At 66.6% G+C, this 111193-nt stretch carries 110 protein-coding genes, 3 tRNA genes, 1 pseudogene and 1 riboswitch; of the genes and pseudogenes, 52 read left to right on the top strand and 62 right to left on the bottom strand.

All coding sequences use genetic code 11. From position 1 onward, the window contains the following. Positions 1 to 18: 18 nt before the first annotated feature. The 3 genes from ABQJ54_RS14440 to ABQJ54_RS14430 all read right to left on the bottom strand — a co-directional run bounded on the left by ABQJ54_RS14440 (position 19) and on the right by ABQJ54_RS14430 (position 1917). The gene (locus ABQJ54_RS14440; protein WP_367855015.1) at positions 19 to 381 is read right to left on the bottom strand and encodes a hypothetical protein; all 363 of its coding nucleotides are present in this window, start codon (positions 379 to 381) and stop codon (positions 19 to 21) included. Further along, complete coding sequence (locus tag ABQJ54_RS14435) at positions 378 to 902, bottom strand: bactofilin family protein (protein WP_437343363.1); 525 nt, start codon at positions 900 to 902, stop codon at positions 378 to 380. The genes ABQJ54_RS14440 and ABQJ54_RS14435 overlap by 4 nt, the downstream gene beginning before the upstream one ends. A gap of 172 nt (positions 903 to 1074) precedes the next feature. Beyond that, positions 1075 to 1917: a class I SAM-dependent methyltransferase gene (locus ABQJ54_RS14430; RefSeq protein ID WP_367855013.1), complete on the bottom strand. Its 843-nt coding sequence runs from the start codon at positions 1915 to 1917 to the stop codon at positions 1075 to 1077. Positions 1918 to 2249: 332 nt separating this feature from the next. On the opposite strand from ABQJ54_RS14430, the gene ABQJ54_RS14425 reads away from it, so the two are divergent. From ABQJ54_RS14425 to ABQJ54_RS14415, 3 genes are all read left to right on the top strand, one after another. After that, the gene (locus ABQJ54_RS14425; RefSeq protein WP_367855012.1) at positions 2250 to 2624 is read left to right on the top strand and encodes a hypothetical protein; all 375 of its coding nucleotides are present in this window, start codon (positions 2250 to 2252) and stop codon (positions 2622 to 2624) included. A 79-nt stretch (positions 2625 to 2703) separates the two neighbouring features. After that, on the top strand, positions 2704 to 3246 hold the full coding sequence (locus ABQJ54_RS14420) for an Ivy family c-type lysozyme inhibitor (RefSeq protein WP_367855011.1): 543 nt from the start codon (positions 2704 to 2706) through the stop codon (positions 3244 to 3246). Between the two features lie 94 nt (positions 3247 to 3340). Further along, positions 3341 to 3898, top strand: coding sequence for an NADPH-dependent FMN reductase (locus ABQJ54_RS14415; RefSeq protein WP_367855010.1), 558 nt, complete (start codon positions 3341 to 3343; stop codon positions 3896 to 3898). A gap of 127 nt (positions 3899 to 4025) precedes the next feature. Here ABQJ54_RS14415 and ppk1 read toward each other — a convergent pair whose 3' ends face one another. Together ppk1 and ABQJ54_RS14405 are read right to left on the bottom strand one after the other, a co-directional pair. Further along, positions 4026 to 6170 (bottom strand): polyphosphate kinase 1, encoded by a 2145-nt coding sequence (gene ppk1 / locus ABQJ54_RS14410; RefSeq protein ID WP_367855009.1) that lies wholly within the window; start codon positions 6168 to 6170, stop codon positions 4026 to 4028. A 134-nt stretch (positions 6171 to 6304) separates the two neighbouring features. Then, positions 6305 to 7099 (bottom strand): AraC family transcriptional regulator, encoded by a 795-nt coding sequence (locus ABQJ54_RS14405; RefSeq protein ID WP_367855008.1) that lies wholly within the window; start codon positions 7097 to 7099, stop codon positions 6305 to 6307. A 301-nt stretch (positions 7100 to 7400) separates the two neighbouring features. Here ABQJ54_RS14405 and ABQJ54_RS14400 point away from each other — a divergent pair, with 301 nt between their 5' ends. After that, positions 7401 to 8642 carry an MFS transporter gene (locus tag ABQJ54_RS14400; protein WP_367855007.1) on the top strand — a complete coding sequence of 414 codons (1242 nt, stop codon included), beginning with the start codon at positions 7401 to 7403 and terminating at the stop codon, positions 8640 to 8642. Between the two features lie 99 nt (positions 8643 to 8741). On the opposite strand, the gene poxB is transcribed toward ABQJ54_RS14400, so the two are convergent. The 9 genes from poxB to ABQJ54_RS14355 form a co-directional block, all read right to left on the bottom strand. Next, the gene (poxB, locus tag ABQJ54_RS14395; protein WP_367855006.1) at positions 8742 to 10472 is read right to left on the bottom strand and encodes a ubiquinone-dependent pyruvate dehydrogenase; all 1731 of its coding nucleotides are present in this window, start codon (positions 10470 to 10472) and stop codon (positions 8742 to 8744) included. A gap of 356 nt (positions 10473 to 10828) precedes the next feature. Next, the gene (gene murB / locus ABQJ54_RS14390) at positions 10829 to 11857 is read right to left on the bottom strand and encodes a UDP-N-acetylmuramate dehydrogenase (protein WP_367855353.1); all 1029 of its coding nucleotides are present in this window, start codon (positions 11855 to 11857) and stop codon (positions 10829 to 10831) included. 10 nt (positions 11858 to 11867) lie between these two features. Then, entirely contained in the window at positions 11868 to 12905 is a 1038-nt protein-coding gene (locus ABQJ54_RS14385) for a quinone-dependent dihydroorotate dehydrogenase (RefSeq protein WP_367855005.1), read from the bottom strand. Positions 12906 to 13129: 224 nt separating this feature from the next. Next, positions 13130 to 13903, bottom strand: coding sequence for a class I SAM-dependent methyltransferase (locus ABQJ54_RS14380; RefSeq protein WP_367855004.1), 774 nt, complete (start codon positions 13901 to 13903; stop codon positions 13130 to 13132). 4 nt (positions 13904 to 13907) lie between these two features. Next, positions 13908 to 14693, bottom strand: a complete 786-nt coding sequence (locus ABQJ54_RS14375; RefSeq protein ID WP_367855003.1) for an SDR family NAD(P)-dependent oxidoreductase — start codon at positions 14691 to 14693, stop codon at positions 13908 to 13910. Further along, on the bottom strand, positions 14693 to 14989 hold the full coding sequence (locus ABQJ54_RS14370; RefSeq protein ID WP_367855002.1) for a DUF4190 domain-containing protein: 297 nt from the start codon (positions 14987 to 14989) through the stop codon (positions 14693 to 14695). Before ABQJ54_RS14370 ends, ABQJ54_RS14375 begins: the two co-directional genes overlap by 1 nt. Before the next feature lie 244 nt (positions 14990 to 15233). Beyond that, on the bottom strand, positions 15234 to 16769 hold the full coding sequence (gene amaB, locus ABQJ54_RS14365) for an L-piperidine-6-carboxylate dehydrogenase (protein ID WP_367855001.1): 1536 nt from the start codon (positions 16767 to 16769) through the stop codon (positions 15234 to 15236). A gap of 162 nt (positions 16770 to 16931) precedes the next feature. Continuing rightward, positions 16932 to 17117: a type II toxin-antitoxin system antitoxin gene (locus ABQJ54_RS14360; protein ID WP_367855000.1), complete on the bottom strand. Its 186-nt coding sequence runs from the start codon at positions 17115 to 17117 to the stop codon at positions 16932 to 16934. 7 nt (positions 17118 to 17124) lie between these two features. Further along, positions 17125 to 17976: an SPFH domain-containing protein gene (locus ABQJ54_RS14355; protein WP_367854999.1), complete on the bottom strand. Its 852-nt coding sequence runs from the start codon at positions 17974 to 17976 to the stop codon at positions 17125 to 17127. 161 nt (positions 17977 to 18137) lie between these two features. Between ABQJ54_RS14355 and ABQJ54_RS14350 the strand changes: the two genes are divergently transcribed. Beyond that, a tRNA-Arg gene (locus tag ABQJ54_RS14350) sits at positions 18138 to 18214 on the top strand. A 60-nt stretch (positions 18215 to 18274) separates the two neighbouring features. On the opposite strand, the gene ABQJ54_RS14345 is transcribed toward ABQJ54_RS14350, so the two are convergent. From ABQJ54_RS14345 to ABQJ54_RS14335, 3 genes are all read right to left on the bottom strand, one after another. After that, positions 18275 to 20584, bottom strand: coding sequence for a transferrin receptor-like dimerization domain-containing protein (locus tag ABQJ54_RS14345; RefSeq protein ID WP_367854998.1), 2310 nt, complete (start codon positions 20582 to 20584; stop codon positions 18275 to 18277). A gap of 108 nt (positions 20585 to 20692) precedes the next feature. Next, positions 20693 to 22063 carry a hypothetical protein gene (locus ABQJ54_RS14340; RefSeq protein WP_367854997.1) on the bottom strand — a complete coding sequence of 457 codons (1371 nt, stop codon included), beginning with the start codon at positions 22061 to 22063 and terminating at the stop codon, positions 20693 to 20695. A gap of 105 nt (positions 22064 to 22168) precedes the next feature. After that, positions 22169 to 23287 carry a glycoside hydrolase family 18 protein gene (locus ABQJ54_RS14335; RefSeq protein ID WP_367854996.1) on the bottom strand — a complete coding sequence of 373 codons (1119 nt, stop codon included), beginning with the start codon at positions 23285 to 23287 and terminating at the stop codon, positions 22169 to 22171. A gap of 107 nt (positions 23288 to 23394) precedes the next feature. Between ABQJ54_RS14335 and ABQJ54_RS14330 the strand changes: the two genes are divergently transcribed. Both ABQJ54_RS14330 and ABQJ54_RS14325 read left to right on the top strand, forming a co-directional pair. Further along, positions 23395 to 23583, top strand: a complete 189-nt coding sequence (locus ABQJ54_RS14330; protein WP_367854995.1) for an oxidoreductase-like domain-containing protein — start codon at positions 23395 to 23397, stop codon at positions 23581 to 23583. 71 nt (positions 23584 to 23654) lie between these two features. Then, the gene (locus tag ABQJ54_RS14325; RefSeq protein WP_367854994.1) at positions 23655 to 24635 is read left to right on the top strand and encodes an LLM class flavin-dependent oxidoreductase; all 981 of its coding nucleotides are present in this window, start codon (positions 23655 to 23657) and stop codon (positions 24633 to 24635) included. An 838-nt stretch (positions 24636 to 25473) separates the two neighbouring features. On the opposite strand, the gene ABQJ54_RS14320 is transcribed toward ABQJ54_RS14325, so the two are convergent. Next, positions 25474 to 25932 carry an FKBP-type peptidyl-prolyl cis-trans isomerase gene (locus tag ABQJ54_RS14320; RefSeq protein WP_367854993.1) on the bottom strand — a complete coding sequence of 153 codons (459 nt, stop codon included), beginning with the start codon at positions 25930 to 25932 and terminating at the stop codon, positions 25474 to 25476. A 61-nt stretch (positions 25933 to 25993) separates the two neighbouring features. After that, on the bottom strand, positions 25994 to 26737 hold the full coding sequence (locus ABQJ54_RS14315) for a glutathione S-transferase family protein (RefSeq protein WP_367854992.1): 744 nt from the start codon (positions 26735 to 26737) through the stop codon (positions 25994 to 25996). A gap of 346 nt (positions 26738 to 27083) precedes the next feature. On the opposite strand from ABQJ54_RS14315, the gene ABQJ54_RS14310 reads away from it, so the two are divergent. The 7 genes from ABQJ54_RS14310 (at position 27084) to ABQJ54_RS14280 (ending at position 36267) form a co-directional block, all read left to right on the top strand. Then, a complete protein-coding gene (locus ABQJ54_RS14310; RefSeq protein ID WP_367855352.1) occupies positions 27084 to 29096 on the top strand; it encodes an OPT family oligopeptide transporter in 2013 nt (670 codons plus the stop codon). A gap of 127 nt (positions 29097 to 29223) precedes the next feature. Next, positions 29224 to 31917 (top strand): bifunctional lysylphosphatidylglycerol flippase/synthetase MprF, encoded by a 2694-nt coding sequence (gene mprF / locus ABQJ54_RS14305; protein WP_367854991.1) that lies wholly within the window; start codon positions 29224 to 29226, stop codon positions 31915 to 31917. Positions 31918 to 31943: 26 nt separating this feature from the next. Continuing rightward, positions 31944 to 32726 (top strand): AcvB/VirJ family lysyl-phosphatidylglycerol hydrolase, encoded by a 783-nt coding sequence (locus ABQJ54_RS14300; protein WP_367854990.1) that lies wholly within the window; start codon positions 31944 to 31946, stop codon positions 32724 to 32726. Positions 32727 to 32782: 56 nt separating this feature from the next. Then, positions 32783 to 33124, top strand: coding sequence for a carboxymuconolactone decarboxylase family protein (locus ABQJ54_RS14295; RefSeq protein ID WP_367854989.1), 342 nt, complete (start codon positions 32783 to 32785; stop codon positions 33122 to 33124). 48 nt (positions 33125 to 33172) lie between these two features. After that, on the top strand, positions 33173 to 34243 hold the full coding sequence (locus ABQJ54_RS14290) for a class I SAM-dependent methyltransferase (protein ID WP_367854988.1): 1071 nt from the start codon (positions 33173 to 33175) through the stop codon (positions 34241 to 34243). Beyond that, on the top strand, positions 34240 to 34959 hold the full coding sequence (locus ABQJ54_RS14285; RefSeq protein WP_367854987.1) for a pseudouridine synthase: 720 nt from the start codon (positions 34240 to 34242) through the stop codon (positions 34957 to 34959). The genes ABQJ54_RS14290 and ABQJ54_RS14285 overlap by 4 nt, the downstream gene beginning before the upstream one ends. A gap of 201 nt (positions 34960 to 35160) precedes the next feature. After that, a complete protein-coding gene (locus ABQJ54_RS14280; protein ID WP_367854986.1) occupies positions 35161 to 36267 on the top strand; it encodes a site-specific integrase in 1107 nt (368 codons plus the stop codon). 62 nt (positions 36268 to 36329) lie between these two features. On the opposite strand, the gene ABQJ54_RS14275 is transcribed toward ABQJ54_RS14280, so the two are convergent. Next, the gene (locus ABQJ54_RS14275; RefSeq protein WP_367854985.1) at positions 36330 to 36575 is read right to left on the bottom strand and encodes a hypothetical protein; all 246 of its coding nucleotides are present in this window, start codon (positions 36573 to 36575) and stop codon (positions 36330 to 36332) included. 545 nt (positions 36576 to 37120) lie between these two features. Between ABQJ54_RS14275 and ABQJ54_RS14270 the strand changes: the two genes are divergently transcribed. Beyond that, positions 37121 to 37531: a DoxX family protein gene (locus ABQJ54_RS14270; protein ID WP_367854984.1), complete on the top strand. Its 411-nt coding sequence runs from the start codon at positions 37121 to 37123 to the stop codon at positions 37529 to 37531. Between the two features lie 311 nt (positions 37532 to 37842). Here the strand turns inward: ABQJ54_RS14270 and ABQJ54_RS14265 are convergent, their stop codons facing one another. The 7 genes from ABQJ54_RS14265 to ABQJ54_RS14235 are packed head-to-tail and all read right to left on the bottom strand — an operon-like array spanning position 37843 to position 41401. Then, positions 37843 to 38547 (bottom strand): metallophosphoesterase family protein, encoded by a 705-nt coding sequence (locus ABQJ54_RS14265; RefSeq protein WP_367854983.1) that lies wholly within the window; start codon positions 38545 to 38547, stop codon positions 37843 to 37845. Then, the gene (locus tag ABQJ54_RS14260) at positions 38544 to 39023 is read right to left on the bottom strand and encodes a hypothetical protein (RefSeq protein ID WP_367854982.1); all 480 of its coding nucleotides are present in this window, start codon (positions 39021 to 39023) and stop codon (positions 38544 to 38546) included. The genes ABQJ54_RS14265 and ABQJ54_RS14260 overlap by 4 nt, the downstream gene beginning before the upstream one ends. After that, complete coding sequence (locus tag ABQJ54_RS14255; RefSeq protein ID WP_367854981.1) at positions 39020 to 39727, bottom strand: HAD domain-containing protein; 708 nt, start codon at positions 39725 to 39727, stop codon at positions 39020 to 39022. The genes ABQJ54_RS14260 and ABQJ54_RS14255 overlap by 4 nt, the downstream gene beginning before the upstream one ends. Positions 39728 to 39730: 3 nt before the next feature. Continuing rightward, positions 39731 to 40096 (bottom strand): hypothetical protein, encoded by a 366-nt coding sequence (locus tag ABQJ54_RS14250; protein ID WP_367854980.1) that lies wholly within the window; start codon positions 40094 to 40096, stop codon positions 39731 to 39733. Next, entirely contained in the window at positions 40093 to 40584 is a 492-nt protein-coding gene (locus ABQJ54_RS14245; RefSeq protein ID WP_367854979.1) for an HAD domain-containing protein, read from the bottom strand. The genes ABQJ54_RS14250 and ABQJ54_RS14245 overlap by 4 nt, the downstream gene beginning before the upstream one ends. Beyond that, positions 40581 to 41063, bottom strand: a complete 483-nt coding sequence (locus ABQJ54_RS14240; RefSeq protein ID WP_367854978.1) for a hypothetical protein — start codon at positions 41061 to 41063, stop codon at positions 40581 to 40583. Before ABQJ54_RS14240 ends, ABQJ54_RS14245 begins: the two co-directional genes overlap by 4 nt. Further along, the gene (locus tag ABQJ54_RS14235; RefSeq protein ID WP_367854977.1) at positions 41060 to 41401 is read right to left on the bottom strand and encodes a hypothetical protein; all 342 of its coding nucleotides are present in this window, start codon (positions 41399 to 41401) and stop codon (positions 41060 to 41062) included. Before ABQJ54_RS14235 ends, ABQJ54_RS14240 begins: the two co-directional genes overlap by 4 nt. A gap of 78 nt (positions 41402 to 41479) precedes the next feature. On the opposite strand from ABQJ54_RS14235, the gene ABQJ54_RS14230 reads away from it, so the two are divergent. Beyond that, positions 41480 to 41731 carry a helix-turn-helix domain-containing protein gene (locus tag ABQJ54_RS14230; protein ID WP_367854976.1) on the top strand — a complete coding sequence of 84 codons (252 nt, stop codon included), beginning with the start codon at positions 41480 to 41482 and terminating at the stop codon, positions 41729 to 41731. A 268-nt stretch (positions 41732 to 41999) separates the two neighbouring features. On the opposite strand, the gene ABQJ54_RS14225 is transcribed toward ABQJ54_RS14230, so the two are convergent. Continuing rightward, positions 42000 to 42716: a Crp/Fnr family transcriptional regulator gene (locus tag ABQJ54_RS14225; protein ID WP_367854975.1), complete on the bottom strand. Its 717-nt coding sequence runs from the start codon at positions 42714 to 42716 to the stop codon at positions 42000 to 42002. A 250-nt stretch (positions 42717 to 42966) separates the two neighbouring features. On the opposite strand from ABQJ54_RS14225, the gene ABQJ54_RS14220 reads away from it, so the two are divergent. Continuing rightward, positions 42967 to 43143: a CsbD family protein gene (locus ABQJ54_RS14220; RefSeq protein WP_077485357.1), complete on the top strand. Its 177-nt coding sequence runs from the start codon at positions 42967 to 42969 to the stop codon at positions 43141 to 43143. An 89-nt stretch (positions 43144 to 43232) separates the two neighbouring features. On the opposite strand, the gene ABQJ54_RS14215 is transcribed toward ABQJ54_RS14220, so the two are convergent. Next, a complete protein-coding gene (locus ABQJ54_RS14215) occupies positions 43233 to 44546 on the bottom strand; it encodes a cation:proton antiporter (protein ID WP_367854974.1) in 1314 nt (437 codons plus the stop codon). After that, complete coding sequence (locus ABQJ54_RS14210) at positions 44539 to 45822, bottom strand: DesA family fatty acid desaturase (RefSeq protein WP_367854973.1); 1284 nt, start codon at positions 45820 to 45822, stop codon at positions 44539 to 44541. Before ABQJ54_RS14210 ends, ABQJ54_RS14215 begins: the two co-directional genes overlap by 8 nt. Before the next feature lie 376 nt (positions 45823 to 46198). On the opposite strand from ABQJ54_RS14210, the gene ABQJ54_RS14205 reads away from it, so the two are divergent. Beyond that, positions 46199 to 46357, top strand: a complete 159-nt coding sequence (locus tag ABQJ54_RS14205; RefSeq protein WP_367854972.1) for a DUF3309 family protein — start codon at positions 46199 to 46201, stop codon at positions 46355 to 46357. Between the two features lie 22 nt (positions 46358 to 46379). Here the strand turns inward: ABQJ54_RS14205 and ABQJ54_RS14200 are convergent, their stop codons facing one another. The 6 genes from ABQJ54_RS14200 to ABQJ54_RS14175 all read right to left on the bottom strand — a co-directional run bounded on the left by ABQJ54_RS14200 (position 46380) and on the right by ABQJ54_RS14175 (position 51561). Beyond that, complete coding sequence (locus tag ABQJ54_RS14200; protein WP_367854971.1) at positions 46380 to 46775, bottom strand: hypothetical protein; 396 nt, start codon at positions 46773 to 46775, stop codon at positions 46380 to 46382. Between the two features lie 36 nt (positions 46776 to 46811). Then, entirely contained in the window at positions 46812 to 47267 is a 456-nt protein-coding gene (locus ABQJ54_RS14195) for a hypothetical protein (protein ID WP_367854970.1), read from the bottom strand. A gap of 350 nt (positions 47268 to 47617) precedes the next feature. Then, positions 47618 to 49201 (bottom strand): phospholipase D family protein, encoded by a 1584-nt coding sequence (locus ABQJ54_RS14190; protein WP_367854969.1) that lies wholly within the window; start codon positions 49199 to 49201, stop codon positions 47618 to 47620. 162 nt (positions 49202 to 49363) lie between these two features. Beyond that, positions 49364 to 50650: an NRAMP family divalent metal transporter gene (locus ABQJ54_RS14185; protein ID WP_367854968.1), complete on the bottom strand. Its 1287-nt coding sequence runs from the start codon at positions 50648 to 50650 to the stop codon at positions 49364 to 49366. A 142-nt stretch (positions 50651 to 50792) separates the two neighbouring features. Continuing rightward, entirely contained in the window at positions 50793 to 51014 is a 222-nt protein-coding gene (locus tag ABQJ54_RS14180) for a hypothetical protein (protein ID WP_367854967.1), read from the bottom strand. Positions 51015 to 51234: 220 nt separating this feature from the next. Further along, positions 51235 to 51561, bottom strand: a complete 327-nt coding sequence (locus tag ABQJ54_RS14175) for an RcnB family protein (protein ID WP_367854966.1) — start codon at positions 51559 to 51561, stop codon at positions 51235 to 51237. Between the two features lie 526 nt (positions 51562 to 52087). Here ABQJ54_RS14175 and tkt point away from each other — a divergent pair. From tkt to ABQJ54_RS14150, 5 genes are all read left to right on the top strand, one after another. Further along, positions 52088 to 54148, top strand: a complete 2061-nt coding sequence (gene tkt / locus ABQJ54_RS14170; protein ID WP_367854965.1) for a transketolase — start codon at positions 52088 to 52090, stop codon at positions 54146 to 54148. Between the two features lie 324 nt (positions 54149 to 54472). Continuing rightward, positions 54473 to 55279, top strand: a complete 807-nt coding sequence (locus tag ABQJ54_RS14165) for a PRC-barrel domain-containing protein (protein WP_367854964.1) — start codon at positions 54473 to 54475, stop codon at positions 55277 to 55279. 430 nt (positions 55280 to 55709) lie between these two features. Continuing rightward, positions 55710 to 56129 carry a hypothetical protein gene (locus ABQJ54_RS14160; protein ID WP_367854963.1) on the top strand — a complete coding sequence of 140 codons (420 nt, stop codon included), beginning with the start codon at positions 55710 to 55712 and terminating at the stop codon, positions 56127 to 56129. Position 56130: 1 nt separating this feature from the next. Next, a complete protein-coding gene (locus ABQJ54_RS14155; protein ID WP_367854962.1) occupies positions 56131 to 57618 on the top strand; it encodes an ATPase domain-containing protein in 1488 nt (495 codons plus the stop codon). Between the two features lie 19 nt (positions 57619 to 57637). Continuing rightward, complete coding sequence (locus ABQJ54_RS14150) at positions 57638 to 59182, top strand: diguanylate cyclase domain-containing protein (protein ID WP_367854961.1); 1545 nt, start codon at positions 57638 to 57640, stop codon at positions 59180 to 59182. A 163-nt stretch (positions 59183 to 59345) separates the two neighbouring features. On the opposite strand, the pseudogene ABQJ54_RS14145 reads toward ABQJ54_RS14150, so the two are convergent. Next, positions 59346 to 59635, bottom strand: a pseudogene (locus ABQJ54_RS14145) (transposase); the annotation flags it as partial. Positions 59636 to 59683: 48 nt separating this feature from the next. Here ABQJ54_RS14145 and ABQJ54_RS14140 point away from each other — a divergent pair. Then, positions 59684 to 60118, top strand: a complete 435-nt coding sequence (locus tag ABQJ54_RS14140) for a sigma-70 family RNA polymerase sigma factor family protein (protein ID WP_367855366.1) — start codon at positions 59684 to 59686, stop codon at positions 60116 to 60118. Between the two features lie 262 nt (positions 60119 to 60380). On the opposite strand, the gene ABQJ54_RS14135 is transcribed toward ABQJ54_RS14140, so the two are convergent. Together ABQJ54_RS14135 and ABQJ54_RS14130 are read right to left on the bottom strand one after the other, a co-directional pair. After that, entirely contained in the window at positions 60381 to 60836 is a 456-nt protein-coding gene (locus ABQJ54_RS14135) for a fasciclin domain-containing protein (protein ID WP_367854960.1), read from the bottom strand. 169 nt (positions 60837 to 61005) lie between these two features. After that, positions 61006 to 61275, bottom strand: coding sequence for a hypothetical protein (locus tag ABQJ54_RS14130; RefSeq protein WP_367854959.1), 270 nt, complete (start codon positions 61273 to 61275; stop codon positions 61006 to 61008). 358 nt (positions 61276 to 61633) lie between these two features. Here ABQJ54_RS14130 and ABQJ54_RS14125 point away from each other — a divergent pair, with 358 nt between their 5' ends. The 3 genes from ABQJ54_RS14125 (at position 61634) to ABQJ54_RS14115 (ending at position 63273) form a co-directional block, all read left to right on the top strand. Next, a complete protein-coding gene (locus ABQJ54_RS14125) occupies positions 61634 to 61915 on the top strand; it encodes a hypothetical protein (RefSeq protein WP_367854958.1) in 282 nt (93 codons plus the stop codon). Between the two features lie 162 nt (positions 61916 to 62077). Next, complete coding sequence (locus ABQJ54_RS14120; RefSeq protein ID WP_367854957.1) at positions 62078 to 62335, top strand: TonB-dependent receptor; 258 nt, start codon at positions 62078 to 62080, stop codon at positions 62333 to 62335. A gap of 719 nt (positions 62336 to 63054) precedes the next feature. Further along, positions 63055 to 63273 (top strand): hypothetical protein, encoded by a 219-nt coding sequence (locus ABQJ54_RS14115; RefSeq protein WP_367854956.1) that lies wholly within the window; start codon positions 63055 to 63057, stop codon positions 63271 to 63273. Between the two features lie 349 nt (positions 63274 to 63622). Here the strand turns inward: ABQJ54_RS14115 and ABQJ54_RS14110 are convergent, their stop codons facing one another. Then, positions 63623 to 63856, bottom strand: a complete 234-nt coding sequence (locus ABQJ54_RS14110; protein WP_367854955.1) for a helix-turn-helix domain-containing protein — start codon at positions 63854 to 63856, stop codon at positions 63623 to 63625. A 231-nt stretch (positions 63857 to 64087) separates the two neighbouring features. On the opposite strand from ABQJ54_RS14110, the gene ABQJ54_RS14105 reads away from it, so the two are divergent. Both ABQJ54_RS14105 and ABQJ54_RS14100 read left to right on the top strand, forming a co-directional pair. Beyond that, positions 64088 to 64756 (top strand): hypothetical protein, encoded by a 669-nt coding sequence (locus ABQJ54_RS14105; protein WP_367854954.1) that lies wholly within the window; start codon positions 64088 to 64090, stop codon positions 64754 to 64756. 135 nt (positions 64757 to 64891) lie between these two features. Further along, positions 64892 to 65767 carry a hypothetical protein gene (locus ABQJ54_RS14100; protein WP_367854953.1) on the top strand — a complete coding sequence of 292 codons (876 nt, stop codon included), beginning with the start codon at positions 64892 to 64894 and terminating at the stop codon, positions 65765 to 65767. Positions 65768 to 67022: 1255 nt separating this feature from the next. Here ABQJ54_RS14100 and ABQJ54_RS14095 read toward each other — a convergent pair. From ABQJ54_RS14095 to ABQJ54_RS14085, 3 genes are all read right to left on the bottom strand, one after another. Beyond that, on the bottom strand, positions 67023 to 67385 hold the full coding sequence (locus ABQJ54_RS14095) for a hypothetical protein (RefSeq protein WP_367854952.1): 363 nt from the start codon (positions 67383 to 67385) through the stop codon (positions 67023 to 67025). A gap of 469 nt (positions 67386 to 67854) precedes the next feature. Next, a tRNA-Ala gene (locus ABQJ54_RS14090) sits at positions 67855 to 67930 on the bottom strand. A 69-nt stretch (positions 67931 to 67999) separates the two neighbouring features. Next, positions 68000 to 69112, bottom strand: a complete 1113-nt coding sequence (locus ABQJ54_RS14085) for a ribonuclease D (RefSeq protein WP_367854951.1) — start codon at positions 69110 to 69112, stop codon at positions 68000 to 68002. 99 nt (positions 69113 to 69211) lie between these two features. Here ABQJ54_RS14085 and ABQJ54_RS14080 point away from each other — a divergent pair, with 99 nt between their 5' ends. The 19 genes from ABQJ54_RS14080 (at position 69212) to ABQJ54_RS13990 (ending at position 89475) form a co-directional block, all read left to right on the top strand. After that, positions 69212 to 71149: an SUMF1/EgtB/PvdO family nonheme iron enzyme gene (locus ABQJ54_RS14080; protein ID WP_367854950.1), complete on the top strand. Its 1938-nt coding sequence runs from the start codon at positions 69212 to 69214 to the stop codon at positions 71147 to 71149. Positions 71150 to 71293: 144 nt separating this feature from the next. Next, the gene (locus tag ABQJ54_RS14075) at positions 71294 to 71683 is read left to right on the top strand and encodes an HU family DNA-binding protein (RefSeq protein ID WP_437343362.1); all 390 of its coding nucleotides are present in this window, start codon (positions 71294 to 71296) and stop codon (positions 71681 to 71683) included. Positions 71684 to 71914: 231 nt separating this feature from the next. Further along, positions 71915 to 72838 carry a Dyp-type peroxidase gene (locus ABQJ54_RS14070; RefSeq protein ID WP_367854948.1) on the top strand — a complete coding sequence of 308 codons (924 nt, stop codon included), beginning with the start codon at positions 71915 to 71917 and terminating at the stop codon, positions 72836 to 72838. 129 nt (positions 72839 to 72967) lie between these two features. After that, positions 72968 to 73105, top strand: a riboswitch (molybdenum cofactor riboswitch). Next, entirely contained in the window at positions 73098 to 74081 is a 984-nt protein-coding gene (moaA, locus tag ABQJ54_RS14065; RefSeq protein ID WP_367854947.1) for a GTP 3',8-cyclase MoaA, read from the top strand. (Overlaps the previous riboswitch by 8 nt.) A 3-nt stretch (positions 74082 to 74084) precedes the next feature. After that, the gene (moaCB, locus tag ABQJ54_RS14060) at positions 74085 to 75083 is read left to right on the top strand and encodes a bifunctional molybdenum cofactor biosynthesis protein MoaC/MoaB (protein ID WP_367854946.1); all 999 of its coding nucleotides are present in this window, start codon (positions 74085 to 74087) and stop codon (positions 75081 to 75083) included. Continuing rightward, positions 75080 to 76333 (top strand): molybdopterin molybdotransferase MoeA, encoded by a 1254-nt coding sequence (locus ABQJ54_RS14055; protein ID WP_367854945.1) that lies wholly within the window; start codon positions 75080 to 75082, stop codon positions 76331 to 76333. The genes moaCB and ABQJ54_RS14055 overlap by 4 nt, the downstream gene beginning before the upstream one ends. After that, positions 76330 to 76590, top strand: coding sequence for a MoaD/ThiS family protein (locus ABQJ54_RS14050; protein ID WP_367854944.1), 261 nt, complete (start codon positions 76330 to 76332; stop codon positions 76588 to 76590). Before ABQJ54_RS14055 ends, ABQJ54_RS14050 begins: the two co-directional genes overlap by 4 nt. 1 nt (position 76591) lies before the next feature. After that, complete coding sequence (locus ABQJ54_RS14045; protein WP_367854943.1) at positions 76592 to 77101, top strand: molybdenum cofactor biosynthesis protein MoaE; 510 nt, start codon at positions 76592 to 76594, stop codon at positions 77099 to 77101. Next, complete coding sequence (gene mobA / locus ABQJ54_RS14040) at positions 77085 to 77657, top strand: molybdenum cofactor guanylyltransferase (protein WP_367854942.1); 573 nt, start codon at positions 77085 to 77087, stop codon at positions 77655 to 77657. The genes ABQJ54_RS14045 and mobA overlap by 17 nt, the downstream gene beginning before the upstream one ends. Continuing rightward, positions 77654 to 78004 carry a hypothetical protein gene (locus tag ABQJ54_RS14035; protein ID WP_367854941.1) on the top strand — a complete coding sequence of 117 codons (351 nt, stop codon included), beginning with the start codon at positions 77654 to 77656 and terminating at the stop codon, positions 78002 to 78004. Before mobA ends, ABQJ54_RS14035 begins: the two co-directional genes overlap by 4 nt. After that, positions 78001 to 78912: an extracellular solute-binding protein gene (locus ABQJ54_RS14030; RefSeq protein ID WP_367854940.1), complete on the top strand. Its 912-nt coding sequence runs from the start codon at positions 78001 to 78003 to the stop codon at positions 78910 to 78912. Before ABQJ54_RS14035 ends, ABQJ54_RS14030 begins: the two co-directional genes overlap by 4 nt. Next, the gene (locus ABQJ54_RS14025; protein WP_367854939.1) at positions 78909 to 79676 is read left to right on the top strand and encodes an ABC transporter permease subunit; all 768 of its coding nucleotides are present in this window, start codon (positions 78909 to 78911) and stop codon (positions 79674 to 79676) included. Before ABQJ54_RS14030 ends, ABQJ54_RS14025 begins: the two co-directional genes overlap by 4 nt. Then, positions 79676 to 80656 (top strand): ABC transporter ATP-binding protein, encoded by a 981-nt coding sequence (locus ABQJ54_RS14020; RefSeq protein WP_367854938.1) that lies wholly within the window; start codon positions 79676 to 79678, stop codon positions 80654 to 80656. Before ABQJ54_RS14025 ends, ABQJ54_RS14020 begins: the two co-directional genes overlap by 1 nt. Before the next feature lie 180 nt (positions 80657 to 80836). Beyond that, positions 80837 to 82087: an MFS transporter gene (locus ABQJ54_RS14015; RefSeq protein ID WP_367854937.1), complete on the top strand. Its 1251-nt coding sequence runs from the start codon at positions 80837 to 80839 to the stop codon at positions 82085 to 82087. Between the two features lie 10 nt (positions 82088 to 82097). Further along, positions 82098 to 85856 (top strand): nitrate reductase subunit alpha, encoded by a 3759-nt coding sequence (locus ABQJ54_RS14010; protein WP_367854936.1) that lies wholly within the window; start codon positions 82098 to 82100, stop codon positions 85854 to 85856. 11 nt (positions 85857 to 85867) lie between these two features. After that, positions 85868 to 87409 (top strand): nitrate reductase subunit beta, encoded by a 1542-nt coding sequence (narH, locus tag ABQJ54_RS14005; RefSeq protein WP_367854935.1) that lies wholly within the window; start codon positions 85868 to 85870, stop codon positions 87407 to 87409. Continuing rightward, on the top strand, positions 87409 to 88026 hold the full coding sequence (gene narJ, locus ABQJ54_RS14000; RefSeq protein WP_367854934.1) for a nitrate reductase molybdenum cofactor assembly chaperone: 618 nt from the start codon (positions 87409 to 87411) through the stop codon (positions 88024 to 88026). The genes narH and narJ overlap by 1 nt, the downstream gene beginning before the upstream one ends. Before the next feature lie 28 nt (positions 88027 to 88054). After that, positions 88055 to 88762, top strand: a complete 708-nt coding sequence (gene narI, locus ABQJ54_RS13995) for a respiratory nitrate reductase subunit gamma (protein WP_367854933.1) — start codon at positions 88055 to 88057, stop codon at positions 88760 to 88762. After that, entirely contained in the window at positions 88759 to 89475 is a 717-nt protein-coding gene (locus ABQJ54_RS13990) for a peptidylprolyl isomerase (RefSeq protein WP_367854932.1), read from the top strand. Before narI ends, ABQJ54_RS13990 begins: the two co-directional genes overlap by 4 nt. 13 nt (positions 89476 to 89488) lie before the next feature. On the opposite strand, the gene ABQJ54_RS13985 is transcribed toward ABQJ54_RS13990, so the two are convergent. Next, a complete protein-coding gene (locus ABQJ54_RS13985; RefSeq protein ID WP_367854931.1) occupies positions 89489 to 91786 on the bottom strand; it encodes an FdhF/YdeP family oxidoreductase in 2298 nt (765 codons plus the stop codon). A 193-nt stretch (positions 91787 to 91979) separates the two neighbouring features. Here ABQJ54_RS13985 and fdhD point away from each other — a divergent pair, with 193 nt between their 5' ends. Next, positions 91980 to 92786 (top strand): formate dehydrogenase accessory sulfurtransferase FdhD, encoded by an 807-nt coding sequence (gene fdhD / locus ABQJ54_RS13980; RefSeq protein WP_367855351.1) that lies wholly within the window; start codon positions 91980 to 91982, stop codon positions 92784 to 92786. 129 nt (positions 92787 to 92915) lie between these two features. Here fdhD and ABQJ54_RS13975 read toward each other — a convergent pair. Together ABQJ54_RS13975 and ABQJ54_RS13970 are read right to left on the bottom strand one after the other, a co-directional pair. Then, positions 92916 to 93001: transfer RNA gene (locus ABQJ54_RS13975), tRNA-Leu, on the bottom strand. Between the two features lie 25 nt (positions 93002 to 93026). Beyond that, the gene (locus tag ABQJ54_RS13970) at positions 93027 to 93608 is read right to left on the bottom strand and encodes a cysteine dioxygenase family protein (RefSeq protein WP_367854930.1); all 582 of its coding nucleotides are present in this window, start codon (positions 93606 to 93608) and stop codon (positions 93027 to 93029) included. 238 nt (positions 93609 to 93846) lie between these two features. Between ABQJ54_RS13970 and ABQJ54_RS13965 the strand changes: the two genes are divergently transcribed. Next, a complete protein-coding gene (locus ABQJ54_RS13965) occupies positions 93847 to 95337 on the top strand; it encodes an alkaline phosphatase family protein (protein WP_367854929.1) in 1491 nt (496 codons plus the stop codon). A gap of 161 nt (positions 95338 to 95498) precedes the next feature. Then, positions 95499 to 95906, top strand: a complete 408-nt coding sequence (locus ABQJ54_RS13960; protein ID WP_367854928.1) for a hypothetical protein — start codon at positions 95499 to 95501, stop codon at positions 95904 to 95906. A gap of 138 nt (positions 95907 to 96044) precedes the next feature. Here ABQJ54_RS13960 and metX read toward each other — a convergent pair whose 3' ends face one another. From metX to ABQJ54_RS13895, 13 genes are all read right to left on the bottom strand, one after another. Further along, complete coding sequence (gene metX / locus ABQJ54_RS13955; RefSeq protein ID WP_367854927.1) at positions 96045 to 97163, bottom strand: homoserine O-acetyltransferase MetX; 1119 nt, start codon at positions 97161 to 97163, stop codon at positions 96045 to 96047. A 2-nt stretch (positions 97164 to 97165) separates the two neighbouring features. Then, positions 97166 to 98206, bottom strand: coding sequence for a tetratricopeptide repeat protein (locus ABQJ54_RS13950; protein WP_367854926.1), 1041 nt, complete (start codon positions 98204 to 98206; stop codon positions 97166 to 97168). Next, positions 98203 to 98661, bottom strand: coding sequence for a cytochrome c-type biogenesis protein (locus tag ABQJ54_RS13945; RefSeq protein WP_367855350.1), 459 nt, complete (start codon positions 98659 to 98661; stop codon positions 98203 to 98205). Before ABQJ54_RS13945 ends, ABQJ54_RS13950 begins: the two co-directional genes overlap by 4 nt. Positions 98662 to 98747: 86 nt before the next feature. Further along, positions 98748 to 99290 (bottom strand): DsbE family thiol:disulfide interchange protein, encoded by a 543-nt coding sequence (locus ABQJ54_RS13940; RefSeq protein ID WP_367854925.1) that lies wholly within the window; start codon positions 99288 to 99290, stop codon positions 98748 to 98750. Next, on the bottom strand, positions 99287 to 101266 hold the full coding sequence (locus tag ABQJ54_RS13935; RefSeq protein WP_367854924.1) for a heme lyase CcmF/NrfE family subunit: 1980 nt from the start codon (positions 101264 to 101266) through the stop codon (positions 99287 to 99289). Before ABQJ54_RS13935 ends, ABQJ54_RS13940 begins: the two co-directional genes overlap by 4 nt. Continuing rightward, on the bottom strand, positions 101263 to 101730 hold the full coding sequence (gene ccmE, locus ABQJ54_RS13930) for a cytochrome c maturation protein CcmE (protein WP_367855349.1): 468 nt from the start codon (positions 101728 to 101730) through the stop codon (positions 101263 to 101265). Before ccmE ends, ABQJ54_RS13935 begins: the two co-directional genes overlap by 4 nt. A gap of 23 nt (positions 101731 to 101753) precedes the next feature. Further along, positions 101754 to 101993, bottom strand: coding sequence for a heme exporter protein CcmD (gene ccmD / locus ABQJ54_RS13925; protein WP_367854923.1), 240 nt, complete (start codon positions 101991 to 101993; stop codon positions 101754 to 101756). After that, on the bottom strand, positions 101990 to 102748 hold the full coding sequence (locus tag ABQJ54_RS13920; RefSeq protein ID WP_367854922.1) for a heme ABC transporter permease: 759 nt from the start codon (positions 102746 to 102748) through the stop codon (positions 101990 to 101992). Before ABQJ54_RS13920 ends, ccmD begins: the two co-directional genes overlap by 4 nt. 3 nt (positions 102749 to 102751) lie before the next feature. Continuing rightward, entirely contained in the window at positions 102752 to 103438 is a 687-nt protein-coding gene (gene ccmB, locus ABQJ54_RS13915; RefSeq protein ID WP_367854921.1) for a heme exporter protein CcmB, read from the bottom strand. Between the two features lie 27 nt (positions 103439 to 103465). Beyond that, the gene (ccmA, locus tag ABQJ54_RS13910; RefSeq protein ID WP_367854920.1) at positions 103466 to 104098 is read right to left on the bottom strand and encodes a cytochrome c biogenesis heme-transporting ATPase CcmA; all 633 of its coding nucleotides are present in this window, start codon (positions 104096 to 104098) and stop codon (positions 103466 to 103468) included. Positions 104099 to 104159: 61 nt separating this feature from the next. After that, a complete protein-coding gene (locus tag ABQJ54_RS13905; RefSeq protein ID WP_367854919.1) occupies positions 104160 to 104567 on the bottom strand; it encodes a DUF3293 domain-containing protein in 408 nt (135 codons plus the stop codon). Continuing rightward, a complete protein-coding gene (locus ABQJ54_RS13900; protein ID WP_367854918.1) occupies positions 104560 to 105966 on the bottom strand; it encodes an FAD-dependent oxidoreductase in 1407 nt (468 codons plus the stop codon). Before ABQJ54_RS13900 ends, ABQJ54_RS13905 begins: the two co-directional genes overlap by 8 nt. An 86-nt stretch (positions 105967 to 106052) precedes the next feature. After that, entirely contained in the window at positions 106053 to 106640 is a 588-nt protein-coding gene (locus tag ABQJ54_RS13895) for a PadR family transcriptional regulator (RefSeq protein ID WP_367855348.1), read from the bottom strand. Positions 106641 to 106796: 156 nt separating this feature from the next. Here ABQJ54_RS13895 and ABQJ54_RS13890 point away from each other — a divergent pair, with 156 nt between their 5' ends. Beyond that, the gene (locus tag ABQJ54_RS13890; RefSeq protein ID WP_367854917.1) at positions 106797 to 108014 is read left to right on the top strand and encodes an FAD-dependent oxidoreductase; all 1218 of its coding nucleotides are present in this window, start codon (positions 106797 to 106799) and stop codon (positions 108012 to 108014) included. A gap of 51 nt (positions 108015 to 108065) precedes the next feature. Here ABQJ54_RS13890 and phbB read toward each other — a convergent pair whose 3' ends face one another. From phbB to ABQJ54_RS13875, 3 genes are all read right to left on the bottom strand, one after another. Further along, on the bottom strand, positions 108066 to 108836 hold the full coding sequence (gene phbB, locus ABQJ54_RS13885) for an acetoacetyl-CoA reductase (RefSeq protein ID WP_367854916.1): 771 nt from the start codon (positions 108834 to 108836) through the stop codon (positions 108066 to 108068). Between the two features lie 145 nt (positions 108837 to 108981). Then, the gene (gene phaR / locus ABQJ54_RS13880; RefSeq protein ID WP_077484303.1) at positions 108982 to 109476 is read right to left on the bottom strand and encodes a polyhydroxyalkanoate synthesis repressor PhaR; all 495 of its coding nucleotides are present in this window, start codon (positions 109474 to 109476) and stop codon (positions 108982 to 108984) included. Between the two features lie 132 nt (positions 109477 to 109608). After that, the gene (locus ABQJ54_RS13875) at positions 109609 to 111162 is read right to left on the bottom strand and encodes a DHA2 family efflux MFS transporter permease subunit (protein ID WP_367854915.1); all 1554 of its coding nucleotides are present in this window, start codon (positions 111160 to 111162) and stop codon (positions 109609 to 109611) included. Positions 111163 to 111193: the final 31 nt, after the last annotated feature.

Raw genomic sequence — 111193 nt, 5'->3', positions numbered from 1 at the left:
GGCGTCGAGCGCGGTGGGTCAGTAGGGTCGCGTGCGCTTGTTGCCCGCGATGGCGGCCTGCATCTCGACGCTCAGGGTGAAGGTGCGCTGTTCATCCGGCTGCATGGCGCCGACGCCCACCAGCTTGCGCGCGATCTCCTCGCCGCGTTCGTTGCGGATGGTCAGCACCATCGAGTATTCCCACGCGCCGCTGTCGGGATTGCGGAAGCTGCCTTCCACGCGCAGCGGCACGGATGCCGGTGCCGCGGCCGCGGCGCCCGGCTCGCTGAAACGCAGCTTGTGGCGGCAGGCCGGGCACACGCTCGCGCTTTCCAGGATGGTTTCCCTGCAGTGCGGGCAGCTGCGCGTCGCCCCGGCCGTGCCCGAAGGTGCGGTGGTCACGAAATCGTGCCGCCGTGCCCGTTGCTGGTACGCGCACCGTTGTCGTCCCAGCCGAACTCGACCTGGCCACGCATGCGCGAGCCGGCTGCCACGCTGAGCGACCCGGCTTTCAGGTCGCCGGTCAGCGCGCCGCTCTGCAGCAATTCCACGTGCACCGCCGATTCGATGTTGCCGGTGAGTTCGCCTGCGATGGTGACCTTCTCTGCGCGCACGCTGCCGGTCACCTTGGCGCCGGGTTCGATGGTGAGGTCTCCGCGCACGCTGATGTCGCCCTTGAAGCTGCCGGCGATGCGCACGTGGCCCGCGCCTTCGATCTTGCCCTCGATGGTGATGTCGGGCGCGATCAGCGATTCGGCCTTGGGCTTGGCTGGTACGGCCGCGGGGGCGGGGCGTGGTGCCAGTTGCACCGGCGCTGGCGCTGCCGCTTCAGGCTTGTTCTCCGGGATGTCGAGACGTGCCTGGTCCGCGGCTTCGGGCGCCGCGCTGGAGGGGGACTTCACGGGTTCTTTCCACAAGGCCATGGCAGGGCTCCAGTTCGCTCGGGGGGAAGTCGAGCGTACCCCTCGAATGAACGGGATGGAAACCGGCGCAGACAGCTGCGGTTCATCGCGCAAATGTCGGTGAATGGCTCGTCCGCGCAATGGAGCGTCGTGGTTCGCCAGTCCGCTGCGTCAGTGCCGGCGCGGAACACTCTCAGCGCCGCGTCGCCAGTACCCCGTCCAGCGCCAGTTGCGCCTTGAAGCCGGCTTCCTCCAGCCGTTTTGCCACCTCGCGCGGCACGTCGCGGCCGCTGGTGAGCTTGTTCGGGCTGCCGGTGTAGTGGAACAGGCGGCCGCCACGACGCAGCACGCGGGCAAGCTGCCGGTAGAACGCCAGCGAATACAGCTCGCCGGCGATGCCGAAGCGCGGCGGATCGTGCAGCAGCGCATCCACCGAGGCATCGGCGAGTTGCGTGATGGCCTGCGACACATCCGCGTGGACGAGCTGCAGACGCCCGCCGTGTTCCGGCGCGTCCGGGTCGGGCGACCACGGGTTCAGCGTGCGCAGCCACAGCACGTCGGGGTTCCTCTCGAAAGAGTGGATGCGCGCCGCGCCTGCATCCAGGCAGCAGGCGGCGAAGTAGCCCAGGCCGCCGCAGGTATCCAGCACCACCTTGCCGCGCGGTTCGACCAGCGCCACCTTGCGGCGTGCGTCGTCCAGCGGCGATGCCTGCGCGGTGGGCAGCATCTTGATGCCGTCGATCTCGAACGTGGGCACGTCCCATTCGGTGGGCACCAGCTTGATCAGCGAGCCGGAGAAGTGCGCCGCCGGCGCGAACGCCTCGCCATCCCAGTAGTGGATGCTGCGATCCTTCGGTACGGACGGCCAGGGATAGCTTGCGTCGCGCCATTGCCAGGCGTCCGCCTGCAACTGCGCGGCGCCGGTGGAGCGGCCCAGGTCCAGCGAGCCCGTCCACCCGGCGGCGCCGGCATCGCGCGCGGCGAGCAGCGCAGCGACGGTGGGGCGGGTGAGCAGCGGGCCGGTGTAGTGCGACACGGTGAACGATCCATTCGGACGGCCGGACATCGTAACCCACGGGCACCGGCGGCACGGCGTGAGCCGGCGCCCGTTGCCTTCGACGCCGCGTTGCGGCGTGCCGATCGCGGGCGACCTCGATCGCCACGCGCTGGCAGCGCCCATGATCCAGTCCGGACGTCGGGCCGCAGGCAAGGGGGGGGCAACGCGCCCTTGCCCATTGCTGCCGCATGCCCTGGCGTGTCTTTGCCCTTTCCTCACGAACGTCGCGCCATAGTTGGCGGACCGTGGCCCATGCCGCGTCATCCGGGAGTCGTGTCATGACGAAGCGTTTTGCGTGTGGATTGCCGGCTTTGCTGCTGGCGCTCTCCCTGCCGGTTGCCGTGCAGGCGGCGGATACGAATGGTGCGGTGTCGAAGCAGGTCGCGACGGCTGGCGCGCATGCCGGCATGGCGCTGGGGGCGGCCGACCTGGCGATGGCTCATACCCATCTGCACCATGTGGTGAACTGTCTGGTCGGGACGTCGGGCAAGGGCTTCGATGCCAAGGCGGGGGATCCCTGCAAGGGCATGGGGCAGGGCGCCATCGTCGATGCGAAAGGCGATGCCACCACCGAGGCCCGTTTGCATACCGCTCTCGGGCAGGCCGAGCAGGGCCTGATGGCGACCACGCTGGATGCCACGCATGCCGATGCCAAGAAGGCCATGGATACCTTGCAGGCGAAATGATGCGCGCGCCTGCGCGTCAGCGGGTATTGCGTGCCTTGACCAGGTTGAGGTCCCGCGCCCCTGCGACAGGAGGCTCGCCATGAGGTTTTCCATGCTCGGATGCGCATTGACGGCGACGCTGGTTTGCGCGGCCTGTTCGCAAGGCTCGCAGCAGCCGGCGGCGCCGGCGCCTTCCGCATCCTCTCCTGGCATGCCGGCCACGCCGGCGCCGCCGGCTGCCGCAGCGACGATGGCTGCCAGGCCGGCCGTGGCGCCGGTCTACCTGTTCGACCTGCTGCGGCGCCCGGACTTCGTGAAGACGCTGGATGCATTGCACGGGGTGCAGGTGCTACCGGCCTGGGTGCGTACGGGGGGCACGGCGACGCCGGTGCAGACCATGCAGGTGGGTGGCAAGAGCATGCTGCTGGTGACCGCATGCAAGCCGCACGACTGCCCGACCGAGCGTGTGGCTTTGCTGTACGACGCGGGGGACCACGCGATGTGGGGACTGTTTGCGCAACGTTCGGGGAATCTGCCGCCGGCAGTCGATCCTGGTGACAGTTCGCAAGACAGGCTGACCTGGCTGGGCGAGCCGGACCCGAGCCGGCGCGAGTTGTTGCGCGATGCGCTGTACGCGCGCTGATGCCACCCGTCACGTGTGCTTGACCGTGCCGCATGTCCAATGAGCGGAATGCGCCGGGCACGCGCATCTGTCTCTTCTCCGTGGAGCACCCTGCATGAGCACGATCAAGGTAGCGGTACTGGTGGGCAGCCTGCGCAAGGCGTCGATCAACAAGCGGCTGGCGCGTGCGGTGGAACGGCTGGCGCCGAAGGAGTTCGTCTTCGAGCACGTCCGCATCGACAATCTGCCGCTGTATGACCAGGACTTCGACGCCGACTATCCGGCCGAGGCCAAACGCCTGAAGCGCGAGATCGAGGCTGCCGACGCGCTGCTGTTCGTCACGCCGGAATACAACCGTGGCGTGCCGGGAGTGCTGAAGAACGCGCTCGACGTCGCCTCGCGCCCCTGGGGCACCAACTCCTTCGCCGGCAAGCCGGGCGCGGTGATCGGGGCCTCGATCGGTGCCACCGGCAGCGCGCTGGCGCAGCAGCACTTGCGCAACTCGCTGGTCTTCGTCGACGTGGCGATGCTGGCGCAGCCCGAGGTGTTCGTGCAATTCAAGGACGACGGCCTGATCGACGCCGAAGGCCACGTCGCCAACGAGGGCACGCAGAAATTCCTGCAGGGCTTCGTCGACCGCTACGTGGAGTGGGTGCGGCGTCACCTCAAATAGCCCGCCCGGCGCCAGCGCAGGAACGGCGCATGGGAGCGGTGTAGGAGCGGCTTCAGCCGCGACGCTTCTCGGCTTTTTGAACATCCCGCCAGGGCATCGCGGCTGAAGCCGCTCCTACGCGTCGCCGCTACGCCTCTGTGCCGCAGAACTTCTCCAGCAATTGCTGCTGCGCGTCGAGCACCGCCTCGTCGGGGGCGCGCGTCACCGGCCGGTAGCTGCCGTCAGCCTGCAGTTCCGCGGAGCCGACGTTGTCGGCGAGGTAGAGCTCCAGCGCGCCGAAGATGCGCTGCTGCAGCTTCTTGCCCTCGATCGGGAACGCGCATTCCACGCGGCGGTCCAGGTTGCGTTCCATCAGGTCGGCGCTGGAGAGGTACAGACGCGGCTCGCCGTCGTTGGCGAACCAGTAGGCGCGACTGTGTTCCAGGAAGCGGCCGATCACCGAGCGCACGCGGATGTGCTCCGACACGCCGGGCACGCCCGGGCGCAGGCAGCACATGCCGCGCACGATCAGGTCGATGCGCACGCCGGCGATGCTGGCCTTGTACAGCGCGCGGATCATCTTGGGATCGGTGAGCGCATTGATCTTGATGAGGATGCGTGCGTCTCTGCCGGCCGCGGCGTTTGCCGCCTCTTGCGCGATCAGGTCGAGCAGGCCCTGCTTCAGCGTGAACGGCGCCTGCAGCAGCTTGCGCAGGCGTAGCATCTTGCCCATGCCGGTGAGCTGGCTGAACAGCTTGTGCACGTCCTCGCACAGCACTTCGTCGGAGGTGAGCAGGCTGTAATCGGTGTACAGCCGCGCGTTGCCGGTGTGGTAGTTGCCGGTGCCCAGGTGCGCGTAGCGCACCAGTTCGCTGCCTTCGCGGCGCTGGATCAGCATCAGCTTGGCGTGGGTCTTGATGCCCACCACGCCGTAGATCACCATCGCGCCGGCCTGCTGCAGGCGCGAAGCCAGGGTGAGGTTGGATTCCTCGTCGAAACGCGCGCGCAGTTCCACCACCGCGGTCACTTCCTTGCCCGCGCGCGCGGCGTCGACCAGGGCGTCGACGATTTCCGAGTCCGCGCCGGTGCGGTACAGCGTCTGCTTGATCGCCAGCACCTGCGGGTCCTTCGCGGCTTGGCGCAGCAGGTCCACCACCGGCGCGAAGGATTCGTAGGGATGCAGCAGCAGCACGTCCTGCTTCGCGATCACCGCGAACAGGTCCTCGGCATGCTTCAGCACCTTCGGCAGCGCGGGCACGAACGGCTTGTACTGCAGCGTGGGGTAGTTCACCTTGCTGGCGATGCGGAACAGCCGCGCCAGGTTCACCGGGCCGTTCACTTCGTACATCTCCGACTCGGCGAGGCCGAACTGCTTCAGCAGGTGCGCGGTGAGCGTCTTCGGGCAGTTGTCGGCCACCTCCAGCCGCACCGCGCTGCCGAAGCGGCGCGAATACAGCTCGCCGCGCAGCGCCAGCGCCAGGTCTTCCACGTCCTCGGGATCGAGCGCGAGGTCGGCGTTGCGGGTCAGCCGGAACTGGTAGCAGCCGAGCACGTTCATGCCTGGGAACAGTTCCTCGGCATGGGCGTGGATGATCGAGGACAGCAGCACGTAGCAGTCGCCGCCCTCGGTGATGTCGTCGGGCATGCGGATCAGCCGGGGCAGCACGCGCGGGGCCGGCACCACGGCGAGGCCGGAGTCGCGGCCGAACGCGTCCGTGCCGTCCAGTTGCACGATGAAGTTGAGGCTCTTGTTGACCAGCAGCGGGAACGGATGGGTGGGATCCAGCCCGATCGGCGTCACCAGCGGCGCCACCTCCTCGCGGAAGTAGCGGCGCACCCATTGTTTCTGCCGGTGCGCCCACTGGTCGCGCCGCGCGATGCGGATGCCGTGCGCGGCGAGCTCCGGCAGGATGCGTTCGTTGAGGATCGCGTACTGCCGCTCGATCTGCCTGTGCGCGATCGCGCCGATCTCGGCCAGCGTCTGGCGCGGAGCCATGCCGTCGGCGCCGAGCAGTTCGTGGTCCAGCGCGATCTGGCCCTTGAGTCCCGCCACGCGGATCTCGAAGAACTCGTCCATGTTGCGCGAGAAGATCAGCAGGAACTTCAACCGTTCCAGCAACGGCGTGCGCTCGTCCAGCGCCTGGTCCAGCACGCGGATGTTGAACTGCAGCTGCGACAGCTCGCGGTTGAGGTAAAGCCGGCGCTCGCCGAGGTCGGGCGCGGCGGCCGCGTCATTGGCCGCCGCTGCGCCCGTGGCGGCGGGCGAGGGCTTGCGGGGGGCGTGTGAACTCATCGATGCATATCCGTGGTGCGCGTGTCGCGCCGATCCATGCCGGCATGGTACCCCGGTGGTTCACGCGCTCCGTGCAGGGGCGTGGATGACACCGTGCCGTCGTTTCATGACGGAGCGATGACACCGGCCGCGGTTCAGGTTGCGGCGCTGCTGGCCTGCATCGCCAGGTAGCGGCTGGGCGGAGCGCCCAGCGTGCGGCGGAATGCGGCGCTGAACGCGCTGGCGCTGGCGTAGCCCAGTTCCATCGCTACGGTGGTGACCGCTTCGCCGCGGGCCAGCCGGGTCAGCGCGGCCAGCAGGCAGGCCTGCTGGCGCCAGGCGGCGAAGCTCATGCCGGTCTGCTGGCGGAACAGCCGGGTGAAATGGCGGCGGCTCATGCCGGCCTTGTGCGCCATCGCGTCCACGTCGATTTCCAGTGCGGGTGCGGCGAGCAGGGCGCGGCACAGCCTGCGCAGGCGCGGTTCGTCGGGCAGCGGCGTGTTCAGCGGCAGCGCGGGCATCGCGCGGATCTCGTCCAGCAGCAATGCCATCACGCGGCCGTCGCGGCCGTCCAGCGCGTACTCCAGCGGCAGATCCACCGCTTCCATCAGCAGGGCGTGCAGCAGCCGCGATACCGCGATCACCTGGCAATGCGCGGGCAGGCCCGCGGCGTCGGCGGCGTCGCGCCGCACGTACACGCTGCGGGTGGAAACCTCGCCGCTCATGTGCACCTCGTGCGGCACGCCCGGCGGGATCCACAGCGCGCGCTGCGGCGGCACCACCCAGCTGCCGCGGTCGGTCACCGCGCTGACCACGCCGGTGGAGGCGTACAGCAGCTGGCCGCGCTTGTGCGCGTGCGCGGGCAGCACGTAGCCGGCGGCGTAGTCGTTGCCGGTGGCGACGACGTCGCGGGGTGCGTTTTCGTAGGCATCGACGCGGGTGTGGCGCATGGGAGCCTGCTCAATGGTTTCCTGGTGAATCAGAGACTCCGTTCGCGCTGAGCGTAGCTTGCGCAAGCAAGCGCACGCGAGGAGCGCATCCTTGGCCGCCCCCCGCGTCGGCCCCTTGGGCCTACGCTCAGGGCGAACGGTGGAGGGCGACATGGAATCGATACTTTGCTTGTGGCCCGATTTCGACAGAATTTGACCCGGCGGCGCATGCGGGCCGTCGACCAGCGGATTATCGTGTGTGCAGCGATGGATGCAACGCAGGCCATCGCACTCCTTCCCCGCGATTTCCGATGGTTTCCCCATGCAGACCAGCGTCGATGCCGTTCCGTTGAGCCCCGTCGTTCCACCGCCGATGCCGGTAGCCGCCGCGGAGCGCACCCAGTTCACCGTGCTGGGTGCGATCAGCTTCTCGCACCTGCTCAACGACATGATCCAGTCGCTGATCCTGGCGATCTATCCGCTGCTGAAGAGCGGCTTCCATCTCAGCTTCGCCCAGGTCGGCCTGATCACGCTGACCTACCAGGTCACCGCCTCGCTGCTGCAGCCGCTGGTGGGGATGGCGACCGACCGTCGCCCGATGCCGTATTCGCTGGCCGCGGGCATGGGCTTCACCCTGGGCGGCCTGCTGCTGCTCGCCACTGCGCCGAACTTCCCGGTGCTGCTGCTGGCGGCGGCGCTGGTGGGCACCGGCTCGTCGATCTTCCACCCCGAGTCCTCGCGGGTGGCGCGCATGGCCTCGGGTGGCCGCCCGGGGCTGGCGCAGTCGCTGTTCGTGGTGGGCGGCAATTTCGGCGCCTCGCTGGGGCCGTTGCTGGCAGCGTGGATCATCGTGCCGCACGGGCGCGGGAGCGTGGCGTGGTTCGCGCTGGCGCCGCTGCTGGCGATCGCGGTGCTGGTGCAGGTGGGCCACTGGTATGCGCGGCACCACGCCAGCCGCGGCAAGTCGCGCGGCCGCCGCGCGCCGTTGCGCGAGCTGTCGCCGGGCATGGTGAAGTTCTCGCTGCTGCTGCTCGGCGTGCTGATCTTCTCCAAGTACTTCTACATCGCCAGCATCAGCAGTTATTACACCTTCTACCTGATGCACAGCTTCGGCGTGTCGGTGCAGAACGCGCAGGTGCACCTGTTCGTGTTCCTGGCCGCGGTGGCGGCGGGCGTGCTGATCGGCGGCCCGCTGGGCGACAAGGTGGGGCGCAAGTGGGTGATCCTGGGCTCGATCCTCGGCGTGGCGCCGTTCACCCTGCTGCTGCCGCACGCGAACCTGCTCTGGACCGGCGTGCTCAGCGTGGTGATCGGCCTGGTGCTGGCCTCGGCCTTCACCACCATCATCGTCTACGCGCAGGAACTGGTGCCAGGCCGCATCGGCATGATCTCCGGCGTGTTCTACGGCCTGGCCTTCGGTATGGGCGGCATCGGCGCCGCGGTGCTGGGCAAGCTGGCCGACCTCGACGGCATCGGCTACGTCTACCAGTTGTGCGCATACCTGCCGCTGATCGGCGTGTGCGCGCTGCTGCTGCCGGATATCGAGAAGCCGCACAAGGCGTGAGGCTTTATCTGTAGCCGAACCTTCGCCTCTCGTCATCCCGGCCTTCGCCGGGATGACGAGCAAGATCGGAACCCTTGGTAGGCTCAAGGGACATTGCTTTCAGCGCCGCAGGTTGCTGCGCGCCAGTTCGACCAGTTCGTCGCCGCGGCCGTTCATCACGGTGCGCAGGGCCCACAGGCTGAAGCCCTTGATCTGTTCGAGCTGGATCTTCGGCGGCATCGACAGTTCCTGCCGGTTGGTGACCACGTCGACCAGGGCGGGGCCGTCGTGCGCGAAGGCTTCGCGCACCGCAGTCTCCAGATCACCGGGATCCTCCACCCGCGCGCCGTGGATGCCGACGGCGCGCGCCATGGCGGCGAAGTCGGGGTTGTCCAGCGACACGCCGACGGGCAGGAAGCCGGCGGCCTTCATCTCCAGCTCCACGAAGCCCAGCGTGCCGTTGTTGAACACCACGATCTTCACCGGCAGCTGGTGCTGGATCAGGGTGAGCAGGTCGCCCATCAGCATCGCGAAGCCGCCATCGCCGGAAAGGCTGACGATCTGCCGTTTGGGATACGCGGTTTGCGCGCCGATCGCCTGCGGCATCGCGTTGGCCATCGAGCCGTGCACGAAGGAGCCGAGCAGGCGGCGCCTGCCGTTCATGCGCAGGTAGCGCGCGGCCCAGATCGTCGGCGTGCCCACGTCGCAGGCGAACACCGCGTCTTCGCTGGCGACCTGGTCCACCACCTTCGCCACGTATTGCGGGTGGATGGGTTTCTGGCCCGGCTTGCCGGTGGCGAGTTCGTCCAGACCCTCGCGCGCCTTGCGGTAGTTGGCGAGGCTGGCCTTGAGGTGGCCGTCGTCGCGCGCGGCCTGCAGGCGCGGCAGCAGGGCCTCGACGGTGGCGCCCACGTCGCCGACCAGGCCCAGGTCGAGCTTGCAGCGGCGGCCCAGGTTCTCCCCGCGCAGGTCGATCTGGCAGATCTTCGCGTCGTCCGGGAAGAACTGCCGGTACGGGAAATCGGTGCCGAGCAGCAGCAGGGTGTCGCAGTCCATCATCGCCTGGTAGCCGGAGCTGTAGCCAATCAGGCCGGTCATGCCAACGTCGTTGGGATTGTCCCACTCGATGTGTTCCTTGCCGCCCAGCGCATGCACCACCGGCGCCTTCAGCGTGGCGGCGAGGCGCATCACCGTGTCGTGCGCGCCGGCGCAGCCGCGGCCGCAGAACAGGGTGACCTTGCGGCCGCCGGCCAGCAGTCCGGCCAACCTGTCCAGTTGCTCTGACGACGGCACCACCACCGGTGCGGCAGGCAGCAGGCTGGCGGCATCGGCGACCGGGCCGCTGGCCTCGGCCAGCGCAACATCGCCGGGGATCACCAGCACCGACACGCCGCGTTGCGCGATCGCGGTACGCACCGCGATCTCCGCGGCGCGATGGATCTGGCTGGGGCTGCTCACCAGTTCGCAGTAGTGGCTGCATTCCTGGAACAGGTTCTGCGGATGGGTCTCCTGGAAATAGCCGCTGCCGATTTCCACCGACGGAATGTGCGCGGCGATCGCCAGCACCGGCGTGCGTGAACGCTGCGCGTCGTACAACCCGTTGATCAGGTGCAGGTTGCCGGGGCCGCAGGAGCCGGCACACACCGCCAGCTGTCCGGTGAGCTGCGATTCGGCGCCGGCGGCGAACGCGGCGGCCTCCTCGTGCCGATAGTGGAACCAGCTCATCTCCTTGCGCTGTCGCAGCGACTCGGTGATGCCGTTGAGGCTGTCGCCGACCACGCCGTGGATGCGCCGCACGCCGGCGTTGGCGAGGGTTTCGACCAGCACGTCGGCGACATTGCGGATAGCCATGGAGCGCTCCTGGAGATGGGGAGCGCCCATGCTGTCACGGGGATTCTTCGGGCGGCGTGAAGGGTGGCTTGCACGGTGCATGTCGAAGCCACCTTCATGTTCGTCCTTCAGCTGCTGCGGGTCTTTGCTTCAACAACAAACATTGGAGAAATTGAATTTGCTCGGACTCGCACGAGTGAGTCCCTCTCCCTCCGGGAGAGGGTGCCCGAAGGGCGGGAGAGGGTTCGGGCGAAGCGCGTTGCCGGTGACTTGCGCAAGACGCCAGCACCGCGCTTCGCCCGAACCCTCACCCCCAGCCCCTCTCCCGGAGGGAGAGGGGAGAAGAGCGCTCGCGAGATATTCCCGACAGCAATGGCTCAGCGTGCGCCGACCACCACGGGCTCCGGCTCCAGCCGCACGCCGAACTTCGCCTGCACGGTGGCGATCACCTGTTGCGCGAAAGCCCACAGTTCGCCGCCGCTGGCGTGGCCGTGGTTCACCAGCACCAGGGCGTGGCGGTTGGAGATGCCGGCGTCGCCTTCGCGCTGGCCCTTGAGGCCGGCGGCTTCGATCAGCCATGCGGCGGAGAGCTTGCTGCGGCCGTCGGCCTGCGGCCACGCGGGCAGTTCCGGGTGCTCGCGCTTGAGCACTTCGGCCTGCGCGGCATCGACCACCGGGTTCTTGAAGAAGCTGCCGGCGTTGCCGATCACCGCGGGATCGGGCAGCTTGCGCGTGCGCAGGTGCACCACGGCTTCGGCGACGTGGAACGGCGCGGGCCTGGCCACGCCCATGCGCGCGAGTTCCTCGTGGATGCCGGCGTAGTCGAGCCGCAGCTCGCGCGAGCGGGGCAACGCGAAGCGCACGGCGGTGACGATGTAGCGGCCTGGCTCGCGCTTGAACAGCGAGTCCCGGTAACCGAACGCGCAGGTGGCGCGGTCGAGCTGGGCCACGCGGTGTTCGCGGGTGTCCCAGGCTTCCACGCTTTCGATGAATTCGGCGACCTCGGTGCCATAGGCGCCGATGTTCTGGATCGGCGCGGCGCCCACGGTGCCGGGGATCAGGATGAGGTTTTCCAGCCCCGCATAGCCCTGGCCAAGTGACCAGCGCACGAAGTCGTCCCAGCGCTCGCCGGCGGCCACTGCGATGCGCGCGACGTCGCCGTCCTGCTCCACTTGCACGCCGCGCGTTTCCATCGCCAGCACGGTGCCGGGGTAGTCGCAGGCGAGCAGCAGATTGCTGCCTTCGCCCAGCACCAGCAGCGGCGCGTTGCGCACGGCGGGGAAGTCCAGCAGCTCGGGCAGCTTGCTGGCGTCGCGCAGCTCGGCCAACAGCTTCGCGCGCGCGTTCACGCGCAGTGTGTTGCGCGTGGTGAGCGGGGTGTTTTCGGTGAGCGTGTAGCCGCCCATGTCGGTCTTTTCAGGCGGCATGCGTACCTTCCTGTTGCCGGCGGATTTCGTCCACGCATTCGGCGATCAGCCGTGGGCCGCGGTAGATCAGGCCGGAGTAGAGCTGCACCAGCGCGGCGCCGGCGTCGAGCTTCTCGGCGGCGTCGCTGCCGTCGAGGATGCCGCCCACGCCCACGATGGGTACGCGTTCGCCGAGGCGGCGGCGCATGCCGCGCAGCACGTCGGTGGAGAGCGCAAGCAGCGGCTTGCCGGACAGGCCGCCGGTTTCGCTGCCGCGCGGATCGTCCGCCACGAGGGAATGGTCGATGGTGGTGTTGGTGCAGATCACGCCGTCGATGCCGGCGGCGAGCAGGGTTTCGGCGATGCCGTCCTGCTCGTGTTCGGAGAGGTCGGGCGCGATCTTCAGCAGCATCGGCTTGCGCTTGCCGCCCTGCGAGCCGAGCTGTTCCTGCCGTTCGCGCAGCGTGGCGACGAAGCGGCGCAGCGTGGCCTCTTCCTGCAGGTCGCGCAGGCCCTGCGTGTTCGGCGAGGAGATGTTCACCGTGATGTAGGTGGCGCGGTCGTATACGCGGTCCAGGCACAGCAGGTAGTCGTCCACCGCGTGCTCGTTCGGCGTGTCCTTGTTCTTGCCGATGTTGATGCCGAGTACGCCGCGATAGCCGGACTTGTCCACGTTGCGCACCAGCGCATCGACGCCCGCGTTGTTGAAGCCCATGCGGTTGATGATGGCCTCGTGCTGCGGCAGGCGGAACAGCCGCGGCTTCGGGTTGCCCTGCTGCGGCCGCGGCGTCACCGTGCCCACTTCGACGAAGCCGAAGCCCAGCGCACCCAGTGCGTCGAGGTGGTCGGCGTTCTTGTCCAGGCCCGCGGCGAGACCCACCGGGTTCGGGAAGCGGATACCGAAGGCTTCCACCGGCAGCCCGTCGGCGGGCCGGGCGACGAAGCGCATCAGCTCGCTGCGATGGGCCACGTCCAGGCCATAGAGGGTGAGGCCGTGCGCGGTCTCGGCGTCCAGCGCGAACAGCAGCGGGCGGAGCAGGTCGTACATGAAGTGTCTCGGTAGAAAAGGTCGGGCCAACCGGTTTTTTTGCTCGTCATTCCGGCCTGCGCCGAGAGCCTAAGAGCCTGTTTACACTCGTTCACCTGACTCTCTGTAGGAGCGTACCCTGTGCGCGAATGCTCTTAGCCAAGTCTTACGAAAAGCCTTTCGCGCACAGGGTGCGCTCCTACAGGGGGCTCGTGTGCTCGTTGCGGAACGAGCATAAACAGGTTCTATGTATTCTGAAGCGTACCCACGATGATGCGCGTGTCGTAGTCGAAGCTTATCCGGCCATCCTGCTGGCAGCGGTCGAATAGTTCGCGCAGCGCGGCGATCATCGGTTCGTGTTGCGGGTGGCCTTCCTTCGGGGCGTAGGAGGACGACATCAGGCGGCCGCGCAGCGCGTCGAAATCCAGCGACTGCTTGTGCTCGAAGCGCGCGATACCGCGCCAGCCGGTGCCGAACCACGCACGCATGCTGTCGTCGTCGGCGTAGCGCTCGGCCACGCTGGTGTAGTCGGTGCCGTGGCGCTGCAGCAACGCCTCGTAGCTTTCGAGGAAGGGCGTGCCGGTGAGGCGGCGCGAGTTCCAGAAGATCGCGGCGAGGCCGCCCGGACGCAGGATGCGCGCGAACTCGCGCTGCGTGGAGGCAGGGTCGAACCAGTGGAAGGCCTGCGCCACCGTCACCAGGTCGACGCTGCCGTCGGGCAGGTGGGTGGCGTCGGCTGTGCCGTCGACGGCGCGGAAATGCGGGTTGCCGCCCAGCCAGGCGAGCGCCGCGTCGCGCATCGCCGCGTTCGGCTCCACCGCGGTCACGTCGTGGCCGGCGTCGAGGAACAGCTTGCTGGAGATGCCGGTACCAGCGCCCACGTCGGCCACCTTCCATGCCGGCATGACGCCTTGTTCGCGGCGCAGCCAGTCGAGCATCGCGGCGGGGTAGTCGGGGCGATAGCGCACGTAGTCGGCGACGCGATCGCTGAAGCGTTCGGTGCTGTGCAATTTGCTCATGGCATCAGCCTGAAAGGTTCTGGCCGCCGTCCACGCACAGCGTCTGGCCGGTGATCCAGCCGGCCCAGGGCGAAGCGAGGAACAGCGCGGCGTGGGCGATCTCCTCCGGCCTGCCGTAGCGACCGAACGGGATCTTCGCAAGCGTGGCGGCATACAGTGCCGGCTCTTCCTGCTTGCGTCGATCCCACAGGCCGTCGGCAAACTCGATGGAGCCCGGCGCGATGGCGTTGACGCGGATGCGCCGCGCGGCGAGCTGCAGCGCCTGCGAGGTGGTGTAGTGGCTGAGCGCGGCCTTCATCGCGGCGTAGGCGGGGCCATTGCTGCGCGGGTGGAAGGCGGCGACGGAACTGGTGTGCAGGATGCTGGCGTGCGGCGAGCGCTGTAGGTGCGGCAAGGCGCAGCGCGAGGCGCGCACGGCGGCCATCAGGTCGATGTTGAAGTTCGCCAGCCAGGCCTCGTCGTCTTCGCTGAAGCCGTAGCCCGAGGCGTTGTTCACCAGCACGTCGATGCCGCCCAGCGCGGCGGCGGCTTCGTCGATGTACGAGGCAATCGCGGCTGCGTCGCCGAGGTCGCAACTGGCCGCATGCGTCGCGTGGCCGAAGCCGGCGAGTTCGTCGTGCGTGGCCTTGAGTGCCTCCGCGCCGCGTGCGCAGATCGACACGGCCGCGCCGGCTTCCGCGAAGGCCAGCGCGATGCTGCGGCCGATGCCCTTGCTGCCGCCGGCGACGACGACGCGCCAGCCGTGGAAATCGAAAAGCGGGGTGGCGGACGCGCCGGGCATCGGTGGCATCAGTGCCAATGCGCGAAGCTCAGGCCGAAACTCAGGGCCGCGATGATGAAGAACACCACCACCACGCTGAGCGCCAGTTGCACATAACCCAGCACCAGCCCGGCGACGGCCATGCCGTCACCCTCGATGCGCTGGTCGATCGGCGCGCGGTGGATTTCGCCACGCGCCAGGTGGCCGCAGACCACCGCGATCAACGCGCCGACGAAGGGCAGCATGACCCAGGCGAGGATGCCGAACACCAGGCTCACGATGGCCGTTGCGCTGGTGTTGCTGCGTTGGGGCGGCGGGTAGCTCATGGCGGCGATCCTTTTGCTCGGTACCCCCCTCTCCCACCGGGAGAGGGGCTGGGGGTGAGGGTTCGGACTTGCCTCGGCATTTCGCCCCGCCCGAACCCTTTCTCGGCTGGATTCGCGCCATCCTTGGCGCTCACCCCTTCGGGGCCGGCTCCGCCGTTCCGCAGGCGCTCCTGCGCCTGCTGGTCGCTACCCTTTCCTCTAGAGAGAGGAACTAGCGGCATTCGCGTGATGACGAGTGAACTGCTTACAGGTCGAACTTGATGCCCTGCGCCAGCGGCAGCGCGTTCGAGTAGTTGATGGTGTTGGTCTGGCGGCGCATGTAGACCTTCCACGCGTCCGAACCGGACTCGCGGCCACCGCCGGTTTCCTTCTCGCCGCCGAACGCGCCGCCGATCTCCGCGCCCGAGGTGCCGATGTTGACGTTGGCGATGCCGCAATCCGAACCGGCCGCCGACAGGAACTGCTCCGCCGCCTTCAGATTCTGCGTGAAGATCGACGAGGACAGGCCCTGCGGCACGTCGTTCTGCATGTCGATCGCCTCGTCGATGGTCTTGAACGGCATCACGTAGAGGATCGGCGCGAACGTCTCGGTCTGCACGACTTCATGCGAGTTGGCGATGCCGGTGACGATGGTCGGCAGCACGAAGTTGCCCTTGCGGTCGGTCAGCGCCTTGCCGCCGGTGCGCACGGTGCCGCCCGCCGCCTTGGCCTTCTCGACGGCTGCGAGATACGCCTGCACGGCCTCCGGGCTGTTGAGCGGACCCATCAACGTGGTGGCCAGTGTCGGGTCGCCGATCTTGCCCTCGACCTGTTGATAGGCCTTGACCAGCGTGTCGAGCACGTTGTCGAAGATGGACTCGTGCACGAACAGCCGGCGCGTGGTGGTGCAGCGCTGGCCGGCCGTGCCGACGGCGCCGAACACGATGCCCGGGATCGCCAGCTTCAGGTCGGCGCTTTCATCCAGGATGATCGCGTTGTTGCCGCCCAGCTCCAGCAGCGAACGGCCCATGCGCTTGGCAACGCGCTCGCCCACGTGGCGACCCACCTTGGTCGAGCCGGTGAAGCTGATCAGCGGAATGCGCTTGTCGTCCACGAAGGCCTGCGACAGCTCCACGCCGGCGTCGTTGAACAGGAAGAACAGGTCCGGGAAGCCGCCGGCCTGCAGCGCCTCGTTGCAGATCTTCATCGTGGCGATCGCCGACAGCGGCGTCTTCGGCGACGGCTTCCAGATACAGATGTCGCCGGCGATGGTGGCGAGCATCGCGTTCCACGCCCACACCGCCACCGGGAAGTTGAACGCGCTGATGATGCCGACCAGGCCCAGCGGATGGTACTGGTCGTACATGCGGTGGCCCGGGCGTTCCGAGTGCATGGTGTAGCCGTACAGCATGCGGCTCTGGCCCACCGCGAAGTCGGCGATGTCGATCATCTCCTGCACTTCGCCGTCGCCTTCAGGCTTGATCTTGCCCATCTCCAGCGCGACCAGCGAACCCAGCGCGTCCTTGTGCCTGCGCAGCGCGTCGCCGCACAGGCGTACGGCTTCGCCGCGGCGTGGGGCGGGGGTGGTGCGCCAGGTCTTGAACGCCTCCTGCGCGCGCTTGACGATGGTCTCGTAGTCGGTCGCGCTGCTCGCATGCACCTTGGCGATCACCTCGCCGCTGGCCGGGTTCACCGGCGCCAGCGTGCCGGCGTCCGTGGTCTTCGACCACTCGCCGTTGCCGAGGTAGGTGCCGGGATTGACGTCGGCCAGGCCGAGCGCGGAGAGGATGCTGTGGGACATGGGGACTCCAGTGCCGGGCGCATGGGCGCCCTGTTTCAAAACGGGGATTCTAGCAGGGGCGGTGCCGTCGCCGGATCGCGCCGGCGGCGATCCATGCCGGAATCCGCGCTTTGGCGCCATGGCCCAGCTGGATGGGGCATCCCTCTGGTTGGCGCTATGCACTCAGTTGTCGTCTTCGACCGGCGCGGATTTGCCCGGCTTCAGTCGTCCCGACTTGCGCAGCGCGTCGCGCAGTACATATTCGATCTGGGCATTTAGGCTGCGCAGCTCGTCGTCCGACCAGCGCTGCATGGCTTCCAAGACTGCAGCGCTGATACGCAGTGGATAGGCTTTCTTCTCGCCGGCCATGCTGCCGTCAGCTGTAAAGCGTGCCGGTGTTGAGTACGGGCTGGGTACCGCGCTCGCCGCACAACACCACCAGCAAGTTGCTGACCATCGCCGCCTTGCGTTCCTCGTCCAGCTCCACCACACCCTGTTTGCGCAGTTCTTCCAGCGCCATGCCGACCATGCCCACCGCGCCTTCCACGATGCAGGTACGTGCGGCGATGATGGCGCTGGCCTGCTGCCGCTGCAGCATGGCCTGGGCGATCTCCTGCGCATAGGCGAGGTGGCTGATGCGTGCCTCGGTGACCTCGACACCGGCTTTGCCCAGACGAGCCTGAATCTCGTCGCGCAAATGCGAATTGATGCCGTCGCCATGGCTGCGCAGCGAGGGCTGGCCGCTGTCATGCGAGTCGTAGGGATAGCTCTGCGCCATCTGCCGCAGCGCTGACTCGCTCTGGATATGCACGTAGTTCTCGTAGTCCTCCACGCAGAACACCGCTTCTGCGGTGTCGACTACCTGCCACACCACTACGGCAGCGATTTCGATCGGGTTGCCGTCGTTGTCGTTGACCTTCAGCTTGCCGCTTTCGAAATTGCGCACGCGCAGCGAGACAAGGCGCTTGGTGTAGAACGGGTTGGTCCAGCGCAAGCCTTCCTCGCGGACGGTGCCGGCGTACTTGCCGAACAGTTGCATCACTTGTCCGGTATTGGGCGCGACCTGGAAGAAGCCCTTGAGCAGGAAGACCTCGACCACCCCCAGCAGGATGCCGAGCATGGCGTACGGACCGCGAGCGAGCAGCAGGGCGAGGCCGGCAATGATCACCAGCACACAAAGCCCGATAAACGGAATACCGGCGACTGAAAGACCCTTGCGTTCGTTCATGGGTAATCCTCCTTCGAGTGGAAGGATTAGATATCAAAATGATATCTTTTTCAAGAAAGGGCCTCTTATGACGCTGCCGCTCCGGGGGGCAGCCGAACGATCGCGGGCACCGCTCAGGCGGTGCCGTGATGATCAGGTATCTTGGTATGCTTGTCGGCTATGGCCCCGTAGCTCAGCTGGATAGAGCATCCCCCTCCTAAGGGGAAGGTCGCGCGTTCGAATCGCGCCGGGGTCACCAGACGCGCGAAGGCCGGCGAAAGCCGGCCTTCATCGTTTCCGCCGGGCTACTTCGGTGCGGTCAATGCGGCTGTTTCAGCATCGCCGTGAGCTTGTCGAGCTTGTCGCGATAGCCATCGAGCACCTTGGCGGTGATTGCGGCATAGCGATCCGCCTCGTCCCACCGCCGCGCCTCCAGCGCCTCGCGCACGCCGGGCACGGTCTTGACGCCGTAGCCGGTGAGCATGCCGGGCGCGTAGATCATGTGCCTGAACCAGGTGCGGCCGGGCAGCCCGTCGGGGTCGGTGAGCGACTGCTCCATGCGACCCATCAGTGCGTCCAGTTCGTTGCGCTGGGCATCGGTGAGGTCGAGTCCCGCTTCGGCGCGGGTGTGGTACGCCGCTTCGTATGCTTGTGCACTCTGCTTGAGCTGTTTCGCCGCCCGGTCCAGCGGTGCGAGGTCGATCGCTGGTACGTCGGAATCGCGTGCCGGCGGCGCCAGTGGGCGAGTGGGATCGCTGGTCAGCGCATAGGCATGCTGGTCGAGCAGGCGATGCTGCTCGTCAGTAGCCTTGCGGGTGTCGTCGACCAGCTTGTGCAGTTGCCCGACGTAGCGGTCCAGTGTGTCGCTGAAGTCGCCGAAGCGCAGCGGCAGCACGCGGGCGTCGGCGGTGCGCAGCACGATGTGGCCGGCGACCTTGGACAGCGCCACGCCGTATTCGAAGGTGGGATCGCCGAAGCGTACGTAGTGGTCGAAGGAGTCGTAGCGCGAGTGGTACACGCCGCCGTCGTCGTCCTCGCCGCTGAAGCCGAGGTCCAGCGAGGCGATGCCCAGGTGTTCGAGGAAGGCGCTGTAGTCGGAGCCCGAGCCCAGCGCACCGATCGGCAGGTCGCCGCCCGCCGCCGCCAGCTTCGCATCTTCCTTGGCCTGCGGGTTGGCGCCCTTGGCCGCGCCTTCCACCAGCATGCGGGCGCGCAGGCGCTGCTGCACGCTGACGTGGGTCTCCGGGTCGGTGACGCCGGCGGCGACCTGGTTCACCAGGTGCTGCAGCGAATGGCTGCCGCCGGCATCGAGGAAGCCGCGGCCGTTGGTGTCGGAGTTGACGTAGAGCACGGCCTTGGCCTGCAACTCCTTCGCGTGCGTCTCGGCCCACTCGGTGGAGCCGAGCAGGCCCGGTTCCTCGCCATCCCAGCTGGCGTAGACGAGGGTGCGCTGCGGCCGCCAGCCCTGCTTGTACAGCGTGCCGATCGCCTTGGCCTCGGCCATCAGCGCCACGTTGCCGGCGAGCGGATCCCAGGCGCCGAACATCCAGCCATCGTGGTGGTTGCCACGGACGATCCACTGGTCCGGCTCGGTGGAGCCCTTGAGCGTGGCGATCACGTCGTAGACCGGTTTGCGGCCCCAGTTCGATTCAACGACCAGATGCGCCTTCGCCGTGCCCGGACCGATGTGGTAGGTGAAGGGCAGGGCGCCGCGCCAGTCGGCCGGCGCCACCGGGCCGCTCAGGGACTGGAGCAGCGGCGTGGCGTCGGCATAGGAGATCGGCAGCACGGGGATCTTCATCAGCGTCTTCGCGTCCTTCAGCGCCAGATGCCCCGCGCCGGGGACGGAGCCGTAGCCGGGCGTGGTGGGATCGCCGGGGTAGACCTGCATGTCGGCCACCGAGCCGCGCTGCACGCCGCCGGCGGGGCGCCAGCCGCCGTCCGGATACGTGTCGCCCTGGTAGTAGCCGTCGTTGCGCGGGTCGGAGTAGATCAGGCAGCCCACCGCGCCGTGTTCCTGCGCGAGCTTGGGCTTGAGGCCGCGCCAGCCGCCGCCGTAGCGCACGATCACGATCTTGCCCTTCACGTCGATGCCGCGCCGGGCCAGCGCCTTGTAGTCGTCCGGCATGCCGTAGTTGACGTAGACCAGCGGCGCGGTGACGTCGCCGTCGGCGCCGTAGACGTTGTAGGGCGGCAGCGTGCCGTCGCGGATCGACGAGGTGGCGTCACCGGGCAGCGGCGGTTCGCTGAGCGTCGCGGTGAAAGGCTTGGGCCCAAGCAGCGACAGCGCCACCTTCTTCGGCGTGGGGTAGAGCACGTCGAAGGTCTCGATATGCGCGTCCCAGCCCCACTCGCGGAACTTCGCCAGCATGAAGTCGGCGTTCGCCTTGTCGTGCGGCGCGCCCACCTGGTTCGGCTGCGAGGACATCTGCTTCAGCCAGTCGCGTTGCTCGGCGGGACCGAGCAGGGCGTCGAAGCGCTGTTCCAGGCTCCTTTCCTGCGTCGCTCCGGTGCTGGTGAAGCCGAGCATCGGACTGGCCCGGTCGTCGGCGGGCGCGGCGGCCGCCGCGGCGCAGGTGGCGAGCAGGCAGACCAGGGCCAGTGTCGGGCGGATGGTCGGACGGATCATGCGGGTGTCTCCTTCGCGGTGCGGATGCGTGGAATGGTGATGCGCGGCGTTGCGCCAGTTGTATGGGCACAGCGGCACGCCCGGCGGGCAAGCTTTCGTTTCCCCGTGTCAATCGTCGTCGCCACGCCTGGCCGGCACGGCGATGTTCCGGTGGTAGAGCAGGTCGCCGTTCTCGGCGCTGAAACGCAGGAGGTACTTGCCGGGGCGCAGGTAGAGATCGGTGCCGGGCACGCCCTGCGAACTGATCATCAGCCGCATGTCCATCGTGCCGAACAGTGGAACCTGATCCAGCACCGCGCGATCGGCCGGGATCGCATCGTCGTCCTCGCCGGCGTAGCGTGCCTCGACCAGACAGGGAAAATGTTGCTGGCAGCGCGTGCTGTCGACGAACCAGGGTCGGCGCAGGCCGCCCAGGCCCAGCCAGTCGGGTCGACCGTGCACCAGGTGGACCGGCGGGAAGAACACGCTGACGTCGTAGCCAGGGCGCAATGACCAGGGCTTGTCCGCCGCGCTGGTGAACACGATCGGCACCTTCGGATGCAGCCGTTCCATCACCGCGGTGTAGATCGGGTGATCGTCGCTGGCGAGTGCATGCGGATACAGCATGGTCTGCTCGACCGACAGCATCGGCATGCCGGTGAGTTTGTGCAGATGTTCGGCCATCGAGGAGCCGCCGAGGTAGCGGCCCGACTTCACGATATGGCTGTAGCCGGCATCGACCACCAGCCGCGCCTTGGGATCGCGCCTGAACACGGCGTCATAGAGATTGCGCGCCTGTTCGGCCTCACGCGCGTCGCCGCTGGCGTCGGGCCCGGCCTCGTAGGCGACCACCTTGAAACCCAGCTTCAAGGCGGTGCGCACCATCTCGGCGCATACCGGCTCCTCGGTGTAGAAGCCGCTCTTGTCGACGGGATAGCCGCGCGCCTGCAGGCCGGTGTCGGCCTGGTACAGCGTCTCGGCGGCGAAGTAGTCGAAACCCTCCTCGCGCAGCCGGCCCAGCAGCTGCACGGTGAGGCTGCGGGTGAGCGCCACGTTGTGCGCCTCGTTGAGCAGCACGATGGGATAGGACTTCGCCAGTTCCGTGATCGTCGCCAGCGCAGGATGGGCGTTGTAGCCGGGCAGGCCCAGCGGTGAAGGGGCATCGTCCCGTTCGGGCACCTGCTTGATCGAGAAGCTGGCCGCCGCGTCGGGATAGTCGCCGATGAAACTCTGGTACCAGCTGACGTACTGGCCGAAGATCAATCGGAATACCGGCGACTTGTCCTCGTCGTAGGCGTTGCGCATCGCCTGGTACTGCGCGAGCAGTCCCTTGTGCCGGTTCGCCGCGGCCATGATCCGGTCGGACTTGGCGGCTGCGGCGAGCTGCAGCGCCTGCCATTGTTCCGGTGTCGGGGCTGGCGTCTGGGCGGAGGCGGCGCACGGGCCGCACGCCAGCAACGCGCAGGCGAACGGGACGACCAGGCGACGGTGAGGGAACATCGGCTACCCCGGGGAGGAACGGTCCCGCCGCCTGCCGTTTTACCAGCCTAGCCAGACGCTGTCCCGTGGCGATGCCAGGAATGGGTCACGGATCATGGCCGAACGTCATTGCAGGCCCTGCCACACCGCCTTGAGCAGTTCGCCATCGGGGTCGCTGCCCTGTTCCCAGTACATCAGGCCGCCGAGGTGTTGCGCCTTCACATAGGCGGCCTTGGCCGCGATGGACTGGGGATCGTCGTAGGTGATGAAGCGGTGCGTCTGCTCGTTCCACAGGTACGGCGCCTCGGCTTTCGCGTCCCAGTAGCGCACATAGCCATCGTGGTTGATGAAGTCGGCCTTGAGCTGCGGCCAGTCGTGGCCACCCTGGTAGTGGCCGTATTTCTGGAACATGCCGTGATGGGCCGGATCGACGTCGGCGAACTCGCGGCCGTAGAACGCCACGCCGGGCACCAGCTTCGCCGGCGGCACGCCGGCGGCGAGGAACTGCCGCACCGCACGCGCCAGCGTGCGCGCATCGGCCGGCGCCAGTGCCGACGCGTGCAGGCCGGTGTGGTTGCAGGTGGTCGGCGTCATCACGTTGCAGAAGTCGTAGGTCATCAGGTTGAACCAGTCCAGCGACGGCGCCACCGCGGCGATGTCGATGCCGTCCACGAACGGACCATCGGCGGCGGCGATGGTGAGCAGGTAATGCTTGCCGTGGCCGGCGCGGTCCAGCGTGGCGCGCAGCGTCTTGAGCAGGGCGGTGAAGTGCTCGCGATCCTGCGGGCTGGAGGCGATGCCGGACTCGTGGTGGCCGGGATATTCCCAGTCCACGTCAAGACCGTCGGCGTGTGTTTCCACGAGCAGCGCGGCGGCGCTGTCGGCGAAGCGCTGCCGGCTTTCCGGCGTCATCGCCGCTTCGGAGAAGCCGCCTACGCTCCAGCCGCCCACCGACACCATCACCTTGAGCTTCGGGTGCGCAGCCTTCAACGCGATGCGTTGCTGCAGCAACGCGCGGCCCGCGGGGGCGAGCGTCACGCGGCCATCCTCCGGCCGCGCGAACGCGAAGATCAGGGTATCGATGCGATCCACGTCGGCCGCGGGAATCGGGTGGTGCGCGGTGTCGTAGGCCACCACGCGATAGTGCGCGCCGCTGGTGGCCGCGGGCTGTGCGGCGAGTGCGCAGGCGGGCAGTGCCAGCATAGCCAGCAATGCGGACAGGAAGCGGATACGGCGTGACGGCATCGGGGGACTTCCGCAGCGGGGGGTCTTCGATCATCGCAGCGCGTGGGCCGCGCGGCCAGTGCGGGGCGATACACTGTGAGTGCGATACCTGACTGGAACCCTCGTGCGTGAGCCCCGCCGACATACCCGTCGACCATCCTGACGACCCGCGGCCCCAGCCGCCGCCCGAGCCTGATCCCGGCGAATGCTGCGGCAACGGCTGCGACCCCTGCATCTATGACCTCTACGGGGATGAGCTGGAGCGCTACAGGGTGGCGCTGGCGGCGTGGCGGGCGCGGCATCCCGACGACGCCTGAGTCGGGGCGGCACATTGGCAAGCGCCGTGGGCGTCCCCAGATCAAGGCGCATCGTGTCACCGGATGCCGCCATGGTTCCCTTTTCCGTCCTCGACCTTGCGCCGATCACCGAAGGCAGCGATGCCTCGCAGGCGTTCCGCAACACGCTCGACCTGGCGCAGCTCGCCGAACGGCTGGGCTACACGCGCTATTGGTTGGCCGAGCACCACAACATGCCCGGCATCGCCAGTGCGGCGACGGCGGTGCTGATCGGCCACGTGGCCGCCGGCACCTCGCGCATCCGCGTGGGTGCGGGCGGCATCATGCTGCCGAACCACGCGCCGCTGCAGGTGGCCGAGGCGTTCGGCACGCTGGCCGCTTTGCATCCGGGGCGGATCGACCTGGGCCTGGGGCGCGCGCCCGGCACCGACCATGCCACCGCGCGGGCGCTGCGCCGCTATTACGACAGCGCCGACGCATTCCCGCAGGACGTGGCGGAGCTGCTGGGCTATTTCGAGCCGGCGACGCCGGGGCAGGCGGTGCGTGCGGTGCCTGGCGCGGGCAGCGAGGTGCCGGTGTGGCTGCTCGGTTCCAGCCTGTTCGGTGCGCAACTGGCAGCGCGTTTGGGCTTGCCGTACGCGTTCGCCTCGCACTTCGCGCCCGACGCGATGGACGAGGCGCTGGCGCTGTACCGCCGCGATTTCCGGCCTTCGGCGCGGCTGGCGCAGCCCCACGCCATGCTGGGCCTCAACGTGGTGGCGGCTGGCAGCGACGCCGAGGCGCGGCGGCTGTTCACCACCCAGCAGCAGAGCTTCATCAACCTGCGCCGCGGCCAGCCGGGACTGATTCCGCCGCCGATCGACGACATCGAGGCGTACTGGACGCCGCCGGAAAAGATGATGGTGGAGCGGGCGCTGGCGTGTGCCGTGGTGGGGGATGCTTCAACCGTGAAGCAGGGGCTTGCGGATTTCATCGCGCGCCATCGGCCGGACGAGCTGATGATCACCAGCAACGTGTTCGACCATGCGTTGCGGCGGCGGTCGTATGAGTTGGTGGCTGCTGCGCGCGGGTAGCTTGCTGGTGCTTTCATGTTGCGACTCCTCTCTCCCGCTTGCGGGAGAGGGGTAGGGGAGAGGGGCTTTTGCTCCCGCGTTTTCGCAAGCTACAGAGCGGTTTCGTGCCGCTGCCGCGGCCCGAGTTACTTTTCTCTTGCGTGGCCAAGAGAAAAGTAACCACTGCCGCCGCAGGAGCGGCGGCGAACGGCGAAGCCGGCCCGCAGGGCGGAGGGCAGGATGCCCGACGTAAAAGAGAAGGCCACCCCGCGGCGGCGCTTGCCGGGCCTCCTGCCCGGCAAGTCCGTGAGGCGGGGCCGGGCTTTTCGAGCGGGCATCCTGCCCGCGCGAAAAGGCGAGCCCATCCATGGGCTCGCCCGCTGCCGGCCTTTTCGGCCCCGCCTCACCGCCGCCGAGGGGCCCCGGAAAAGCAGGTGCGCATTGTGCGCACCAGAAGCAACAGCCAAAGCCAGAGCAAAGCCAATGCGGCGCGAAGCGCCGCGAGGCTTTGTGCTTCAGCTTCCAGATACGGCGCGGTGTGGCCGTGCCGTGTATCGCGTAGGCGGGAGTGGCTCCAAAAACCTCGAAACGTCCTGCTTGTAATCCCGGCGTATTGAATCAGGCCATTTCTCTTGGTTACTTCTCTTGACTCCGGGCTTCCTGCCCTCCGCCCTGCGGGCCGGCTGCGCCGTTCGCCACCGCTCCTGGCGGTGGCGTGGGCCAGCAAAGAGAAGTGACTCGGGCGCCGTCAGGCGTCCGAAACCGCTCTGTTTCTTGCGGCACGCGACGAAGATCGTTTCGTCGTCTGCGAAAGAAAGCATTGCGCGGGAGCATCCGCGGCGATCCGCAAGGCAGCCGCCTACTGCTGCCCCACGCCCACCAGCTTTACGTCGAACACCAGCGAGGCGTTCGGCGGGATCACCCCGCCCGCGCCGCGCGCGCCGTAGCCGAGCTCGGCGGGAATCAGCAGGGTGCGCTCGCCGCCCACGTGCATGCCGGCCACGCCCTGGTCCCAGCCCTTGATCACCTGGCCCTGGCCCAGCGTGAAGGAGAACGGCTCGCCGCCGTGGTCGCCGGTGCTGTCGAACTTGCTGCCGTGCTTGTCCTTGGCGTGCTCGTCGTACAGCCAGCCGGTGTATTGCACCTGCACGGTCATGCCCGGCTTCGCCTCGGCACCATTGCCGACTTTCGTGTCGACGATGCCGAGCTTGTCCACCTGGCCGCTGCTCACCGGTGCGGGCGGCGGCGTGCGGTTGCAGGCGGCCAGCGCGCCGAGCGCAAGAGCGGAAGAGGCGAGCAGGGCGAGGGAAAGGCGCATGGGGAGGTATCCGCGATGACGAGGCGGCATCATCGCAGATCGTGCCTCCTGCTTCGATGGCTCAGGCCGCCGCAGCCTGTGGTTGCGGCCATGCATGGGTGGGGTAGTAGACCTGCATCATGCGCGCCACGTAGGCGACCAGGTTCGGATGGCGCCGGGCAGCTTCGCGCAGCGGCGTGTCGAAGAACGGCGTGAGGATCGCGGCGAGCACGCCGAAGGCGACGGCATCCACCGCATGCGGCCGGTCGCCGAACAGGTGGTCGCGTTCGCCCAGCAGCACGGCCAGCGCGTCGATCGAGCGCGTGCCCAGCGCGGCGATCTGTTCGCGGGTGTGGCGACCGATGCCCTGCGCATGCAGCTCGTTCTGCTTCGCGGCCTGCATGTCCTCGCGCAGCCGTTCGCGCACCGCCTCGGGGGCGCGGTCGACGAAATGCGCCGGGCCCTTGGCGAAGTTCGCCGCATCGACCCAGCGGAACCACACCATCGCCCAGTACAGGTGATCCTCGACCAGCCGCTCGACGGCCCAGGCTTCGGCACGCTGGCGTGCGTCGAGGCCCGCGTCCAGGTCCACCCCGTGCTTGCGTTCGAGATGGGCGCGGATGAAGGTGGAATCGCACACCACCTCGCCCGCGTCGTCGATCCACGGCAGCTTGCCCTTGGGCGCTTCCGGCGGGATCGCGAACACCTTGTGGTACGGCAGATGGGCCATCTGCAGCTGCACCTCGGTCTTGGTGACGAAGGGGCTGGGGTCGGGCAGGTCGAAGGCGGGGGCGCAACCGTACAGGGTGATTTGCGGCGTCGTCATGGCGGGGCTCCTCGGGTGGATGCCGGCCAGTCTCGCGGGGTGCTGCTGACAACCTGCTGTCAGCAGTCGCGGTCGCGTAGCGCCAATGGAGGCATGCAGCCTGGGCGGCAGAAGCCGTCCGGGCTGCAAAGCCCGCCGAGCGGTCCATGTTTCCGCCGCTTCTTGGCCCATAGCTTCGGCTATGGGCCGGCGAATCGTCGAAAACCTGTCCTCGCTCGGCGACCTTTTCGCCTCGAACGTTTCTGCCGCCCAGGCTCCATAGGCGCAAGACGAGCAGGAAAGGCCGATCCACGCTATCTTGCGCGGCAGCGTCCACCCGGGGAGTGCCACCGTGAACCCTCAGCCCATGTCCAACGCGCCCGCGCGCGCCGAACTCACCCTGCGCGGCCTGGTCATCGGCATCGTGATCACTGTGTTGTTCACCGCCGCGAACGTGTTCTTCGGGCTCAAGGCCGGCCTGACGTTCTCCACCTCGATCCCGGCGGCGGTGATCTCGATGGCGATCCTCAAGGCCATGCGCGACGCCACCATCCAGGAGAACAACATCGTGCAGACGGTGGCCTCGGCCGCCGGCACGCTGTCCTCGATCATCTTCGTGCTGCCGGGCCTGATCATGGTCGGCTGGTGGACCGGCTTCCCGTTCTGGATGAGCTTCGGCATCTGCGCCACCGGCGGCATCCTGGGCGTGATGTACACCATCCCGCTGCGTCGCGCGCTGGTCACCGATTCGGACCTGCCGTACCCGGAAGGCGTGGCCTGCGCCGAGGTGCTCAAGGTGGGCTCGGGTTCGTCGGAGGCCGCGGCCGAATCGGTGGAATCGGGCGGGGCGGGGCTGAAGGCGGTGCTGGTCGGCTCCATCGTCTCGGCGGTGTTCTACGTGGTCGTGCAGACCAGGCTGTTCGCCACCTCGGTGTCCAGCTATTTCCGCATTGGCGACAAGGGTGCGGCCACCGGTTTCGACTTCAGCCTCTCCTTCGCGCTGTTCGCGGTGGGCCACTTGGTGGGCCTGTGGGTGGGCGTGGCGATGCTGTTCGGCGCGGTGATCAGTTGGGCCTGGGCAGTGCCGCACTTCCTGTTGCTGCATCCTTCCAATCTTGCCGCCGACATTGCCGCGGCCGGCACGGCCGCCGACATGGCGCAGGCCACCTGGAGCCACGACGTGCGCTATGTGGGCGCAGGCGCGATCGGCGTGGCGGCGATCTGGACTCTGGCCAAGCTGGTCAAGCCGGTGACCAGCGGCCTGGCCGGCGCGATGGCCGCCGCGCGCGTGCGCAAGGCCGGCCAGGCACACACGCTGGCGCGCACCGAGCAGGACATGCCGATCGGCATCGTCGGCCTGATCACCCTGCTGTGCCTGATCCCGGTGGCCTGGCTGCTGTGGCATTTCAGCACGATCAGCGGGCTGGGCGGACATACCGCGTTGCTGGTGGGCGGCGGCGTCCTGTTCGTGGTGATCCTGAGCTTCCTGGTCTCCACGGTCTGCGGTTACATGGCCGGCCTGATCGGTTCGTCGAACAGCCCGCTGTCGGGCATCGGCATCCTGGTGGTGATCATCGCCGCGCTGCTGCTGGTGCTGTTCGTGAAGGCGCTGGTGCCGGCAGAGGCGGGCAAGGCGCTGGTGGCGTTCGCGCTGTTCATTACCTCGATCGTGTTCGCGGTGGCTTCGATCGCCAACAACAACCTGCAGGACCTCAAGACTGGCCAGCTGGTCGACGCCACGCCGTGGAAGCAGCAGGCGGCGCTGGTGATCGGCGTGATCGCCGGCGCGGTGGTGATTCCGCCGGTGCTGGACCTGCTGCAGCACGCGTACGGCTTCCTTGGCGCGCCGGGCGCGAACCCGGCGACCGCGCTGCCGGCGCCGCAGGCCGGGTTGATCTCGGCGCTGGCGCAGGGCGTGATCCAGAACAACATCGACTGGAACCTGATCGGCCTGGGCGCCGGCATCGGCGTGGCGCTGATCGTGCTGGACGCGGTGCTGGCGAGCACCACCAAGTCGGTACGCCTGCCGCCGCTCGCGGTGGGCCTGGGCATGTATCTGCCGACCTCGACCACGCTGATGGTGGTGGTGGGAGCGCTGGTGGGGGCCTGGTTCGACAAGCGTGCCGAGCGCGGCCCGAAGGCGGAGCCGACCAAGCAGCTCGGTGTGCTGCTGGCCTCGGGCCTGATCGTGGGCGAGAGCCTGCTCGGCGTGATCGTGGCCGCACTGGTGGCCTTCACCGGCAAGCCGATGCCGCTGGCGCTGGTCGGCGACGGCTTCGCCACGCCGGCGATCTGGATCGGCGGCATCGCCTTCGTGGCCTGCGTGGTGGTGATGTACCGCTGGATCGCGCGCCTGGGGCAGGGCACGTCCGCGAAGTGACCGCGGCCGCCGTTCATCGCCTGCAACAAGGCCTGCTCTAAACTAGCGGGGACCGGGTCCGGCGCACTGTCCGGGCGCGGCTTCGCCGGCCAGTCGCTTGGGTGATCGACCGGCAGGCGATCCATCCGTGAATCGAGTCATCGGGCTGTTTCTCGACAGCCTGCCAGGTACCTCCCAGGGAAACGAGCGTCGCGTGGAGCAGGAAAAAGTCGAGCAGGTGCCACGCACGGATGATGCCCTGAACCCGCCCAGCCAGCGGGCAGTGCTGTTGCGCCGGGTCGCCGGACCGCTGCTGTCGGTGGGCCTGCTGGTGCTGGCGCTGTGGGGGCTGCGCCAGTTTGCGCGCCATGTCACCTATCACGAGATCCGCGAGTACGTGGCCAGCGTGTCGCGCGCACGGTTGCTGCTGGCGATCGTGCTGACCACGCTGGGTTTCGGCGTGATGTCGCTGTACGACCGCTTCGGCCTCAAGTCCATCGGCAGGTCGCTGCCGTGGCGGCGGGTCACCCTGATCTCCTTCATCAGCTATGCCTTCAGCAACGCGGTGGGCATGTCGTTCCTGGTGTCGGGTTCGATCCGCTACCGCTTCTACCTGCAGAACGGCCTTTCCACCACCGAGATCGCCAAGCTGGTGCTGTATTGCACGCTGAGCTTCTGGCTGGGCCTGCTGGCGTTGACTGGCGTGACCCTGCTGGTGGAGCCGTTGCCCGCGCTCGTGCAGGTAGGCGAATGGCAGCTCCATATGGGCTACTGGCGGATTCCGCTGGCCGTCGCGCTCGCGGCGGTGCCGCTGGCGTGGGTGCTCGGCGGCTTCATCCGCAAGCCGATCAGGCTGTGGCGCTGGCGCGTGCTGCTGCCGCGGCCGCTGTCGGCCTTGCGCCAGGTGCTGGTAGGCGCGCTGGACTGGTGGCTGGCGGCGGCGGCGATGTACGTACTGATGCCGGACAGTCTGCACGCCAGCTTCGGGCATTTCCTGGCGATCTTCGTGATCGCGCAGATCGCAGGCCTGATCAGCCACGTGCCGGGTGGCCTCGGCGTGTTCGAGACGATGCTGCTGGCCTGTTTCCACGCCACCAACGACAAACACCTGACCGCGCCCATCATCGGCGCGCTGGCGATGTTCCGCGTCGTCTACTACCTGATGCCGCTGTGCGCGGCGACCATGCTGGTGCTGCAGCGCGAGGCGCGCGGTTTCCGCAAGCAGTCGCTGTGGTCGCCGTGGTTCAGCGGCCTGCTGCCGTCGTTCTTCGCGGGGCTGACCCTGGTGTCGGGCGCGGTGCTGCTGTTCTCCGGCGCCACGCGGGCGTTGCCGGAGCGCATGGATATCCTGCGCGACGTGCTGCCGCTGTCGGTGCTGGAGGTTTCGCATTTCATGGCCAGCGTGATCGGCATGCTGCTGCTGATCCTCGCGCGCGGCCTGCAGCGGCGGCTGGACGTGGCGTACTGGGCGACCCTGGTGCTGCTGGTGGTGGGTGCGGTGTTCTCGCTGCTCAAGGGCATCGACTACGAGGAAGCCTCGCTGCTGGCCCTGCTGGCGATGGCGCTGGCGCCGGCGCACCGGCTGTTCTACCGGCGCGCCTCGCTGTTCAGCACCAGCTTCTCGCTGGGCTGGATCGTGGCGATCCTCGCGGTGTTCGGCTGCGCCACCTGGCTGGTGATGTTCAGCTACAAGCACGTGGAGTACAGCAACAGCCTGTGGTGGGAATTCAGCTTTTACCAGGGTGGTGCCTCGCGCGCGCTGCGTTCGCTGGTGGGAGCGGCGGCGGCGGGCCTGCTGTTCGCGCTGGCAGCCCTGATCAAACCGCAGCGCCTGCGCCGCGCGCCGCCCAGCGAAACCGAGCTGGAGCGGGCATTGCCGCTGATCCGCCATTTCCATTCGGCGCAGGCGCACCTCGCGTTGATGGGCGACAAGCGCCTGATGTTCGACGCCGACGGCAAGGCCTTCCTGATGTACGACACCGAAGGCCGCAGCTGGGTCACCATGGGCGATCCGGTGGGCGAGGACGAGGACGCGCGGCGCGAGCTAGTGTGGAGCTTCCTCGAACAGTGCGAGCGCGCGGGCGGCTGGCCGGTGTTCTACCAGGTCAGCCCCGACGACCTGGACATGTACCTCGAAGTGGGCATGAACCTGCTGAAGATCGGCGAAGAGGCACGCGTGCGGCTGGAGGACTTCAACCTCGACGGCAAGTCGAAGAAGACCCTGCGCGGCACGATCAACAAGCTCGGCCGCGACGGCCTGCGGCTGGAGATCGTGCGGGCGGACGAGGTGGCGCCGCTGCTGCCGCGGCTGAAGGAGATTTCCGACGCCTGGCTGGCCGACAAGAACGCGCGCGAGAAACGCTTCTCGCTGGGCGCGTTCGACCCGCGCTACCTGGTGCGCACGCCGATGGCGCTGGTATGGCAGGGCGAGCAGATCGTGGCCTTCGCCAACCTGTTCCTCACCGAGACGAAGGAAGAGGCGTCGCTGGACCTGATGCGCTTCGTGCCCGAGGGACCCTCCGGCATCATGGACTACCTGTTCGTCGAGCTGATGCAGTGGGCGAAGCGGGAGGGCTACCGCTGGTTCAACCTCGGCATGGCGCCGCTGGCCGGCCTCACCAGCCGGCGCCAGGCGCCGCTGTGGAACCGTTTCGGCGCGCTGGTGTTCGGTCGCGGTGAACGCTTCTACAATTTCCAGGGCCTGCAACGCTACAAGGACAAGTTCGACCCCGAATGGGAGCCGCGTTACATGGCCGTACCGGGCGGCATCGCGCTGCCGATGATCCTTGCGAACGTGGCCAGCCTGATTTCCGGTGGCCTCACCGGGGTAGTGCGTCGATGAGCATGTCGAAACGAGGAAAGCGGATCATGTGGGCTGGTATCGGTGCGTGCGTGCTTGGGCTGGCCCTGATCTGGACGCCGTTTTCCAGACCGAGCCTGGAGCAGTCCACCATCGTGCTCACGCCCGCGGCCGGCGTGCAGGCGCCGGCGGGCAAGGACGACGTGCTCACCATCCTGTACTCCGGCGACGGCGGCTGGGCCGACCTCGACAAGCAGCTCGGCAACGCCTTCGTGGCGCGCGGCGTCCCGGTGCTGGGCATCAACGTGTTCAAGTATTTCTGGCGCAACCGCTCGCCCGACGTGGCAGCTCAGCAGCTCGACGCGCTGATGACGAAGTACCTGGACCAGTGGCACAAGCAGCGCGTCTGGCTGGTGGGCTTCTCCTTCGGCGCCGACGTGCTGCCGACCATCATCGACAAGCTCAGCCCCGCCAACCGCGCGCGGATCACCCAGCTGGTGCTGCTCTCGCCCAGCCGCGACACCAGCTTCGAGATCCAGTTCGAGGGCTACATGATCACGCAGGGCCGCTTCAAGGCCTTCGTGAAGACCGTGCTGGAGAAGTTCAACAAGGTGCCGCACTACGACGCGCTGCCGCCGGTGCAGGCGCTCAAGCGGCAGTTCCCGGTGGTCTGCTACTACGGCAAGGACGACGCCGACGACAGCCTGTGCACCGATCCCGGCCTGCCGGCATGGGTGCAGGTGCACGCCAAGAACGGCGACCACCATTTCGAGGGCGGCTACCAGCCGCTGACGGCGCAGATGGTCGACGAGCTGCCGGCGCAGGCAGCGGGCAACCACACGGGCCATTGACGCCATCCGCGCGACACTCGCTGCCCCGTCGCACCGCACGGGACAGGAGGCACGTCATGCTCGACTGGCTGGCATACCGCAAAGAACTGCTCGCGCGCATCGGCGAGATCGGCAAACTCAGCCCCGGCACGCTCGCCGGCTACCAGACCCTGTCCAAGGCGGGGGGCGAGACCAACCACCTGGACGCCAAGACCCGCGAGCTGATCTCGCTGGCCGTGGCGGTCACCACCCGCTGCGATGGCTGCATCACCGTGCACACGGGCGAGGCGCTGAAGCACGGCGCCACGCGCGAGGAGATTGCCGAGGCCCTGGGCGTGGCGGTGGCGATGAATGCCGGTGCCGCGCTGGTCTACTCGGCCCGCGTCATGGATGCGGTGAGTGCGCACGGCGCTGCCTGATCGCAGCCTACAATACGCGGCGACTCCCTCGATCGATCCGGACCTGATGTGAGTGCTGGCGGTTTTTCCGCGGCCGCGCCCGAGATGGCGCTGGCCACGCTGTGCGTGCCCTTCGATACCTCGGTGCTGCGGCTGCCGGCGAGTGGCCGTGCCTGGTTCCTGCGCGCCCGCGCCGACGTGCGCCTGCGCGAACTGGCGCAGCCCGGCTGGCTGTGCGGGCAGAGCTTCCTGCCGTTCGCCGACGAATTGGCACGCTGTGGCCTGCGCGTGGGCGAACCGGCCGGGGGCGAAACCTTCCCGCTCGTGCTGCTGCTGCCGCCGCGCCAGCGCGACGAGGCGCGCGCCCTGTTCGCCCGCGCGCTGGACCGGCTCGCGCCGGGCGGCACGCTGGTGGCGAGCATGGCCAAGGCCGAAGGCGCGAAGTCCGGCGAGGCGGACCTCGCGCGGCTGGCCGGTACGGTGGGCAGCCTGTCCAAGCATCATTGCCGGGTGTTCTGGACCACGCCGGAGCCGGACGCCATCGACCGCGCCTTGCAGGACGAATGGCGCGCGCTGGATGCGCCGCGCGAAACCGCCGACGGCTGGTGGAGCCGCCCCGGCCTGTTCGCCTGGGACCGCGTGGACCGCGCCTCCGCCTTGCTCGCCGCGCATTTCCCCGCCGACCTGGGGGGACGCGTGGCCGATCTCGGTGCGGGCTATGGCTACCTCGCCACGCAGCTGATCGCACGCTGCCCGGGCATCGCGGCGCTGGACCTGTACGAGGCGGAGGCGCGTGCGCTGGAACCGGCGCGCCGCAACGTCGCGAACGCGTTGCACGCCGCAGGCCGCGACCTGCCGGTGGACGTGCACTGGCACGACGTCACCCGCGGCCTGCCGCAGCGCTACGACGCCATCGTCAGCAACCCGCCGTTCCACCTCGGTCGCGCCGACCTGCCGGAACTGGGTCGCGCCTTCATCACCAGCGCAGCCGACGCCCTGGCGGCATCCGGCCGCCTGCTGATCGTGGCGAACCGCCACCTGCCTTACGAAGCCCTGCTCGCCGCGCGCTTCGCCGACGTGCGGCAGCTCGCCATGCAGGACGGCTTCAAGGTGATCGAGGCCAGGAGCCCGCGCGCGTGAAACTGGTCAAGCTGATCGCCAACCTCGGCTACGGCAGCCGCAAGGACGTGGCTTGGATGTTCCGCGAGGGCCGCATCACCGGCGCCGACGGCGAAGTGCTGTATGCCGACGACAAGGTGGAACACGCGCAAATCTTCATCGACGGCGAGCCGCTCGACCCCCCGCCAGGCCTGGTGCTGATGATGCACAAGCCGCTGGGCGTCACCTGCTCGCGCAAGGATCCCGGCCGCGTGGTCTACGACCTGCTGCCGCCGCGCTACCGCATCCGCGAACCCGCGCTCTCCACTGTGGGCCGGCTCGACCGCGACACCTCGGGCCTGCTGCTGCTCACCGACGACGGCGCGCTGCTGCACCGGATCATTTCGCCCAGGGCCAACGTGGCCAAGGTCTACGAGGCCACCCTGGCCGAAGACCTGCGCGGTGGCGAGGCCGCGCTGTTCGCCAGCGGCACGCTGCTGCTGGAATCGGAGACCACGCCGCTCGCCCCCGCCACACTTGAAGTGCTGGGCCCGCGTCACGCCCGCCTCACCGTCACCGAAGGCCGCTACCACCAGGTGCGCCGCATGTTCGCCGCCACCGGCAACCACGTGGAAACCCTGCGGCGCGTGGCGATCGGTGCGCTTGCCCTGGGCGAACTGGCGCCAGGTGCCTGGTGCGCGCTCGACGCGGAGGAGGTCGAGCGGATCTTCGCCACGATGCCCGCATCGCCGGCGTAGCGGACGGAAAACGAAAAGCCCGGGAAGCTTGAAGCTTCCCGGGCTTTTGTCTGGAATGTTTGGTGGAGCGGAGGAGGATCGAACTCCCGACATTCGCATTGCGAATGCAAATTTCAATCTTTATAAAACAATAAGTTATGAATTAATATTGCTTTTATGGGAGGATTTTGGGAGGATTCGTGACGGTGACGGGAGGCTTTCATGGCTTGGTTTGAAAAGCGTGGTGCGTGTCAGTGGCGGGTGGTGATCGCTCGACGAGGATACCCGCGACAATCCAAGACCTTCACCACCAAGGCTGAGGCCGAAGCGTGGGCGAAGATGATCGAGTCGGAAATGGCGCGGGGCGTCTGGATCGATCGCAGTGAAGCCGAGTCCACCACGCTGCGGGAGCTTCTCGACCGATATGAGCGTGAAGTGGTGCCAGGCAAGCGTGGAGCCGTGCAGGAATGCTCCGTGCTTGCGACTTGGCGCGACACGCCGCTGGCAGTCCGAACCGTTGCGACGATCCGGGGCGCCGATGTAGCGGCATTGCGGGACAAGTGGCTGAAGGATTATGCACCAGCCACCGTGCTGCGCCGCCTTGCCGTGCTCTCCCATGTCTTCAACGTGGCCAGGAAGGAATGGGGCATGGAGAGTCTGGCGAATCCTGTTGAGCTCGTGCGCAAGCCTTCACCGAACAATGCGCGTACCCGCCGAATCGTCACAGCGTCTCCGTCAACCGGCCGCAGCCGCGGTCGCACACAAGATGAGCTTGCGCTCGTCGTAGAGGCCAGCGAGTCGCCCATGCTGCCCGCTCTCGTTACCTTGGCCGTTGAGACGGCGATGCGGCGCGGAGAGATTGCGGCCTTGCGTTGGGAGCATGTCGACCTTGAGCGGTGTGTGGCCCATCTCCCAGAAACGAAGAATGGCAACAGTCGTGATGTACCGCTTTCGCCTGCAGCCGTCTCCGCTCTGGTTGCGCTACTGCCCGAGCAACCAGCAAAGCGTCGCAAAGTCCAGGCAGTGCCCAGTGAGCTGCGGGGTCGGGTCTTTGCCGTGCGCCCTGATGGCATTACGCAGGCTTTCGACAGGGCGCAGCACCGTGCACGTGCCGTTTACGAAGCCAAATGCACGCGCGAGGGCCTACCCATCGATCCGGACTTCTTGAACGACCTGCGCTTTCATGACCTACGACATGAAGCGACATCGAGGCTGGCGGGAAAATTTCAGCTTCACGAGCTGGCCAAGATCACCGGGCACCGCGATACAAGAATGTTACTGCGCTACTACCATCCGGATGCCGCAGATCTCGCCAAGAGGCTGCGCTGAGCCGCCATCAAAGGCAGGCTTGACGGATACGGGACAAGGCGCTCAGCGGGCCTACTGCAAGACTACTTTGGATCAGGCACGTATCGATGTCGGCCCGTCTGGATGAACAGCTCGGCAAAAGTCACCCAGTCGTGCAGGTAAACAAATTCAGTAGGCCCATCCTTGCCTGCGAGAGAGGATGAGCCGGCTGCGCTGTCTTCCGAGAACTCGTAGAACGGCAGTCGCTGGATGTCCGCCTTGCGCACGACACGCGTTCCTCTCAACTCAACGACCTCCAGTCCAAAGTAGATGCGCCTGCACTCGGTCATGGAAGGCACTCTCTGGTCGCCGTGCGCACGCTGTTGGTCGGCATCGCCGTCGTCTTGCGGCTTCTTCCGTTCGACTCGGTGTCCATGCGTGGGAGGTCGCACATGTTGAATCAGCTTTCCGTCCAGTCCAACACTACGGCCACTTCGTGACCCTGGAGGGGTTCACCGTGCAATGCGTCCGCGTCGAGGTATACGCCGCAGCCTGCAAAACGCCAGCCACCTGCCCACGTTTGGCACAACAACTGAACAGCTTCGCCAGCGAAACTGACCACGGCCGGCGGCGACGCAGGCATGATTGCCATCGCATTGCCTATTCCCGGCGTCGAGCCTTACCACCACCAGGGGAACTGGCAACGCTCGTCAGCAGCGCGGGTCGACCGGCCACCTTCAGCCAAATCCGGCCGTTGATTAAGCATGCCTTGATCGCCGGTAAGCGGTCACTGGATCTCAGGGTAGAATGCCGTCCAGGCGTATGGTGAACAGCCCTGGCGAGCTCGCGGCAGTTAGGGGAGCCTGGGAAAACCGAATTCGGGGGGTAACGCTTGATGAATGCATCGAAGTTGCTGGTGATTGCGGGTTGGGTGATCACGGTTGCGGTCATAGCCTTCATGCTGCGGGACATCAGCCCGGACCTTCAGCAGGCGCCTTGGGCTGTGAAAGCAAACGCCAGCTTGGGCGTGCCTGGCAACGTGGTGCTGGCAATCGGCATCTTGGGGCTTGTGTCCACGCTCGTTTACGCCCTGCCGCAGACATCGACCCTGGGCGCTATCCTGCTGACAGGATTCCTCGGCGGAGCAATCGTGATCCATCTGCGGGTGAACGGCGGCATCTTCGACATGGGGGAGAATGCGCTTGTCGGCGTGCTCGCCTGGGGTGGCCTCTGGCTGCGCGCCCCCCGCCTGCGGGCCGTTCTTCCGATCAGGCGCCGCCAGCCCACCGCGATGGCGGGTTCATGACGGTGTGACATCTGCGCAAGGTCTGCAACGGGTCGGTTGCTGCCCGTCGGTTGTTCCCGACCGACACACCTCGGCCGATGGTCAGCTGGTTGCCGATACCGGTCAAGTTCTGTGCCGGCCTTGGGCAACTGTGTCGGCGATGCGTGGTCAGTTCGCTGGCAATACGCAGCAGCCCATACCAACCCAGCCCGAAGGGACGATTGGCCGCTCCGTCAAGGCCGTAATCTTGTCGTAACCACGCTCGAAATGAGGCGTGACCACGCGCGCTTCGGTCGGATACCTCTGCAATCGGGAAATCAGCTCGCCGACGTTCATAGGTCCTCTCCAACATTCGTTGTGCGTACGATGTTTCCCAGCTCATCGCGGATTGCGCAGTAGCCGACTGAGAACGGCCGGAAGCCGAGCCGTTGGGCCTCATCCTCGCCATACTCGACGTGCTCATGGTGGTGGCCGTGATAGGCCATCCGCGTGCCAAGGCTGAACGCCAGCTCGTCGATCGCGCGAAAGCCATGCGAGTGGCAGCTCGGAGCTTCGTGGCTGACCAGCACGTCCGCTTTCTCCTGCAGGAGCGCCTTGCAGTCGCTTGGGAAGATGCTGCTGCGGTGTTTGCGCGGCAAGCCACCACGCCAGCGGTTGCCCTTGCCGCACTGGGCAAGAAAGGCCTCCGCCGATGGATAACGTGGCTGGTAGGGTGGGGTCCAAACCTGACCGCGGAAGATCCCACCCAAGCCCGCGATGCGAACCCCGGCAACCTCGACCACACGACCGTGCAGATTGTGATCGGCCAAGGCCGAACCGAACAGGTTGTCGTAGTCGGCATCGCTGTCAGTATCGTGGTTGCCGTGAATCCACCAGACTTCCGTGCGATCGAGGATCGGGCGTAAGGCCACTTCCAGCGGCTCGGGCGTCTGCACGTCGCCCAGCAGCACGATGGCCGCTGGCCGGTGAGCAAGCACCGCCTCGATGATGTGCACGAAGCGACCGTGGGGATCCCCGCAGAAGAAGATGCGATTCACAACGAGCATCCCTGTTGGCTCAGCCAAGCGCCGCGCAAGGCCAAAGCATCCATGGCCGCATGGTGTCGCCGCGGTTGGTGTTTTGGATGATCGCGCCACCAACGTTCCCGGGCCGCGTCCAGTTCGAGGTGCAGCCACGTGATCGAGGGTCCCGGGCCCTCGGGTTCCGGTTCGTCCAAACCATCGAGCACGTACTGGCAGAGGGCGCGATCGTGTGGTGAGTCGTAGATGATGGTCGGGGCCGGGATCGATGCGAGAAACGTCCGCAGGCTCTTGGTGAGAAGGCGATCGGGCATGGCTGCCGTACCCCGTTCCAGCAGGGGATACACCACCGTTGCCACCCACGGCACGGGCTCAGCAGGCAAAGGATTGCGCTCGCCGTAGAACGCGTGATGGCCATCGTCGGAGACTAACGCGATCGACACCAGCTCGCTCGCCAGCACGTCCGCCCATTCCACATCGAGAAAGAGCTTCACAGCGAATCCAGCCAGTCCTGCAAGGCCTCTTGCACGCGTGGCTCTTTGAAGCCAATGGTCATCCAGCACCATCCGAGATGATGGTGCTGATCGCTTGGCCATTCCTTGAAGTCATCTTCCAGGGCAAACCATGTACTGGGCTTGCGCCATGCCACGTCGACTGCGATCTGCTCGTAGCGCGATAGGCGCCGTTCGCGATCTTCCACGGGCACGTGGTATGAACGGGTCTGCTGATCCCATGTCGCACCTACCACGCGCTGCTGCAGGCCAGGTTTGAGGTATACCAGCGCGCCGGGGCCGGTCTTGTTCTTCGCCCACGTTGTGGAAAGCACGATCTTCACCTGTGGGTAGGGTTCAAGCTGTGCTTCGAGCAGCGGCGCGAAGCGGAAAAGCGACTGCTCTGGAATTTCGAAGTGGCCATCTTCGGTCGGGTAAGGGTGCAGCACGCCGTCGAAGTCGAGATAGAGCACGGGCTCGTCGCGGCCGCCGTCCGCAGGAACATTGAGCGTCAGAGTGTCGAGCAGCTTCTGCATGGATTCCACGTTCCAGCCGCCCACGATCAAGTGCCGCACCGTCAGGATCGCGGTCGCGCCATCACCCTGGCCGAGCAGGAAGCTGATGCTTCGCTCGAACTCTGCGGCCGCCTCGGGACTTTCCTTGATCCTCGCCACGATGTGGAGGAGCAATTCGGGTTGCGGATTCATGGTTCACGCCAGGCAGTGATAGACCACGCCGTCGCGCGGTGCTTCCCAGAGCGGATCGGAGGCGATCGCGCGCGCCTTGCGCAAGGCGTACAGAAATTCCTTCCAATCCTCCGCGTAGGCATATCCGGGGAGATCTGTTGTGTGCGATCCCTTGTACCCCGCGAAGGCCTCGTACACCCGCTCGTTGTATGCACCAATGGTTCGCCAGGAGACATAGGGAAAATCCTCGATGATTGCACCACCGCCATCCTCCTCCCGCTGTGGCCTTGGTCGAGCGATCATCACGACCGGCACGTCGGCAGCGAGCTGATCGGGATCGAGATCCAGCCATGCCACGATGATCGTGTTCTTAAGGTTCGCTTGGTTCATCCCCACGCCTCCAGCTTCGCCTTCAGTTTTGCTTGGGCTCCTCCACCGCTCAATCCGACCAGTGGCGAGCACCCCACCACATGCTTCCGGTCATCGTCGGGCCAGCCTTCAAGGTCGTCGTCGATGGCGAGCCACTGTGTCGGCTGTCGCCGTTGCACGTCGCGTAGGATCTGCCGATAGCGGCTCGCGTAGCGCCACCAGAAACGTTCCTCCGAGTCCTTTCCGAAGTCGGAGTGCCACGTGGCGCCGATGACTCGCTCGCGCAGGCTCTTCGGAAGGCGTTTGAGCACCCATCCGTAACCCTTCAAGCGCACCCACGACGTGGATAGCACGATGCGCACGTCGGGGTAGGGTGCAAGCGCTTCGATCAGCACCGGCGAGTGCTCGAACAACTGGCCATGGCCGCGCAGGTACACCCGGCCCTGGTGATCCTGATACACCTCGTCCGAGTGCAGCACGCCGTCGAAATCCAGATAAATCACTCTCATGGGTCGACCACCAACACGAAGGCATGGCGCAACGCCTCGGCATCGACGCCTGCATGGTGGCGTCGCGCCAAGGCCTCGGGGTTGTTCTGGAAATACCGTTCCAACTCGTCCATCACGTCCTGACGGCTGACGTGCACCGGCATGTAGGGCGGGATTCCACCCTTGTCGCAGCCGAACCCCGCCAGCGTCTGGTTCAACTGAACCATGTCGATTGGGCCGCCGAAGTGGATGCGCGGGTTGTCGCAGGAGGCCACGAAGGCGCGCAATCGCTCGGTGAACACATGATCGGGAAGGGCCGAGTCACCGCGTTCCAGCAGCGGGTACACGAATTTCCGCACGAACGAGGAAGCGACCTCGGGCAGGGGATCGCGCTCCGCGTAGAAGCGCTTGCTGCCGTCGGCATTGACCAACGCTAGGCTCACCAGCTGGCGACTGGCGTCCGTCGCCCACTCCGTATCGAGGAAAAGCAGCTCGGTCACGAGATGCCTCCTCGGTCGGAGACTTCACTCATCTGCGCCAACGAGCCCGACTGCGCACCATCCTCAGGAAGTGCATGCAGAAAACGAAACGAAGCGTAGTTACTACGACGGAACTCCATGCCGGCCACGGTGAAGATGCTTTGGTCGCACGCGATCCGCTGGGTCGAGTCGCCGCCGAAGTCGAGGTCCAGCAGGCAGTCGAACAGGGAATCAGGGTCTTCCTCAGCCACCAGGTGGACGGTGTCTCGACCAAGGTAGCCGCACTCGGCGTCCTCCTTGGCGATGCCAGGGACGAGCACAAAGTCGCAGGCGTTTCCGGCGAACTTCCAGACCGCCATGAACCCCTCCTTTTTATTTCTAGGAAATAATTTCCTAAAAACACGCAGCCGCGCAAGTGCCGGGGCCTTTTTGGCATCATGGAGGGCATGGCTAAACCGGACGCTAGGCTTCACGCCCCCAACCCCACGTACTTGCGGGAGTTGTTGGAGCATGCTGGTCTGAGTCAGAGTGAGGCGGCCCGCCGATTGGGCATAAGCGATCGCACGATGCGGATGTACCTGGCTTACCCGGAGCGTCAGGACGGCCAAGGCAAGGTAGCCAGACGCGTCGAGTGCCCATACGCCATCCAGTACGCATTGGAGCAGCTTGCTTGTGGCCCCAAGTCGTAGAGTGAAGTGCACACGTCGGATTTCGGCGAGATATGCCGAGCCGGTGTGTCGCCTTGATGACCTCTGCCACTGCGGAGTGCAAATCTTCGGTGCTTAATGGAGCCGGGTGGCTTCAACCATCGCGTGCAGCGCCAAGGCCGTCGAAGGCCGCATTGGCAACGTTTTCACGCGTCGCAAAGCGAGTGCCGGCGAAGGGTGATTAGCGACCGTTATCGGGGGTAACCTGAGTGCGGATTTTTGGGCCAATCAAGCGGTTGACTATGGTTAGTCACGGTAGCGGTTGTGGAAGCAGGCGGTCGTACTCTTTCTTGACCACGGCGTAGCATTCGCAGGTGCGCCGTTCGAGTCCGGCGCGATCAATGACCGTGATGTGGCCGCGCTGGTAGCGGATCAACCCGGCTTGCTGCAGGTTGCCGGCGGCTTCAGTGACGCCCTCGCGGCGCACGCCAAGCATGTTGGCGATCAGTTCTTGTGTCATCGCCAACTCTTCGGAATTCAGCCGATCCAGGCTCAGCAGCAGCCAGCGGCAGAGTTGCTGATCCAACGAGTGATGGCGGTTGCATACCGCCGTCTGGGACATCTGGGTTATCAGGGCTTGCGTGTAGCGCAGCAGCAAGTGGAGGGCGGGGCCGGCACGATTGAATTCCTGCAGCATCAGGTCCGACTTGAGGCGGAATCCCTGGCCAGCGCTCTGTACCAGTGCGCGGCTTGGCGTCGACTCGCCGCCCATGAACAGCGAGATGCCGACGATGCCTTCGTTGCCAACGACCGCGATCTCGGCGGAGGCGCCGTCTTCCATCACGTACAGCAGCGAGACGATCGAGGTCGTTGGAAAGTACACGTGGCTCAAGCGACTGCCAGACTCGTAGAGCACCTTGCCGAGTGGCATGTTCACGGGTTCGAGGTGCGGCAACCAGCGGCCCCATTCGGCTTGGGGCAGAGCAGCGAGAAGTCGATTCCGTCGCGGATCGGAAGCTTCAACCATGGCTTTCCTCTATCGTTCCGGAAGTGAATTTCAGCGTCCCTTGGCGACGCAACTATTGGTACGGCCAAGTATGCCACCGGAAGAGGCGACGCTGTTGACGCGGGCTACCCCGGAGTCTCGCGCTCAGTACGGAAGCACGCCGGACATCATATCGGCGCCGACGTATGTGTGCCGTCGTACAGAGACGGGACTGTTATGCGCGTAGGTTAGTCATGTCATTGAGGTCGCAATCCGGCGATGGGAGATGATCATGGACAAGAATCGCATCGAAGGTACCAAGCACGAGATCAAGGGTGCAGTGAAGGAGGCCGCAGGGAAAGTCACCGGCAACCCGGTGAAAGAGGCTTCCGGCCAAGCCGAGAAACAGGTTGGTAAGTTCCAGAAGGAAGTGGGCAAGAGCCGCGACGACTACAAGAAGCACACGTGAGCCATGGCCGGCGGCAGGCCATGTCTCCGCCGCCCATGAGTCCGCTGTAACAAACGAAAGCCCCCGGGATGGACCCCAGGGGCTTTCGCTTATGTCCCGGCATCATCGCCCAAGGGTCTCATATACCAGCGCATCAACGTCCGCATCGACGCACCGTGCACCAGGATAGAGACGGCCACGCAAGCCAGGGTGAGCGTGACCAGTTTCTGTGCGAGCGGACCGTTCACGCCATGCCGGATCGCGAACAACAGATAGAACACGGAGCCGATCCCGCGAATGCCGAACCAGCCGATCATGGCGCGTTGGGGCAGGCCTGCGGATCCCCCGAGGGTGCCGGCGAACACGGCCGCCGGCCGTATCACCACGAACAGCAGCGGGATGAACCACCACAGGTCGCGCCACGGAGTCATGTAGGGGAGCATCGCGCCGACGAGCAGCACCATGGTCAGTTCGGCCAGCTTTTCCAGTTGGGCGTTGAAGCCGCGCACGGCATGCGTCATCGTCGCGCTCGCGTGGTGGGAGTGCGTGGCCAGCGCAGCGTAAGCATGCCGATGGAACTGGGGTGCCGTGCCGAGCGACGTCGTCCCGACCTGCGGATGTTCCTTTACCCGTTGCAGCGCCAGGCCTGCGGCGAACACGGCCAAGAACCCCGATGCATGGCAAAGCTGCGCCACGCCATAGGTCACCGCCACGATACCCAGCGAGACGAACTCATCGAGCCCGGTCGCCTGCCGATGGCGCGTGCGCAGGTGCACGAGCAGCCTGCCGATCGCGGCGCTCAGCAGCGCACCGATGCCGAGCCCGCCCACGGTGGCCCACAACACGTCTATCGCCCACCAGCGCCATCCGTACGCACCGAGGGCATGCAGATCCAGCAAGCCGAGGCCAAGCAGCACGAACGGGAAGGCGGTGCCGTCGTTCAATGCACCCTCGCCGGCAAGGCTGAAACGGAGGTCATCGGGATTTGTTCCGCGCTCCGTTTTGACCCCCGAGGCAAGCACGGGATCGGTAGGTGCCAGGATGCCACCAAGCAACACCGCGCCACCCCACGAGAGCCCCAGTCCCCAGACCCCCGCCACAGCGATGAGCCCGACCGTGATCGTCATGGAGACGAAGGCCAGCCGCAGCGACAGTATCCAGCGCCGGTCGAGCAGCGGCACCTCCATCCTCAGACCGACGGTGAACAGCGAGATAAGCAACGCTATCTCGGCTATCCGCCCCAGCAGGTCCGGGTTGCTGCGTGGGTCGGGCGCTATCAGGCCAAGCCAGGCAGGCCCCATGGCGTAGCCGATGACGAGATAAACCATCGCGCTGCTGAGCAGGATGCGGGCGAGCAGCGACCCGGTCAGCACCATCGCAATGAGCAACACGCCGAGCAGGAGCGACCACAACGGGTCAGACATGCGGATCCCGCAGTGGGTGGACGGCCGCATCGCCAGTCGGGCAATGGATGGACGGAAAAGCGGCGTCGGCAGCTGCGACTTGAAAGCCTGGCACGACCATGTTGGCTCCCATGGAGAGGGCGAACCCCTGCAGCGCGTCGATGCCGGTGACCCCGGCCGCACGCACCCATTGCATCATCGACTCCGCCGCGCGATCCGCACGGCGGCTTTCCATCAATGCGGCAAGCTGTGCCCGGAACCGGCAGATGGTGCGCAGGCGCGGCCGGGCATCGATCCACGCATCGAGGCGCTTCCGCTCGTCGGTCGACAACCAGCGGCCGCCGTCGGCCAGCGCGTGGCGCAGGCGTATCGAAAGTGGTGGCGTGTGGCGATCCCTGCGTCGGACTTCCTCGCGCACAACCGGCAAGGTGACCTTGCGGAAGAATTCCGTCATGACTTTCACCCGTGGCGCCAATGTCACCGGCTGTGCCATGCGGATGGCCAGATGGTTCGTCATGTTTGCCTGTTCGATCACGGCGATGCGCTTGACCTCCGCGAGCCCGAGTCTGGAAAGGGCCTTGATGACGAACCATCCCAGATCGAATTCGAAGCGGCGTACCGAGAACTTCGCCGAACCGGGAAAGGCGTGATGGTTGTTGTGCAGCTCCTCGCCACCGACCCAGATGCCAAGCGGCGCGACGTTGGCGGACTTGTCCGCAGTCTCGAAATTGCGATAACCCCACCAATGGCCGATGCCATTGACCACGCCGGCGGCCCAGAAAGGAATCCACATCATCTGGACTGCCCATATTGCCATGCCGCCGACGCCGAACAGGGCCACGCTGATGAACGCCAGCAGCGTCGGACCCCAATTGCAGTGAGGCGTGTACACGTGGCGTTCGATCCAGTCGTCTGGCGTGCCACGGCCGTACTTGGCCAGCAGCTTTCCGTCGTGGCGTGCCGCGGTATATAGCTCGCTGCCTTCCCACAGCAACCGGCGGATGCCGACGATGTAGGGGCTGTGCGGGTCTTGCGCGGTATCGGCGTGCGCATGGTGCTTCCGATGCACGGCCACCCATTCGCGGGTGACCACCGCGGTGGTCAACCAGCTCCAGAAACGGAAGAAATGCGCGAGCGCGGGATGGAAATCGACCGAGCGGTGTGTCTGGCTGCGATGCAGATACAGGGTCACGGTGAATATGGTGAGCTGCGTCGTCACCAGCAGATAAAGCAGCACTGTCGTCGGCCCTGCGTGGAGCAGACCGTGCGAAGCCATGTCTAGCAAGTCATCGAACATGAGGCTCTCTGCTGGGGTCGGTGTGTCTTCTGCTGCGCCACCACATGGCGGACGTGGCGGAGCGGTCGATGGCTGCATCGAGCCGCGGAAGGCTCCTGGCCTTCAGGCGCACGGACGACCCATGCTTTCATCCCGATGCACTGGCGCAAGGTCATGATGCAGTGGGTGGTGTACGCCGTCTGTACCCGACCGCACACAATCCACGGTGCCTATCGCCAAGGCTCTTCCAGAGGCCACAGCGTTCGTTATCGAACAGATCTCGACTCACCACCTGGATAAGGTGATTTGCGGCAAGACACGCATGAAGAATCCTGCCATCCGAGGTCGAGGTTTCCGAGGTGCAGTGCTTGCTTCACCGATTCCAAGGAGAACCGAAATGACCATTGGCACCATTATTCTGGTGGTACTCGTCCTGCTGCTGATCGGCGCGATCCCGCGTTGGTCGTACAACCGGCAATGGGGCTACGGCCCAACCGGTGGCCTGGGTCTCATCGTGCTTGTCGTCGTCGTATTGATCTTGATGGGACGAATCTAGCCTGCGGGCCCGGAACTCGGCTTCATCCGCAAGGGGAGTCATCCATGTCATCGCCGACAGAGATATATGCCAGGGCGGGATCGGCAGTTCCATGAGCCGGCGCCAGCGAGCGTTCGACCGATCGAATCGGCACGCCCCCCGCGGAGAGCCGTCTAAGTTCGACTCGCAGCGACTCGTTTTCCTGCATGAGTCGTTCGTTGTGTTGCAGAAGAATGTCGAAATCCCTCTCGAGATGGCTGTCGCCAATACAAGTTGTAGTCATGGTTTTTCTCGATAATCTGCATGGATGTGGACGGATCGGCTCGGCGAAGCATGCGAACTGGATGCCGGAAGTGGCAGGTGATTCAAGGTGGTCGCCGATTGCCGCTATTTTCTCCGGGGCATCAAGCCCTGGACATTGGCGAGGCTGCTTGGCCATACCTGCCTGCATGCCGCCGGAGCCGCCGCAATCCCGTCACTTTGTCCGCGAGAGCGTGACCTCTCCGACGTCGACGCCAAGATCGATGCCTCTGCCGGTACCGGACAGCGCAAGGGAGACCTCTCCCTTGGTGAGCACCTGCGCCTCGCTTGCCTTGCCGGCTCCCGCATGAGCTTCGGCGTCACCGTAGTGGCCGAGAATCTCCGATATCGAATGCACGTCGGTGAAACGGCCCGTTCCGTCGTCGATACGGGACTTGCCAACGGTCAGGCCACCGCCCCTGGCGACAATCTTGACGTGCATGGACTGGCCATCCCGGCAGGTGACGAGCCCGCGTCCCTCCGACTGCTTGTAGACAAGCGACCAGGTTGAAAGAGAGAACTGCATCGTGCAGTCCAGGTCGGCGGGATGTTGGGCGCGCGCCGGACTCGGATGGACGGCCATGGCCGTGACGATCAAAGCCGAATTCAATGCGAGAAGATGGCGTTTCATGAGATGTGTCCTTTGTCCGCGTTGTCACTTGCCACGCCCATGCGCACGGAAGTGGTGACAGGGGGCGCTGGATGGATGTCTGAACCGGGCCACTTTTGTGGCACCCGGTCACTGGAGGTGTCTGTTGTCCCGGGCGAACTGCCCGATCTTTGGAGATTGCCGCGTAGTTGCGCCGAGAGCAGCGAGTGCGCACAGGCATCATCGAACATCTCTTGCGGGCCGTATGTACGATGCGACACACAGCATTTACGTCGAGCGGATGCGCGATGTGAAAGGACGGATAGCCTTGGTACGTATGTCGGCGGTGGAGCCTGCCTACTCCCTTATTCCTTCTCGCCAACCTTCTCCTCTCAGAGCATGCCCTCGATCGGCAACAGCCGGAGCGTCCATACTTCCAGCCGGCGCATCATGCTGACGCCGGGATCGCGGTCGTAACTCACCGGCTTGCCGTCGTCGCTCGTCAGCCATCGCATCCGGCCGGCGTGCGGCAGGCCTCTCGCGACCAGGATCACCCGATAGGCGTTCGCCGGCCGGGTGGCGTTGTCGAAGAATTGCTTCACTGCGGCCGCCAATGCCGGGCTGTCGACGATGATGCCCATCTCGGTGTTCAGCAGCTTCGAGCGCTGGTCCATGTTCATCGAACCGATGAAGGTTTGTTGCCGGTCCACCACGATCGCCTTGGCATGCAGGCTGACGCCGGACGAGGTGCCCTTGGCGGTTGCCGGTTGCGGCGCGCCGACGGCGGGACGCAGTTCCCACAGCTGCACGCCGCCTTCCAGCAGCGCGCGCCGATGCCGTGAATAGCCTGCATGCACGGCAGGCTCGTCGGTGGAGGCGAGCGAATTGGTGAGTACCTTTACCGTCACGCCGCGTGCTACCAGGCCGACGAGATAACGCACGTCCTGCTTGCTGGGCACGAAGTACGGCGAGATCAGCAGCAGTTCGTGTTGCGCCTGGTCGGTCATCGCCCGGATCTGGGGGGCGATGCGCAGCGCCGGGTTGTCCTGATGCGGTTCGATCTTGGCCGGCTGGTCGGCGACCAGCCTCGCCGGCCCCCAGAACCACGCACCATGGCGGTCGCCCGAAGGGCCGTCGGGATAATCCTGCGTCGCCGCCTGCGCGTAATCCGTTTGCGCGAAGTGGCGTGCGTCGCGCCCGAGGTTGGCGCGCAGTTGCGCCAAGTCGTAGTGGTCGGCGCGCTTGCCGCGGAATGCCGTGACAGGATACGCAGCCGGGCAGTTCCAGTATGCGTCGAACGCGTGCGAGGCCTCCTTCACCACCGGCCCGATCGCGATCAGGTCGAGGTCGCGGAAGTCGGTGGTGCGGTCGACGCTGAAATAGTCGTCGCCGATGTTGCGGCCACCGACGATCGCCACGTTGTTGTCCACGATGAACGACTTGTTGTGCATGCGGTGGTTGAGCCGGCTCGGCGAGAACAGCAGCTGCACGGTCTTGGACAGCAGCGAGGGCTTGCGCGTGTGGAAGGGGTTGAACAGGCGCACCTTGAAGTTCGGGCTCGCGTTCAGCGCATCGAGCATGCCGACCTCGTGGCTCACGTTGATGTCGTCGATCAGCAGGCGCACGCGCACGCCGCGATCCGCCGCGGCCAGCAGGTGCTGCGCCACCAGCCGGCCGGTCGCGTCGTTCTTGAAGATGTAGTACTGCAGGTCGACCGCGTGCTTGGCCTCGTCGATCAGCGCCACGCGGCTCATCAGCGCATTGGTACCGTCGGTCATCAGGCGGAAGCCGGACTGCTGCGGATGCTGGTCCGCCGCGGCATGCACGTAGCGCGCGCTGGGCGTGCTGGTGGTCGGCGGCAAAGCATGGGACGGACGCTTCACGAAATCGGTGCGCAATGCCGAGCAGCCGCTGAGCATCAGCCCGAGCAGCGCCAGCGCCGCGCAAGCGTTCGTACGTCGCAGCCAGACGTTCATGGGGTTGCCGCCGACGCGCAACGGAATCCAGGCGCCTCGCCTCGTTCCGCGTCCATGCCACTGGAGCGCCCGGATCAGGACGCCGGTCCGGTGGTGGAATCCCACCCGGACTCCCCAACTGTGCGCTGCGTGCCGTCAATATGGCGCGACAGCGGATGCTGCTCACTTGCCCCAGGTGACGAACATCACCGCCGCCGCGGCCGCCATCACCGCGGTGGCGAGCCAGCCGAACAGTTTCAGTGTCCAGTGCATGGTGAACGTGCCCATCACCTTGCGCCGCGAGCCCATCAGCATCATCACGACCATCAGTGGCGCTGCTACCACGCCGTTGATCACCGCACTCCAGTAAAGCGCCTTCACTGGATCGATCGACGTGAGATTGAGCGCCATGCCGGCGAGGCTGGCCACCACCAGTACGGCGTAGAAGAATTTCGCTTGGTGCAACTTGTGCTCCAGCCCGGAGCGCTGGCCGAACGCGCCGGCGGCCGCGTAGGCGGTGGCGCCGGCCAGCACTGGCACCGCCAGCAGGCCGGTGCCGATGATGCCTGCCGCGAACAACGCGAATGCCAGCTTGCCCGCCAGCGGTCGCAGCGCCTCGGCCGCCTCGGCGGAGGAAGTGATGTCGGTCTTGCCGTGCGCGTGCAGCACCACCGCGACGGTGAGGATGATGAAGAACGCGATCAGGTTCGAGAACAGCATGCCCACCGTGGTGTCCACGCCGATCCGGCGCAGCGCGCCGGTGCCCTGCCAAGGCGTGTGCTTCAGTGCCTTGCGGCCACTGCCAACGCCCATCTCCTCCACCTCCTGCGACGCCTGCCAGCAGAACAGGTAGGGGCTGATCGTGGTGCCGAGCAGGGCCACCACGCCGACCGCGTACTTGGCGTTCCAGGTGATCGGCGGCATCACGATGTTCCTGAACACCGCCGCCCACGGTACGGGGATCACCATCACCGTGCCCACGTAGGCGAACAGGCTCAGTGTGAGCACTTTCAGGATCGGCGAGTAGCGCGAGAACGGCATGAACAGCTGCAGCCCCAGTGACAGCACGGCAAAGCACAGCGTGTAGAGCAGGGTCGGACCGCCGATCAGCAGCTTCAGCGCCGCGCCCATGGCGCCGATATCCGCCGCCAGGTTGATCACGTTCGCCACCACGATCGAGACCACCAGCGCATAACCCAGCGGGCGGGGGTAGTACTTGCGGATGCCGTCCATCAAGCCCCGGCCGGTGACCCGGCCGATGCCGGCGCTGACGCCTTGAATCGCGATCATCAACGGCATGGTCAGCAAAATGCACCACAGCGTTCCGTAGCCGAACGCGGCGCCCAGCTGCGAATACGTGGCGATGCCGCTGGGGTCGTCGTCGGCGGCCCCGGTGATCAGGCCCGCGCTGAAGCGGCGCCACAGCGGTACGGCCGACTTGCCTTCCCCTGCGGGTGACTGTTCGACCATGGCTTTTGCTTTCGATGGGAGCCTGTTCAATGGCTCCCCGCAGCCTGTCTGGGGGTCATCGGCAGGCTCCGGAGTGCCTCTGTTTCTTACGCCAGCGCCCGGTGTTGGTCTTCGGCGGATTTGCCGAAAGCACGGCCCGCCGTCATGCCTTCACCGCCGGGGGTGTCTGATGCCGCCATGTTCCGCCTTCGTCGACAAAGCTGCCCGCCGCCTGGGAAAGGCTCCATGAGGCGAGCGCTTCGACGGTCAGGCTTATGGTTTTCTCGCAAGGCCGGGATGGATCGTTTACGGCCGCGCGGGATCGCAAATCGGATCCGGAGATGACGGCGCAAACACCGCCATCGTGCAAAATCATGGATTTCAAGAAGGCACTCCTCTGGTGGAGCATGGCGCTGCTGTGGCCGACGTCAGGCGTGTGCGCGAGCCTATTCATGAGGTTCGATTTTTCTCACGGGTCAACACTGAATGACCGGCATGATCTCGGTATCCAATGTCATTGCAGAGAAGGCCGACGGTACGTCAAGGCGGCTCCAGGCATGCACGGGCCCGCCTTTTCATGTGATCGCTTGCCACCTATGGGGGGATCAATGACTCAGCAGAATGCTGCTGATCACGCCGGTGGTCACGGCAACGAGCAGGAAATCGCCATTGTCGCTGCGTACCCAGTGGTACCCTTGCGGCGGCTCACGCAGGTGCTCGGAACGCCAGTCCGACACGACATAGCGGTTGTTGCGGTAATCATTGGGCATGACGCCACCTTTCTTGTACCAGCCTTCATGCGCGCCCCGGTCATGCATGACCGAACTGCTCTGGTGGTGGCCGTTGTTGTCGTGGCCGTCGGATTGGGATGCCATTGCCACACTGGTCATCAACAGGGCCGCGCAAACGGCCATGGCCAATTTCGTTTTCATGACGTACTCCTTCGTGAATGCCATGCTTGCGGGGATGCCGCAAACGGTGACAGTGGCATATGTCTGCGTACGTGCTGTCCAGAGGCAGGTCGTTTCGAAGGCACGGCTACTGCAAGGCGGTTATTGCATTGCATCGACCTGATGCACGGGGGCAAGACGGCGGCGCGGCATCTACTTGCCGCCGTTGTTTTCAACCCAATCGCCGCGATTGGTTTGAGCGCGTCGAATATCGGGTCAGGTCATTTACGCAGAAAATCCGCGGATGATCCGTTCGTTCGCGCACAGACGACACAGAGTGTGCGCGGTGAAGTTTTGTCGCCGAGTTCGGAACCGCCTTGCACGGGAGTGCGCGGTGGCGGGCTTGGACTTGGGCTGTAGCTGTGTCTGCACGTCCGCCTCGCCACGTCGGGTGCTGACACCACGGATACAAGTCTTCATCGGGCGCCCTCCTTCATCGGGCGCCCTCAAGGAAGCGCGACACGCTGCCCGCAATGCCGCGACAAATCCCGCCACCAGGAAGCAAGCCATGTCCGCCGAACTCGACCAGCAATGCGTCAACACCATCCGCTTCCTGTCGGTGGACATGGTGCAGAAGGCCGACAGCGGTCATCCCGGCCTGCCGCTGGGCGCGGCGCCGATGGCCTATGCGCTGTGGACGCGCTGGCTGAAATGCAACCCGCACAACCCGGGCTGGGTCGACCGCGACCGCTTCGTACTTTCGGCCGGCCACGGCTCGGCGCTGCTGTACAGCCTGCTGTACCTGACCGGTTACGACCTTTCGCTGGACGACATCAAGCAGTTCCGCCAATGGGACAGCAAGGCGCCCGGGCATCCCGAACGCGGCCACACGCCGGGCGTGGAAACCACCACCGGGCCGCTGGGGCAGGGCATGGCCAACGCGGTCGGCATGGCGATGGCCGAGGCGCAACTGGCGGCGCGCTACAACCGGCCCGGTCACGCGGTGATCGACCACCACACCTATGCCCTCGTCAGCGACGGCGACCTGATGGAAGGCGTGGCCTCCGAAGCCGCCTCGCTGGCCGGACACCTGCAACTGGGCAAGCTCACCTGCCTGTACGACGACAACCACGTGACCCTGTCCGCCGGTACTGACATCACCTTCTCCGAGGATCGTGCCGCACGCTTCGAAGCCTACGGCTGGCGCACGGTAAGGGTGACGGACGGCAACGACCTCGCCGCGATCGACGCCGCCCTGAAGGCCGCGCGCGCGGAAACGGCACGGCCTTCGCTGATCCTGGTGCGCACGCATCTCGGTTACGGTTCGCCCGAACAGGACAGCTTCAAGGCACATGGTTCGCCGCTGGGCGTGGACGACGTGCGCGCGACCAAGCAGAAGCTGGGCTGGCCCACCGAGCCGGCTTTCCTGATTCCTGATGCGGCGCTCGCCCATTTCCGCGAGGCGGTACAGCGCGGTGCGCAGCACGAAGCGGCCTGGAACGAGCGCGTGGCCGCCTATGCCAAGGTTTTTCCCGAGCTGGCGCGCGAGCTGCAGGGCCGCCTGCGCGACGAGTTGCCGCCGGGCTGGGACAGGGACATGCCGGCGTTTCCCGTCGACGCCAAGGGGTTGGCCACGCGCGATGCCGCCGGCAAGGTGATGAATGCGATCGCGCCGTCGCTGCCCGCGCTGTGCGGCGGCTCGGCCGATCTCGATCCATCCACCAAGACCGCGCTGAAGGGGCAGGGCGATTTCAACCCGCCGCCACCGCAGGGCGAGGATCAGCAAGGTTCCGACGGCGGCGGCTGGAGCCGTGCCGGGCGCAACCTGCATTTCGGCGTGCGCGAGCACGCGATGGGCGCCATCGCCAACGGCCTGGCCGCGCACGGCGGCTTCATCCCGTTCACCGCGACCTTCCTGATCTTCTCCGACTACATGCGCCCGCCGATGCGCCTGGCCGCATTGATGGGCCTGCACGCCGTCAATGTGTTCACCCACGACAGCATCGCGCTGGGCGAGGACGGCCCCACCCACCAGCCGGTGGAACAGCTGGCGAACCTGCGCGCGATCCCCGGGCTCACCGTGATCCGGCCCTGCGACGCCAACGAAACCGCCGCGGCCTGGAAGGTGGCGGTGGAGACGCGCGACCGCCCAGTGGTGCTGGTGCTGACGCGGCAGGTGCTGCCCACGCTCGACCGCAAACGCTATGCGTCGGCGGACGGCCTGCGCCACGGCGCCTACGCGCTGAGCGATGCGCCCGACGGCAAGCCGGACCTGATCCTGATCGCCAGCGGTTCCGAGGTGAGCCTGATCGTGGCCGCGGCGGAACGCCTGCGGGCGCAGGGCATCGCCGTGCGCTGCGTGTCGATGCCGAGCTGGGAGCTGTTCGAGGCGCTGCCGCAGGCCGCGCGCGACGCGGTGCTGCCACCATCCGTCGGCGCGCGGCTGGCAGTGGAGCTGGGTGTGCGGCAAGGCTGGGAACGCTACATCGGCGCGCACGGCGACATGCTCGGCGTGGAGCGCTTCGGCGCCTCCGCACCGGCCGACGTGTTGCTGCGCGAATACGGTTTCACCGTCGACAACGTCTGCAAGCGCGCCGAGGCGTTGCTGACCCGACACGCATTGCGCTGAATCCGGAAAGGCAGCGTGCCGTTACCTCGCCGAAGTTTCCGGAGAGATGGTGGGAGCGTGCATGAGGCTTTCATCGCGGCCCTGCGTGCGCTGTCGCACCGACCCGGGTAGGGATGGCAGGTCAATCTGTGGCGAAGCTTGGAAGGACGGACCATCGCCTGGCGGAAATCGTGACTCGATCCGGGTTTCCATGGCCTGTCATGCAAGCTGCCAAGTCCGGAAGATTTTCCACCGGAACAGTGCTGACGCCAGACGCTCCTCCTTCTTGAAGGCGCTGATGTCTGTCGGTCCTCGGCCACGCAGGAGAAATCTATGTTACGCAGCATGAGCGACCTGGAAAGCTATGCCATCCGCGCAACGGACGGCGACCTTGGTCATGTCAAGGATTTCTATTTCGACGACCAGGCGTGGGTGATCCGCTATCTGGTGGTGGACACCGGAAACTGGCTCTCGAACCGGAAGGTGCTGATCTCGCCCATCGCGGTCGATCGCCCCGACTGGGCCGGGAAGGTACTGCCGGTGTCGATCACCAAGGAACAGGTGCGGAACAGCCCAAGTATCGATACCGACAAGCCTGTTTCCCGGCAGCATGAAATGGACCATCTCGGTTATTTCGGCTATCCGCATTACTGGGGTGGCAGCGGGCTTTGGGGAATGGGCACCTCCCCGTCCTCGATGAGGGCGATGGTCCATGACAGACCACGTGCCGGCCGTCGCGAACCGCTCAATGGAATGGGATTGGGATCTAGGACGGATCGTGACGATCCACACCTGCGTAGTTGCCAGGAGATACTGGGTTATCACATCAAGGCGACCGACGGCGACATCGGACACGTGCAGGGCCTGCTCGTCGAAGAAGACACCTGGGCCATCCGGTACATCGTCGTGGAGACGAGCCATTGGTGGAGCGGGCACCTGGTTCTGATCGTGCCCGAATGGATCCGGCACGTGAGCTGGGCGGAGAACACGGTCGCCGTCAATCTCCGCCGTCAGGCGGTGAAAGGTGCGCCACCGTACGACTCGGCCGCGGAGCTAGACCGCATGCTGGAGATGGACATCTACAAACACTATGGACGCAACGGCTATTGGGCGGAGCACGAAGAACCCGAGTTCATGATGTCCAGGCGATAGCTCCACGACAGGTTGCGGCGCGCTGCGCAGCCTGCCTGATCGGGAGGCGTGCACTGCCACGATGCATGCATCAGTCTCTGCTCCCCACGATGCATGACCGGGGCGGCGGGTTGGGGTTGCGAGGTGCATCAGCGCCTCCGCCTGAACGGTCCGCATGGCTGGTTGCAGGATGCGTCTCCTGGTCTGCCTGTGTCACTGCGACGGCCGGGAGCGGGAAAACTCCTGCACGCGATGACGCACGGAACATTGGGCACGTGGTGGATCGATTGCGGCCGGCACGCCCCCTCTGGTTCGTTTGGCCATCTGATCTTGGGTGAATACGCAAAGCCAGGTCAGAACCCATTTCACGTCGTTTGCCGGTGCCCCTCGCTGCCAACTAGGACGATGTAGACTGCGCAAGCCCGCACCTGCGGACACTCACGGATCACCGATGCAAGCTGAAGCGCAAGGGATCCAGCCGATGTTTGCGCATCTCGCAACCGAGGGCGCCGATGCCGCACGAATTGCAGAGATAGCCGTCTCGATCTGGGATGACGTGGGCGACGCATTGGCACCGATCATCGGCCAGTCCGGCGTCGACGCGCTGATCAAGCGCAGTATTTATCTGACGCGTACCGCGCACCCATGCCTTCGGACCATCGACGAGAACGCGTTGCCCCTCGATGGCTTCCCGGCATTAGGGGCGGTGCTGGCGCAACAGGACCGCATTGAAGCGATCGCGGTGAATGCTGCGCTGCTGCAGAACTTCCATAACGTACTGACCACACTGATTGGCGCATCGCTCACCGAGCGGCTGTTGCGTCCCGTATGGGAAACCCCTCGAGCGGCGATGCCGCGCAGGAAAACATGACATGACCACTGCCAAAGCCACCATCAACCGGTTGCGCACCGGCGTGCCCGGACTGGACGAGGTGCTTGGCGGCGGCCTGCCGGAGTTCTCGTTCAACGTCATCGCAGGGCCACCCGGCTGCGGCAAGACCACGCTGGCACACCAGATGATGTTTGCGCTGGCCACGCCTGCACGTCCGGCGCTGTACTTCACCGTGCTGGGCGAACCGCCATTGAAGATGCTGCGCTACCAGCAACAGTTCGACTTTTTCGACAACGACAAAGTCAATCACGCGATCCACTTCGTCAATCTTGCCGAAGAGACCGCTACCGGCGACTTGACCCGGGTACTTGCGCGTATCGTCGCCGAGGTCGAAGCGCACGGGCCCGCCCTGGTGTTTGTCGACTCGTTCCGCTCGGTGATCCTGGCCGGGCAGGGCGGTGGCCAGGGCTTCATCAGCCTGCAGCAGTTCGTGCAGCAGCTGGGCATGCTGATGACCAGCTGGCAAGCGACCACCTTCCTCATCGGGGAGTACTTCAGCGACAGCGACCCTAGTCCGATATTCACCGTGGCCGATGGTCTGATCTGGTTGCGCCAGAGCGTTCAGCGCAATTCGATGGTGCGCAAGCTCGACATCCTGAAGATGCGCGGTCAGTCCACGCTACCGGGTTTGCATACGTTCCGCATCGGCATGGCTGGCCTGCAGGTGTTTGCGCCGCCGCCGGTGGCCGACGTGTCGGCGGATCTTTCCAATCCCCCGCCCACGGAGCGACTGTCGATGGGCGTGCCCGGACTCGACGCAATGATGGGCGGAGGCCTGCCGCGCGGCTACTCGCTGCTGGTGGCTGGCCCGTCCGGGTCGGGCAAAAGCATCCTGGCGGCGGCATTCCTGGTCGAAGGTGGGCGCCGCGGCGAAACCGGCGTGATTGCCGCCTTTGAGCAGCGCGCCACGCAGTCGCGTGGCCAGCAAGTAGCCGGATTGATCGAAAGCGGCCGTATCGGCGTGGTCGATACCAGCGCACCGGGTCTGTCGGTAGACGAGGTCGCCATGGTGCTCACCGCCGAAGTGCAGCGGCTCAAGGCCAGCCGCGTGGTGATCGACTCGCTGTCGGGCTTTGAACTCTCGCTGGCGCCCACTTTCCGTGAGGACTTCCGCGAAGCACTGGCGCGGATGGTGTCCGCATTGGCCAGCACCGGCGTCACCGTGCTGATGACCTCCGAGCTTGAAGACCGCTACACCGAACTGCGCTTCAGCCCCTACGGCACGGCTTTCCTGACCGACGCAATCATTGTCCAGCGCTACATCGAGGTGGAGAGCCGGCTGCAGCGCATGATGGCGGTGCTCAAGATCCGTGCCAGCATGCACTCGACCGAATTGCGCTTGTTCCACATCGACGACGACGGCATCAAGATCGACCAGATGCTGACCAACTACGAAGGCCTACTGGGAAGCAGCCCCACGCGCAGCCAGCCTGGACCTCGACAGCGAAGCGGTCCTGACGATGGTTGAGCGCCGCGCCAGTACTGCCATGACCGACCAGGCCAAACCGACCGAAGCCGCCACGGCGCACGCGCTAGCGCTGCTGGAAAAGAAGGCGGCCCGGCTGCGCCATGAACTGGTGGAACTGCGGCGAAAACTTTCCCATGCGCGCCGCGGCCTTAGTAAGAGCCACGCCATCCAATTGCAGGAAGCCAACCAGAAGCTGGCGCTGGCGGCATTGCATGCTGACGACATCGCAGCCATGGCCGTTGCCGATCTGGCTGCCTTGACCGAGGCCTTCCAGCGCGATGCCGTGACCGGGACGCTCAACCGCGCCTTCATGCTGGATCGGCTGGAACACGCCCTGCTAATGGCCCGACGCGACAAGCGACGCCTGGCGCTGGTATTTGTCGATCTCGACCATTTCAAGCCCATCAATGACCGCCTCGGGCATGCGGTTGGCGACGAGGTGCTGCAAATCGTGGCGCACTCGTTGCAATCGGTGCTGCGCGAATCGGATTCCGTGTGCCGCTATGGTGGCGACGAGTTCCTGGTGCTGCTGCCGGCGATCGCGACAGCCGCCGATGCAGAGCGGATCGCTGTCGACATGCTGATGGCGCTCAGCACGCCTGTCAGCGTAGGGGGCGAGATGCTGAAGCTTTCGGCAAGTCTGGGCATCAGCATCTACCCGGATGACGGCGAGGACTCGGCTACCCTCATCAATCACGCCGATGCCGCCATGTACCGGCGCAAACACGCCGGGTTGGGCGATTTCCAACCCCATTGGGGAGCATGGTTCCAGGAGCAAAGCCCATCGCTGCAGGATCTGCGCGAGGCCAACGCACAACTGGTGCTGGCCGCATTGAAAGCGCAGGAATCCGCGGCGGATGCGACCGAGGCGCACTGCCAGCAGTTGAAGCACATGGCGATCGTGGCGCATGAATTGCGCAATCCGCTGACTCCGCTGCGCATCGCCGCCGGCCTGCTGATTAACCGCAACAGCACCGGCGAAATTCCGATCGAGCGACTTCAGGCGATCATCAATGGCCAGGTCACCTGCATGACCCGATTGATCGACGACCTGCTCGACGCCTCGCGCCTGAGCACCAGCACGCTGCGAATCGAGTGCAGCGACATCGATCTGGGCAGTATTCTCAACCAGGTGGCGGCGTCATGTCGCCCTGGCATGGAGCTTCGTCAGCAGCATTTCAGCATGTGTATACGGCCGGAGCCGATCTGCATGTTCGGCGACCCGATGCGGTTGGCGCAGATCTTCAGCAACCTGCTGGACAATGCCAGCAAGTACACGCCGGAGAACGGCGAGATCTCGCTTGAGCTGGTGTTGCTGGATACGTATGCCGTGGTCACCGTGCGCGACAACGGTATCGGCATTTCTGCCGAGGCCCTGCCGACAATATTCGACCTGTTTGTGCAGGATGCCGGCGCATTGCCGCATTCCAACGGTGGCCTAGGGATCGGCCTGTCGGTGGTGCGTGATCTGGTGCAGACACATGGAGGCAGCGTGGTTGCGCACAGCGCTGGTCGAGGTCGCGGTAGCGATTTCGTGGTAACTCTACCTCTATCGGACAGTTGAGAAGCACCCGTCCTGGAGCATGCGCAGAATCTTCTGTAGCCCAAGTTATTTCTGGGCGGAAGAGTGATTGGCCTGTGTTATCGTGGGTGGTCAAGCGGCAACATTGGATCGCGGCGTCCTCTTGGGGGAGCATGTGCAGAATTTTGTGTAAACGGGGCTCGGTTTACCGCTGAGGGATGCGCTCCTCGAACTGGATGGTAAAGCGGTTGTGCGCGGCCTTCCAATCGCGGATCGGCACGTCCACCGCTTGCTGATGTTGCACAGGGCCAGATAGAGCAGCTTGATCAGCGCCTCGTCGCTGGGGAAGGCGCCGCGATGCTTGGTCAGCCTGCGCCGGCCGTAGTTCACCGACTCGATGGGGTTGGTGGCGTAGATCACCTTGCGGATCTACGGCGGGTAGTCGAAGAAGGGAACCAGGCGCGGCCAGTTGCGCCGCCATGACTGCCCGATGGACGGGCACTCCTCATCCCAGCGCGCCTGCCGGACCGTGCATCGGGCCAGGTGCAGCTGCGCCAGGAACGCCCGCAGCGCGCGGCGCCGAGCGAGGTCCACCAGAAGCTGATGCGGCGCTTCGCCGAAACCCGCGCGGAGGGCGACTTCGCCGGCGTGAAATCGATGCTGGCGGACACCACGGTGCTGGTCGGTGACGGCGGCGGCCACGTCTCCAGCTTCCTCAAGCTGATGGTCGGCGGCAAGCGCATCGCCCAGCTGCTGTTCGTCTCCACCCAGCGCTACAAGGATGTGCTGCGCATCGAACCGGCGATGATCAACGGCCAGTACGCCGTGCTGCGCTACATCAACGGCAAGCTGGAATCGGCCCAGTCCTACGAAAGCGACGGCGAACGCATCACCCACATCCACGTACAGCGCAACCCCGAGAAACTGGCGCGGCTGGTGACCGCCATCGCGCAGCGGCAGAGCCCGCCGCCCATCTGAACCATCGAAGGTGCACCGCTCCCGCACGCTTCACCACGGAGCGACGCCCCCCGCCCCGCCTGCAAGCCGCGCACAATAGCCTTGCGCGGGGAGAAACGCCGGGGGCCGCAACCAGCAGCGCGTGCCGCGTGTAGCGGGGCAGTCCAGCCAGGGGACCAACGCAAAAGCCCGCACAAGGCGGGCTTCCGGATGCATGGCTGACAGTGTGTGGCGAGCGATCCGCTCGCCGTGCGCGTCAGATGAATCGACTTGCGTCAGTGGATCAGTGCTTGAAGGCCGCCTTCGGCGGCTGGATCACCGCATCGATCGCGTGGATCACGCCGTTGCTCGTGGCGATGTCCGTGCCAACCAAATGGGCACCGTCGATGGTGAAGCGGTCACCGTCCTTGGCGATATGGGTCGACAGACCCTGCATCATTTTAGGATGGCTGAACGTGCCCACATCGGCGGCCGACGCGCGGCCGGGAAGGATGTGGTACTTCAGCACCGAGATCAGCTCAGCCTTATTCTCCGGCTTGAGCCAGTTGTCCAGCGTGCCTTGCGGCAGCTTGCCGAAGGCTTCGTCGGTGGGGGCGAACACGGTGTAAGGGCCAGCACCCTTCAACACCTGGGTCAGCTCGGCGGCATCCAGCGCCTTGCACAGGGTTTTGAAGGAGCCATTGGCAGCGGCCGAGTCGATGAGATTGGTGGTACGAACGTTGGTGACAGTGTTGTTCATGGAGTTGCCTATGAGTGATGGTCTGCAAGCGCAGATCCAGGGCGGCCGAAACCGCAGCCCCGGTTGGATCCGGGGACGTACTCAGTGGCGTTAGGGAGAGTACCGCGAGGCTGAGGCATGATAGGAGCGGCGTGCCTCCTAGTGCCCAAGCAGCATGTGCGTGGTGTTGTTAGCTGCGCGTAACGTGATGCGGCAGGCGCGGATCACCCGGTTCGCTTCGGCTTTCACTTTTCACCCTTCGCAGCAGCGCGAGCATGCGCTTTCGTTGTTCGCTCTTCTTCAGATCCTGCGCCGTCAGCAATCGCTGCCGCAGGCTCGTCGGTACGGCGGTGGCGCGCATTGCCTCCGCGTCAGATTGCCTGAGCAGGCGGTGGAGGCGCGCGACCCAGCTGCGGACATACCAAGGGGGATGCGGGCGAATTTCGATATGTGCGTTCATGGCGTTGGCCTCAGCCACATGCCGGGGCCGTCGGGCGGCAAAGTAATTACTGCCAGCGCGATCACTGTGCACCGCCCGCTGTTAGCCGGCTGTAACCGCAACCGTGCACATGGACGCCAAGGCACATGGTGAGCAACGAATAGCGATAGCCACCGATTGCGCGATTGCGCATTACAGCCGCGTAACAGCGGCAAGCGCATGTTGCTTGTACGTCGGAGCGCTTTCGGGTCCGTTCCGGACACCTCAGACTACGTCTCATCTTTCGACGCCACTGAGTTCCCTCCGACCGTGTCGGAGCCGCGGGCCAGCACCCGCTTATGACTTGCCGCGGACAAGTCCACACTCAAAGGCAATCACAATGTATGCCCTCAACCAGACCAACGCGCTGTACTTCTTCCCCCACAAGCTCAGCTTTGAACCGCACCCCGCCGCAACCGATGTCGAACAGCACGATCACTGGTCTTTGCAGCATCACCCGTCGGTGGTATGGCCATGGGCACCGCAGACGAGCGGCTTTGCCTCACCTATGCCCAAGACAGACCCCGCCGAACGGCGTGAAATCGATCACCAGGCCCAGGAGGCCGATCGCATGGACGACGATGGCGCCACGCCTTACGAGCCCGAGCCCGGCAAACGCTAACAGCCTGCACCGCCCCCGCGGTGCTCATCAAGAGTCCATCGCGTCCGATCGCATGCCGCTCAACTCGCACGGCGGCCGCATCTCATCTCGTTGCGCTGCGCTGAATCGATTCCTGCACGCACCCCAAGTGCACGCCTTCCCCATGCGGCCCAATAAAGGAGCATGCTGGACCACGACATCATTCCAAAAACAACCATCATGACCAGCGTTTCCGGCAAGACCACCAACGGTTTCACTTATGAAGGCGAGTACGACCATGCCAACGTCGACCGTATTACCTGGAGCGCCACTTATCGGCGTGACGGGCTCTTCTTCGGCATGCGCCACGGCCGCATCAATGAACTGCTCGGCATTCCGTTGGAAGAAGTCGATGACGTGGTGAAGGACGACATCGAGTTGACTTGGATGCAATCGAGCTAGGCGCATGCCTGCCGATCGAAAGAACCATTGCACCTCCCAACGATCGCCCAGGGTGATGCCGATCCACATCCGCGACCGGTCCGCACGCCCGACACCGCCCCCAGCATCGGCCGCGCATACGAGCGTACCCATATGGCGCCGCCTTCTTGGTGTGTCAGGGCTTTGGGTCCACCCGCATGGCGCCGAGCCGCGTTTTGGATGGTGTCGCGCTACGTGCTTCGAGACTCTGGCCTCGATCATGTTCGAGCACCTCAGTGCCCTGATCCGTTCCAGGCGCTGGAACGCAGTGGGAGAGGCTCCCGGCAGACTTTCAGGGGCTGCGTCGAACGCGGAGACATCGCCGGGCGATCAGAGCGCTCTGCGAGCCCCTCGGCATTTAGGCAGATGGTGGTGATTAGTCTATTTTATCGAGGCTAAGGAAGAGCTCGCTCGGAAACCTCACTGATGCCGGGCGACGTGAGGAGCTGGTCGGGCTGGCCTGTGCCACTCGGGACGCACAGGCAGCTGACGTCGTCGAGTGAGCACATTTTCGCGCGCATCTATCGCGGGCAGCCAGGCTGGCCAAGTCTTAAGGTGTGCGAACTGGTCACTACGGCCCGCACCGATGGGGAGACGTGTGAAGCTTTGAGGTTGGCGGTGTAAGTGGGGGGCGCACGCGGTTCAAGTTGCGGCGCCCGGGTGCCGATCCCAAGGTGGACTGGAGTAGGGATCAACAGGAAATGCCATTCTCCCTCGTGAACGGCGTCGACATCGCCCTGATGCTGTACCTCGTCATCTGGCTGCTCGCGGCGCGCAAGCGCAATGGTGCGCCATGGCGTTGGTGCGCATACCGACGCCTGCGCTGGATCCCTAGCGACAGTGGCGACACTAGACGCTTGGAGGCGAACCGGCCGGCGCATCCGGCGGGCCTGGGCTGCCAGCAGCGAACCTATGTTTGAGCGCGGCATCCGCATTGACTTATAGCTACCATCTCATCGCGCACTGACTGGCCGACCTGTAGGCAACGTGGGGTGCGCGGAGCGCGCGGTCGCGGGATTTTCATTGAGCGGGAATCGCGCGGGAAGCGCGGTCTATGCTGACGCAATTCCACGAAGCCTCCCGAATCGATTGAGGGCAAGGGCGGTCAGTCACCCGTGCATCGTGCCCATCCTGGGCGCTACTGCAGTCAACCCAACTGGCAGGCCGCCGCCACGAGTAGCCAAGTGTAATCGGCAACAACTTCGATCACGCCTTCGCTGCTGTCGATGCCTGTGATACTTGGCGTCAAGCGGTGCCCTCGGATCGGGGCTACTGATCGGGCTGTACTGACGGTGGCTCCAGTAACAGGGAAGCTGGAACATGCAGCGCTTCGGCCAGTTTGACGATATTGAGCAACGCGATGTTGCGCTTTCCGCGCTCCACACCACCCAAGTAGCTACGTGCCAAGCCGCTCTCCAGTGCCAGCCGCTCCTGCGACCAGTGGCGGCGTTTACGGACTTCGATGAGTTTGAGCCCGAACTGCACGCGAGGGTCGGCCGGCATCGCTCACTCCTTGGGAGGTCGGGATGCTAGGGGTGCCCTCACTATCAGGCCACGCTCTATAGGGGCACGCACTATAGGTGACAATTGCCTAATGACTGCGATAGATTGACCTCTATGCGTAACATTCAGTGCGTCTGGCCCGCAGTCCGGTCGCTGGCGTCGCGCAACGGGCAACCACGTTGGTTGCGAGGTGCTGGCTCGTGGTCGTCAATCTACACAGGGGACAAAAGGATGAAGTCATGTAGCACGTTGTTGATGGTGGCAATGCCGCTCGCCATGTTGCTTTCTGGATGCGTGGCGACGCCCCAGAAGGATGGGTCGACACTGCTGCGTCTGAATATCCCGGGGTTGACGCCTCAGGCAGCGCCTGTGGCAGCGCAACCCTCGGAACCCTCCGGCGGATCGAATGCATCCGAAGCTGCACCGAGTGCGACCGGACCGAGCGGGGTGCCGATCACCCAGACCGCACTGTCCGGCATCTTCACCAAGCACCCGTACGGCGGAACCGGTGCTGGGACATTCCCCAGGGTGGCCTTGACCTTCACAGACTGGTCGCGATCCGATTGCTGGACGGCTGATGCGGTGATCTGGTGGGGCACGAGGAAGTCGGAACGGGTCCGGCAGTTCTACGTGTGCCCACGAGGAGGGCTTGGCACAGCGATCAACGGTGCAGCCGGCCTTCATTTGTTTGTCGAGCAAACCTCGGCACTAAGCAACACCGGAAACGTGCGCGGCGATGGCCCGACCCCGCCGATGCTGGCCGTGCCGATGACAATGCCGATTCCGCCGGGAACGAACATGTTCAACGACGTGATCATGCAGATCATCGCCGACACTGGCTGGCAGGCGGGATCGCCGGTCACCGACTTTTGGATCGTCGGTTTCAAGAAGTCCAGTTGAGAGGCGAGGATTCTGCTCCTTCCGGGTGTCTCGAAGAGAGTCGCTCGTCGCCGAGTTCGCGAACGGTGTGATCGGCGTTTGTCGTTCACACCGTTCCAAGTGGGCCATTCGAGGTTCCCTTGAGGATGGTTGACTATGGGTATCGGGAGCGGCGTTAACGGCAGCAACTGTGGCGGCTTGCTGAGCGGCTACGAAGCCTACCTGGAAGGATGGAAAGAGGGCGAGGCGATCCGGCTGCGGGAAGATCTGCAGCGAGCCAATCAGAGGGCTGGCAGCGCCTATGACCAAGGCTTCAGCGACGGTCAGCAGGACGGTTACCTTCTTGGTTGGAACGACGGCATCGGTCGCGGTAACCGCGAGCTGTTCAAGATGGACGGCTACATGAAAGCCCACATCGCCGACAAGGAGCGCCTACAGCAGACCGTCAACGAGCAAGCTCAGCAGATCGCCCAGCTCGTGGCGCACGTCGTGGCGTTGGAGGGCGCCATCGGCCGCAAGGACGACGCCATGCGCGCCATCCAGGATAGTTCGCTCCCGCAGCTGGCGCGCGAGCTGAAGGCCGCGAACGATCAACTGCGCGAGCAGATGCAAGCGTTGCAGGCAGACGGTGCGGCGAAGGCACAAGAATGCTCTGAAAACGTTCTGCGCGTGAATCGCGCGGCGACTGCCCTCAACGCCATGCGTCAAACGCTGGAAGACTTGACGGCCGACAAGGATTCGGAGCGAACAGCAGAGATCGAACACCTGTTCTGCGAGCACTACAAGAAAGAGGTCGCCACAGGCCTTGAGAAGGGCTGCCTGCGCAGGCCCTTGGAAGAAGACGCCATCGCCGCTCAGTCGATGCCTTCGACACATCGCTTCCTGACATCCGTTCTGCATTCAGTCAATGAGCGCATCGAAATGGAGCGCCACAACAGGAAGGAATCTGGGTGCCGGACGGGACCTGAGTGGCAGCAGAAGCTGAAGCGGCTTGCCTTCGGCAACAGGCCGCGGCTGCCCAAGGTGACGTGACTCAAGCCAAACAGCTTCTGACAAATCCGGAGTGGCTCACTTTCTTGCGCACCATCTGTGCAACAAGTGAGCACCATGCGCGCACCATCTGCGCCCGTACACACACCATGTGCGCACCATGCCCGCACGCGAGTGCGCACCATGTACAGACCGTGTGCGCACCATGTCGTTTCAATCGCGCACTATACGCACACCATATGTGCACCATGCCGGTCGCGTCGGTTCCGAATTCTACGTGAACACGTCGCGGCACCATCGTGCCCCGCGCTGCCCTCAGCCTAACCCGTTGATCACACGGGTCATTCGCGTGCTGGCCACGGGGTGGTACACATCCCACTTTAGGCTATTGGCCGAATGGTCACAGCCCAACCGGGCTACGTTACTCCGAACCCGCCCCTGCACCCCAAATTCGCCCGGACTGTATTCAATGAACAGCGCCTACCCATCCGTAAACGAATCACGATGCCTAGTGTTGTGCCCACCCATGAATTGCGAGTCATGGGGACCTTAACGAACGAGAACTTTAGGAAGGTGCAAAGAACACCCCCATAGATGTCATATGAATGACGGCGGAAAGGTTGGAGTAACGTAGCATGTGACCACCCAAAATCCGGTTGCGATCAACCTGCCCGAATTGAGGGCACGGGCTTCGATGCTGATACCGGATGGCGCCACGGGCGCGATGGACGATTGGGCTGATCACGATGGGCGCCATACGCGCAATTAGGGATAGCGTGATTTGGACCGCGCACGCGTGCATGTTGTAACCAATAAAGAGCTTTGGATGGATGCATGCTTTGGCGTGGACGATGCGCTGCGCGCACCGGCTGGCTCGCTTCGCTCGTCCCGTGGACAAACCTGCTGGACGGCACGTGGACAACGCTGCGCGTTGCCCACAGTCCGCCCACAGGTGTTGCCCACCGGCTTCCCAGCCTTCGTCCACCCCTGATCAAGTGCACCACCAGCCACAGGAGTAATTTTCGAAGCGTAGGGGCAAAAAGCTTTTAAATGGCTACATAAAAGAAGCAGCGGCAGTGCTTTGCACGCACTGGGGCAGAATTCAACTTCTATTTGCTCGACGAAAAGGATCGCTTTGCATGTGCTGGGGCAGTGTTCGGCTCTCGTTTGCTCGCGCAATGGCAGCATTTTGCACGTGTCGGGCAAGAATTGAGCTTTTGTTTTCCAGACGAAAGGCAGCGTTTTGCGCAGTTGAAACAGCAATGCGGGGCGTTTGCGCCCCGCATTGCTTGGTGATTCAGTCAGTGCAGGGGTCGCCCGGCCACTCGGCGCTGCGCTTTCGGCGTGCCTCGGCCTCAGCCTTGGTGGGGCGGCCACGCTTTGAGCGGCGGGGTGGGTGCGGGTTGGCGGCTGTCATCTGCTGGCTGCTCTGGCTTTGGCCATCCTCGCCGCGGATCCAAGCGCGGGTTTGCTCTGGATCCCAGCGTAGACTGGCGCGACCGCGGCGGGGCAGGGTCGGGGGGACACGGTGGGGGGCGCGGGTGAGGTCGGAATAGATCGTGGCCACCGCGATTTGCATGTAGGCAGCCAAATTCTCGATCGTCCACAGGCTTTCGCTGACGATCAGCGGCAGGGTGGTTGGTTTGGGTTGCTTGCGCATGGGGCGAATTCCTTCGTGCCACGCCCGGAGGCGTGGTGCGAATGAGTTCGCAGCAGCCAAGGTCGAAGGCATCAAAGGCCGGGGACGCAAGGCAGGGTTGTGCCCTTGTTCGCACTGCCACTCCCCACCGGCGTCGCTCTTGCTGACCTGGCCTCAATCATCTTCCAGGGGCTTGCCTTCGACTCTTTTTTTGAGCCTGGTGGGGCGATTGCTGCTGCCACTGACAAGCAGAGCATCCTTTCGTACCCGCGGGTGGCGCTGCTTCCATCCCGAGAGTCGCCGGATCGAACCCGGCCGCATTGCCTTGCAATCTAGCAGCGACGTTTTGCACCGGCAACCGGTCGGGCGGCGCCGACACGTCGATGCGATGGGAGGAATTTGGGAGGATTGCAATGCGAAACCATGCAATCAAAAGCAAAACAGCGCAAGACGCTGCAAAGCGTATTGCGCTGTTTTTACTGGGAAAAATTGGTGGAGCGGAGGAGGATCGAACTCCCGACCTTCGCATTGCGAACGCGACGCTCTCCCAGCTGAGCTACCGCCCCACGCGAGTCGTGCATCTTAGCAGTGGCCACCAGCCACGCCAAGACCCCGGGCGGTTCCGCCGCGAAGGATCAGCCGGGCAGCAGGGCGGGCAGCCGCTCGTGCAGCACCTCGCAGCGCCAGCCGTCGAGGAAGTCCGGCCATTCGCGGGTGACCACGTATTCCTCCAGCACCTTGCGCGGGCAAAGCAGGCCGGGTGGCAGGTCGAGTTCGGCGGCGCGCTCGTCGACCAGGGCCTTCATCGCGTTCAAGGCTTGCTTGGCCGCCCCTTGCGGGTGGGCAGGAATGGACGCGGTGACGGCGATCTCCTCCGCCTCGACCGGATCGCGCAGCAGGGCGAACAGTTCGCCGCGCTGGGCGCTGCGCAGGGCGCGCTGGCCGCGGCCGCGCTGTTCGAGTTCGGCGAGGCTGGCGGGTGGCTGCTGGGCCAGGCTCATGACGAGCGCGTCGTCCAGCAGCCAGGGGCGCGGGCGGTCCAGCGTGCGCGCGCTGCGGTCGCGCCACAGCAGGATGCGGCGCAGCAGGGCCTGCTGTGCGGGCGCCCATTCGGCGGCGCCACGCAGCGCGCGCTGCGGCTGCGGGTCGCCCTCGCGGTGGCTGGCGCGCTGCTTCAGCCGCGCGCAGTCCTCGGCATGCCAGGCGCTGCGGTCGCGCTGGCGCAGGCGCTCGGCGAGCTGGGCGTGGATGGATTCCAGGTACACCACGTCGAGCGTGGCGTAGCTGCGCTGCGAAGCAGTGAGCGGGCGCTGCATCCAGTCCGAGCGGGTCTCGCCCTTGTCCAGCTCGTCGCCGCACAGTTCCGCGACCAGGGCGCGATAGCTGATGCCCAGTCCCATGCCGGCGAAGGCGGCGGCGATCTGGGTGTCGAACAGCGTGTGCGGGCCATCGGGCAGCATCGGCGCCAGCGTTTCCAGGTCCTCGCCGGCGCTGTGCATCACGGTGACGGTGTCGCCCGTGCCCAGCCCGGGCTGCAGCGCATCGCCGATCGCGAAGGCCAGCGGATCGACCAGTGCGTGGCGGCCACGGCACCCCAGCTGCAGCAGGGCGAGCTGCGGATGGAAGGTGTCGCGGCGCATGAATTCGGTATCCAGCCCGACCACGGCATCCGCCGGCACGTCGTCCAGCCAGGCTTGCAGCGTGGCGCGGTCGGCGATCCAGTCGGCGGTGACGTCGGGCAGGGGCATGCGGGTTCCTCGGAATCGCGGAGCGTGGATTGCTCCGTCATCGGTCGTGACATAAGGTGAGCGGAGCACGATAACAGGCCGATCCGGGAACGCCCAAGCATGCCGAGCAACACCACGCTGCATCGCCAACGCACGCTCGGCGGCGTGGTCGGCATTCTCGTGCTGGCCTTCGGGCTCGGCTACCACTTCTTTCCGCGCCTGTTCCATGCCGAGCCGAGTGAGGTCGTGCGTCGCAGCGTGCCGGCGCTGCCGGCGGCGGCGCCAGGCGGCGTGTCGACGGTCAACGCACCAGCCGCCGAGGAGCTGAACGCCGGCCCCCCGTTGACCCTGGCGCCCACCGCAGTGATCGCCGCGCGGCTCAGCCGCGAACACGAGAAGCTGCCGAAGCAGCTGACGCCTGATCCGCCGAGACTGCGTACGCTGCTGGAGCGTGCCGACAAGGCGCTCGCCGCCAACCACCTGGGCGGCGACAAGGAGAGTGCCGCCGCACTCTACCTGCAGGCCGTGAAGGACAAACCCGATAGCCGCCGCGCCGCACAGGGCGTGATCGATGTGCATGCACGGCTGGTGGCGCAGATCGAGCGCGACCTCGCGCTGGGCAACGCCGAGGACGTGGGCGACCAGTTGGCGGCGTTGCAGCAGCTGCCCGGCAGCGCGGACGACGTGGCGCGCCTCTCGGCCGCGCTGAAGACGCTCACCGACGTGCGCCCGCTGCTGGCGCAGGCGGCCGGCCTGCTGCAGCAGGGCAAGGCGGACGAGCCCGTCGGCCACAGCGCGCTGGACATCTACCGCCAGGTGCAGCAGCTCGATCCGCAGAACGCGGTGGCCGAGCAGGGCGTGCTCGACGTGCAGCGCGTGGTGCTGGATCGCGCGCTGGCCGCGGTGGCGCAGAACGATTTCGCCGGCGCCGACAAGGTGCTGGCCGAGGCGCAGGCGATCCGCCCCGGTTCGCAGCAGCTGCACGACGTGCGCCAGCGGGTGGACGACATGCGCGCGGCGCGCGCCAGCGGCGTGCTGACCCAGGCGCATTCCGCGCTGGATGCCGGCAACCTCGCGATGGCGAAGCAGCTCGCCGCACAGGCGGAGGCGATCAGTCCGCAACTGGCCGGCCTTGCCGCGTTCGAGCAGCAGCTCGTCAACGCGCAGCTCTACGCCAGCCACAAGCCCGGCCAGGTGTTCAGCGACCGCTATGTCGACCTGCCGGGACAGTCGCCGGCGATGGTGGTGATTCCCACCGGCAGCTTCATGATGGGCGCGGCCGACGACGACAGCCGCAACGCGGCCGAGCAGCCGCAACACAAGGTCAGCATCGACCAGGGCTTCGCGATGTCGCGCAGCGCGATCACCGTGGGCCAGTTCCGGGAGTTCGTGCGCGAGAGCGGCTACGTGCCCGATTCGGTGAAGCAGGGCGGTGCCAGCGTCTACGACGAGCGCAGCGGCGCCATGCACGATGACAGCGACGCCACCTGGCAGGACGATTACGCCGGCCACAAGGCCGAGGACAACCTGCCGGTAGTCAATATTTCCTGGAACGATGCCAAGGCCTATGCCGACTGGCTCAGCCAGCGCACCGGCAAGAAATACCGCCTGCCCAGCGAGGCCGAGTTCGCCTATGCGCTGCGCGGCGGTACCACCACGAGTTACTGGTGGGGCGACGGCACGCCGAACCGCAAGGTGGAAAACCTCACCGGATCGAGGGACCGTTCGCTCAGCGGCCGGCGCTGGAACCACGCGTTCCGCGACTACGACGACGGCTACTGGGGTCCGGCGCCGGTGATGAGCTTCGCGCCCAATCCATTCGGCCTGTATGACATGGGCGGCAACGTTTCCGAATGGGTGGCCGATTGCTGGCATGACAACTACATTCGCGCGCCCGTCGACGGCAGCGCCTGGCTCAATCCCGGTTGCAGCGTGCGCGTGCTGCGCGGCGGCTCCTGGGGCAGCTCGCCCGAACAGGCCCGCTCGGCCTGGCGGCAGGGCGCCGATGCGGGCGTGCGCAGTGGCCGTGTCGGCTTCCGCGTGGTGCGCGAGCTTTGAAGATGCGCCGGGGATTCCCGGCGCATCCCTGCGATTTGCGCTGCAAAGCACTACACCAAAGCCCCGGATTTCGCGTAGATTGTGCATGCCGCATGGCCATCGCCTCGCTGGAGGCGGTGCCTTACTCAACCACGATGGATGCCCATGGCTACCAAGACCACTGCCAAGAAAGCCCCTGCCAAGGCCGCCAAGCCGGCGCCGAAGGCTCCTGCTGCCGTCAAGCCGATCAGCGACACGCTGAGCAAGTCCGGCCTGATCTCCCACATCGCCCAGCATGCTGGCGTCGAAGCCAAGCACGTCAAGGCTGTGCTCGCTTCGCTGGAGCACGTCGTGCTCGGCTCCCTGCACAAGAAGGGTTCGGGCCAGTTCACCTTGCCGGGTCTGTTCAAGGTCAACGCCGTGAAGGTGCCGGCCAAGCCCAAGCGCACCGGCATCAACCCGTTCACCAAGCAGGAACAGGTGTTCGCCGCCAAGCCGGCCACAGTGAAGGTGAAGGTGCGTCCGCTGAAGAAGCTCAAGGACGCCGCGCTCTGAAGCGCGCCGATGTCTGCCGGTGAACCGCCGGCAGGCATCGCCTCACGGCCCGGCGACGGGCAGGACACGGGCCGCGCAAGCGGCCCGTGTCGCACCTGGCGTCAAACCGATGGCTCCCGTCAGTCGAGCCGCAACCTGTCGGCGCGTGCGCCTCGCGACATCGACCACGTTGCAGGCGATCCGCGGGCTAGACTGTCCGCCACGAAACCATGAGCCAGCGAGGAGCAGCGCGTGCCAGCTTCCATGCCGCAAGCGGTCGATACCCCACTCACGCATGCGGCCATCTTCCTGGTCGTGACGATGAATCCCGGGCCGGAACATCGCGACGCCGTGCGGGCGTTCTGCGGCGACCTGTCCGGGCTGTTGCGCGCGGTGGGTTTCCGCGACCTCGAGGGGCGGCTGTCCTGCGTGACGGCGTTCGGTTCCGAAGCCTGGGACCGGCTGTTCGGGGCGCCGCGACCGAAGGAGCTGCACCCGTTCCGCGAGATCCGCGGCAAGCACCACGCGGTCGCCACGCCGGGCGACATCCTTTTCCATATCCGGGCCATGAGCAAGGACGTGTGCTTCGAGCTGGCGATGCAGATCATGGCCCGGCTCGGTGATGCCGTCACCGTGGCGGACGAGGTGCATGGCTTCAAGTATTTCGACAACCGCGACTTGCTGGGTTTCGTCGACGGCACCGAGAACCCCGTGGGACAGGAGGCGACCGGCGTCACCGTGATCGGCGACGAGGACGCGGCGTTCGCCGGCGGCAGCTACGTGATCGTGCAGAAGTATCTGCACGACCTGAAGGGCTGGGATAGCCTCCCCGTGGAGGCGCAGGAAAAGATCATCGGCCGCACCAAGCTCTCCAACGTCGAGCTCGACGACGCGGTGAAGCCGAGCTGCGCGCACAACGCGCTGACCACGATCGTCGAGGACGGCGAGGAGCTGGACATCGTGCGCGACAACATGCCGTTCGGCGACGTCGGCAAGGGCGAGTTCGGCACCTATTTCATCGGCTACGCCAGGTCGCCGCGCCGGATCGAGCAGATGCTGCAGAACATGTTCGTCGGCAACCCGCCGGGCAACTACGACCGCCTGCTCGACTACAGCCGCGCCGTCACCGGTTCGCTGTTCTTCGTGCCGCCTGCGGCGTTTCTGGAAAGCCCCTGACTCTGCCGGCTGGCCGCCGCGGTCGCTGGATCCCTTGCAGGACGGGATCGCGCGTTTCCCGTGCACTTGTCGTGAAACAGGCAGGCGCGACAAGTTGATCATCGACAGGCGATCGTGCAGGGGCCACAATCGAAACTGCAACTCCGAGGCGCGGGGCCTTCGTTTCTCCGGAAGCATGGCGCTGCGTCCGTGATCCCCGGATCACCGGGCGAGCGGGGAAACGCGCTCGCCTCCCGAACACTGGAAAGGAGCCGAACGCATGACCCCGCTGGCCGATCGCTACGGTCGCCGCTTTCCGTACCTGCGGCTGTCGATCATTCCCGCATGCAACTTCCGTTGCACGTACTGCCTGCCGCACGGCTACCACGCCGACGCGGGCATGCCGGGGCCGTTATCACTGGACGAGATCACGCGCCTGCTGCGCGGCTTCGCCGAACTGGGCATGCACAAGCTGCGCATCACCGGCGGCGAGCCCAGCGTGCGCCATGACCTCACCGAAGTGTTACGCACCGCCGCCGCGGCACCCGGCGTGACCAGGCTTGCGATGACCACCAACGGCACGCTGCTGTCGCGCCGGCTGGGCGAGTGGATGGATGCGGGGCTCAACGCGATCAACGTCAGCGTGGACAGCCTCGACCGCGCGACGTTCGCGCGCATCACCGGCCATGACCGGCTGGACGATATCCTGCACGGCGTGGACATGGCTCTGGCCGCCGGCCTGTCCGCGGTGAAGCTGAATGCGGTGCTGCTGAAGGACGTCAACGACAACGAACTGCCGCGCTGGCTGGACTACCTGCGCGACCACGCCGTGGGCCTGCGCTTCATCGAGCTGATGCAGACCGGCGACAACCTCGCGTTCTTCCGCGACCACCACGTGAGCGCCGGGCTGCTGGAAACCGAGCTGCAGGAGACGGGCTGGCAGGCGCTGCCACGCGCCGCCGACGCCGGCCCCGCGCGCGAATATCGCCATCCTGGTTACGCCGGACGCATCGGCATCATCGCGCCGTACTCGAAGGACTTCTGCGCGGGCTGCAACCGCCTGCGCGTCACCGCCACCGGCGACCTGCGCCTGTGCCTGTTCGGCGAGTTCGGCATTCCGCTGCGTCCCTGGCTGCAGCGCGACGAACAACTTGACGACTTGGTGCGCGCCATCGGCGGCCAGATCGGCCGCAAGGAGCAGGGGCACTTCCTGCACGAAGGCCGCACCGGCATCACGCCCCATCTCGCATCCACCGGAGGTTGATCCATGCCCCAGCGCGAGGAACGCGCGCACTTCCACATGGCCGACGTACGCCGCAAGCGGGCCACTGCGCGCCGCGCGGTGGCGGTGGGGGAGCTGTACGCCGGCAGCGCCTTCGACGACATTGTGGCGAAGCGGCTGCCCAAGGGCGATGCCATCGCGATGGCCGAGATCGCCGGCCTGCAGGGGGCGAAGAACGCCTCGCAACTGATGCCGCTGTGCCATCCGCTGCCGCTGGAATACCTGGAGCTGCGCTGCGAACCGGTAGTCGAGCGCCGGGCGATCCGCGTGTATTGCGAAGTGGCCACCTGCGCCCGCACCGGCGTGGAGATGGAGGCGCTGGCCGGCGTCAACGCGGCCCTGCTCACCCTCTACGACCTCACCAAGCCGGTGCAGCCCGCGCTCGCCATCGGCGGCGTGCGGCTGCTGTTCAAGGAAGGCGGCAAGAAGGGTTTGTGGCTGCATCCCGATGGCCTCAGTGACGCCGAACGCGCGCACTATCGACCGCAGGCCACGCCGCGGCTGGAAGGCGTGTCGGCTGCCGTAGTCACGCTGAGCGACCGCGCCCATCGTGGCGAGTACGAAGACATCTCCGGCCCGCTGCTGGTGGAATCCCTGCGCGCGCTTGGCGCCGACGTCGGTCCCGCCGAAGTGCGCGCCGACGAGGCCGGACCGCTTGCCGCGCGCCTGCGCGAGCTGGCCGCCGCCGGCGTGCGCCTGGTGCTGTGCACCGGTGGCACCGGGCTGGGGCCGCGCGACGTGACACCCGAGGCACTGGCCCAAGTGGCCGAACGCCGCGTGCCCGGCATCGCGGAGATGTTCCGCAGCGAAAGCAGCCAGCACACCCCGCTGGCCTGGCTGAGCCGGGCCGAGGCGGTGCTGCTGGGCGGCACGCTGGTGATCGCCTTGCCCGGCAGCGCGAAGGCGGTGGCGCAGGGCATGGACATCCTCGCGCCCGTGCTCGCGCATGCGCTGGCGATGGCCGCGGGCGAGGGCCACGCATGAGCCACCCCCCGCTCGATCCGGCCGAGGCATTGCGCCTGATCCTCGCCACCTGCGCGCCGTTGCCTGCGCAGGAGGTTGCCGTGGTCGCCGCGATGGGTCGCGTGCTCGCCACACCGGTGTCGGCGCCCGGCGCGCTGCCGCCGTTCGACAACTCGGCGATGGACGGCTACGCCCTGGGCGGCGGCGCCGAAGCGCTGGCCGCGGGCAGCGAATGGCCGATCGAAGGCGAGCAGGCCGCAGGCGACGGTGCCACCCAGGCACGGCGCGGCGCATGGGAAATCATGACCGGCGCGCGCCTGCCCGACGGACTGGACCGCGTGATCCCGGTGGAACAGACCGAGCGGCTGGAAGCGCCGCCGCGCGTGCGCTTGCTGGCCGACGTGGCCGCCGGGGAGAACGTGCGCACAGCCGGCTCCGACGTACCGGCCGGTGCAAGCGTTTTCGCCGCCGGCACCGTGCTGGCACCGCAGCACCTGATGCTGCTCGCCGCGCTGGGCGTGGCGAGCGTGACGGTGGCCGACCGCCCGCGCGTGGCGGTACTGTGCACCGGCCGCGAACTGGTGGATGACCCCATCAGGCCACTCGAGTCCGGGCAGATCCGCAACTCCAACGGCCCTTTCCTGGCCGAGCGCGTACCACGCGCCGGCGCTGAACTCGTGCACATCGAAACCGTGGGCGACGAAGTGGACGCCTTCCTCGAAGCGTTCGCGCGGGCCCGCGCCGCTGGCGCGCGCGTGATGGTGTCCACCGGCGCGGTGTCGATGGGTCGCTACGACTTCGTGCCGCAGGCACTGGAACGGCTGGGCGCGGAAGCGATCTTCCACAAAGTGGCGATCCGCCCCGGCAAGCCGCTGCTGTTCGCGCGCCTGCCCGACGGCACGCTGTTCTTCGGCCTGCCTGGCAATCCCATTGCGGTGGCGGCGGGGCTGCGCTTCTTCGTGGAGCCGGCGCTGCGCCTCATGCTGGGCCTGCCGCGCGAAGTGCCGTGGCGCGTGCCGCTGGCCGGCGACTACGCGAAGAAGCCACGCCTGCGCTTCCACCTCAAGGCAGACGTGGCGCTGGATGCGCAGGGACGCCTCGTGGCGCGCGTGCTGACGGGGCAGGAGTCCTACCGCATCCGCCCGCTGGCCGAGGCCAATGCCTGGGTGGTGGTGCCGCTCGAGGCCACGGCATTGGCGGCGGGCGCGCTGGTCGAGGTCTGCGGCCTTGGCCATCTGGAAAGCCCGGCCATCGGCGGGAGTGCGGCATGAAGGCGCGGATCGCACTGTATGGCGCGCTGCGCGAGGCCGACACCCGTGGCTATGTGGAACTGGACGTGCCGGCTGGCAGCAGCATCGCCGAGCTGCGCGAACTGCTGGTGGCACACCTTGCCGAACACGCGCCGGCGATCCCGGCCAACCTGGTACGGCGCAGCGCCTTCGCCAGCGCCGAGGAGATCCTGCACAACCATCGCACGGTGCCCGAGGGCGTCGAGCTGGCCGTGCTGCCACCGGTGAGCGGAGGCTGAGATGGGCGACCTGCACGTCGCCGTGGTGGAGCGCCGCGTGGCCACGCTGGACGCGGCCGCGGCACTCGATTTCGTGAGCGATCCGCGCTTCGGCGGCATCGCCACGTTCATCGGCCGGGTGCGCGACCACAACGTGGGCCGCGTCGTCACCGGCATCAGCTACGACCTGTTCGAACCGCTGGCGCTGCGCATGTTCCGCGCCATCGCCGAACGCGCGCGCGCCGAGGTGGGTGCGCCGCTGAAGCTGTGGATCGCGCATGCGAAGGGCGACCTCGCCATCGGAGATCTTGCCGTGGTGGTCGCCGCTGGCACGCCGCACCGCGACGAGGCCTTCCGCGCCTGCCGGCTGGCCATCGAGGCGGTGAAGCACGAGGCGCCGATCTGGAAGCAGGAACATTACGTTGACGGCGACAGCGCCTGGAGCGAGGGTTGCTCGCTGTGCGAGGAACAACGCGAAGCGGAGCGGCATGCTCATGGGTACGACCATGCCGGCCATGCCCACGACCACTGAAAGCCTGCCGTGCATCGGCGTGGTGCTGGCCGGCGGCCGGTCCACGCGCATGGGGCGCGACAAGGCGCTGCTGGAATGGCACGGTCGTCCGTTGATCGAACGTCAGCTCGACGCGCTGCGCGCATCCGGCGTGGACGAGTTGCGGGTAAGCGGTGATCGCCCCGGTTACAACGGTGTCGCCGACGCGCAACCCGGGCTCGGCCCGTTGGGTGGCTTGACGGGCATCGCCGAAGCGGTGGCGGGCGATGCCGATCTTGTGGTGATCCCGGTGGACATGCCGCTGCTCGGCACCGCGTTGCTGCGCCGGCTGCGCACGGAACAGCCGCAGGCGCGCGGCTTGCGCTGCGCCGATCATGTGCTGCCGATGCGCCTTCGCCTCGATGCGGCAAGTCGTGCGCTGCTTGCCGCGCTGCTGCACGAACGCGAGCCGCGCCAACGTTCGTTGCGCGCGCTGCAGCAGGCGGTGGGCTGCGCGGATATCACGCTGACCACCGATGAAGTCGCGCAACTGGCTGACTGCAATACCGAGGCAAGCTGGAACGAGGTGACCCGATGAGAGTGCAACAGCAGGGACAAACGCTGCGCCTGCGCATCGACGAGGCGGAGCTGGCGAAATTGCTGGCCGGCAGCACGGTGGAAAACACCACCCGCTGGCCCGACGGCTGTGATGAGCACCAGCAACTGGTGCTGGCTCCGCAGCATGGTTGGCGGCGTAGCAGTGATGGCTGGCATGTGGATCTCGCGGACGCAGCCGTGCGCGAACTCGCCGCGCGCCTGCCCAGCCGTGATGGACTGTCGTTCGAACTGGCGGCGCCGGACGGCAGCACGCTCGAGGTGCTGTTCGACGTGGACGTGCGCGACAGCGTGCGCCAGCGCCACACCAACAAGGGAGACAGGGCATGAAGCGATCCGCACGTTTCGCGCGCTGGCTGGCGCCGCTGCTCCTGCTGTTCGGCCTGACCACGCTGGCCGGCGACGCGCCGGTGCTGCGCGTGGCCTACGCCGGCTCGATGGGCGTGGTGATGGACCATGATCTCGGTCCCGCGGTGGCCAGCGCGCAGCACGCCAATTACCAGGGTATCGGCCAGGGCTCGTACGCGCTGGCACGCCTGCTGGCTGGCAAGCAACTGCAGGCCGACGTGTTCGTGTCGATCACGCCCGGCCCGATCAAGCTGCTGCAGCAGGCCGGCCTGGTGGACCACGCGGTGCCGGTGGCCAGCACGCGCATGGTGGTGGTCTACAGTCCGCACAGCCATTACGCCGCCGACTTCGCCGCGGCGGCGCAGGGCAGGAAGTCCTGGTACGACGTGTTGCGCGAACCCGGCCTGCGCTTCGGCCGCACCGATCCCGCGGTGGATCCGCAGGGCGCCAACGTGCTGCTCACCCTGCAGCTGGCGTCGCGCTACTACCACCAGCCCGACCTGCTGCAACAGGTGGCCGGCGATTTGCAGAATCCGCGGCAGATCTTCGCCGAGACCTCGCTGATGTCGCGGCTGGAAGCGGGCCAGATCGATGCCGCCATCGGCTACGCCAGCGCGGCCTTCTCGCACCATCTGCCGACCATCGACCTGCCCGCCGAGATCGACCTGGCGCAGCCGGCGATGCAGGCGTCGTGGTATGCGCAGGCCGGCTTCATCCTGGCCAACGGCAAGAAGATCGAAGCGCAGCCGCTGGTGTTCTATGCCGCGGTGCCGGCTGATGCGAAGCAGCCTGCGCTGGGCCGCGCCTTCGTGCAGTTCATGCAGGGTGCGCAGGGGCAGGCGATGCTGCACGAACGCGGCTACGACCCGCCGCACGGGAACGCGCTGTGAGCAATGCCTTGCGGCCGCGGCTGACGACGTTCGCCGCGGCGCTGGCGTTGTTGTTGTTGGCGGCACCGTTCGCGGGCCTGGCGATCGCCACCAACTGGCGCCATCTCGGCTTCGCCCACGGCGACGGCGGCGCGGTGGCGGTGTCGCTGGGCCTGAGCCTGGTCGCGCTGCTGCTGATCGTGGCGCTGGGCACGCCGCTGGCGTGGTGGCTGGCGCGCCATCGCGTGCGCGGGCAGTGGCTGATCGATGCGCTGCTGCTGTTGTCCCTGCTCACGCCGCCGCTGGCGATGGGGCTGTTGCTGGCCACGATGTACGGCCCCTATGGTCCGGCCGGACAACTGCTGGAACGCGCCGGCCTGCTGCTCACCAATTCGGCGCCGGCCTTCGTGATGGCGCAGTTCTACGCCGCGCTGCCGTACTACGTGCTGGCCGCGCGCGCCGCCTTCGAGGGCGTGCCGCGCGAGCTGGAGCAGATTGCGCTGACGCTGGGCCATTCGCCCGCGCGCAGCTTCTTCCAGGTCAGCCTGCCGCTGGCGCGTCTGGGCCTGGCCGCGGCGGTGGCGCTGGCCTGGGTGCGCGCGCTGGGCGAGTTCGGCGTGGTGCTGATCGTGGCGTATTACCCGCAGGGCATCCCGGTGAAGTTGTGGGTGAACCTGCAGGACATCGGCCTGTCGGCGGTCTACCCGCTGCTGTGGGTGTTCTTCCTGGTCGCCTTGCCGCTGCCGCTGGCACTCGGCCTGGCCGTGCGCAGGCGGCTGGCCTGATGCGCGTCGACTATCGCATCGAACGCCCGGTGGCGCTGTCGGCCTCGTTCGAGGTGGAAGGCTTTACCGTACTGCTGGGCGCGAGCGGCGAGGGCAAGACCTTGTTGTTGCGTGCCATCGCGGGCTTGCTGCCGGCGCGCGGCGAACCCTTCGACGGTCTGCCGCCGCAGCAGCGCGCGGTGGGCTACCTGCCGCAGGGGCATGCGCTGTTCCCGCACTTGAACGCGTGGCAGAACGTGGCCTTCGCCCTGCGCGGCACGGATCGCCGCAGGCAGGCCGTCGAATGGCTGGAACGGGTGGGGCTGGCCGCATTGGCCGAGCGGCGTCCCGCGCAACTGTCCGGCGGCCAGCAGCAGCGCGTGGCCCTGGCGCGCGCCTTGGCACGGCGGCCACAGTTGCTGCTGCTGGACGAACCCACTTCGGCGCTGGACCCGGCCACCCGCGACGACGTGCTGGCCGAACTGATCGCGGAAGTGCATGTGGCGGGCATCCCCGCGCTGGCGGTAAGCCACGATCCCGCGCTGGCTGCGGTGGCGGACCGGCTGGTGCTGATGCACGACCGCCGCATCGTGCAGGCCGGCACGCCGATGGAAGTGCATGCGCGGCCGGCCAGCGGTGCGGTGGCGCGGCTGCTGGGCCTGCGCAACGTGTTTCGCGGCCGGCTCGCGGGCGCCGCGGGCGCGCAGCGCCTGCTGTGGCCGGAGGCGGGCGTGTCGCTGCCGGTGCAGACGATGCTTGCCGACGGCGCGAACGTGGAATGGCATGTCGCGCCGGAAGCCATCGTGCTGCACGACGCGGGCATGGCACCCGCCACCGCCATCGCGGGCAGCGTGGAGCTGCGGCAAATGAGCGCGCAGGGCCGCCATGTCGGCCTGCGCTGCGGGCAGGCGCGGTTGTGGGCCAGCCTGCCATCCGGCGATGTGGCCGCGGCCGTGCAGCTGAGCCTGCCGCCGTCCGCGATTCGCTGCTGGCCGGCCTGAGGCCTTGCCGTCACTTCGGTTTTACGCGCCGTCGGCGATGGTGGGCGGAGCCGTTCCGGAGTACGGCGCAGGGGAAGATGCGGCGCATTTGACCGCGGACAAGGACAAGTCCGGTGCGTGCCGTAGGATGCCCCCGAGCTGTACCGACAGGGAACCAGCCAGTCGATGGAGGCCAGCGCGATGGGTGTCGCCTACCGGGTGTTGTTCGCCAGCACGTTTGCGTTCGTGGTGTGCTTCGCGGTGTGGATGATGTTCGGCGTGATCGGCATCCCGATCCGCCAGGAGCTGGGCCTCAACGCCACCGAGTTCGGCCTGCTCACCGCCACGCCCATCCTCAGCGGCGCCGTGCTGCGCCTGCCGCTGGGCATCTGGACCGACCGCTTCGGTGGCCGCCTGGTGATGACGGTGCTGCTGCTCGCCTGCACGCTGCCGGTGTGGCTGGTGGGCTACGCGGCCCAGCTGTGGCAGTTCCTGCTGGTGGGACTGGTGCTTGGCGCAGTGGGTGCCTCGTTCGCGGTGGGCACGCCCTACGTGGCGCGTTTCTTTCCCGCCTCGCGGCGCGGTTTCGCGATGGGCGTGTTCGGCGCCGGCACCAGTGGCGCGGCATTGAACCTGTTCGTGACGCCGGTGCTGGTGGCGCATTACGGCTGGCGCACGGTGCCGCACATCTATGCGGTGGCGCTGCTGGTCACCGCCGCGCTGTTCTGGCTGCTGTCCGCGCCCGATCCGGTGGTGGGCCACGGTGGCAAGGCGCCGGGCATGGGCGCGCAGTTGCGCGTGCTGCGCGATCCACGGGTGTGGAAATACTGCCAGTACTATTCGCTGACCTTCGGCGGCTTCACCGCGCTGTCGCTGTGGATGCCGCAGTACTTCATCGGCGAGTACGGCGTGGCGATCGGTGCGGCGGCGATGCTGGCGGCCTGCTTCTCGCTGCCGGCCGGTGCGCTGCGCGCGCTGGGCGGTGCACTGGCCGACAGGTTCGGCGCGCACGCGACCACCTGGTGGGTGCTGTGGGTGTCGTCGGTGATGCTGTTCCTGCTGTCCTACCCGCAGACGCAGCTGGTGGTGCACACCATCCGCGGCCCGGCCAGTTTCGACATCGGGCTGGGATTGTGGCTGTTCGTGCCGCTGCTGTTCGTGCTGGGCGTGGCGCTGGCCTTCGGCATGGCGTCCACCTTCAAGTACCTGGGCGACGACTTTCCCGAGAACCTGGGCGTGGTCACCGGCATCGTGGGCCTGGCCGGCGGCCTGGGCGGCTTCCTGCTGCCGATCATCTGGGGCGGGCTGCTTGACTGGCTGGGCATCCGCTCCAGCGCCTTCATGCTGCTGTATGGCGTCGTCATCGTGGCGCTGGTCCTGATCTTCTTCACCGAGGTGCGGCAGGTGGATTTCCACGGTCGCCACGCCCCGCCATCCAAGACCCGAGACTGAGGCTGCCGCCATGGGCCAGTTCCTGGAACGCCTGCGCTATTTCTCGCATCCGCGCGAACCCTTCTCCAACGGCTGGGGCGAGGTGCGCACCGAGGCGCGGCAATGGGAGGACGGCTACCGCAACCGCTGGTCGCACGACAAGATCGTGCGTTCGACGCACGGCGTGAACTGCACCGGCTCGTGCAGCTGGAAGATCCACGTCAAGCAGGGCGTGGTGACCTGGGAAACGCAGCAGACCGATTACCCGCGCACCCGCCCCGGCATGCCCAACCACGAGCCGCGCGGCTGCTCGCGCGGCGCCTCGTATTCCTGGTACCTGTACAGCGCGAACCGGCTGAAGTACCCGATGATCCGGGGCCGGCTGCTGAAGCACTGGCGCAAGCTGCGCGGGACGCTGGCGCCGGTGGAGGCGTGGGCGGCGCTGATGGCCGATCCCGCGATGAAGGATTACAAGGCCTCGCGCGGCCTCGGCGGCTTCGTGCGCGTGAAGTGGGACGAGGCGCTGGAGCTGGTCGCCGCCGCCAACATGCACACGGTGAAGACGCACGGCCCCGACCGCGTGGTGGGCTTCTCGCCGATCCCGGCGATGTCGATGGTGTCCTACGCATCCGGCGCGCGCTATCTCAGCCTGATCGGCGGCACCCTGCTGTCGTTCTACGACTGGTACTGCGACCTGCCGCCGTCCAGCCCGCAGACCTGGGGCGAGCAGACCGACGTGCCCGAGTCGGCCGACTGGTACAACTCCGGCTACATCATCGCCTGGGGCTCGAACGTGCCGCAGACGCGCACGCCCGACGCACACTTCTTCGTCGAGGCACGCTACAACGGCACCCACGTGGTGGCGGTGACACCGGACTACGCCGAGGTCGCCAAACTCTCCGACCTGTGGCTGCATCCCAAGCAGGGCACCGATGCCGCGCTCGCCATGGCGATGGGCCACGTGATCCTCAAGGAGTTCTTCCTCGACCGCCAGGTCGAATACTTCCAGGACTACTGCCGCCGCTACACCGACCTGCCGCTGCTGGTGACGCTGCGCCGCGACGGCGAACGCTGGGTCCCCGACCGCTACCTGCGCGCCAGCGATTTCGACGGTGCGCTGGGCAGCCCCGGCCATGCCGACTGGAAAACCGTGGGCTTCGGTGCGGACGGCCAGCCGGTGGTGCCGCAGGGGGCGATCGGCTTCCGCTGGCCGGGCCAGGACAGCCCCGACCACGGCAAGTGGAACCTGGAGCAGAAGGGTGCCGACGGTGCGGACATCGAACTGCAGCTGACCCAGATCGACCGCCGCGACGAGGTCTGCGCGGTGGCCTTCCCGTACTTCGGCGGCGTGGTCAACCAGCACTTCCCGAACAACGACCAGCAGGGCGACGTGCTGCTGCGCCACGTGCCGGTGCGCAGACTGGCCACGAAGGGTGGCGACGTGGTGGTGGCCACCGCGTTCGACCTGCTGTGCGCGCACTACGGCCTCGACCGCGGCCTGGGCGGCGCCAGCGCGCAGGGCTACGACGACAACGTGCCCTACACCCCGGCCTGGCAGGAGGCGATCACCGGCGTGCCGGCGCAGCACGCCATCGCGGTGGCGCGCGGTTTCGCCGACAACGCGGAGAAAACCAGGGGTCGCTCGATGGTGATCATCGGCGCCGGCATGAATCACTGGTACCACCAGGACATGAACTACCGCAGCATCATCAACTTCCTGATGCTGTGCGGCACGGTGGGCGTCTCCGGCGGCGGCTGGTCGCACTACGTGGGGCAGGAGAAACTGCGCCCGCAGACCGGCTGGACCGCGCTGGCCTTCGCGCTGGACTGGACGCGCCCGCCACGGCAGATGGCCGGCACCACGTTCTTCTATGTGCACTCGGACCAGTGGCGCTACGAGAAGCTCGACGTCGACGAACTGCTCTCGCCGCTGGCCGACCGCAGCCGCTACGGCCGCAGCCTGATCGACTGCAACGTGCGCGCCCAGCGCATGGGCTGGACGCCATCGGCGCCGCAGCTCAACCGCAATCCGCTGCAGGTGGCGCGCGATGCTGCCGCCGCCGGCGTGGACGCGAAGGACTACGTGGCCGCAGCGCTGAAGTCCGGCGAGCTCCGCATGGCCAGCGAGGATCCGGACGACCCGGCCAACTTCCCGCGCAACCTGTTCATCTGGCGCTCCAACCTGTTCGGCTCCTCGGGCAAGGGCCACGAGTATTTCCTCAGGCACTTCCTCGGCACCCGCTGCGGCCTGCAGGGCAAGGACCTGGGCGAGGAGGGCGGCGCCAAGCCGGAGGAAGTGGTGTGGCGCGACCCAGCGCCCGAGGGCAAGCTCGACCTGGTGGTGACGCTGGACTTCCGCATGTCCACCTCATGCCTGTACTCGGACGTGGTGCTGCCCACCGCTTCCTGGTACGAGAAGAACGACCTCAACACCTCCGACATGCACCCGTTCATCCACCCGCTGTCGGCGGCGGTGGACCCGGTGTACGAGTCGCGCAGTGACTGGGAGATCTTCAAGGCGGTGGCGAAACGGTTCTCCGCGCTGGCCGAAGGCCAGCTCGGCGTGGAGAAGGACGTGGTGCTCACGCCGATCATGCACGACACCCCGGCCGAGCTGGCGCAACCGTTCGGCGGCCAGGACTGGAAGAAGGGCGAGTGCGAGCTGGTGCCCGGCGTCACCGCGTCCAACATCGCCGTGGTGGAGCGTGATTACCCGGCCACCTACGCCCGCTACACCGCGCTGGGTCCGTTGCTGGACAAGCTGGGCAACGGTGGCAAGGGCATCGGCTGGAACACCGAGCACGAGGTGGCCGGCCTGGCCGCGCTCAACTACACCGTGGCCGATGGTCCGGCCAGGGGCCGCCCGCGCATCGACAGCGACATCGACGCCGCCGAGACCATCATGTATCTCGCGCCCGAGACGAATGGCGAGGTGGCGGTGAAGGCCTGGGCCGCGCTGTCGAAGATCACCGGTCGCGACCACACCCACCTCGCGCGGGCGCGCGAGGACGAGAAGATCCGCTTCCGCGACATCCAGGCGCAGCCGCGCAAGATCATCTCCTCGCCCACCTGGTCGGGCATCGAGAGCGAGCACGTCAGCTACAGCGCGGGCTGGACCAACGTCAACGAGCTGATTCCCTGGCGCACCCTCAGCGGCCGCCAGCAGTTCTACCAGGATCATGCCTGGCTGCGCGACTTCGGCGAGGGCTTCGCGCTGTACCGTCCACCGATCGACACCCGCACGGTGGCGCCACTGCTGGGCAAGAAGGGCAACGGCCATGCCGAGCTGATGCTGAACTTCATCACCCCGCACCAGAAGTGGGGTATCCACAGCACCTACACCGACAACCTGCTCATGCTCACGCTGTCGCGCGGCGGGCCGATCGTGTGGATCTCCGAGGCCGACGCGGGCAAGGCCGGCATCGTCGACAACGACTGGATCGAGGTCTACAACCTCAACGGCGCGCTCACCGCGCGCGCCGTGGTGAGCCAGCGCGTGAAGGAAGGCATGTGCCTGATGTACCACGCGCAGGAGAAGATCGTGAACGTGCCCGGCTCGGAGATCACCGGCATGCGCGGCGGCATCCACAACTCGGTGACCCGCACCGTGCTCAAGCCCACCCACATGGTGGGCGGCTACGCGCAGCTCAGCTGGGGCTTCAACTATTACGGCACCGTGGGTTCCAACCGCGACGAGTTCGTGATCGTGCGCAAGATGGCCAAGGTGGACTGGATGGACCGCGTGCAGCGCAAGGCGCGCGAAGAAGAACTCGACACCAAGCTCGCCTGAGGAGCAGACCCATGAAAGTTCGCGCGCAGATCGCGATGGTGCTGAACCTCGACAAGTGCATCGGCTGCCATACCTGCTCGGTCACCTGCAAGAACGTGTGGACCTCGCGCAAGGGCATGGAATACGCGTGGTTCAACAACGTGGAGACCAAGCCCGGCATCGGCTACCCGAAGGACTGGGAGAATCAGGAGCGCTGGCATGGCGGCTGGGTGCGCAAGCCCGGCGGCAAGCTGGTGCCGAAGCAGGGCGGCCGCTTCGCCGTGCTGGCCAAGCTGTTCGCCAACCCGGCGATGCCGCAGATCGACGACTACTACGAGCCGTTCACCTTCGACTACGAGAACCTGCAGACCGCGCCGGAGCTGCCCACGGCCCCCGTGGCGCGGCCGATCTCGCTGATCTCCGGCCGCACCATGGACAAGGTGGAGTGGGGCCCGAACTGGGAGGAGATCCTGGGCGGCGAGTTCGCCAAGCGCAGCGCCGACTACAACTTCGAAGCCGTGCAGAAGGACATCTACGGCCAGTTCGAAAACACCTTCATGATGTACCTGCCGCGGCTGTGCGAGCACTGCCTCAATCCCACCTGCGTGGCCTCGTGCCCGTCCGGCTCGATCTACAAGCGCGAGGAGGACGGCATCGTCCTGATCGACCAGGACAAGTGCCGCGGCTGGCGCATGTGCGTCTCCGGCTGCCCGTACAAGAAGATCTACTACAACTGGACCAGCGGCAAGGCGGAGAAGTGCACCTTCTGCTACCCGCGCATCGAGGCCGGCCTGCCCACGGTGTGCTCGGAAACCTGCGTGGGCCGCATCCGCTATCTCGGCGTGCTGCTGTACGACGCCGACCGCATCGGCGAGGCCGCCGCTGTCGAGAATCCGCGCGACCTGTACCAGGCCCAGCTCGACGTGTTCCTCGACCCGCACGACCCGGAAGTGCAGCACCAGGCGCTGGCCGACGGCGTGCCGGCCGAGTGGATCGAGTCGGCGCAGGAATCACCCACCTACAAGATGGCGGTGGAGTGGAAGATCGCCTTCCCGCTGCATCCCGAATACCGCACCCTGCCGATGGTGTGGTACGTGCCACCGCTGTCGCCGATCCAGGCGCACGCCAATGCGGGCGCCATCGACAGCACCGACCACGGCCTGCCCGACGTGGACTCGCTGCGCATCCCGGTGCGCTACCTCGCCAACCTGCTCACGGCCGGCGACGAGGCGCCGGTGAGCGGCGCGCTGAAGCGCATGCTGGCGATGCGCGCCTGGTTCCGCGCGCGCCAGCTCGGCCAGCCGCAGGATCCGGCCATGCTCGATGCGGTGGGCCTGGACGAGGCCACCGCCGAAGCCATGCACCGCTACCTCGCCATCGCCAACTACGAGGACCGTTTCGTGATCCCCACCGCGCACCGCGAGGAGGCCGAGAACGCCTACCAGCTGCGCGGCGGCTGCGGCTTCACCTTCGGCAACGGCTGCGACGGCATCGACGCCAAGGCCGGCCTGTTCGGCGGCAAGATGGGCCGGCGCAAGATGATCCCCATCCGCATGATCGACGACGACACCTGATGCGCAACGGACACGCCATCACCTTGCGCGCGCTGGCCGCGCTGCTGGCCTATCCGGACGAGGAACTGCGCGCCGCGCTGCCGGAGATCGCTGCGGCGCTGCGCGCTGCACGCGGCCTCGGTGCGCAGCGCCGCGGCGAGCTGCTCGCGCTGGCCGAGGAACTGGGGCAGGGCGAACTGCTCGACGCCGAGGCGCGCTACGTCGAACTGTTCGACCGCGGCCGCTCCACCTCGCTCAACCTGTTCGAGCACGTGCACGGCGACGGCCGCGAGCGCGGCTCGGCGATGCTGGAGCTGCGCGAGCGCTACCAGCGGATCGGGCTGGAACAGCGCGGCCACGAATTGCCCGATCACCTGCCGGTGCTGCTGGAGTACCTGAGCTGCTGCGATCCGGCCGAGACGCTCGAACTGCTGGGCGAGTGTGCCCACGTGCTGCGCAAGCTGGGCAACACGCTGGCGCACCGCGGCAGCCGCTATGCCGCGGTGCCTGCCGCGCTGCTGGCGCTGGCCGGCGAGGAAGGGCTCGATCCGCATACGCCGGTGCCGCCGCCGGAAGACATCGACAAGAGCTGGGAAGAACGCCCCGCCTTCGAACCACCCGCCGCGGCCGCGCCGTGATCGCCGCTTCCGTCCAGGAGTGCCCGCCATGACTCTTTCACCCGCCTGGAACCAGTTCCTGTTCGGCATCTATCCCTACATCTGCCTCAGCGTGCTGCTGCTGGGCAGCCTGATCCGCTACGACCGCGAGCCGTACTCGTGGAAGAGCGATTCCTCGCAGATCCTGCGCGCGAAGACGCTGCGCTGGGGTTCCAACCTGTTCCACTACGGCATCCTGGTGGTGGTGCTGGGCCACTTCGCCGGTTTCCTGATCCCCGAATGGGCGATCGGCTGGCTGCTCAGCCCGGGCCAGCACCAGCTGCTGGCGATGGTGGCTGGCGGGCTCGCCGGCATCGTGGCGATCATCGGCCTGAGCCTCTTGACCTGGCGCCGGCTGGGCGACCCGCGCGTGCGCCGCAACAGCCGCAAGTGGGACATCAGCATCGTGCTGATGCTGTGGTTCCAGCTGCTGCTGGGCCTCGCCACCGTGCCGCTGTCCGCGCAGCACATGGACGGAGCGACCTTCGAGGTGCTCAGCCACTACGTGCAGGGCGTCGTCTACTTCCATGGTGGTGGCGCCGTGCTGCTGCAGGGCGTGCCGTGGGTGTACCAGCTGCACATCCTGCTCGGCTTCACCATCTTCCTGGTCTCGCCGTTCACCCGCATGGTGCACATCTGGAGCGGCGTGGCCAGCGTGGCCTACCTGTTCCGTCCCTACCAACTGGTACGCACGCGCAAGCGGGCGGTACGTTCGTGAGCGTGCGCGTCAACGGCATCGCCGTCGATACCGGCGACTGGCCCAGCGACGAGCTGGCCGCGGTGCATGAGTTGCTGCGCCAGCGCGCGCAGGAGCTCGACCTGCTGGACGAGGGTGCCGACGAGGCCGCCCGCAGCGAAGCGATCGAACAACTGCTGGCACGCGAGGTACACGTACCCGAACCCACGCCGGAGGAATGCCGCCGCTGGTACGACGCCCATCCGGAGCGCTACCGCAGCGGCGAGCTGGTGCATGCGCGGCACATCCTGTTCCAGGTGACGCCCGGCACGCCGGTGCCGGCGATCCGCGCGGTGGCCGAGGCGATGCTGAAGGAGCTGCGCGTGCAACCGGAACTGTTCGAGGCGCGCGCCCGCGAGAAGTCCAACTGCCCCTCCGGCGCGCAAGGTGGTCAGCTCGGCCAGCTGCAGCGCGGCGCCAGCGTGCCCGAATTCGACAAGGCCGTTTTCGAAGGCAGCCAGCTGGGCATCCTTCCCGGACTGGTGAACACCCGCTACGGTTTCCACATCGTGGCGGTGGACCAGCGTATCCCCGGCGAACCGCTACCGTTCGAAGCAGTGGCCGACCGCGTGGCAAGCGAACTGCGCACCGCCGCCGAACGGCGTGCGCTGGGCCAGTATGTGCGCGTGCTGGCCGGCCGGGCCGAACTGGATGGCGTGGTGCTGGAAGCGGCAGCGTCGCCGCTGGTGCAGTAATGCGCCGGGTCGTTCAGCCCGTGGCCTCCGCCACGATGCGCACGGGCACCGACTTGGCCGCGGGCAGCATGCTGAACAGGGTGTGGTGCGAAAGCGGGATCAGCGGATTGCATTCCGGGTAGTAGCCGCCGATGCAGCCGCGCGGGATGTCGAACGCGACCACGCTCAGGCCACCGACTTCGCGCGCGATGCCGTCGCCGGCATCCGACACCAGCTTGACCACCTGGCCTTCGCGCAGGCCAAGCTGCGCGATGTCGTCCTTGTGCATCATCACTACGTCGCGGGTGCCGTAGATGCCGCGGAAACGGTCGTCGTAGCCGTAGACCGTGGTGTTGAACTGGTCGTTGGAGCGCATCGTCATCAGCCGGAAGCGGCCCGGCGCATCGTCGAAGCCGGTGGCGACCAGCGCCGGCGGCGCGATGAGGTTGGCCTTGCCGGTGGCGGTCTTCCAGATCCGCTCGCGCGCGCTGTTGGGGCGGTGGAAGCCGCCGGGCTGCCACATGCGCTGGTTGTAGTCGCGGAACTGGTCGGGATAGGTCTGCTCGATCGCGTCGCGGATCGTCGCGTAGTCGTTCTCCCAGGTATCCCACGGCACCTTCGGATTCGGCGGCAGTGTGGCCTTCGCCATTTCCGCCACGATGCGCGTTTCCGACAGCAGGTCCGGGCTGGCCGGTTCGGCCTTGCCCACCGAGGCATGGATGCAACTGGTGGAATCCTCGGTGGAAAGCACCTGCGCCTTGCCGTTCTCCACCACCCGCTCGATGCGGCCGAGGCAGGGCAGCAGATAGGCAACCTCGCCGTTGACGAGATGCGTGCGATTGAGTTTGGTGGCGATCTGCACCGTGAGGCGCAGCTTGTCCCAGGCCGCGATCACGCGCTCCTGGTCCGGGATCGCGCGCAGGAAGTTGCCGCCCAGCCCGATGAAGCCGTGCACGCTGCCGTCCAGCACGCCCTTGCAGGCCTCGACGGTGTGCAGGCCGCGCTCGCGCGGCGGCTCGAAGCCGTACTGCTCGGCCAGCCGGTCCAGCGGCACCAGCGCGGGATCGTCGGCGATGCCGACCGTACGCTGGCCCTGCACGTTGGAATGCCCGCGCACGGGGCAGATGCCCGCGCCCGGCTTGCCGATGTTGCCGCGCATCAGCAGCAGGTTGGCGAGCATGTAGATGTTGTACTCGCCCAGCACGTGCTGGGTCAGGCCCATGCCGTAGACGCCGATCACCGCGTTGCACCTGGCGTAGACACGGGCCGCGCCTTCCAGCGCCGCGCGGGGCAGGCCCGAGTCGGCCTCGATGGCGTCCCACGATTGCGCGCGCACCCACGCCACGAACGCGTCGAAGCCGTGCGTGTGCGCGGCGATGAAGTCCGTGTCCAGCACGCGCGGCGTGCCGTTCGCCAGCGCCTCGTCGTCCAGCGCCAGCAGGGTCTTGCACAGGCCGGCGATAGCGGCGATGTCGCCGCCGGTCTTCACCTGGTGGTACTGCGTGGCGAGCGGCGTCTCGCGGCCGGTCAGCATTTCCAGCGGGTTCTGCGGGTTGGTGAAACGTTCCAGCCCGCGCTCGCGTACCGGATTGAACACGATGATGGGCACGCCGCGCTGCGCGGCCTTCTGCAGGTCGTGCATCATCCGCGGGCTGTTGACGCCGGCGTTCTGGCCGAAGAAGAAGATGCCGTCGGTCTTGTCGAAATCGTCCAGCACCACGGTGCCGACCGCGGTGCCGATGCACTGCCGCAGGGCCACGCCGGTGGCCTCGTGGCACATGTTGGAGCTGTCCGGCAGGTTGTTGTTGCCGTACAGCCGCGCGAACAACGCGTAGAGATAGCTCGTTTCCAGCGAGGCGCGGCCGGAGGCGTAGAACACCACCGACTTCGGGGCCAGCTTTTTCAGTTCCGCGCCGATCTCGCGGAAGGCTTCCTCCCACACCACCGGCACGTACTTGTCGCTGGCGCGGTCGTAGCGCATGGGTTGCGTGAGCCGGCCGTTCTGCTCGAGCTCGTAGTCGCTCCAGTTCCGCAGCTCGGTCACCGTGTGCTGCGCGAAGAACTCGGGCGTGGTGCGCAGGCTGGTCAGCTCCCACGCGCTGGCCTTGGCGCCGTTCTCGCAGAACTCGAACATCAGCGGATGCCCGGGCTGCGGCCAGGCGCAGGAGACGCAGGTGAAGCCGCGCGGCTTATTCTGCCGCCACAGCTCCTTCACGGTGGAAGGAACCGGCACTTTCTCGCGCCGCAGGATCTCCACCACCGACTTCACCGATCCCCAGCCGCCGGCGGGGGCGGTATACGGTTCGATCCTGGGCTTGCGGTCGTCGCTCATGGCTGCACCTCGCGGCATCGTCGCTGCCGGATTATGACGCAACGGCGTTGTCGCGCCGTGGATGGTTCGTGTGCGTGGGCGGGTCTATGATCGATCGCCTCGCCGCCGTTCGATGCGTTCCATGCGCGTATCTCCGAAACCTTCGATTGCCGACCCGGCTGCGTCTGTTGATACCGGCGCGTGCGCCGGGACTCTGGCGAGTCCCGGCCAGGTGCGCCGTGCCGTCACCATCCACCAGGACGGGTCGACCCGGCACGGCGAGGATTGGCTGGTCGAGGAAGCGCCAGTCGAACTGCGCTACAACGACGAGAGCTTCGCCGTGATGATGGCCACGCCGGCCGATCTGGAGGACTTCGCCCGCGGGTTTTCGCTGAGCGAAGGCCTCGTTCCCCACGCCGGCGCCATTCGCAGCGTGGCAGTGCACGAGTTGCTGGAAGGTTATGTGGTGGATGTCGATGCCGACGTCGAGGTGGCGACGGATGCCGGATCGGCGCGCCTGCTGCCGGGACGCAGCGGCTGTGGCCTGTGCGGCAGCCGCCGCCTGGAGGATGTGCTGCGCCCGATGCCGCCGGTGCCGGACGGCCCCGTGCTGGATCTTGACGCCCTGGAGCGGGCACTTGCCGCGCTGACGCAGCGCCAGCCGCTCAACGTCAGCACGGGCGCGGTGCATGCCGCGGCCTGGGCCTCGCCCGCAGGCGAGATCCTGCGGGTGCGCGAGGACGTGGGCCGTCACAATGCCCTGGACAAGCTGCTCGGTGCATTGAGCCGCGAGGGCGCCGACCTGCGGAGCGGTTTCGTGCTGGTGACCAGCCGCGCCAGCTACGAGATGGTCACCAAGTCCATCCGGCTCGGCGTCGGGCTGCTGGCGGCGATCTCCGCGCCGACCGCGCTGGCCGTGGAACTGGCCCGCTCCGGCAACCTCACCCTGGTCGGCTTCGTCCGCCCCGGCCGGCATGTGGTGTACAGCCATCCGCAGCGATTGCGTGACACGCTTGCGTGAACCGGGCCGCGGCAGGGTGCCGTGACACTCGCGTGCTCGCGAGCATCGTGGGCCGATGCCGATGGGCGCAGGTACACACGACACCAAATTGCGGACAAAACAAAGGCCCCGAACGGGGCCTGAGTCTCTTGGTACCGGTGATAGGACTCGAACCTACACACTGTCGCCAGTAGCGGATTTTGAGTCCGCCGCGTCTACCATTCCGCCACACCGGCATGTGGATTGCGCATTATGCCGGCTTCAGTGCACCGGGTCGAGGCCCAGCTGGCGCTCGCAGCGCTCGTAGCCATGGTCGCCGCCCAGCGGCTGGAACACCGCGCAGTGGGTCATGTTGCCGGAGTAGATGTGCAGGCTGACCGCGATATCGCGGTCGCTGGGGTTGCGGATGGTGTGGTACTCGTGTGGCGGGATCAGGCTGCCGGCGGAGCCGGGACCGGCCTGCACCGAGCCCACGGGCTGGAAGAGGTAGTGGCCTTCTGCGTCGTCCGTCCGCTCGTACTGCACCACGTCCAGCGCGCCGCGCCACACGCCTTCCACGCACCACATGCCGGCATGGTCGTGGATCGGGGTGCCCTGGCCCGGGCCCCAGGTCATCGCCACCACGCAGTAGCCGTGATCCTCGCTGCGGTACAGCTCGCGCCGCGCATAGCGGCCTTCGGCGGTTTCCAGCACGCAGTCCGGCAGTTGGATCTCGTTGCCGCGGATCAGCCGGCACAGGCTGTTGCGCAGGCTGTCGGTGATCGCCGGCGTACTGCTCTGGGCGACTGCGGTGTCGATCGCGTCGATCAGCTGGCGACAGCCGGGAAATTCGGTGGTAAGCATGGGGACTCCGCGCGCAAGCGTGAAACAATCCGGTCATTATAATAGTTGGTAATGACGATATAAGCATGGGCTCCCGGCGCACCATGCCATCGCGAATCCGGCGTGAGCGCGCTGTAAAGCGCTTGTCTCGACGCGCCCAGCGATCGCTTTCGTCGTAACCCGCGTGCCTTCCGGGCATCATGCCGCCTTAATCAGCGCATCCCTAGACTCGACGAGATGCAGGCCTGAGACGATGGGCATGGCTACACGTTCGAAACGCGGGAGCGGCGACCGGAAGACTGCCCGGCACCATCGGGTGGGCAAGCGTGGATCGGCTGCGAACGGGCTCGGCGCGATCAACCACATCGTCGTGCTGATGCTGGAGAACCGTTCGTTCGATCACATGCTGGGGTTTCTCTATGCCGATGCGAACAACGTTTCGCCCGCCGGCCAGCCGTTCGAGGGCTTGACCGGCAAGGAATCGAACCCCGACAGCGCGAACGGCACGAGCGTCGCGGTAGCGCGGATCCAACCGGCGCTGGCGAACACCTATTTCCTGCCCGGCGCCGACCCCGGCGAGGGTTACACGGCGACGAACGCGCAGTTGTTCGGCAGCGACACGCCACCCGTGCCGCCCGCGGCGACCAATGCCGGTTTCGTCGACAACTTCGCCGCCACCCTGGTCTGGGAAGCCGCGGAAAAATGGTCGATCTATCCCGGTACCGCCGCGACCGACATCATGGCGATGCACACGCCCACGAGCCTGCCGGTGCTGTCGGCGCTCGCCCGCGGCTTCGCCGTGTGCGACCACTGGTTCGGTTCGGCGCCCACCGAGACCTTGCCGAACCGCGCCTTCGTCCACGCGGCGACCTCGCAGGGCCACATGGACGACAAGACCAAGTCGTTCACCGCGCCGACGATCTACGGCCTGCTTTCGCAGCAGAATCTCGGCTGGGCGATCTACGGCTACAATGCCGACCCGCTGACCCGGCTGACCTTCAGCGACACGGCGAGCGCGGCGGATACGCATTTCGGCCAGTTCACCGATTTCCAGGCCGCGGCCAAGGCGGGCCAGCTTGGCGTGTACACCTTCCTCGAACCCAGCTGGGGATCGAGCGGCAACAGCCAGCATCCCAACTACGACGTGGCGCTCGGCGAGCAGCTGATCCACGACGTCTACTACGCGTTGCGCAACGGGCCGGCCTGGAACGAAACACTGCTGATCGTCACGTACGACGAGCATGGCGGCTGCTACGACCACGTGCCGCCGCCGACCAATGCCGTGCCGCCGGATGCCACGGCTGGCGAGTTCGGTTTCGACTTCAAGCGCTTCGGGCCGCGCGTGCCCACGTTGCTGGTCTCGCCGTGGATCGAAGCGGGCACGGTGTTCCGTGTGGCGACTGGTGCGATGCCGTTCGACCACACGTCCATCCTCAAGACGATCGAACAGCGCTGGAGCCTGCCGGCGCTGACCGCGCGCGATGCGGCGGCGCCGGATGTCGGCGGCGTGCTCATGCTGGCTGCGGCGCGCACCGACGACCCGCTCGCCGGTGTCGTCGTGCCCGTGTCCAGCGGGACGAATCCCGCCGCCGGCAAGCCTTCGCATCTGCAGGAGGTGTATGCCGACCTGGCGGCCGCCTTGCCGGTCGCCACGACCAAGCCGGATCGCACGTCGTTGCGCAGCGAGGATGACTACGAGGCGTACATCCGCCAGCGCGTGACTGCGTGGAAAGCGCAGAGAGGGCGCTGAGTGCTCGGATGCGGATTCCGGTTGGATTGAACATCGAATCCGGCAGGCGCTGAACACCATGCCAGTCCTGATCGTGGGTGTCAGAGGTGCTTGCAGCTATATTCTGGAAAGGTCCGCTTTTGAGCCAAAGCGAGCACCCAATGAACGCCAAGGACTAGCGGATGCAGACCATCAGTGGACGCCTAAAGATCTTCGTTCTGAGTGCTCTGGTTGCCCTCCTGAGTGGAGGCGCTGGTTTCTACATCGGATTTGGCAAAGGCGCCAACACCATGGCGACCCTGGCCAGCCAGAACGCCGCATCCGATGCGCTGAGCGATGTCAGAAGGTCTGTCGCGGCACTGCAAGAAGCCGACCCTGCTCAAGTGAGGCGGAAAGTAGCTACGGATCTTCGCATCGCGCTTTTTTCGCTTGATGCATATTCGTCAGCGGTGCCATTTGTGAAGTGCGATGATCAGGACAGAAAAGCTCTAGAGAAAGCCGCTAGCTACATTGCGGCAAATCCTGATCCGAAGATCTTCAACAGCGACCCAGAGCTTGGGCGGGGGTTGAGGTTCTGCGAGAGTAGGTGATCCTAGACGGTCTGCTTCCGACCAACAGCGGATCTTTCGGAATAGTCTGGATTGGGCAGCAACGGGGCGAACAACACCAGCATGTTGTTCAGAGCATGCCGGAATGCTATTCAGCCGCCACCATAATCCGCACCGAATTCAAAGCTTCGCCAGGAAACCAGCGATCGCCCGGCTGTAGTTCTCGATGTCCACCAGGAAGGCGTCGTGACCCTGCGGCGAATCCAGCGCCACGAAGTCCACGGCAGCACCGGCGGCTTCAAGGCCTTCGGCGATCTGCTCCTGCTGTTCCAGCGGGAACAGGATGTCGGTGCTGACGCCGATCACCAGCGCGCGTTCGACGCGGATGCGCTTCATCCCTTCCATCACGTTGCCGCCGCCATATTCGGCGGTGTCGAACCAGTCGCTGGCGCGCGAGAGGTAGAGGTAGCTGTTCGGATCGAAGCTGCGCACGAAGCGGCGGGCGTGGCCTTCGAGGTAGGACTCCACCTGGAACTCGAAGCCGAACGGTTGTTGCTCCTCGCGCTGCTCGGCGTCGAGGCGGATGCGCGCAAAGCGGCCGTTCCACTCCATCGCCGAGCGGTAGGTGATCACGCCGAGCTTGCGCGCGATGCTCATGCCCATGTCGGGGTAGTGCTCGCCGGCGCCGTGGATGTCATAGCCGCCATTGGCCCACTGCGGGTCCAGCCGGATCGCCTCGCGTTGCAGCGAGCGGATCGCAATGGCGAAGGGTTGCGCCTGCGGCGCGGTGTCCACGCTGATGTGGGTACGCACCGTGCCGGGGTGCAGCAGCATGTAAGCCAGCGCGGCCATGCCGCCCATCGAGCAGCCGACCAGGCAGGCGAGGCGTTCGATGTCCAGGCTGCGCACCACCACATGGGCGGCATTGGCGACGTCTTCCAGTGACAGCTCGGGAAAATCGAGCCGGTACGGTTCGCCGGTGGCCGGATTGGCGGAGGCGGGGCAGGTGGAGCCCTTATCGCTGCCCAGTGAGTTCACGCAGATCACGAACCAGCGGCTGCTGTCGATGGCCTTGCCGGGGCCGGCCATGCCCTCCCACCAGCCGGGCGAAGGGTCCGCCGCACACGACATCATGTGCGCGCTGGGCGAGAGGCCGGTGAGCACGAGGATGGCGTTGTCGCGCGCGGCGTTGAGCGTGCCCCAGGTCTCGTAGGCCACGCGCGCGCCGTGCAGCGCGCCGCCGCGCTTCATCGGGAACGGCGAGGGCAGGGCGCAGTACTGGCGGGCGTCGGCGACCATGCTCAATGCACCTTGTCGATGGCGATGGCGATCGGCGTCTTGCGGTCGGTGTCGACGATGCCGGCGCTGCCTTCCAGGTCGCCCGGCTGGGCGACCGGTTCGCCGCTGTGGCTGATCCGCGCCGCCACCACCACGCGCGCCACCGAGGAGAGTTTCAGCTCCGGCGTCATCGCCATCGCGTCGGTGAGCGTGACCGTGGCCGGCAGCGTGTCGGCAGCTAGTTTTGCCACCGCCAGCGGCATCGGCGGGCCGCTCACTGCGCGGGCGTAGACGTAGAGCTGGTCGCCCGGCTGCAGCTTGTTCTTGAGCGTGGGGGCCAGGCTCACCTCCACCTTCAGCGCAGCGCCCTGGCTCGCGGCCGGTGCGGGTTCGGTCGAAGGCTTGATGCCGGCGCGGGCATCGGCGTTCGCGATCTGCTCGGCCACCGCCTTGGCCACGCTGGAACCGGGTTCCAGCAGCGGCTGCAGCTTGCGCCAGGTGGCGGCGGCATCGGCGTACCGGGTGTGCTGGAACTGGCTGATGCCGAGCAGCCACAGGGCGCGCTGGCTGTCTGGCTGCAGCTCCAGCGCGCGGTGCAGCAGGTCGAGCGCGCGGCCTTCGATCAGGTGGTCGCCGCGCGCCATCGAATCGGTTTCGGCCCAGCCCACCATCGCCGCCACGTTGTTCGGGTCGATCTTCAGGACATGGTCCCAGGCGTCGCGTGCCTCGTCCGGCTGTTTCAGCGCGGTGGTGGCCTGGGCCAGCAGGGTCCAACCTTGCGCATCGCTGGGCTGCTGCTTGAGGTGCGCGCGCAGCTCGGTCAGCGCCTGCTGGAAGTCCATGGGCGGCGGTGCGGCGGGCACGCCGTCCAGCGCGACGGGCGTGCCGATGTGCAGGTACAGCGCACCGGCGCCGATCGGCAGCAGCAGGGCGATGCCCAGCGCCAGTGCGAACACGCCACGCGGGCGGCCGTGCCGGCGCCCTGCGCGCAGCAAGGGCACCAGCAGCAGGGCCAGCGCCACCGCGACCATCGCGGCGGCGACCAGATAGAACGCGAGCTTCACCAGTCGTCCCCCGTATCGGCCGGTCCGGTGCCGGCCTGCCCGCCTTCGGCAGGCTTGTCGTCGTCGATGGCGCCGTCGCCGCGGTTGCGCCGGCGTACCGCTACCGTCACCACGGCGCCGCCGGCCAGCAGGATAGCCAGCGGCCCGAACCACAGCAGCCAGGTGCCGGGTTTTAGCGGCGGGTCGTACAGCACGAAGTCGGAATAGCGGTCCACCAGGTACTGCTTGATCTCGGCGTCGCTCTTGCCCTGCTGCATCAGCTGGAACACCTCCAGCCGCAGGTCGCGGGCGAGGTCGGCATTGGAATCGGCCAGGTTCTCGTTCTGGCAGACCATGCAGCGCAGTTGCTTCGTGAGGTTCTGGAAGCGCACTTCCTGGGCGTGGTCCTTGAACGGCAGCGGCTCGATCGCGCCGCTGGCGGCGAAGGCGTGGCCGGCAAATATCAGCAGCACCAGCAACGCTGTCCGTAGGAGCGGCTTCAGCCGCGACCGGCATTGCGAAGAATCGCGGCTGAAGCCGCTCCTACGGGGTGTCCGCGCGGTCACGGCGCCTCCCGCTTCACGGCGGCTATCGCCGGCTGCAGCTCCTGCGCGATCACCTCGGGGGTGAGCGGGCCGATGTGCTTGTAGCGGATCACGCCCTTCGCATCGATCAGGAAGCTCTCCGGCGCGCCGTACACGCCGAAGTCGATCGCGGTGCGTCCGGACTGGTCGGCGATCACCAGGTCGTAGGGGCTGCCGTGCTCGCGCAGCCAGCGCCTGGCGTCGTCGGGCACGTCCTTGTAGTCGTAGCCCACCAGCGGAATGCCGAGCTGGCGGCCGTCGGCCATCAGCACCGGGTGTTCCTCGGCGCAGGCCACGCACCAGCTACCGAACACGTTGAGCAGGTAAGGCTTGCCGAGCAGGCTGGCCTTGGTCACGGTCTGCCCGGGTGCATCCAGTTTCGGCAGCGCGAAATCGGGTGCGGGTTTGTCGATCAGCGGCGAGGGCACATAGCGCGCGTCGTGCCAGGTGTTCCACCAGATGCCGAAGCCGAACAGGCCCACCAGCAGCACGAAGACGAGAAACGGGATCAGCCGCTTCATGCCGGCGACTCCTGCGGCGCGACCGTACCGGTCGTGGCCGCCGACTCGGCGGCGATGCGCTTGATGCGGAAGCGGCGGTCGCCGGCGCAGACGAAGCCGCCCAGCATCATCAGCACGCCGCCGCCCCAGATCCAGCGCACGAACGGCTTGTAGTACAGGCGCAGCGCCCAGGCACCCTCGATGTTGTTCGTATCCATCGGCTCGCCCAGTGCCACGTACAGATCGCGGAACAGGCCGGCGTCCACCGCCGACTCGGTCTGCACCTGGTCGCGTGCATAGGTGCGCTTCTGCGGATGCATCACCGTCACGGTACGGCCATCGCGCAGTACGGTGACCACGCCCTGGTCGGCATGCCAGTTCGGGCCGGTGGTGCGGTGCACGCCGTCGAAGCGGTACACGTAGCCGGCGATGGCTTCGCTCTGGCCTGGCGCCAGGCGCACGTCGTGCGTGATGCTCAGCGATTCGGACAGCAGCACGCCGATCACGAACACGGCGATGCCCAGGTGCGCCAGCAGCATGCCGGCCATCTCGGCCGGGTAGCGGCGGCCGCGCGGCATGTCGCGCCAGCGCTTGAGCGCGTACAGCAGCACGCCCACCGCGATCCACACCGCTGCGGCCACGCCGGCCACGGCCTTGAGCTGGCCTTGCACGAAGAACGCCGCCACGATCGCGCAGGCCACTGCAGCCATGCCCGCGCGCAGCGCCACCTGCTTCAGCACGCCGCCGTCGGCGTTGCCCCAGTGCAGGAACGGCCCGAACGGCAGCAACAACACGATGGGTGCCATCAGCAACGGAAACAGCAGGCCGAAATAGGGCGGACCCACCGAGATGCGGCCCAGGTGCAACATGTCGCCGATCAGCGGGAACAGCGTCCCCAGCAGCACCATCGCCGCCGCGGTGGCTAGCATCAGGTTGCCGATCAGCAGTGCCGTCTCGCGTGAGACGACGCGGAAGGGCTTGCCGCCGGCCACCTTGGGCGCGCGCAGCGCGTACAGCAGCAGCGAACCGCCCACCACGATGGCGAGGAAGATCAGGATGAACACGCCGCGGCGCGGATCGGAGGCGAACGCGTGCACCGAAGTGAGCACGCCCGAGCGCACCAGGAAGGTGCCCAGCAGCGACAGCGAGAACGCGAAGATCGACAGCAGCAGGGTCCACGCACGCAGGCCGCCGCGTTTCTCGGTGATCGCCTGCGCGTGGATCAGCGCCGCGCCCACCAGCCACGGCATGAAGCTGGCGTTCTCCACCGGGTCCCAGAACCACCAGCCGCCCCAGCCCAGTTCGGCGTACGCCCACCAGCTGCCGGCCACGATGCCCAGGGTGAGGAAGCCCCAGGCCGCGTTCGTCCACGGCCGCGCCCAGCGCACCCAGGCCTGTTCCACTTCACCGCCCAGCAAGGCTGCGATGGAGAACGCGAACGCTACCGAGAAGCCCACGTAGCCCATGTACAGCACGGGCGGGTGGAAGGTCATGCCCGGGTCCTGCAGCACCGGGTTGAGGTCGGCGCCGTTGGCCGGCATCGGCAGCAGCCGACCGAACGGATCGGAGGTGAAGATGATGAAGGCGAGGAAGCCGATCGACACCAGGCCCATCACGCCCAGCACGCGCGCGGCGAACACCTCGGGCAACTTGTGGCTGAGCGCGGCCAGCGCCACCGTCCACAGGTTGAGGATCAGGATCCACAGCAGCAGCGAGCCCTCGTGCGCGCCCCACACCGCGGCGATGCGGTAGTACCAGGGCAGGGTGAGGTTGGAATTGTCGGCCACGTACTGCACCGAGAAATCGAAATGCAGGAAGGCCCACACCAGGATCAGGAAGGCCATCGCCACGAACACCGCCTGGCCGGCGGCAGCGGGACGCGCCACCGCCATCAGTGCGCGATTGCCGCGCCACGCACCCAGGAGAGGCAGTACGCCCTGCGCGATGGCGAGCAGGAAAGCGAGTACCAGCGCGAGCTGGCCGAGTTCGGGAGTCATGGGCTCTTGTCCTGCGCGGCGGCTTCCTTCACCTTCGCGTCCGCATGCGCCTTGGCCATCGCGTCCTTCAGTTCCTTCGGCATATAGGTCTCGTCGTGCTTGGCGAGCACCTCGGTGGCCACGAAACGGGCACCGTCCATGTGGCCGGTGGCGATCACCGACTGGTTGTCGCGGAACAGGTCGGGCAGGATGCCGGTGTACTCCACCGGCATCGCACCGCCTGCGTCGACCACGGTGAAGGTGACTTCGAGCGAGTCCTTGCTGCGCTGGATCGAGCCGGCCTTGACCATGCCGCCGAGGCGGAAGGTCTTGTACTGCGTTGCCTGCCCCGACTGCACCTGGCTCGGGGTGAACAGGTAGTTCATGTTCTGCTGCAGCGCGTACACGCCCAGGCTGATCGCCAGCGCGGCGGCGATCGCGACCACGATCACGATGGTGAGCCGGCGCTTGCGGGTGGGGTTCATCGGCATGCTGGGTTCCTGCCCGGTCAGGGCGAAGGCGTGACGGAAGTGGGTGGAGGGCGCCGCGCGCGCGCGTCTTGGCGCGCCAGCCGGCCGCGCAGTTCACGCAGGATGCGGCGGCGGCGCAGCCGTGGTGCCACGTTGTCGGCAATCAACACGGCAAAAAACACCGCGTAGGCCGGCCATACGTATCCGGCGTAGCCGCCCATCCTGAAGAAAGCGACGACGTGGTCGCCCATCGCGAAGAAGTGCTGCAGCGCGTTCATCGGCCGGCCTCCGCCTCGGCGACGTGGCGCACCCAGTCCTTGCCGCCTTCCAGCGCCAGCAGGTCGGTGCGCGCGCGGCGGCACAGGCTGGCCGCGTAGTAGGCCTTGGTGGCCAGCGTCATCACCAGCAGCGGCCACAGCATGTCCCACGGCATCTTCGAATGGCCGAAGATGTCCACCGTGCTGCCTTGGTGCAAGGTGTTCCACCACACGACCGAGTAATGCACGATCGGCACGTTGATGACGCCGATGATCGCGAGGAAGCTCGCGGCGCGCGCGCCCTGGCGGCGATCCTCGAACGCGTGGTACAGCCCGATCACGCCCAGGTAGAGGAACAGCAGCACCAGCTCGGAGGTGAGCCGCGCATCCCAGGTCCACCAGGTGCCCCACATCGGCTTGCCCCACAGCGAGCCGGTGACCAAGGTGATCAAGGTGAAGGCCGCGCCGACCGGCGCCGATTCCATCGCCACCACCTCGGCCAGCTTCATGCGCCACACCAGCGCGACGAACGCGGACACGCCCATCACCGCGTAGATGAACATGCTCATCCAGGCGCTGGGCACGTGGATGAAGATGATGCGGTAGGCGTCGCCCTGCTGGTAATCCGGGGGCGCCAGTACCAGGCCGCCGTACAGGCCGACCGCGCCGAGCAGCAGCGCCAGTCCCATCGCCCATGGCCGTACCGCGCCCGCGAAGCGATAGAACGTCGGCGGCGAGCCGAGCTTGTGCAACCAGAGCGGAATCCACTTGGCCATGACTTACGAGTCCAGAGCAATGCGCAGGGCCGCCGCGCAGGCCAGCGGCGCCAACACCACGCAGAGGATGAGTGCGGCGGCCAGCCAGGCTATCGGTGCCAGCCACGGCAGACCCTGCTGGGCGGCTGCCACGGCGCCGGCCGCGAAGATCACCACCGGCACGCACAGCGGCAGCAACATCAAGGCCAGCAGCATACCAGAGCGCCGCGTGCCGGCCGTCAGCGCCACCAGCACCGCGCCGAGCAGACTGAGCAGCGGCGTGGCCAGCAGCAGCGCCAGCAGCAGCGCCGGCATCGCGGCGGCCGGCAGGTGCAGCATGCCGGCCAGCAGCGGCGCGATCACGATCAGCGGCAGTGCGGTGGCGAGCCAGTGCGCCAGGATCTTCATGCCCAGCATCAATGCCAGTGGTTGCGGCGAAAGCACCAGTTGTTCCAGCGAACCATCCTCGATGTCGCTGGCGAACATCGCGTCCAGCGCCAGCAGCATCGCCAGCAGCACGGTCACCAGCACCACGCCTCCCGCGATCCGCTGCAACAGCAGCAGATCCGGTCCCAGCGCAAACGGGAACAACACCGCCACGATCACCGCATACAGCACCGGCATCGCCAGATCTCCCCGCCGCCGCCAAGCCAGCAGGAGATCCCGCCGCAGCATTGCGGCGCAGGCCTGCGGCAGCGGAGTGCTGCTCATCCTCGAACGTCCCCCTGCGAGAAAAACTCACGCATGCATGCGGATCCGCTGTGGCTCGCCGCCATGAAACCCCACCACTCCATGGCTGCTCACCAGCACCGCGCCACCGGCAGCCACGTGCCGCTCCAGCAGGCGGTTGACCAGTGCGATGCCGTGCCGGTCGAGGTTCGCGTAAGGCTCGTCGAGCAGCCACAGCGCCGCCGGCTGCAGCAGCAGGCGCGCCAGCGCGGCGCGCTTCTTCTGTCCGGCGGAGAGGCGTCGCACTGGCTCGTCCTCGTAGCCGGCAAGACCCACTTCATCGAGCGCCGCGGCGGGCGTGACGCCGTCGCGCCCGCCGTGCAGGCCTGCGGCAAAGGCGAGGTTTTCGCGCGGACTCAGTTCCAGCTTCTGGCCCAGCTGGTGTCCGAGGAACAGGATCTCGCCCGCGCAGGCTTCGCGCTGCCACGGCTCGCCGCGCCACAGCAGCCGGCCTTCGCTCGCGTGCAGCAGGCCGGCCAGCAGGCGCAGCAGGGTGGTCTTGCCGCTGCCGTTGTCGCCCTCGACCAGGGCCAGTTCGCCCGCGTGCAGGCGGAAATCCAGCGGCGCGAACACCGGCTCGTCCTGGCGATGGAAGCTCAGGCGATGCGCTTCGAGCAACGGAGCGGTGGATGCAGTGGTCATTGCTTCCATTCTCCGCAATGCCCGGCGAGCTTGTCCATGCGGCGCGCTGCCGCGATCTGGCTCAGTCCAGCACGCGCAGCATGGCGTGGCCGCCCGCTTCGCCGTGCACGTAGGCCAGCTGGCCGTGGGACCGGGTCAGTTGATCCAGTGCCCCGACGTCCATTCCGGTCACGAACAGGCTGGGTTCGCTCCAGCCGGAGGTGCCCACGCCGATGGCCGCGTAGACGTTCACGCCGGCCTGCCGCTTGAGCGCAGCCAGCAGTTCGCGCTGTGCAGCCTCGTTCTCGGCCGGCGGCCGTCGGCGCGCCTGCGGGTTCCAGGCCGTGATGAAGGCCCAGGGCTGCGCGCCCACCACGTTGGCAAGCGGGGCGGGCAGGGGTAGGTCCACGCGGATGATCGCCCAGCTCACGGTGTCGAGGCAGACGTGGTAGGTGGTGGAACGGAACGCTTCGAGCAGGGCCTCATCCATGGCGCAACTCCGGCAGTGGCTCCAGGGTCGATTGGAAAAGCCGGGCGGCGGCATCGAGATCGATGGCCTCCACGTCCGGCGCGCCGTGCAGCAATGCTTCCAGCAGCGCGTCCTGCCGGTGGCCGCGTTCCAGCGCATAGGCGTAGGGCAGGTGGGTGAAGGTGACCAGCCGGTAGCGCGCCATGTAGTGGCCGGGGATGCGTTCGGCCAGCTTCGCGCCCAGCGCGCGCTTGGCCAGGTAGTGCGGATCGGCCACCGAGTCGCGCATCTCCACGTAGTTCTCCAGTGCCATCGCGGCGATCGCGTCTGCGTTCGGCTGGCGGATGCGCTGGAATTCGGCGAACACGCTGGCGCTGTCGCCGGGCGCGGCGGCGAGCAGCTGCGCCAGCGTCACCGTGTCCTCGAAGCCGCAGTTCATGCCCTGGCCGTGGAACGGCACGATGGCGTGCGCCGCGTCGCCGACCAGCAGGGCGCGGCCGTCGAGGTGCCAGCGGTCCAGGTACAGCGTGGAGAGCGTGCCCACCGGATGCTCCGCGTAGTCCGCGTCGAAGCGCGGGATCAGCGGCAGCAGGTCGGGGAAGTCCGTGGCAAAGAACGCGCGCGCCGCGGCGGTGTCGGGCAGGGTGGCGAAGCTGGGATGCGCCCCGGCGGCGGGCAGGAACAGGGTGACGGTGAAGCTGCCCTCGGCGTTCGGCAGCGCGATGCACATGTAGCCGCCGCGCGGCCAGATGTGCAGCGCGTGCGGCTCCAGCGCGAAGCGGCCTTCACCGCCGGCCTGGCGCACCAGCTCTGGTGGCAAGGCGCCGGCGGCGGGGATTTCCAGCTCCTTGTAGCCGTGGCCGAGTGGCTCGATGCGCTCGCCCAGCGGCGCATAGGCGTTCATCGTCGCGCGCAGCGCCGAGCCTGCGCCGTCGGCGCCGATCAGCAGGCCGGCGTCATGTTCGCGCACGGTGCCCGCCTCGTCGGCCAGCCGGATGCGGCGCTGCTCGAAGTCCGCGTCCAGCAGCGACTGGCCGAAATGGAAGCGCACGCCGGAGGCTTCGGCGGCATCCAGCAGCAGCATGTTCAGCGCGCCGCGCGACACCGACCAGATCACCTCGCTGTCGTCTACGCCGTAGCGCTGCAAGCCGCTGGCGCCGCCGTGCGCGTGCACCATGCGCCCGCGCATCATCACCGCGCGCAGCAGCACCTCGTCGGCCAGTCCTGCCGTGCGCAGCGCCTGCAGGCCGCGCTCGGCCAGCGCGAGGTTGATCGAGCGCCCACCGAGAAAGCCCGCGCGGCGCGGATCGGGCCGCTTCTCGAACACCTCCACCGCAAAGCGGCGCTGCGCCAGCTGCCGTGCCAGCAGGGCGCCGACCAGGCCGCCGCCGATCAGGGTGATGCGAGGAGCTTGCGCCATGTCGCGTTCCGTGGATGGGATACGCCACTGTTCCGCAAGCCGCGCGCGACTGCAATCCCTGTTTTCAGCTCCGGTGCTGGCGCCGGTTATCCGTGATTGCCGGTTTCGAACCGCGCCGCCAACTGGCGCAACTGTTGTTCGCTCCAGTGCATCGCGCCCGACGCGAGTTCCGTGATCACGCTGTCCAGCCATTTCATCTCGGCCTTGAGCAGCACCGTCTTGTATTCATCGTCCAGCATGCAGAAACGGGGCAGTCCCTTGCCTGACCATTCGCGCAGATCCGAAGCGGCGGCGGCCAGCTGCCGCTTGAGCGTTTCGTGGCGCCGCCGCAGTTGCGCAAGTGCGATCTCGGGCGACAAGGCCATCACTGTGGCGAGCGCGGCCGGGAATTCGTTGAACTCCCGCCGCGGCTCGCCCAGCATGTCTTCCAGCCATGCGTAGAAGGTTTTACGGCCCAGCGGCGTGATCTCGTAGACCACGCGCTCAGGGCGTCCCTCGTCCTGCAGGGTTTCACGCACGCGGATCAGTCCGGTTGCCTGCAGCCTGGCAATGGTCTGATACACGCTGTTGCGCTGCGCGACGTTGACCACATGGTCCTTGCCGCGCTGCTTGATCAGTTCGTGCATGCGATAGGCGTGCGAAGGGGCTTCCAGCACGAAGGAGAGAATCACCATCGCCAGCGGCGATCGTTGTCGTGGGCGGGTTTTCACGTGCGGTCCGGTCGGTGGTCCGGCAGTCATCTTGCGTCATTAGTCATTCTATGTCTAATATATAGTCAATCTATGACTATAGACCGACGCATGGTCGTTCGGTTGGGAGGCTTTGCAGGTATGGCCAAGGTGAATCACGCGCTCGTCATCGGCGGCGGCATCGCCGGGCTCACGATGGCCTTGGCGCTGCACAAGGCGGGTATCCGCGCGACGATCTACGAGTCGTATCCCTCTACAGCGGATGGCGTGGGCGCCAGCCTGATGCTGGCGCCCAATGGCCTCTCTGCGCTGAAACTCGTCGGCGTGGACGCAGCCCTGCTGGCGGCGAGCCAGCCGATCACCCGCATGGCGATGGCCGACAGCCGCGGCAAGGTGCTGACCGTCTTTGACGGCATCGAAGGTATGCCGCCCAGCCGCGTGGTCTGGCGTTCCGATCTCTATCGCGTGCTGCGTGCGGCGGTCGAAGCGGCCGGTATTCGCGTCATCTACGGCAAGCGTTTGGTGGGTGCAAGCGAAACCGCCGACGGGGTTTCCGCGCAGTTCGGCGATGGCAGCGTGGCGGACGGCGATATTCTGATCGGCGCAGACGGCATCCGCTCGACCGTGCGTGAACTAATCGATCCTTGTGCGCCAGCGCCGCGATATACGGGCTTCCTCGGGTTCGGCGGAGGTGCGCCCCCGGATGCCATGCAGGTGCCTGCCGGCTGCATGACCTTCGTGTTTGGCAAGCACGCTTTTTTCGGCTACTGGGCCGACCCAGGCCTGGGCATCTGCTGGTTCGGCAGCTTGCCGCACGAGACGCCGTTGACCATGGAGGAGGCGCGCAAGATGCCGGCGGCGCAGTGGTTGGGCCGGTTGCGTGCGCTGTATGGCGACGACCAACCCGCGCAGACCTTTTTGCGGCAGGCCGTTTCGGATCAGTTGGTGGCGACCGGCGCAAGCGAGATGATGCCGCCGGTGCCGCGCTGGCACAGCCAGCGCATGGTGCTGGTGGGTGATGCCGTGCATGCGCCGTCGTCCAGCTCCGGGCAGGGTGCGTCGCTCGCGATTGAAAGCGCCGTCCAACTGGCGCGTTGCCTGCGCGACTTGCCCGTGCCGGCCGATGCCTTTGCCTGCTATGAGCGCCTGAGGCGCGCGCGGGTCGAAAATGCGGCTGCCGATGCGGCCAAGGTCAACAGCCGGAAAGCCTCCGGCCCCTTCGCCAAGGCGCTGGCGCACATGCTGATGCCGATCGCGCTGAAATGTTTTTTCAATCCGGCCAAGATGTTCGGTGCTCTGCACGGCTACCGTATTGACTGGGATGCGTCGGTTGATCAAACCGAGGCGAGCCGCGCATGACTTGCCTGTTCCTGTAGTGAGGCGGCCGGCGGCTACCGTTGCGCCGTACCGTCAGAAACTCATGAAATACCCGCCGTTGACCGGCAGGTTTACGCCGGTGAGGTAGCCGGCGTCGTCGGCGCTGAGGAAGGTCACGGCGCGGGCGATGTCGGCGGGCTGGCCCAGCCGGCCCACCGGGATGCCGGCGACGATCTGGGCGCGGATCTCGGCGGGCACGGCAGCCACCATCGGCGTATCACAGTAGCCGGGCGAAACGGTGTTGACGGTGACGCCCTTGCGCGCGGTTTCGCGTGCAAGGGCCATGCTGAAGCCGTGCACGCCGGCCTTGGCGGCCGAGTAGTTGGTCTGGCCGAACTGGCCGGTCTGGCCGTTCACCGAGCTGATGTTGACGATGCGCCCGAAGCCGCGCGTGCTCATGCCCTCCACCACGGCATGGCAGGTGTTGAACAGGCCGTCGAGGTTCACCCGCATCAGTTCGTGCCATTGCGCGGGCGTCATCTTGCGCAGGCTGGCATCGCGGGTGATGCCGGCGGCGTTGACCAGGATGTCCACGCCGCCGTGCTCGCGTTCGAGGCGGCCGATCAGCGCGGCGCAGGCTTCGTGGTCGCTGACGTCCATCGCCTCGTGGCCGATTGCCTCGCCAAACCCGGCAGTGGCTTCGCGGAAGGCGGTGAGGCGTGCCTCGCTGGCGGGCAGGTCGGCGGCGACCACGCGACGGCCGGCCTGCGCCAACTGGCGGCAGATCTCGGTGCCCAGGCCGCCGAGGCCGCCGGTGACCAGGGCCAGGCGCGCGCGGGCACCGTTTGTGCTAGATGAAGTCATGGTTTGTTTCGCTGTCTTTGCGATCGGTCTGTATTTTTGCGATCGTCCGTGATCGCGAAAATCAAACGGGCGGCCATCCATGGCCGCACTCTTCAAATAAAACGCGCCGCTCAAGGCGGCGCGTGGGTCCGGGAATGGCGTGGGCTCAGCCGGTCTTCTTGTGGCCGCCGCGGCTGCCGCCTTGCGGGGTGATCTGCGCGGCGGCGTCGAGCAGGCCGCGCTGCATGGTCTTCCACGCATCCATGTTGCGCTCGGTCAGCTCGTTCACCATCGCCCACGGGGTCTGGCCCATCAGGCTGTTGAGCTGGGTGCGGAACTGCTGCTGCTGGTCGAGGAACACCTGCAGGCTGCGCTCCAGGTACGGGCCCATGAAGCCCTGCAGCGAGTCGCCGTAGAAGCGGATGATCTGGCTGAGCAGCTGGGGCGACAGCATCGGCTGCCCCTTCTCCTCGTGCTCGGAGATGATCTGCAGCAGCACGGAGCGGGTGAGGTCCTCGCCGGTCTTGGCATCGCGGACTTCGAAGTCCTCGTTGTCCAGCACCAGCTGGCGTACCTCCTCCAGCGTGATGTAGCTGGAGATCTCGGTGTCGTAGAGCCGACGGTTCGGATACTTCTTGATGGTGCGCTTGGTTTGTGCCATGCGGCGAAACTAGCAGAGAATATTGCGCCGCACCAGTAGACCACTGGCATGCTTGCCGCGAAATTGGTCTGCTCCGCCATGGGCTGCTGTACGGCGATGTGCGCCGCGGTGGTCTGCAGCAAAAGCGGCGGATCAGTGGCCGACGGCCCCGCCGGCGCTGCCGAACGGCGGCCTGGCGAACCACAGGATCGGGATCAGCAGCACGAACAGCACCGCACAGCCCCAGAACACGTCGTTCACCGCCAGGGTGAGCGCCTCGCGGTTCACCAGCTGGTCGATCAGGCCCAGGCTCTGCGTGTGCGGCATGCCATGCCGGGCCAGGTCCTGCAGGAACTGCGTGGCCGCGGGATGGCCGGGGCTGACGTATTCGGTGAGGTTGGCATGGTGCAATTCGCTGCGGTGCTGCCACAGCGTCACCGTGATCGCGGTGGACATGCTCGAACCCATGGTGCGGCAGAAGTTGGACAGGCCGGAGGCGCTGGCGATTTCCGAAGCGGGCAGGCCGGACAGATAGATCTGGTTCAGCGGAATGAAGAAGCAGGGGATGGCCAGGCCCATCACGAAGCGCGGCAGCACCAGCGTGTCGAACGAAGCGTTGCTGTCGAAGCTGGCGAACCAGTACGAGGTGAGCGCGAAGATGATGAAGGCGAAGGTCACCACCGCGCGCAGTTCCAGCCGGTGCATGTTCTTGCCCAGCACCGGCGACAGCAGGAAGGCCAGCACGCCTACCGGCGCGGTGGCCAGGCCGGCCCAGGTGGCGGTGTAGCCCAGGTCGATCTGCAGCCACAGCGGGAACACCACGTTGATGCCGAAGAACGCGAACATGCCCAGCGTCAGCGCCACCACCCCCACGGTGAAGTTGCGCTGCTTGAACAGCGAGAGGTCGATCACCGGGTGCTTGGCGTGGATCTCCCACACCACCAGGAAGGTGAGGCAGACCAGGGCGACGAGGCCCAGCGTGAGGATCAGTGGCGAGGCGAACCAGTCGTGGTCGTTGCCGTTGTCCAGCATGAACTGCAGGCAGCCCACGCCCACCACCAGCAGCACCAGGCCCACCGCGTCGATCGGCGCCTTGAAGGTCCTGGTCTCGCGCTTGTGCAGGATCGTCCAGGTGATCACCGCTGCGGCGATGCCCACCGGCAGGTTGATGTAGAAGATCCACGGCCAGGAGAAGTTGTCGGTGAGCCAACCACCCAGGATCGGGCCGAAGATCGGCGCCACCACCACGGTCATCGCCCACAGCGCCAGCGCGATGCCCTGTTTCTCCTTCGGATAACTGGTCAGCAGCAGGGTCAGCGACAGCGCCACCATCGGGCCGGAACCCGCGCCCTGCAGCAGGCGGCAGACCACCAGCATCGGCATGCTGGTGGCCACGCCGCACAGCATCGAGAACACCACGAACAGCAGCACCGAAACCACGAAGGTGCGCACCTCGCCGAAGCGCCGCGCCACCCAGCCGGTGAGCGGCTGCATGATCGCGCTGGCCAGCGCGTAGGAGCTGATCGTCCAGGTGCCCTCGTTCGGGCTCACGCCGAGGCTGCCGGAGATGTGCGGCACGGCCACGTTGACGATGGTCATGTCCAGCACCTCCATGAAGGTGCTGAACGCGACGGCGATGGTGAGCAGCGCCAGCGGGCCGCCGTGCAGCGGCTTCAGCGGGGCGGCGTTCTCGGGCGTGGTGGCCATGGGGATTCGCTGGGTATGGGGGGGCGGGTCG

Origin of the sequence: Rhodanobacter lycopersici, from assembly GCF_040812335.1 — a bacterium.
Classification (GTDB): Bacteria; Pseudomonadota; Gammaproteobacteria; order Xanthomonadales; family Rhodanobacteraceae; genus Rhodanobacter_A; species Rhodanobacter_A lycopersici.
The sequence above is the reverse complement of the archived record's forward strand: the minus strand, read 5'-3'. Positions and strand labels throughout refer to the sequence as shown.

Coding starts and splice junctions, on each gene's coding strand:
- ABQJ54_RS14225 (WP_367854975.1), bottom strand. CDS start 42,716: ATGGTTGAAGCTTCCGATCCGCGACGGAATCGACTTCTCGCTGCTCTG.
- ABQJ54_RS14435 (WP_437343363.1), bottom strand. CDS start 902: ATGGCCTTGTGGAAAGAACCCGTGAAGTCCCCCTCCAGCGCGGCGCCC.
- ABQJ54_RS14400 (WP_367855007.1), top strand. CDS start 7,401: ATGCAGACCAGCGTCGATGCCGTTCCGTTGAGCCCCGTCGTTCCACCG.
- ABQJ54_RS14235 (WP_367854977.1), bottom strand. CDS start 41,401: ATGGCGGTCTGGAAGTTCGCCGGAAACGCCTGCGACTTTGTGCTCGTC.
- ABQJ54_RS14155 (WP_367854962.1), top strand. CDS start 56,131: ATGACCACTGCCAAAGCCACCATCAACCGGTTGCGCACCGGCGTGCCC.
- ABQJ54_RS14160 (WP_367854963.1), top strand. CDS start 55,710: ATGCAAGCTGAAGCGCAAGGGATCCAGCCGATGTTTGCGCATCTCGCA.
- ABQJ54_RS14415 (WP_367855010.1), top strand. CDS start 3,341: ATGAGCACGATCAAGGTAGCGGTACTGGTGGGCAGCCTGCGCAAGGCG.
- mobA (WP_367854942.1), top strand. CDS start 77,085: ATGCCCACGACCACTGAAAGCCTGCCGTGCATCGGCGTGGTGCTGGCC.
- ABQJ54_RS13875 (WP_367854915.1), bottom strand. CDS start 111,162: ATGGCCACCACGCCCGAGAACGCCGCCCCGCTGAAGCCGCTGCACGGC.
- ABQJ54_RS14220 (WP_077485357.1), top strand. CDS start 42,967: ATGGACAAGAATCGCATCGAAGGTACCAAGCACGAGATCAAGGGTGCA.
- ABQJ54_RS14035 (WP_367854941.1), top strand. CDS start 77,654: ATGAGAGTGCAACAGCAGGGACAAACGCTGCGCCTGCGCATCGACGAG.
- ABQJ54_RS14295 (WP_367854989.1), top strand. CDS start 32,783: ATGCTCGACTGGCTGGCATACCGCAAAGAACTGCTCGCGCGCATCGGC.
- ABQJ54_RS14050 (WP_367854944.1), top strand. CDS start 76,330: ATGAAGGCGCGGATCGCACTGTATGGCGCGCTGCGCGAGGCCGACACC.
- ABQJ54_RS14150 (WP_367854961.1), top strand. CDS start 57,638: ATGACCGACCAGGCCAAACCGACCGAAGCCGCCACGGCGCACGCGCTA.
- metX (WP_367854927.1), bottom strand. CDS start 97,163: ATGGTCGCCGACGCCCGCCAGTACTGCGCCCTGCCCTCGCCGTTCCCG.
- ABQJ54_RS14080 (WP_367854950.1), top strand. CDS start 69,212: ATGCCGAGCAACACCACGCTGCATCGCCAACGCACGCTCGGCGGCGTG.
- ABQJ54_RS14095 (WP_367854952.1), bottom strand. CDS start 67,385: ATGCGCAAGCAACCCAAACCAACCACCCTGCCGCTGATCGTCAGCGAA.
- ABQJ54_RS14045 (WP_367854943.1), top strand. CDS start 76,592: ATGGGCGACCTGCACGTCGCCGTGGTGGAGCGCCGCGTGGCCACGCTG.
- ABQJ54_RS14055 (WP_367854945.1), top strand. CDS start 75,080: ATGAGCCACCCCCCGCTCGATCCGGCCGAGGCATTGCGCCTGATCCTC.
- ABQJ54_RS14300 (WP_367854990.1), top strand. CDS start 31,944: ATGTGGGCTGGTATCGGTGCGTGCGTGCTTGGGCTGGCCCTGATCTGG.
- ABQJ54_RS14165 (WP_367854964.1), top strand. CDS start 54,473: ATGAGCGACCTGGAAAGCTATGCCATCCGCGCAACGGACGGCGACCTT.
- ABQJ54_RS14190 (WP_367854969.1), bottom strand. CDS start 49,201: ATGAACGTCTGGCTGCGACGTACGAACGCTTGCGCGGCGCTGGCGCTG.
- ABQJ54_RS14030 (WP_367854940.1), top strand. CDS start 78,001: ATGAAGCGATCCGCACGTTTCGCGCGCTGGCTGGCGCCGCTGCTCCTG.
- ABQJ54_RS14085 (WP_367854951.1), bottom strand. CDS start 69,112: ATGCCCCTGCCCGACGTCACCGCCGACTGGATCGCCGACCGCGCCACG.
- ABQJ54_RS13970 (WP_367854930.1), bottom strand. CDS start 93,608: ATGCTTACCACCGAATTTCCCGGCTGTCGCCAGCTGATCGACGCGATC.
- moaCB (WP_367854946.1), top strand. CDS start 74,085: ATGCCCCAGCGCGAGGAACGCGCGCACTTCCACATGGCCGACGTACGC.
- murB (WP_367855353.1), bottom strand. CDS start 11,857: ATGGGCGGCTACACGCTCACCGAAAACACCCCGCTCACCACGCGCAAC.
- ABQJ54_RS14020 (WP_367854938.1), top strand. CDS start 79,676: ATGCGCGTCGACTATCGCATCGAACGCCCGGTGGCGCTGTCGGCCTCG.
- ABQJ54_RS13895 (WP_367855348.1), bottom strand. CDS start 106,640: ATGGTGATTCTCTCCTTCGTGCTGGAAGCCCCTTCGCACGCCTATCGC.
- ABQJ54_RS14420 (WP_367855011.1), top strand. CDS start 2,704: ATGAGGTTTTCCATGCTCGGATGCGCATTGACGGCGACGCTGGTTTGC.
- ABQJ54_RS14380 (WP_367855004.1), bottom strand. CDS start 13,903: ATGAGCAAATTGCACAGCACCGAACGCTTCAGCGATCGCGTCGCCGAC.
- ABQJ54_RS14250 (WP_367854980.1), bottom strand. CDS start 40,096: ATGAACCAAGCGAACCTTAAGAACACGATCATCGTGGCATGGCTGGAT.
- ABQJ54_RS14075 (WP_437343362.1), top strand. CDS start 71,294: ATGGCTACCAAGACCACTGCCAAGAAAGCCCCTGCCAAGGCCGCCAAG.
- ABQJ54_RS14255 (WP_367854981.1), bottom strand. CDS start 39,727: ATGAATCCGCAACCCGAATTGCTCCTCCACATCGTGGCGAGGATCAAG.
- ABQJ54_RS14355 (WP_367854999.1), bottom strand. CDS start 17,976: ATGAACGAACGCAAGGGTCTTTCAGTCGCCGGTATTCCGTTTATCGGG.
- ABQJ54_RS14200 (WP_367854971.1), bottom strand. CDS start 46,775: ATGGCCAAGCAGCCTCGCCAATGTCCAGGGCTTGATGCCCCGGAGAAA.
- ABQJ54_RS14370 (WP_367855002.1), bottom strand. CDS start 14,989: ATGAGCTACCCGCCGCCCCAACGCAGCAACACCAGCGCAACGGCCATC.
- ABQJ54_RS14270 (WP_367854984.1), top strand. CDS start 37,121: ATGAATGCATCGAAGTTGCTGGTGATTGCGGGTTGGGTGATCACGGTT.
- ABQJ54_RS14325 (WP_367854994.1), top strand. CDS start 23,655: ATGGTTCCCTTTTCCGTCCTCGACCTTGCGCCGATCACCGAAGGCAGC.
- ccmA (WP_367854920.1), bottom strand. CDS start 104,098: ATGACCACTGCATCCACCGCTCCGTTGCTCGAAGCGCATCGCCTGAGC.
- tkt (WP_367854965.1), top strand. CDS start 52,088: ATGTCCGCCGAACTCGACCAGCAATGCGTCAACACCATCCGCTTCCTG.
- moaA (WP_367854947.1), top strand. CDS start 73,098: ATGACCCCGCTGGCCGATCGCTACGGTCGCCGCTTTCCGTACCTGCGG.
- ABQJ54_RS13905 (WP_367854919.1), bottom strand. CDS start 104,567: ATGGATGAGGCCCTGCTCGAAGCGTTCCGTTCCACCACCTACCACGTC.
- ABQJ54_RS14185 (WP_367854968.1), bottom strand. CDS start 50,650: ATGGTCGAACAGTCACCCGCAGGGGAAGGCAAGTCGGCCGTACCGCTG.
- phaR (WP_077484303.1), bottom strand. CDS start 109,476: ATGGCACAAACCAAGCGCACCATCAAGAAGTATCCGAACCGTCGGCTC.
- ABQJ54_RS14175 (WP_367854966.1), bottom strand. CDS start 51,561: ATGAAAACGAAATTGGCCATGGCCGTTTGCGCGGCCCTGTTGATGACC.
- ppk1 (WP_367855009.1), bottom strand. CDS start 6,170: ATGAGTTCACACGCCCCCCGCAAGCCCTCGCCCGCCGCCACGGGCGCA.
- ABQJ54_RS14110 (WP_367854955.1), bottom strand. CDS start 63,856: ATGCCGGCCGACCCTCGCGTGCAGTTCGGGCTCAAACTCATCGAAGTC.
- ABQJ54_RS13935 (WP_367854924.1), bottom strand. CDS start 101,266: ATGACTCCCGAACTCGGCCAGCTCGCGCTGGTACTCGCTTTCCTGCTC.
- ABQJ54_RS13920 (WP_367854922.1), bottom strand. CDS start 102,748: ATGGCCAAGTGGATTCCGCTCTGGTTGCACAAGCTCGGCTCGCCGCCG.
- ABQJ54_RS14230 (WP_367854976.1), top strand. CDS start 41,480: ATGGAGGGCATGGCTAAACCGGACGCTAGGCTTCACGCCCCCAACCCC.
- narI (WP_367854933.1), top strand. CDS start 88,055: ATGACTCTTTCACCCGCCTGGAACCAGTTCCTGTTCGGCATCTATCCC.
- ABQJ54_RS14360 (WP_367855000.1), bottom strand. CDS start 17,117: ATGGCCGGCGAGAAGAAAGCCTATCCACTGCGTATCAGCGCTGCAGTC.
- ABQJ54_RS14340 (WP_367854997.1), bottom strand. CDS start 22,063: ATGTTCCCTCACCGTCGCCTGGTCGTCCCGTTCGCCTGCGCGTTGCTG.
- narH (WP_367854935.1), top strand. CDS start 85,868: ATGAAAGTTCGCGCGCAGATCGCGATGGTGCTGAACCTCGACAAGTGC.
- ABQJ54_RS14320 (WP_367854993.1), bottom strand. CDS start 25,932: ATGCGCCTTTCCCTCGCCCTGCTCGCCTCTTCCGCTCTTGCGCTCGGC.
- phbB (WP_367854916.1), bottom strand. CDS start 108,836: ATGACTTCATCTAGCACAAACGGTGCCCGCGCGCGCCTGGCCCTGGTC.
- ABQJ54_RS14280 (WP_367854986.1), top strand. CDS start 35,161: ATGGCTTGGTTTGAAAAGCGTGGTGCGTGTCAGTGGCGGGTGGTGATC.
- ABQJ54_RS14405 (WP_367855008.1), bottom strand. CDS start 7,099: ATGCGCCACACCCGCGTCGATGCCTACGAAAACGCACCCCGCGACGTC.
- ABQJ54_RS14315 (WP_367854992.1), bottom strand. CDS start 26,737: ATGACGACGCCGCAAATCACCCTGTACGGTTGCGCCCCCGCCTTCGAC.
- ABQJ54_RS14105 (WP_367854954.1), top strand. CDS start 64,088: ATGAAGTCATGTAGCACGTTGTTGATGGTGGCAATGCCGCTCGCCATG.
- ccmB (WP_367854921.1), bottom strand. CDS start 103,438: ATGAGCAGCACTCCGCTGCCGCAGGCCTGCGCCGCAATGCTGCGGCGG.
- ABQJ54_RS14275 (WP_367854985.1), bottom strand. CDS start 36,575: ATGACCGAGTGCAGGCGCATCTACTTTGGACTGGAGGTCGTTGAGTTG.
- ABQJ54_RS14245 (WP_367854979.1), bottom strand. CDS start 40,584: ATGAGAGTGATTTATCTGGATTTCGACGGCGTGCTGCACTCGGACGAG.
- ccmD (WP_367854923.1), bottom strand. CDS start 101,993: ATGAACGCGCTGCAGCACTTCTTCGCGATGGGCGACCACGTCGTCGCT.
- ccmE (WP_367855349.1), bottom strand. CDS start 101,730: ATGAACCCCACCCGCAAGCGCCGGCTCACCATCGTGATCGTGGTCGCG.
- ABQJ54_RS14195 (WP_367854970.1), bottom strand. CDS start 47,267: ATGAAACGCCATCTTCTCGCATTGAATTCGGCTTTGATCGTCACGGCC.
- ABQJ54_RS14135 (WP_367854960.1), bottom strand. CDS start 60,836: ATGAACAACACTGTCACCAACGTTCGTACCACCAATCTCATCGACTCG.
- poxB (WP_367855006.1), bottom strand. CDS start 10,472: ATGGCTATCCGCAATGTCGCCGACGTGCTGGTCGAAACCCTCGCCAAC.
- ABQJ54_RS14210 (WP_367854973.1), bottom strand. CDS start 45,822: ATGTTCGATGACTTGCTAGACATGGCTTCGCACGGTCTGCTCCACGCA.
- ABQJ54_RS14115 (WP_367854956.1), top strand. CDS start 63,055: ATGCCATTCTCCCTCGTGAACGGCGTCGACATCGCCCTGATGCTGTAC.
- ABQJ54_RS14385 (WP_367855005.1), bottom strand. CDS start 12,905: ATGTACGACCTGCTCCGCCCGCTGCTGTTCGCGCTGGACGCCGAGACC.
- ABQJ54_RS14345 (WP_367854998.1), bottom strand. CDS start 20,584: ATGATCCGTCCGACCATCCGCCCGACACTGGCCCTGGTCTGCCTGCTC.
- ABQJ54_RS14010 (WP_367854936.1), top strand. CDS start 82,098: ATGGGCCAGTTCCTGGAACGCCTGCGCTATTTCTCGCATCCGCGCGAA.
- amaB (WP_367855001.1), bottom strand. CDS start 16,769: ATGTCCCACAGCATCCTCTCCGCGCTCGGCCTGGCCGACGTCAATCCC.
- ABQJ54_RS14015 (WP_367854937.1), top strand. CDS start 80,837: ATGGGTGTCGCCTACCGGGTGTTGTTCGCCAGCACGTTTGCGTTCGTG.
- ABQJ54_RS14335 (WP_367854996.1), bottom strand. CDS start 23,287: ATGCCGTCACGCCGTATCCGCTTCCTGTCCGCATTGCTGGCTATGCTG.
- ABQJ54_RS14375 (WP_367855003.1), bottom strand. CDS start 14,693: ATGCCACCGATGCCCGGCGCGTCCGCCACCCCGCTTTTCGATTTCCAC.
- ABQJ54_RS13960 (WP_367854928.1), top strand. CDS start 95,499: ATGCAGACCATCAGTGGACGCCTAAAGATCTTCGTTCTGAGTGCTCTG.
- ABQJ54_RS14130 (WP_367854959.1), bottom strand. CDS start 61,275: ATGAACGCACATATCGAAATTCGCCCGCATCCCCCTTGGTATGTCCGC.
- ABQJ54_RS13900 (WP_367854918.1), bottom strand. CDS start 105,966: ATGGCGCAAGCTCCTCGCATCACCCTGATCGGCGGCGGCCTGGTCGGC.
- ABQJ54_RS13890 (WP_367854917.1), top strand. CDS start 106,797: ATGGCCAAGGTGAATCACGCGCTCGTCATCGGCGGCGGCATCGCCGGG.
- ABQJ54_RS14125 (WP_367854958.1), top strand. CDS start 61,634: ATGTATGCCCTCAACCAGACCAACGCGCTGTACTTCTTCCCCCACAAG.
- ABQJ54_RS13965 (WP_367854929.1), top strand. CDS start 93,847: ATGGCTACACGTTCGAAACGCGGGAGCGGCGACCGGAAGACTGCCCGG.
- ABQJ54_RS13940 (WP_367854925.1), bottom strand. CDS start 99,290: ATGAAGCGGCTGATCCCGTTTCTCGTCTTCGTGCTGCTGGTGGGCCTG.
- ABQJ54_RS14120 (WP_367854957.1), top strand. CDS start 62,078: ATGCTGGACCACGACATCATTCCAAAAACAACCATCATGACCAGCGTT.
- ABQJ54_RS14215 (WP_367854974.1), bottom strand. CDS start 44,546: ATGTCTGACCCGTTGTGGTCGCTCCTGCTCGGCGTGTTGCTCATTGCG.
- ABQJ54_RS14310 (WP_367855352.1), top strand. CDS start 27,084: ATGTCCAACGCGCCCGCGCGCGCCGAACTCACCCTGCGCGGCCTGGTC.
- ABQJ54_RS13985 (WP_367854931.1), bottom strand. CDS start 91,786: ATGAGCGACGACCGCAAGCCCAGGATCGAACCGTATACCGCCCCCGCC.
- narJ (WP_367854934.1), top strand. CDS start 87,409: ATGCGCAACGGACACGCCATCACCTTGCGCGCGCTGGCCGCGCTGCTG.
- ABQJ54_RS14205 (WP_367854972.1), top strand. CDS start 46,199: ATGACCATTGGCACCATTATTCTGGTGGTACTCGTCCTGCTGCTGATC.
- ABQJ54_RS14100 (WP_367854953.1), top strand. CDS start 64,892: ATGGGTATCGGGAGCGGCGTTAACGGCAGCAACTGTGGCGGCTTGCTG.